The sequence below is a fragment of the Mesorhizobium sp. M7A.F.Ca.MR.245.00.0.0 genome, from assembly GCF_003997415.1.
In the GTDB taxonomy this organism is placed as follows: Bacteria; Pseudomonadota; Alphaproteobacteria; order Rhizobiales; family Rhizobiaceae; genus Mesorhizobium.
This window is the reverse complement of the sequence record NZ_RZTE01000008.1, coordinates 57,672-156,837: the sequence shown is the minus strand read 5'-3', so window position 1 is coordinate 156,837 and position 99,166 is coordinate 57,672. Positions and strand designations below refer to the sequence as shown.

Below are 99,166 nucleotides of genomic sequence, written 5' to 3'. Positions count from 1 at the left end.
GTGTTGTACTGGTCGCCGGCGATGATCAGCTGCAAGGCCGCGATCGTCGCGTCATTGCCGGTCACCGGCGGCACCGGATCGACGCCGGCCGCCTTGAAGGCCGCGATCGCGCCGCCGCCGGTGCCGTCATTGGCCGCAACCACGCCGAGGATTTTTGGTCCGAAGCGGGTGATCTGGCCGCCGGCCCATTGCTGCGCCTTCGGCGGCGCCCATTCCGGCGTGTCGTATTCGGCCAGGATCTTGTAGCCGCTATTGTCGAGGCCGGCATGGATGCCCTTCTTGATCAGGCCGGCCGCCGCGTCGGTCGGCGAGCCGTTGATCTGCAGCACGCCGCCGCTGGCCGGATCGACCTTCAGCGCCTTCAGGTGCTCGACCAGCGAGTCGGCGATGGCCTTGCCGATGCCTTCATTGTTGAACGACACATAGAAATCGGCCGGCGCGGTCGGGATCGGCCGGTCGTAGGCGATGACCTTGATGCCCTGGCTCTGCGCCAGCTTGACCAGCGAGGCGGCGGCGGTCGAGTCGACCGGGTCGAGCACGATCGCCTTGGCGCCCTGCGAGATCACCGAGTTGAACTGCTGCTGCTGGCGCGAGGCGTCGGCATCGGCATTCTGGTAGAGCACCTTGCAGCCCGGGCACAGCTTCTTCATCTCGGCGGCGAAGCCGGGATAATCATGCTGCTCGTAGCGGGTCGAGGCCTGGTCGGGCATCAGGAAGGCGACGGTGGCGTCGGTGACTTCGGCGGCCCTGGCGATAGCGGCGGTGCCGGCCAGCAGCGACAGCGCAAGGGCTGCCACGCCGGCGGACTTGCCGGCGGACTTCAATGAAGATGAAAGTTTGGTCATTCGGTCTTCTCCGTTTCTGGATATGGTTGTAAGAAGGTCGTTGACTGCTTTGGTCTGAAGACACCCATCCGCCCTCGCCCAAACTGCATTGGGAACCGGGACCCGGCGCCGGCCTTTCGAGCCGCGCCGACAACCTCCGCCGACGGAGGAATTCGAGACAAGCGTTCTCCATCGCGAACCGCTCCACGCGGCTCACGTCGTCATGCAAAAGAAAAATCCTCCCTTGGTTCCTCCCTGGCTCCTCCGTTAAGCGGCTTTTCCCGCGTTGATGTTGTCGGCCAGCAGGCGCCTGAAGCGCGAGGGCGGCATGCCCTTCTCCGCCAGGAACTGCCGGTTGAAATTGGACAGATTGTTGAATCCGACCTCGTAGCAGATGTCGGTGATCGAGGCCTGCTCGTCGCTCATCAGGATCTGGCAGGCGAGGTTGATGCGCAGCCGCTTCACATACTGCACCAGCGACATGCCGGTGTGACGGCGAAACGAACGTGAGAAAGCGCCGGTCGACTGGCCGGCGATGGCGGCGAGATCCGCCTCGTCGAACAACTGCGTCAGGTTCTCCCTGATATAGGCGAGTGCCTTGTTCATGCCGGCGGTCATGTAGCCGGAGGGATCGGGCCGGTAGCTGGCGCTGGCCAAAAGCTGGAATTCCTGGGCGCGGCTGAGCAGGCCGGCGATCATCATGAACAGCTCGATGCGGCGCACGCCTTGCGCCTGCATCATCTCTTCCATCAGCGGCGCCAGCGCCTTGCTGGTGCGGCTGGAAAACAGCACGCCGCGACGTGACGCCTCGAGCAGAGCCGTGAGCCCCGCCAACTCCGGCAGCACATGCATGGCATCGCCGATGAAACTTTCGGAAAACTGGATGATGCGGCCACGCAGCGGGATCGAACTGTCCCTGGGGATATCGCTGACCCAATTGTGCGGCAGGTTTGGGCCCGTCAGCACCAGATTGCCCGGCTCGAACTCGCCGATGAAGTCGCCGACGAAATAGCGGCCGTTGGTGAAGATCACCTGATGCAGTTCATATTCGGGATGGAAATGCCAGCGCACCGTGTGGAAGGGGTAGCCGTGCGACCACGCCTTGAAGGACTCACCGCGTCGTATCTGGACAACTTCCAGGTCCGGTTCCATGTCCGTTTCCTCCCGGGCCGGCACGGATATCTGCCGCGTTCGGCCCAATTCCCTAAACCGGCCGAATTGGTTTCGGCTCTGCATTTCAAGAGCCAAGGTACCGGCTCATGACAACAGGCGCCACCACGATTCAAGACAACGGATGATACTTTTTTAACCGGGAGGCGGCGCTCAGAAGCGCTATTCGGGCAGAACAGGTCAGTCTTGCTGACGCGTTCGCTCAATTGACCAACGAGAATGCTGCCGCCTGGGACAGGAATTCCGGCGTCTCCGTGTTCGCCTGGCTTATCGCAAGGCCATGGTCTTCAGGCGCTGTGCAGCGCCGCATCGTCAGTTCACCTCGTGCGCAGCGCACCACCGGCCGCCGTCGCGAGCGGCGTAACCATGTCAGGCACCAATATGTCATGGCGGCGCGCGAAGCTGACCAGCGTGGCTCGCACCGTCTCCGGATCGATCTCGCCGACGATGCCCGCCTTGCAAGCGTTGAGCGCGACGGCATGGGCGCCGTTGCGGCCGGCGCTCGGCCAGTCCTGCAGCAGTGCGTAAGCTTCCATCACGCTGTCGATCTTCCTCGGAAAGCCCATTCCGACCAGAAGGGTGACCGATTCCTCAAATTGCCCGCGATTCATGGCTTGTGCCTCCTCTCGATTGTGCCTGTAGCGGGCCGAGCACCGGGAGCGCGGCCCGCCGCGGATAGGTGAATGGACTGGCCGATTCCCATTCAACCGCTGCCGGCGGATACCTCGGATGTTGCCGACACTTGCTGCGCGGCAAGGAACATCAGTGCCGATGCGGCCGTTCGCCGGTTCCAGCCGGCAGCTTCAGCCATGTCGAGCAGCCCTGCCAGCAGCGGCTTCAGCACGTTCCTGCATTCTGTTTCATAGGCCAGGAATTCCTTCGCTTGGTGCGTAGGAGCCGGTACGGATCCGAGGCCAGCCATTGCATCCATCTTTACCTCCACTTTCTCTTCGGATGACGCCCGCTCCCCGCCAGGGAAGCGGGCGGATTTGGCCGTGACCTCAGAAGTCCATACCGGCGCCGGCGGGCATTGCCGGGGCGGCGGCTTCCTTCTTCGGCTTCTCGGCCACCATCGCCTCCGTGGTCACCAGCAGGCCGGCGACCGATGCCGCGTCCTGGAGAGCGGTGCGCACCACCTTGGCCGGGTCGATGACGCCCTGGCCGTAGAGATCGCCGAATTCGTTGGTCTGGGCGTTCCAGCCCCAGCCGAATTCGCTTTTCTCGCGCAGCTTGCCGACGATAATCGAGCCTTCGGCGCCGGCATTCTCGGCGATCTGCCGGACCGGCGTTTCGATGGCACGGCGCACGATATCGACGCCAGTCTTCTGGTCCGCATTGTCGGTCTGCACGGCATCGAGCGCCTTGGCTGCCCGCAGCAGCGCGACACCGCCGCCAGGCAGCACGCCCTCCTCGACGGCCGCGCGGGTCGCATGCAGCGCATCGTCGACGCGGTCCTTGCGCTCCTTGACCTCGACCTCGGTCGAGCCGCCGACCCGGATCACCGCAACGCCGCCGGCGAGTTTGGCCAGCCGCTCCTGCAGCTTCTCGCGGTCGTAGTCGGAGGTGGTCTCCTCGATCTGCGCCTTGATCTGCGCGACACGGCCCTGGATCTCTTCCTTGCGGCCGACACCGTCGACGATGGTGGTGTTTTCCTTCTCGATTACCACTTTCTTGGCGCGGCCCAGCATCTGCAGCGTCACGTTTTCCAGCTTGATGCCGAGATCTTCCGAGATCGCGGTGCCGCCGGTGAGAATGGCGATGTCTTCCAGCATGGCCTTGCGGCGGTCGCCGAAGCCCGGCGCCTTGACGGCCGCGACCTTGAGGCCGCCGCGCAGCTTGTTGACGACCAGCGTCGCCAGCGCCTCGCCTTCCACATCCTCGGCGATGATCAAGAGCGGCTTGCCCGACTGCACCACGGCTTCAAGCACGGGCAGCATCGCTTGCAGGTTGGAGAGCTTCTTCTCGTGGATCAGCACATAAGGCTCATCGAGTTCGACGCGCATCTTGTCCTGGTTGGTGATGAAATAGGGCGAGAGATAGCCGCGGTCGAACTGCATGCCTTCCACGACTTCGAGTTCGGTCTCGGCGGTCTTGGCCTCCTCCACCGTGATGACACCTTCATTGCCGACCTTCTCCATTGCCTCGGCGAGGAAACGGCCGATCTCGGCATCGCCATTGGCGGAGATGGTGCCTACCTGCGCGATCTCGTCGTTTCGGGTGACCTTGCGGGCATTGGTCTTCAGTTCGGCGACCACCGCATCGACCGCCTTGTCGATGCCGCGCTTCAAATCCATCGGGTTCATGCCCGAGGCAACCGCCTTGGCCCCTTCCCTGACGATCGCCTGTGCAAGCACCGTTGCGGTCGTCGTGCCGTCGCCGGCAAGGTCGTTGGTCTTGGAAGCCACTTCGCGCACCATCTGGGCGCCCATATTCTCGAACTTGTCTTCAAGCTCGATTTCCTTGGCCACGGTGACGCCGTCCTTGGTGATGCGCGGAGCGCCGAACGACTTGTCGATGACGACATTGCGCCCCTTGGGACCGAGCGTCACCTTCACCGCATTGGCAAGGATGTCGACGCCGCGCAGCATCTTCTCGCGCGCTTCGGTATGGAATTTCACTTCTTTGGCAGCCATTGGATCACTCCTTTATCTAGGCAGCATTCGTTGACTGGATGGATACGAAGAAGCCGTCAGGCGGCCTTCTTCACTTCGGCGATCTCATCGATGACACCCATCACGTCGCTTTCCTTCATGATGAGCAGGTCCTCGCCGTCGAGTTTGATTTCGGTGCCGGACCATTTGCCGAACAGGATGCGGTCGCCGACCTTGACATCGAGTTCGACAAGCTTGCCGCTGTCGTCGCGCGCGCCGGGACCGACGGCGAGCACTTCACCTTCCTGCGGTTTTTCCTTTGCGGTATCGGGGATGATGATGCCGCCGGAGGTCTTCTCCTCGGCTTCAAGGCGGCGGACCAGAATACGGTCATGCAATGGACGGAACGCCATGTCGTTCTCCTCGTGGACAAACAGGTTTTTGAGGTTCCTCCGCACCGAACCGGCAATATCGGACCGGTGCGGAACGCCCCGACCCTTCTTCGGCATCGCGGCGCATATCGAGCTAGTTTTGCCGTTTTTCGGTTTCAAGAGACCGGCGAAAAAATTTTTCCATTCGACCAGAAAGGGCGCCAACGCACTGTTATGGCGCGGCTATTTTCGGAACCCCCGAGCTTCTCGCGACGTTGTTTGAAGAGGAACCGATCGTCCCGGCATGGCATCGGGCGAGTTCAATACGGACGTCGCGGGCTGGAGGCCTGAACGGAGAGAGAAGGAGAAAGACATGGCCGATACGGTCAGCAGCGAATTCCGCCTGCAAATGGAAGGTTATGGCCTGACGACGGCCGAAATCCACTATCACCTGCCTGATCATCCGAGCCTGCTTCAGCTCTATGTCTGGCAGGACTATGATCTCGCTCCGGCCTTTCCCGAACTCAAGGGCTTTCTCCAATATTGGGAGCGCGAACTCGACGGTCCGCTGCACTCGGTCCGCGTTGCTCATCACCGGCTCATCCGGCCTTCGGAATGGCGAGCCGTCGAGGGCATCATCACGGTCCACTAGAGGTCTTTGGGACGGACTCCGCTCCTGCTTCGCCCCCCGGAGCGACAACGTTGGGAGCGACGACGTTGGAGCAGGCTCCTGCCGGCCCCACGCAGCGCCAACAATCTCCGCTCCAGGATTTCCAATTTCCATGTTGTAAAACGATCCTGCCGCGCTAGCCTAAAACCCGATGCGAGGTGGGGAAGAGGAATGGAGCTTCAGCTCAACGGCAAGGTGGCGCTGGTCACCGGCTCGACGCAAGGCATCGGCCGCGCCATCGCCGAGACGCTGGCGCGCTGCGGCGCCGGCGGCCTGCTCGTCACCGGGCGCGAGAAGACCCGCGGCGATGCCGTGGCGGAAGAGCTTTCGCGGCTCGGCACGCCGACGGTCTTCGTCGCCGCGGACCTCGCCGACCCGGCGGCCCCTGCCCTTTTGGCGCAAGCCTGCATCGAGCGCTTCGGCCGCATCGATGCGCTGGTCAACGCCGCAGGGCTGACCGACCGGGCTTCGTTCCTCGACGCCGATCTCGACGGCTGGGCCTCGCTGTTTGCGGTCAACGCGCGGGCACCCTTCTTCCTCATGCAGGCGGCCATCGCCGACATGAAGAAGCGTGGCCAGGGCGGCGCCATCGTCAACATCCTGTCGATCAACGCCCATTGCGGCTCGCCGGAACTCGCCGTCTATTCCGCCAGCAAGGGCGCGCTGGCCACGCTGACCAAAAACGCCGCCAACGCCCATCGCTTCAATCGCATCCGCGTCAACGGCATCAATGTCGGCTGGACCGACACGCCGGCCGAACGTGTCATGCAGGCCGACACGCTGGGCAACGGGCCGGGCTGGCTCGATGCCGCCAACGCCTCGCAACCCTTCGGCCGCCTGTTCTCGACGAGCGACATCGCCAACCTCGCCGTCTTCCTGCTTTCGGATGCTGCCGGGCCGATGACCGGCACGCTCGTCGACCAGGAACAGTGGGTGATCGGGGCGAACCGGTGAGCGCCATCGAAACGCATGCGCCCTGCATGACGCATTTCGCGTCGGCACCGTTGCCGTCAGAAGTTGGTCGCGATGAGGGTGACTGAAAAAGCCTATCGCCCCATTCGCTCAAAGCACCCGCGCCGCCTCACAGCGCCAGGCTCCCCTGCTCCACCTCCTCGGCATTCGGATCTCCCGGTGCGGTGGCCCAGGCCAATTCGACCAGCGTCACGGTGCGCCGGCCTGTCCCGTCGAGTTGGCAAACGATGAGGCCCTGCTCCTCGATATAGGTCAAGAGGCGCCGGGCGCGGCGCAGCGAGTGCGAGCCGTAGGCGCGGGCGATCGCGGCATCGCTCGGGCACGGCCAGCCCTCTTTCGCCGCACGGGCGATCATCATGAATACGCCCTGCATGTCGTCGGGCAGCAGCGACGCGCGGACGGAAACGTCCCGCCACGCGTCATCCTGCGTCGTCTCGGAACCAAGGCCGGCACGGGCGCGCGTCAGCATGCGGCGGAACTCCGGGAGGTCAGGCACGACCGAGGCCAGGCCTTCGATGCGGCAGCGGACTACGAACTCCTGATAGAGAACGCCAATCACGCGAAAACCCGCATCGGGCTGCGCCAGGATGGCGCGCAGCACACGGTCGACGCGTTCACGACGCTCGGCCAGATCCTCGGCGCTGATTTGCGGCTCCGCCGGCTCGGGGCGCATTTCCAGTGCCGCCGATTTGGCCGCCATCAGCTGGTCGAGCAGGTCCGGCGACGCCGGGCGGCGCGGCGTGCGCACCGTCTCGGGTGGCGGCGCCGCCAGGATGATCGCGCGTGCGTCTTCCAGCGCGGATTCCGGCATTGCCATGAGCCGCGGCGTGCCGTTGCGCGGGCTGGTGTCGGTCGGGCCGATGCGCAGCCCCAGCGGACGGCGCGACAGGGCCGGGCCGAGCGCCATGAACTGCCCGCGTTCCAGATCGCGGAACGCTTCCGCCTGGCGTCGCTCCATGCCCAAAAGATCGGCGGCACGCGCCATGTCGATATCGAGGAAGGTGCGGCCCATGAGAAAATTGGACGCCTCGGCGGCGACGTTCTTGGCGAGCTTGGCCAGCCGCTGGGTGGCAATGATGCCGGCCAGCCCGCGCTTGCGGCCACGACACATCAAATTGGTCATGGCGCCGAGCGAGAGCTTTCGCGCTTCGTCCGACACCTCTCCGGCCACCGCCGGCGCGAACAGCTGCGCCTCGTCCACCACCACCAGCATTGGGTACCAGTGGTCACGGGCGACCTCGAACAGCCCGCCGAGGAAGGCGGCGGCACGCCGCATCTGGTTCTCGGCGTCGAGCCCTTCGAGATTGAGCACGGTGGAGACGCGATGCATGCGCGCCCGCTCGCCGGCCGCCTGCAGGCCGCGCTCGGTATGCTGCTCGGCATCGATCACCAGATGGCCGTAACGGTCGCCCAGCGAGACGAAGTCGCCCTCGGGATCGATGATGGTCTGCTGCACCCAGGGTGCGCTCTGCTCCAGCAGGCGCCGCAGCAGATGCGACTTGCCGGAGCCTGAATTGCCCTGCACCAAAAGGCGAGTCGCGAGCAGTTCCTCAAGATCCAGCTTCGCCGGGGCGCCCGCGGTCGTCTGTCCCATCTCGATCGCAACGGTCATCTCGACTCAGGCGCTCCTTTCGCAGACGGGCTTATCAACTGGGTCACAGCCCGTCGAGCGTGGATGACCGCCTGCGGCGTGTTGCGCACAACTGTGCAGGCACCGCCTGGAGGGGTCATCAGCCGATGCCTGGCGCAAACTTTGGGTTGACCCCTTCGGACCACGAGGCGACACTCCACCCAACGCTACGAGTGCGAGGAGGAATGCGATGGACGAGCCCGAACGGTGGCGCCACATGTCGACGGCGCCGAAGGATGGCAGCCGCATCCTGGTCACGGTGCGTCCGTCCGAACAGGGACCGGCGGAAGTAGACCTTGCCTATTGGTCGCGTGCTGACCAGTTCGCCTCGGAAGGCTGGCGCGCGTCGGACTCCTCGCCCGGGCGCGTCATCGAATATGCCGACCCGGAACTGAAGTGCTGGATGCCGTTGCCGACGGCAAACATCAGCCGTGCGTCCATGCCAGCGCCCTGGGAAGGCGAAGACGCCCAGCAGCTGGATGGGTCCGGGATTTAAGCGCGCGGAGAGGCCGGAGATTGGCCAATCTCCCCCTCGTGCGGGAGATCGGCAGCTTCGCGGTCGGCAGTCCTCAGAACAGGAACGCGGCCGTGGCGGGGTTGGGCCCGTTGCGGCCTTCGGGCGAATCCATGCCGCGGATCGTCTGCAGGTCCTGGGCATCCAGTTCAAAATCGAAGACATCGAAATTGGCGGCGATGCGGTCCCTGCGGATCGACTTTGGAATGACGATCAGCCCCTCTTGGAGATGCCAGCGGATGATCGCCTGGGCGACGGACTTGCCATGTTTTTTGGCGATGCCTGAAATGGTGGGATCGCCGAGCAGCCGGCCGCTGCCCAACGGGCTCCAGCTTTCGATACGGATGTCGTGCTTGGCGTGAAAGTCCCTGACACCGCGCTGCTGGAACTGGGGATGCAACTCGATCTGGTTGACGACGGGCGTCACGCCGGTTTCCGCGATGATCCGCTCCAGATGGTCCTGGTTGAAGTTCGAAACGCCGATCGACTTGATGCGGCCGGCCTGCCGGAGTTCGACCAGCGTCTTCCAGGCCTCGACATATTTGTCCTGGTTGGGCACAGGCCAGTGGATCAGGAACAGGTCGATCTGCTCAATGCCCAGCTTGGCCATGGTGTCATCGAAGGCGCGTAGCGCCGCATCGCGCTGGTGTGCGCCGTTGCGCAGTTTCGAGGTGATGAACAGCTCAGCCCGCGACACGCCGGCGCTGCGGATCGCCTCTCCGACCCCTTCCTCGTTCTGGTAGCCTTCGGCGGTGTCGATCAGACGATAGCCGGCCTCGATGCCCCAACCCACCACCTCGGCGGTAATATCCTGGTCGACCTGCCACACGCCAAGGCCGAGCTGGGGAATGGCGGAGCCGTCGTTCAATGCAATCTGTTCGGGCATGATGGGCTGTTCAGGCATGGGGGGATCCTTTGCAAATCGGGTCCGGGCGGTCTGCCCGGAGCACAGCCTATCTAGGTCCGACAGGATGCGACGACCAGCCGACAGCGGACAAATTGCCGTGTGAAGTGCGCCTGCAAGTGTGACTTTCGGCGTCGGCCGCATCCTCACCGTGGCCGGCGCACCGCCCTCACCACCCCGGCGGATGTGCTGCCGCAATAGAGGCGGTCGCCGCCATCGGATTCCAGCCCCGACACGCCCATGCCGGCCGGCATGTCGAGCTTCTCGAGAACCTTGCCTGATCGCGGGTCGACGCGGCGCAGGTCGCTCTGGTCGCCTTCCCAGGTGGCGTGCCACAGCTCGCCCTCGACCCATGTCACCCCGGTGACGAAACGGTTGGATTCGATGGTGCGCAGGATCGCCCCTGTCTCCGGGTCTATCTGGTGGATCTTGCGTTCGCGATATTGCCCCACCCAGAGCGTCCCTTCGGCCCAGGTCAGCCCGGAATCGCCGCCGCCGCCCGGCGCCGGAATGGTCGCCAGCACCTGGCCGGTATCAGGGTCGATCTTCTGTATCAGGTCGTCGGCAAGCTGGAAGAAGTGCTGGCCGTCCCAGGCGGTGCCGGCATGCGCCGCGACGTCGATCGAGCGCAGCGCTTGGCCGTTTTCCGGGTCGAAGGCGTTCAGCTTCTCGCCCGAGGCGAACCAGACATTGTTGCCGTCAAAACTCACCCCATGCACCCTCTCCACATCTGGAAAGGGTCCGTATTCGCGCAGAATTTCGGCCGCTGACTGTTTCATGTCCTTGTCCTCACTGAGATGGTCTGATGTCCCTTACTAACCACTCGGCAGCGGCGCCGGGAGTAACAAGGTGGTCGTGAATCCCGCCACCGGCGGCGTCATCCAGCGGCGCGCCCGGCTGTGACCGAAAAACTGCACCTTGCCGGCCTCGCCAAGCTGCTCCAGCGCCCGCTGTACGCTGCGCTGCCCGGTGCCGAGCGCCAGCGCCAACGCCGAACTCGCCCAGGATTCACCATCGGCAAGGAAAGCCAGCACCGCCGCGTGCCGCTCCTCGATCGGCCGCGCCAGCACCAGCACCTCGCGTGCCTGGCGCGGCGCCAGCGCGAAGCCCTGGCTGGTCGCGCCGATGTCGGCCAGGCCGCGCAATTCGGTGCGCAGCCGGCCGATCTCGACCCGCAGCCGTGCCCGGTGCGATTCATCGGCGTGCCTGCCGCCGAAGGCTTGCGCGATCAGCCTCGCCCTCGACACATCGCCTGGCCACGCTTCGGCGAGCGTACGGGCCAGCGCAAACAGCACCGGGCGCGTTGCCAGCGAGACCGTTTTCTCCTGTTGGCGCACGGCATAGCGAAAGCTATCGACCAGCAATGCCGGCGACGCTTGCAACGCCTCGACGTCCTCAAGCAGCAACGGGCGCTGCTCGCCAGCCGCGATCAGCCGCGCCGCCGGCGTGTCCAGCGCCAGGAATGCGCGATCGACTTCAGCGATGAGCCCCGCAATGCCGGCCTGGCGGGCGGCGTGGCGTGCCCACTCCAACGCCCTGCGCGCCCGCTTCGTCTTGAGGCGCCGCATCGCGATGCCGGCGACGGCCAGCTCGTGGGCGGCGCGCGAGGCCGGCGGAAGCGGCATCGGATCGAGCCCGCCCAGCACGTCTTCGGCCTCGTCGAGACGGCCGATCAATAGCAGGCGGCGCACCTTGAGGTGGCCGGCATGCGCTGCGTTCAGCCGGTCGCCATGCTTTTCCAGCGTCGCCCGCGCCGCATCCAAAGCCTTGGCCGGCCAGCCGAGATCGCGTGAGACCAGCGCGATCTCGGCCTCGGCAACGACGCATCTCGCACGCGCAACCGCCTCTTTCGGGCCGAAGCCACGCGCGGCCCGTCGCAGCAGCGCCTTGGCGCGATCAAGATCGCCAAGTTGCGCCATGGCAATGCCGCGCAGCGCCAGCGCCGGCGGATCCTCGCGCAGGGCGACGCGATCCAGCGCGCCGAGCGGATCGCCTCCGGCCAGCGCCAGCGCCGCGGCGGTGATCAGCGAATCCATTCAAATCCCGTCACACTTGTAACTCCCACCCTTGTGCGTCGCCGCCCTAACTTAAATCCGTACCATGAACCGGCAAGCCGCATCGGCCAACTCTATCGGCAACGTGCGGCACGCCAAGGGAGAACCGACAATGCCAACCGACACTCCTCTCCATGACGCGGCCGAAGGCACCGTGAGGATGCGCCACCCCTGCTGCGACGGGCCGGCTCCTGCAAATCCCGTCACACTTGTAACTCCCACCCCCGCGCTTCACCGCCCTATTCTGGCTGACAGCAAGCGACAACAGACTGGCAAAGGAGACGACCAATGACCAAGCACATCGCAATGAAGACCCCGCCGATCGTTTCGAGGCAGGACTGGGAAGCCGCCCGCGAACAGATGCTGGTGAAGGAAAAGGCAACGCTGCGGGCCAAGGACGCATTGGCCGCCGAGCGCCGGCGCATGCCGTGGATGGAAGTCGACAAGGCCTATGTGTTCGAGGGGCCGAACGGCAGAGCGAGCCTGCTCGATCTGTTCGAAGGCCGCCGCCAGCTGATCGTCTACCGCGCCTTTTTCGAGCCCGGCGTGCATGGCTGGCCCGATCACGCCTGCCGCGGCTGTTCGCTGGGCGCCGACCAGGTCGGCCACCTCGCCCATCTCAACGCCCGCAACACCACGCTTGCCTACGCTTCGCGTGCCCCGCAAGCCGACATTGCGCGGCTGAAGCAGCGGATGGGCTGGCAGATGCCCTGGTACACAATCACTGACAGTTTCGACAAGGACTTCGGCGTCGACGAATGGCACGGCCACAACGTCTTCATCCGTGACGGCGACCGCATCTTCCGCACCTATCTCATCAACAGCCGCGGCGACGAGGCGATGGGCACCGTCTGGAGCTATCTCGACGCGACGCCGCTCGGCCGCCAGGAAATTTGGGAGGATTCGCCCGAAGGCTATCCGCAGACCCCGCTCTATTCCTGGTGGAACTGGCACGACAATTACGACGCCGGGGCCGACAAGAAATGGGAAGAAGTGTCTGCTGCCGGCGAGGCTGCATTCCGCGACAAGGGCGAGCAGTAACGGTTGTTCAGTCTGGGTTCCTCTCCCCACTCCGTGGAGAGAGGAACCTGTCGTGGCTGGCATGATCATCAAGGATTAAGGCGATGAGCGATATCCATACCGGTGCCGGCAGCACGATCCCGGAAGCCGCAACCCTCGGGCTGGCCGACTGGCTTTGCCTTGCCGCGGCACCGACTTTCGCCGTGATGGCGCTGCTCACCTGCATCTTCAGCGGCGATGCGGCCATGCAGTGCATGGGCATCGACGCCTCGCCCTTCACGGGCATGGCCGCGATGTATCTGCTGATGAGCGCCTTTCATCTGGCGCCCTGGCTGCGGGTGATCTCAGGCCGGCAGGCCCGCTAGACCATTCCAATTCCAGACACCCCACACATCGGAGAAGACAATGAGACTGGTCAGGCTGAGAGCGCCGGGCGGCTTGGGCAATCTCGACCTGGTCGAGGAAGATCCGCCCCAGCCAGGGCCGGGCGAGGTTCTGGTCAGGATCCGGGCCTGCGCGTTGAACATGCGCGACGACTTTGCCGTGCAAGGCAAGATGCCTCTCGCCGACGGCCGCGTTCCGCTCTCCGACGGCGCCGGCGAAGTGATTGCCCTCGGCGACGGTGTCGATGCACTCAAGCCCGGAGACAGAGTCGTCAGCGTCTTCTATCCCTGGTGGCTGGGCGGTGACATGACGCCCTGCACCCGGCGCGATATTCCGGGAGACAGTTTCGACGGCTTCGCCAGCGAGTATGTCTGCATGCCGGCGCACGCTTTCACCAAGGCACCGGCAGGCTATACGCATGTCGAGGCGGCGTCGCTCACCTGCACGGGCGTTACTGCCTGGCGCGGCCTGGTTGTGTGCGGCAAGGTGAAGCCGGGCGACGCGGTGCTGGTCCTCGGTTCGGGCAGCGTATCGCTGTTCGCGCTGCAATTCGCCAAAGCCGCCGGCGCCCGGGTCATCGCCACCTCATCCGACGAGCAGAAGCTGGAAAGGCTCACGCGCCTCGGAGCCGACGCCGTCATCAACTACAAGTCCGTCCCGGACTGGGGTCGCAAGGCCAGGGATCTGACGGGCGGACGCGGTGTCGATCACGTGATCGAGGTCGGCGGACCCGCCACGCTGGCGCAGTCCATTGCGGCCTGCAGAACGGGCGGTCACATCGCCCTGGTCGGCGTCCTGACCGGTTTTGCGGCGGAAGTGTCTATCCCTGCCCTGTTTTCCAACCAGATCCGCATCAGCGGCATCTCCATCGGCAGCCGGGCCGACCAGGAGGATATGATCCGGGCGATAGAGACTATCAGGCTGAAGCCCGTCATAGACCGCCATTTTCCGCTGCAGGACATCGCCACCGCCTTCGCGCATTACGAAACCCAAAAGCATTTCGGCAAGGTCTGCCTCGACGTTTGAGCGGCCTCCGCCAGCAGCACGATGAAGAGGACCGTCGGGTCCGCGCCTTCGTCGTGATCCTGCCTAGGTCGCGATGTCGTTGACCGGCATCAGGGGCTTGGGAAGATCGGCCTCGCCGAGCCCGCTGCGCAACTCGATCTCGATGTCGCGGCAAATCTGCGAGATCGGGACGTCGTTGGCGTTGCCCTCGAACGGGTTGGCGCTGCTTTCGCCGACCTGGTCGAGGGACATGTAAGCCCAGCCCAGCAGCGTGCTGAACGGGATCGTCAGCCAGATCGCGATCGACCCGAGCGCCCCACCCAATTTGCCCATATCGGCAAAGACGGGAACGACCCCGAACGGCAACAGCGTGCAGAAGATCATCACGAACATCGAACTGACGATGGCGTATTGCCGGGGATAGGGATTGTTCTTGATGCGATCGCAGCGCGCCTGCTGGTCATGGAAGTCGCGGATCAGCTTGGTCAGTTCGCCATAGATCTGAGGAGGGAGCTTTGTGTCCTTGAACAGCGCATTGACCTGGACAGATTGCAGTTCGAGCAGGGCTATCGCCGGCTGGGGCGATTTCAGGACGTCCTCGGCCTGTTCGGCGAGCAGCGGACGCAATTCGTCGGCGATCGAGCTCGCATCCTCATGGATGCGGTAGCGCCGCCGGTATTCGATATTGGCGGCCCGCGCCATGGATTCCCATGGCATCGGCCGGCGCAGGGAAAAACGCAATGCCGTCATCCAGGCGATGTGGCGATAGATGAGCTGTCTGGCCGTCGGCGCGTCGAGGAAATCCCTGCAGAAATTGGACCACAACCGGCTGCTGGCCGTAATTTGCGTAAAAGCCTGCAGCGCGTCGCTGCTGCGGGTGAACACCTGCGAATTCTTGAACCCGGCAACGAGTGACACGGTGGTGCCAAGCACCAGCACCACCGACCATGGCACCGAAAACCCGGCGATGCCTGGAAGACGGTAGGCCGCCACGGCCAGTCCGCTCACCACCACCATGTAGATGACGCTGCGCCGCGACCAGAGCGCGAAATCCACTATTTTGTAGGAACGGCCTACATACATCGGGTCCCCTCAAATCGACAGGTGTGGTTTTGCACGGGCGGAATCTCGTCACCTCATTGTGCCTTTGCAGCCCCGAACCGCAACCCGTCCATCAACAGCTTGACCAGCCGGCGCGAGCGGTCGCGCCATTCGGGGGTGTCGGGCGCTGAATAGATGCCGCCCAGCGCGTGCAGCACATCGGAAGCGTCGACGTCGCCGCGGATGGTGCCGTCGGCCACCGCCGCCTCGACCAGCTGCCGCAAGGCTTGCGACACCCGGCCGAACGTGTCGGAAAACAGCGTCGAATTGGTGGTGAGCACAATGCGCAGGCTGGTCGCCAGGCCGCGCTTGGTGGCGATGTAGTCGACGAAGCGCTGCATCCACTGTTCCAGCGCGACATCGGACGGATGTTTCTGGGCAAGCTCGCCGGCGGCCGCGCACAGCGCCTCCACCTCGCGGCGATAGACCACCTCGACCAGATGCTCGCGCGTCGGGAAATGCCGGTAGAGCGTGCCGATGCCGACGCCGGCGCGGCGCGCGATCTCCTCCAGCGAGCCATCGATGCCGCGCTCGGCAAAGACCGACACCGCCACCTCGACCAGCCGGTCGCGGTTGCGCCGCGCATCGGCGCGCAACGGCTTTGCGTCTACGGCCTCGGCCTTCTGTTCAGCAATGGCGGACGGCTCGCTGGCCAATTTTTTCTCCACATCGTGTCAGGGGGCTTGAACCCGGCCGGTTCAGCCACCACGTATTAAACGGAGGCGCCTCCGTTTTAGTGGAGCACCTTTATCATATAATCAGGGGAACCGGTATGTCACGTCTTTCGAACACGCAAGCCGACGAGAGCATAATCTCCCCCCTCGAGGGGGAGATTTCGCTCTCCGCCGCCTTGCCCTTCCCCGCCCCGACGCCAGTTCAATCCCATCCGCGTCAAGCAACTGGAGCCAGACGCCCATGACCAGCCTTCCCATCACCCTCACCATCAACGGCCACCGACACGAACTGGAGGTCGATCCACGCGTAACCCTGCTCGACCTGCTGCGCGAGCGGCTCGATCTCACCGGCACCAAGAAGGGCTGCGACCGCGGCCAGTGCGGCGCCTGCACGGTGCTGGTCGACGGCAAGCGCATCAACTCATGCCTGGCGCTGGCGGTCAGCCATGACGGCGCCCAAGTCTTGACCATCGAAGGCGTCGCCCACGGCGAGGAACTGCATCCGGTGCAGGCCGCCTTCATCGCCCATGACGGCTTCCAGTGCGGGTTCTGCACACCCGGCCAGATCATGAGCACGCTCGGCCTGATCGCCGAGGCACAGGCCGGCGACGATCCCGAACGCATCCGTGAGGGGCTGAGCGGCAACATATGCCGCTGCGCGGCCTATGGCGGCATCGTCGAGGCGGTCCTGGAAGCCCAGCAACAGCTTGTCAAAGCCGACCGGAGGACCGCGGCATGAGAGATTTCGACTACATCAGGCCCGCCACCATCCCCGACGCCATCGCCGCGGCAGCCGAGCCGGGTTCGGCCTATCTCGCCGGCGGCACCAATCTGCTCGACCTGATGAAAGGCGGCATCACCAGTCCCGAGCGTATCGTCGACATTTCCCGGCTGCCGGAGCTCAACCGCATCGAACGGCTGGACGATGGTGGCCTGCGCATCGGCGCGCTGGTCCGTAATGCCGACCTTGCCTACGATCCGGCGTTCGCGAAATCCTATCCGGCGGTGGCCGAGGCGCTGCTGTCGGGTGCTTCGGCGCAGCTTCGCAACGCCGCCACCGTCGGCGGAAATCTGTTGCAGCGCACGCGCTGCAGCTATTTCTACGACACCGCCAGCGCCTGCAACAGGCGCGAGCCAGGCGCCGGCTGCGATGCGCTGGGCGGCGAGAACCGCCTGCACGCCGTGCTAGGCTGGAGCGACGCCTGCATCGCCACCCACCCGTCGGACTTCTGCGTGCCGCTGGTGGCGCTCGACGCCGTGGTCGAGATCGAGGGCAAGAAGGGCCGGCGCCATGTGACGCTGGAGGAATTCCACCGGCTTCCCGGCGAAACGCCGCAGCGGGAGAATGCGCTGGAGCCCGGCGACCTGATCGTGGCGGTGCGCCTGCCGGCGGAGGCGGCCTCCTTCTCCGCCAATGCCCGTTACCTGAAAGTCCGTGAGCGCACCTCCTATGCCTTTGCCGTCGTATCGGCCGCGGCAGCGCTCGTCGTGGATGGCGGCAAGATCCGCGCCGCAAGGCTGGCGCTGGGCGGCGTCGCGGCCAAGCCGTGGCGGGCCCGAACGGCGGAAGCCGTCCTGCTTGGCGCGGACGCCAGCGAGGCGACCTTCGCGAGCGCCGCGGACGCTGCCTTGGCCGATGCCAGCCCCTCCGGCGACAATGCCTTCAAGATCGAGCTTGCCCGCCGCATCGTGGTCAGGGCGCTGATATCTGCGCTTTCGGGAACGCCCGAGCGTCTGCCAGCCCTTCCTGCCTCCCCGTTCTCGAACATTCCCGGAGCGCGCCATGACGCTTGAACTCAGCCTCAACCAGCAACCCGCCCATGCCCGGCAGGGCTCCAGCATCGGCCAGCCGCTGACCCGCCGCGACGGCTTTCTGAAAGTCACCGGAGCCGCGCGCTATGCCGCCGACAACCACCCGCCCGGCATGCTCTACGCCGTGCTGGCGGTCAGCAGCATCGCGCGCGGCCGCGTTGCCGCTCTGGATATCGAGGCGACCAAGGCGCACCAGGGCGTGGTCGAGGTGATGACGCCCAAGAACCGGCCGGCGCTCGCCGCTGACCCGGACGCCAAGGACCACCCCTTCATGTTCCGGCTCGACCTGCTGCAGAACGATCAGGTCCGCTACCCCAACCAGAGCATCGCCGTGGTGATCGCCGAGACGCTGGAGGCGGCAACCGAGGGGGCGGCTTTGCTGTCGCCGCGCTATGAAGTGCTGCCGGCGCGCGTTGGCCTCGACGGCGCTGAAAGCTTCGTGCCGCGTGGTGTCGGTGTCGGCGGTCCGGCCGTGCAGCACAAGGGCGATGTCGAGGCCGGCCTCAAATCCGCAAAGACGCGGATCGAAGCCACCTACGAGACGCCGGCCCAGTACCACAACGCCATGGAGCCGCATGCGATCGTCGTCGCCTGGAATGGCGACACACTGTCGATCGACACGCCGAGCCAGGGCCTTGCCATGGCACAGGGCCGCATCGCCGGCCTGTTCGGCATCGCGCCGGAAAACGTCCACATCCGCAGCCCGTTCCTGGGTGGCGGCTTTGGCTCGAAAGGCATGATCTCCGGGCCGCAGGTGCTCGGCATCCTGGCGGCGCGCCTCGTCCGCCGTCCGGTCAAGCTGGTGCTGCGGCGTGAGCAGATGTACGGCCCGGTCGGCCACCGTGCGCCGACGCGCCAGACGCTGCGCATGGGCATGGATGGCGAAGGGCGGCTGACGGCACTCGACCATCACGCCAAGACTGCGTCGAGCACGTTCGACGATTTCTTCGAACCGGCGGCGGATGCCTCGCACACGCTCTATGCCAGCCCGGCCATCGCCACCTCGCACGATGCGGTGCGGTTGGACACCGGCACCCCGCTGTTCATGCGGGCGCCCGGCGAAGCGACCGGCTCGATCGCACTCGAAAGCGCCATCGATGAGGCGGCACACGCCTGCGGCATGGACCCGCTGGAGTTCCGGCTGCGGAACTATGCCGAGGTCGAGCCCATGACCGGCAAGCCGTTTTCTTCCAAGGCGCTGCGCGAGTGCTACAGGCAAGCGGCCGAGACGTTCGGCTGGGCGAGCCGCCCGCTTCAGCCGCGGCTGATGCGCGACGCGGACGGTTTCCTGACCGGCTGGGGCATCGGCACGGCGACGTTTCCGGCCCTGATGTTCCAGGCCGAGGCCCGCGCCGTGCTGAGAAGCGATGGCAGCGGCCTGATGGAGACCGGCGCGCAGGACATGGGGCAAGGCGCCTGGACCGCCTTCGCCCAGATCGCCGCCGACGGACTGGGACTGGATATCGACCAGGTCGATTTCAGGGCCGGCAGTTCCGATCTGCCCAATGCAGGCATTGCCGGCGGCTCCGGCCACACGGCGCCGGCCGGCATGGCGATCCACAATGCGGGTGCCGCCGTCATCGCCAGGCTCGCCGATCTCGCCACCGGTGACGAGCACTCACCGCTCTACGGCGCCGGCAATGAAGGCGTGCTGGCGCGCGGTGGCCGCCTCTATCGGCGCGACGATGAAAGCCGCGGTGAAAGCTATGCCGAGATCCTCACACGTGCAGGCCTGACCGAGATCGAGGGCCATGGCAAAGGTGCCCCCGACCCGGCGTCCCAGGAGACCTATGCCAAGCACGCGCATGGCGCCGTGTTCGCCGAGGTGAAGGTCGATCCGGATTTCGGCCAGATCCGCGTCACAAGGCTGGTCGGCGCGTTCGCCGCCGGCCGGGTTATCAATCCCAGGCTGGTGCGCAGCCAGTATTATGGCGGCATGATCTGGGGCGTCTCGTTCGCACTGCATGAGGAAGCCATCACCGACCGGCGCTCGGGCCGGATCCAGAATGCCAACCTCGCCGAATATCATGTCCCGGTGAATGCCGACGTTCCGTCGGTCGAGGCGCTGCTGGTCCACGAGGACGACCCTCACGTCAACGCGCTTGGCATCAAGGGTGTCGGCGAAATCGGCATCACCGGCACGGCCGGCGCCGTCGCCAATGCGGTCTGGCATGCGACCGGGGTGCGACCCCGGCGCTTTCCGATCCGCATCGAGGACCTGCTGGGGTGAGGAGTGGTCCGCCTAGCGGACGGGAAGCCAATTGCTCGGCTTTCCCGTGCGACGAACGGTGAAGGCCCGGTCCGCCTTCGGGCGGATCAAAAGGTCCAGTGGGCCTTTTTAAAGGGCCGAACGCCCGAACGGTCCGGAGCGACAGCGAAGGGCCGGACAGCGGGCGCTAGCTCCTCGCCGGCCCAACATCAGATCAACGACTTCGCGTCAAGCAACTGGAGCCAGATGCCCATGACGAAAACAACGATCCCGGTCCATCTCGACATCAACGGCGACCTTCACGGGCTCGACATCGAGCCGCGTGTGACGCTGCTCGACGCCTTGCGCGACCGGCTCGGCCTGACCGGCACCAAGAAGGGCTGCGACCACGGCCAGTGTGGCGCCTGCACCGTGCATATCGACGGCGAGCGCGTGCTGGCCTGCCTGACGCTGGCCGCCCAAGCCGAAGGCCGCACCGTCACCACCATAGAGGGGCTTGCACGGGAGGGCGAAATGCATCCCGTGCAGGCTGCCTTCCTCGAACAGGACGCCTTCCAGTGCGGCTATTGCACGCCGGGCCAGATCATGTCGGCGGTCGCCTGCATCCGTGAGGGCCATGCCGGCTCCGACGGCGAGATCCGCGAATACATGGCCGGCAATCTCTGCCGCTGCGGCGCCTATCCGCACATCGTCGCCGCCATTCGCCAAGCCGCCTTGGAGGTCGCATCATGAGGGATTTTTCGTATGTGCGCGCCAACTCGGTCGATGCGGCACGCCAAGCGGCCGCCCTGCCCGGCGCCATCCTCTTGGCCGGCGGCACCACGCTGGTCGATCTCGCCAAATGCGGCGTCGCCGAGCCCGAGACGCTGGTCGACATCGCTCATCTCAAGGGGTTGGACAGCATCGAGGTGAACGAACGCGGCGCCACCATCGGCGCCCTGGCCAGGATGAGCCATGTCGCCGACCATGCCGACATCAAGAGCCGCTTTCCTGCGGCGTCGGAAGCCCTGTGGCAGGCGGCTTCCACGCAGATCCGCAACATGGCGACCATCGGCGGCAATCTGATGCAGCGCACGCGCTGCCCCTATTTCCGTGATCCCGGGAATTTCTCCGCTTGCAACAAGCGGGAACCCGGCAGTGGCTGTTCGGCCATAGGCGGCGTCACCAGGGGCCACGCCGTGCTCGGCGCCAGCGACGCCTGCATCGCCATGTATCCGGGCGACCTCGCCGTGGCGCTGGTCGCCTTCGACGCAACAGTTCATCTCGGCGAACGCCAGATCCCGGTCGACGACTTTTTCCTGTTGCCCGGCACCACGCCGGACAAGGAACATGCGATCGAACCGGGCGAGATGATCACCGCCATTGAAATCCCCGGCTCGTCCTCTGCCCGGCGTTCGACCTACCTGAAAATCCGCGACCGGCAATCCTATGAGTTTGCCGCCGCCAGTGCCGCTGTCGGCATTGAGTTCGAGGCTGACGGCCGAACGATCCGCGATTTGCGCGTGGCGCTTGGCGGCGTCGCGACCAAGCCGTGGCGTGCGCGGGCCGTCGAGGCGGCCTTGATAGGCAAGGTGCTGGAGCCGGACACCGTGCGCGCCGCCAGCCTGCTCGCAGCCGAAGGCGCCGTCGACCATGGCGCCAACCACTACAAGATCGAACTGGTGCCGCGCGTCGTCGCCCGCGCCATCCTCAAATTGGGAGAGACGGCATGACCGTTCACAACATCAGGCATGGGGATGCATCCGACGGCGCTTTTGCCGAAGCCGTCGGCGGCCGGCTGTCGCGCGTCGACGGCCCGGCCAAAATCACCGGCGCGGCGAAATACGCCGTCGAGCAGCAGCTCGAAGGCCTCGCCTACGCCGTGCTGGTCGAAAGCACGATTGCATCCGGCAAGGTGCGCGCGATCGACACCACTTCCGCCGAGGCGGCGCCCGGCGTGCTGCAGGTGCTGACGCCGGACACCATCATCAGCCTGAAGACCGCGGCGGACTGGTTCGGCACACCGCCGCCCGACAAACCCTATTGCCCGCTCGCGCGCGACATCACGTTCTCGGGTCAACATGTCGCTGCCGTGGCCGCCGAGACCTTCGAACAGGCGGTCGCGGCGGCGGCCCTGGTCAAGGTCAGCTATGACGAGACGCCTTCCATCGTCGACCTCAGCGACGGCAAGGCTGGCGACGGCATCCCGATCGACGCCATGACCAAGGAATGGGGCGATGCGCAAGGTGCGTTCGCCTCGGCACCGGTCCGCATCTGCGCCGCCTACAACACGCCGCGCGAGTACCAGGCGCCGATGGAGCCGCATGGCCTGATCGCCCGCTGGGAGGGCGACCGGCTCACCGTATGGGAGCCGAGCCAGTGGCTGGACGGGATGGCCCGCACCTATGCCGAATGGTTCGGCGTGCCGTTCGAGAATGTGCGGCTGGTCTCGCCCTATATTGGCGGCGGCTTCGGCTCCAAGGCGCTGGCGCTCAGCCATGGCGCGGTTGCCGCATGTGCGGCCAGAATGCTCGGCCGGCCGGTGCGGCTGGTGATGACGCGGCCCCAGACCTTCACCGGCTATGGCGGACGCGCCGCGACGCGCCAGACGGTGACGATCGGCGCCGACGCTGACGGAAAGATCCAGTCGATCGTGCATCGCGGCGTCAATGAGACCTCCATCGACGGCATGTGGGTCGAGCCGCTGGGATCGGTCACCTCGGTCATGTATGCGACGCCGAATTTCTCCTCGAAGCAGAACGTCGTGCGGGTCAATTCGGTGGTGCCGGGCGCCATGCGCGCGCCGGGAGAAAACCCCTCGGCCTTCGGCATCGAAAGCGCCATCGACGAGCTCGCTTACGAGGTCGGCATTGACCCGCTGGAAATCCGGCTCCGGAACTATGCCGAGCAGGATCCGCATGCCAAAAAGGCTTGGTCTACCCGGCAGTTGCGCGAGGCTTTTGCCGCGGGCGCGGAGCGCTTCGGCTGGGCCAGGCGCTCGCCCGAACCGCGCTCGATGCGCGACGGCAACCAGCTGATCGGCTGGGGCGTCGCGGCCGGCACCTATCCGGTTCGGCGCGCCTATGGCGAGGCGATCGTGCGCATCCTGGCTGACGGCTCGGTCGAGGTCGAGAGCTCGTCGATCGACATGGGCCAGGGCACCTACACCATCCTGGCGCAGACCGCCGCCGAAACGGTCGGCGTGCGAGCTGACGACGTGGTGGTGAAGCTCGGCGACTCCCGCTTTCCGCGCGCCGGCGTCACTGGCGGCTCGCGGCTGGCCGGCGTCATGACTGGCGCCGTCTACAAGGCGGCGACATCGGCGCTCGACCAGTTGGTGGGCCTTGCCATCAGCGATCCGCGCTCGCCTTTCCACGCGCTGCAGGCCAACACGCTGGTCGTCGCCAATGGCCGTATCACTTCGCCGCGTGGCGACGGCCCCGATGTCTCGATCGCCGAACTGCTCAAAAGCGTCGGCCGCGACCACATCGAAGCCACCGGCGACACCATGCCGGAAAACTCGACCGCCGAGGAGCGCTACAAGAACTACACCACCATCGCCATGGCACTGCCGCACACCGAGGGCGACTACTCCCGTCACTCCTGGTTGGCGCATTTCATCGAAGTGCGCGTCGACGAGGATTTCGGCACGGTGCGTGTATCGCGTGTGGTGTCGGCGCTGGATTCGGGGCGGCTCTACAACCCGAAACTTGCCGAAAGCCAATGGAAGGGCGGCATCATCATGGGCATCGGCCAGGCGCTATTGGAAGAAGGCATCGTCGACCGCCGCCACGGCCGCATCGTCAATGACAACCTCGCCGACTATCTCGTGCCGACCAATGCCGACATCCCCGACATCGAGGTGATCTCGGTCGGCATCCCCGACCTGCATTCCTCGGTGCTCGGCGGCAAGGGCGTTGGCGAACTGGCCATTGTCGGCGTGGCGCCGGCGATTGCCAACGCGGTGTTCCATGCGACGGGAAAACGCGTGCGGGACTTGCCGATCACGCTGGAGAAGCTGATTTAAGGGCGGCTGATCTCCCACTCGAGGGGAGATGTCGCCAAAGGCAACAGAGGGGGTCGTCGCGTATAGAGCGCCGACCCCCATCTGCGGCAGCAGGCCGAGCCCCGCCGGCCCCCTGGCCTGCCTGCCATCTCCCGAGGGAGATCAGCAGCACCAGCAATCAGAACTTGTAGCTGAGCCCGACCCGGATATCCTGTGTCTGGAGGTCGACATGGGTTTCCGTAGGCAGACCGGCTGCCACCGAGAGATCCTGGCTGCCGAAGTCGGAGTAGCGGTATTCGGCCCGCGCGATCCACTTGTCGGTAAAGGCGTGTTCGATGCCGGCTCCAACGGTCCAGCCGACATGGCTGTCGCTGTGGAGCGTTACTTCGGCGGCAGGGCCACCGGCGCTGACCGCAATCAGTTCATACTTGGCCGCGGCGACGCCGGCAGTGATGTAGGGCAAGGTCCGATCGAAAGCATAGCCGGCGCGCAGCCGCGCCGACCCCGACCATTTGAGTTCGCTCTTGAGCAACGTGGTGACACCGCCGCCGCCGGCGTCGAGGGCCGTCAGCCCATCTATATTGCTGTACATGATGTCGGCCTCGGCGCCGATCACGAAGCTGTTCTCCATCTGGTAATTGGCGCCGATATGGACACCGCCGATAAATCCGTTCGGATCGGTGGAGACATTCAGATCGGTGGCCCCGCCCAGTCCGCCGCCGGCGATGAACAGATTGGATTTTCCGGCCGCGTAGCCGATGTCGACGCCGGCATAGAGTCCGGACCAGTCGTAGCCGGATGCAACAGGCGAAACCTCATTGATATCAGCCGCACACGCCACACCGAGCGGCGCGAGAATGAAGGCCGTTGCGAGAAGAAGAGTTTTCATTGTTGTCTGCTGCCCCATGTTGCTTCCCCGCCGCACAAATGAGCTGCGGAGATCCAGCTGTTGTCGAGAAATCCGGTGTTGCATTGTCCGCCCGCCGCGTCTTGGGCTGGGCCGCACCCGAATTGTCGGGGAAAGCATAGCAGCGCTTTCCCGGCTGGTGTGGCCATTCGGCCTCAGTCGATCGGCGCGCCGTGCATTCAATGGCTGTCGGCAAACTACCTGGCACTGCCCGGTGTCGAGCCGAATCGGCGGCGGAAGCAGCGGTTGAAATAGGAGACGTCGGAGAAGCCGCTGAGCAGCGCGATCTCGCTGATCCGCATGCGGTCATTGTGCCTGTCGCGGAGCATGCGATGCGCCCTTTGCAAGCGCAGTTCGAGAATGCGCTCGGCAAAGCTCACCCCGGTTTCCTGCAGCAGGTCATGGACATAGCGAACGGAGAGCCGCAATTGCCCGGCAACGCCCTGCGCCGAAATGGCGGGATCGGCGAAATTATCCCTCATCTTGTGCAGTATGGCCTGCAGCCTTGCCGCGCGCAGGCCGCGCAGGCCCGCCAGTTCGGCCGCTTCGCCCTTGGCGCCGGTCGCAAGGCCGATCAGGTCGACGATCGTTTCGGTGGCGTGGCCGATGAGGTCGGGCGAGACCAGCGCCGGGCCTGCTTCCAGGAAGCTGCAATAGCGCTTGAGCATGCCGAGCGCCTCATTGTCGGCTCCAACGGTCAACGCCAGCCGATCCTCGATATGAGCGAAGGCATTTTCCAGCACGGCACGAGGGAGCACCACATTGGCCCAGACATTGCTGTCGCCGCCGGTCATTTGCAACGCTTCCGAAGCCGAGACCAGTGCGGCCTCGCCTTTGCCGACGTGATAATCGCGGCCAATCTGCGTGCCGCTGAGCACCGTATCGCCATTGTTCACCAGCAGCAGATAGCCGTCGCGACCGTCAGCGGCGATATTGCCCGCCTTGCGGCTGGCATGACGGATCGTCCCGGCCATCTGCCCAAGCACCAGCGAGCCGACAGCGGTGGCTTCGATCGCGGCTTCGAACGACAGTCTCTCCGAAATCGTGTATTCGACCGACCATATCTCGGCGACATGGATGTCCTGCCAGAGCGCGAAGCGTGCGCGATGATCCAGATGCGGCGGCAGATCCGCCGATGAGAAGACGTTCTTTTGCAAGGGGCAACCGGCCTTTTCTACAATCGCGTCTTCATTTCGACACGCACCGTATGGGACCAGATCACGGTCTGTCCAGAGCCGGAAATACTTGTGCGCCAAGTGACAATTCCAGTGCCGTCCTGGACAAGGATTGGCTTAATTTCGTGGATTGGGCTGGTTGAATTTCGGATTACTCGAAAATACCCAGTGCCGACGAATCGCGCCACCCTACTCCGGCGACGGCACCGGCGGCCGTGATGTCAGCGCCGTGCCGAAGGCGGCGACAACGACGGCCGCGATCCCGGCCAACTGTGTTGCGGTCAGGCTTTCATGCAGGAACAGGAAGCCGGCCAGCGCACCCAGCCCCGGCTCCAGGCAGGTCAGCGTGCCGTAGATGCGCGCCGGCATGCGGGTCAGCGCCACCATCTCCAGGAAGAACGGCAACGCGCTGGAAAACAGCCCGACCAGCAGCGCGCTGACCAGGATCGACGGCGACAGCAGCGCGGATCCCGCCTGCGCGATACCGAAGGGCAGCACCAGCACAGCGGCGATGGCCATGCCGTAGGCAGTGGTGCGGGTACCAAGCTCCGCGCCGGCCTTCTGGGCAAGCACGATATAAAGCGCCCAGAAGCCACCGGCAGCCAGCGCCAGCATCACCCCTATCGGATCAAGCGGCGCGAGGGAATGAACGAACGGCGACAACAGCAGGATGCCGACCACCGCCAGCGCGATCCAGGCAAAGTCGCTGGCGCGCCGCGAGCTCAAGGTCGCCACCAGAAGCGGGCCGGTAAACTCCAGCGCCACCGCGATGCCGAGCGGAATCCTGGCGAGCGCTGCGTAGAACAGGAGGTTGAGCGCGCAAAGCGTCACCCCATAGGCGACCAGCCACGGCAAAGTGGCACGCGAGGGCCGCATCTGCCAGGGCCGCAGCACCGCGATCAGCATCAGCGCACCGATGACCAGCCGCAGCGTCGTCGTGCCTTGCGCGCCGATCTGCGGGAACAGGCCCTTGGCGAAGGTGGCGCCGATCTGGATCGACACCATGGCGCCCATCAGTGCCGCGACCGGCAAGGGCGCCGCTTCGCGACTGGCAATCGGCGTCGATGTCACGTGATCCCAACCTCCATGCCGCCGGGCCCAAACCCGACCGGCGGCATGGAGATAGGGCGAACCGGCCGACCTGTCGTGAGGCAGCGGCGGACTGGCTGCTGGGGCACGGACTGTTGGCACGCCATGAGCCTCCCAGCCCGCGAAGCGTTCATTGCCGCAGTGCACAAGGAATAGCTGGAGATGATCCTGTAGATGCGAGAGCGCAACGACAACGATACGCTTTAGGCAATGGCGGCCGAGCGCTTGAACACGATGATCACCTGAGTGCCCTCGCCGGCGCTCGACTTCACGTCGAACTCCGCCTTGGCATTCTCGGTCAGCGAGCGGGCGATCAGCGCGCCGAGTTTGCCGCTCTTGGGCCAGGTCTCGCCGTCCGGCAGGCCGATGCCGTCATCGGCGATCACGATGCGGCAGCCATCGCCGTCGACGATGCTGTGCAGCGTGATCGTGCCGCCGTCTCGCCCCTGGAAGGCATGTTTGAGCGCGTTGGTCAAAAGTTCGTTCACCACCAGCCCGGTCGGCATGGCGACATTGATCGACACCGGATAGGTGTCGACCTTCATGTCGAGGCGAATGCCCTCGACCGCATGCGAGTTCATCACCGCCGACGCGATCTGGCTGAGATAGACACCAAGATCGACCTCATCCTTTTCATCGTCTCCCGACAGCGTCTGGTAGAGGATTGCCAGCGCATCGACGCGACCTGCCAGCCTCTCGAAACGCTTCTGATCCGGTTCGGCCGCGTTGCGCGTCTCCATCCGGATCAATGCGGTGATCATCTGCAGATTGTTCTTCACCCGGTGCTGCAATTCGCGCAGCAGCGTGTCCTTTTCGCGGATGCGCTCATCGATCGATCGCGGATCCTCCGTTTCGCCATGGGCCGAGACGTCGACCAGCGCCACCAGCCGGAAGCAGGCCTTGCCATTGTCGTCCTCGATGACGTTGGAATAGACGTCGACGATCGCCGGCTGGCCGTCTGTCCGCTCCAGCCGGAACGTGCCGATGAAATCGGTGTCCTCGACCACGGCCTCAAACAGCGGCCGGTCCTTCTGCTTGTGCAGGCCGGTGCCGGAAAGCGCCGCCCAGTGTTGCCGGGCGAGCGTCGCCGCCTTGAGGCCGGACAGTTTCTCGAATTCCGGATTGGCATAGACGACACGCTCCTTCGAACCCAGGTCCGAAACGGCAATGGCGATCGGTACCTGGTCGAGGAATTTCTTGAACTGTTCGCTTTCGAGCGCGCTGGCAAGGTCCGGCGTTTCGAGCAACTGCCCGACCGCTTCGGCCTTCTGTGTATCGGATGTCATCTGCGGCGCCTGTGCTGTGTGGTCACCATCAATAACAGCGATGCGATCACCCCGCCATCGCCAAAGCACGAGGCGGCATTTCACACGCCCTCACGAGCGGTGTGTTCGCACAATCTCGAAATCTGCGTAGCCGCCTCGGAATACTTGACCGAGCTCTGGGAACCGCTCACGAGGCCGGCTTCGACGCCAGCCTTGGCGCGGTCTTGACGTCGACGATCTCAGGCTTGGCACTGTCCACCGTGCCATCCCAGCCGCCACCGAGCGCCTTGTTGAGGGCGATGTAGTTGGTCGCCAGCAGGACGCGGCTTTGCAGCAGCGAGTCCTCGGCCGAGTAGAGCGAGCGCTGGGCGTCGAGCACATCGAGCAGGCTTGTCTCGCCGGCCTTGTAGAGCGTGCCTTCGAGCCGCGCCGCATCGCCATAGGATTTCGCCGAAGAGGCGAGCTTGGCGATCCGGATGCGCTCCTGCGACAACAGCACCAGCGCGTTCTCGACATCCTCGAGCGCCGTCAGCACCGAAGACCGGTATGCGATGAAATATTGATCGCGCTGTGCCTTGGCGACCTCGACGGCCGCCTGCAATTGACCGGCATTGAACACCGGCACGCTGAGCGTCGGCCCGAACGACCAGCCGATCGACGAGTTCTTGCCGAGATCGCCAAGCTTCAGCGCCGCCGTGCTGATGTCTCCCGTCAGGCTGACCGAGGGATAGCGGGCGGCCTCTGCCTGGCCGATCTTGGCGGTGTATTGCGCGTATTGCCGTTCCGCCATGCGCACATCGGGGCGCGACAGCAGGATGTCGGCGGGAATTCCGGTGGGCATCGGCAGGCGTGGTGCAGGGATCGGGGCGACCCGCTTCAGCCGCTCGCTGAGCGAGGCAGGCGGCCGGCCGGCCAGCACCGCGAGACGATGCACGGCCTGGGCATAGCTTGCCTCCAGCGTCGGCACCGCGGCTTCGGTGCTCGCGGCCTGCCCCATCGCCTTGGCGACATCGGCGGCGGTCGCCGTGCCCGCCTGCGCCATGGTGCGGGTAAGTTCGGCGGTCTGCCTTTGCGACGCGGCCGAGCGCCGGGCGAGCGCGATGCGGGCCTGGTAGCCACGCGCCTGGGTATAATAGGAAGCGACATCGCCGACCAGGGTGAGAAGCGTCGAGCGCAGTTCCTCCTGCGAGGCGTCCAGCCCATAGCGGGCAGCCTCGACGCCCCTGCGGTTGGCGCCGAACAGGTCGAGCTCCCAGCTTGCGTCAAAGCCGGCCTGATACTCGCTGTAGGTGGCGTCAGAACCTGATGTGGTCTCGGCCGACTTGTTGCGGGTGGCCGAGCCGGAGCCGTCGACCGACGGCAGCAACGTGCCGGCACTCTGGCGGTAGCAGGCGCGCGCCTCGCGGATTTTTGCCTTGGCGGTGGCGACATCGAGATTGCCGGCAACCGCTTCCTCGACAAGCGTGTTCAACTCGGGATCGCGCAGCCGCTGCCACCATCTCGACAGTTGCGCCGGCTGGGCAGGCTTTGTCGGCTTCTGGCCGCTCCAGCTTGCAGGCATCGCCAATATGGGCGTCTGATAATCCGGACCGACGACGCATCCAGCGAGCAGGACAGCGGTAATCATAGGCGCAAGAAGCCGCCTCGCGGCCACCGAGCCACGTTCCAAACCTGTCATGTGAAGTTTTCCTTATTGCTGGTTGGCCGTCACCGGCGTCTCGCCCGTATCTGGTTTGGCCGCCCTGCCCTTGAAGATGCGCCGCACGGTGACGAACAACAGCGGCACCAGGAAGACGCCGATCACGGTCGCCGCGATCATGCCGCCCATCACGCCGATGCCGACCGAGTTCTGCGCGCCCGAGCCAGCACCGCTGGCAATCGCCAGCGGCAACACGCCGAGGATGAAGGCCAGCGACGTCATCAGGATCGGCCGCAGCCGCTGTCGTGCTGCCTCAAGTGTCGCCTCGACGAGCCCCATCCCGGCGGTCTGCCGCTCGATGGCGAACTCGACGATGAGGATGGCATTCTTGGCCGCGAGACCGATCGTGGTCAGCAGGCCGACCTTGAAATAGACGTCGTTGGACTGGCCGAACAGGCTTGCCGCCAGCAGCGCGCCGAAGATGCCGATCGGCACCGACAGCATGACCGCGAACGGGATCGACCAGCTCTCATAGAGTGCGGCCAGGCACAGGAACACGACCAGCGCCGAAATCGCGTAGAGCGACAGCGCCTGGTTGCCCGAAAGCCGTTCCTGGTGCGACAGGCCGGTCCATTCGTGCGAATAGCCGGGCGGCAATTGCGCCACCAGCCGGTCGATCTCGTCCATGGCCGCACCCGAACTCACGCCCGGAGCCGCGGCACCCTGGATCTCGACTGCCGCCGACCCATTATAGCGTTCAAGCCGGGGCGAGCCGAACGTCCAGTGACTGGAGGCGAAGGCCGAGAACGGCACCATGGCGCCACTGGCATTGCGCACCTGCCATTTGTCGAGGTCTTCCGGCTGCATGCGGAAGTTCGCGTCCGACTGCATGTAGACCGGCTTCACCCGCCCGCGGTCGATGAAATCGTTGACGTAGTCGCTGCCCCAAGCGGAGGACAGCGTGTTGTTGATGTCGGCCAGGCTGACGCCGAGCGCGCTGGCCTTTTCCTGGTCGATGTCGACGGAGAATTGCGGCTGATCCTCCTGGCCGTTGGGCCTTGTGGCGGTGAGCAGCTTGCTCTGCCCGGCCAGGGCCAGAAGCTGGTTGCGCGTTTGGATCAGCGCATCATGGCCGGCGCCGTTGACATCCTGCAAGTAGAAATCGAAGCCGTTGGTGTTGCCAAAACCCTGGATGGCGGGCGGGGCAAGCGCGAAGACCTGCGCATCCCTGATCTTGGAGAAGGCGCCCATGGCGCGGCGGGCGACCGCTTGCGCCGACAGGGCCGGTGATTTGCGCTGGCTGAATTCCTTCATCGGCACGAAAGCAATGCCGACATTCTGCCCGGCGCCGCCGAAGCCGAAGCCGGAAGCGGTGAAGACCCCTTCGACAGCGTCCTTTTCCTCCTTGAGATAGTGATCGGTCACTTCAGCCAGCACGCGCTCGGTGCGGTCCTGCGTCGCGCCGACCGGCAGCGACACGCTGGTGATCAGGATGCCTTGGTCTTCTTCCGGCAGGAACGAGCTCGGCAGCCGGGCAAACATCCAGCCCATGGCGATGACGATGGCGAGGAAGACGGCGAGGAAGCGCCAGGACCGGTTGATGATGCCGTGCGAGCCGTCGCGATAGGCCGTCGTGCCGCGGTCGAAGACGCGGTTGAACCAGCCGAACGGGCCGGTCTGCGTCGCATGGTCCTTGGGCCGCCGCAGGATCGTGGCGCATAACGCCGGCGTCAGCACCAGGGCCACCAGCACCGACAGCACCATGGCCGAGACGATGGTTACCGAGAATTGCCGGTAGATGATGCCGGTCGAACCGCCGAAGAAGGCCATCGGCACGAACACCGCCGACAAAACAGTAGCGATGCCGACCAGCGCGCCGGTGATCTCGCCCATCGATTTTCGCGTCGCCTCCTTTGGCGACAGATCTTCCTCCTGCATCACGCGCTCGACATTCTCGACCACGACGATCGCGTCGTCGACAAGCAGGCCGATGGCCAGCACCATGGCGAACATGGTCAGTGTGTTGACCGAATAGCCGAAGAAGGAGAGCACGCCGAATGTGCCGAGCAGCACCACCGGCACGGCAATCGTCGGGATGATGGTGGCCCGCAGATTCTGCAGGAAGATGAACATCACCAGGAACACCAGCACGATCGCCTCGGCCAGCGTCTTGACCACCTCCTCGATCGACAGCCGCACGAAGGGCGAAGTGTCGTAGGGGTAGACGACCTCGACGCCCTGCGGGAAGGTCGAGCTCAACCGATTGATCGTCGTGCGCACCGCTTCGGCCGTGCTGATGGCGTTGGCGCCGGTCGCGAGGTTGATCGCGACACCGGCCGCCGGCTGGCCATTGTAGCGGGCCGCCGTCGTATACCTTTCAGCGCCGAGCTCGACGGTGGCGACATCGTTGAGGCGAACCAGCGAGCCGTCGACCGTGCTCTTCAGGATGATGTTGCGGAACTGTTCGGCGGTCTGCAGCCGGCTCTTGGCCGTCACCGTGGCATTGAGCTGCTGGCCCTTGCGTTGCGGCATGCCGCCGAGCTGGCCGGCCGAAACCTGCGTGTTCTGCGCCTCGATCGCCGAAGCCACGTCGCTCGGCATCAACGTGTATGTGGCGAGCTTGTCGGGATCGAGCCAGATGCGCATGGCATAGCTGGAGCCGAACAGCTGCGTCGAGCCGACGCCTTCGACGCGCTTCAGCGTGTCGTTGATGGTTGAGTCGACATAGTCGGCCAGATCGGTCGAGTTCATCTTGCCGTCGCTGGAGACGAAGCCGATGACCATCAGGAAGCCGGTCGAGGATTTGGAGACGGTGATGCCGTTGCTCTGCACCACTTGCGGCAGCTGCGACTGGACCAGCTGCAACTTGTTTTGCGTCTGCACCTGGGCGGTGTCGGGATCGGCCGCGGTGGTGAAGGTCAGCGTGATCGTCGCCGCTCCGGTCGAGGTCGAGGTCGCCGTCATGTAGTCGAGATTGTCGATGCCGGTCATGCCTTGCTCGATGACCTTGGTCACCGAATTCTCGACGGTCGACGCATCGGCACCCGGATAGGTGGCGCTGATGTTGACGGTGGTTGGCGCGATCTGCGGATATTGCGAGATCGGCAGCGTGGTGAGCGCGAGCAGTCCGCCCAGCATGATCACGATGGCGATCACCCAGGCGAAGATCGGCCGGTTGATGAAGAATGCTGACATCTCTCAGTTCCCGGCCTTCGGGGCGTTGGCGGCCACTTCGGAGGCAGCTGGCACGGACGAAGAGGTCTGCGCGCGGTCCTTGACCTCGCCGGTCGTCTCGTCGATCGTCACTTCGACGCCCGTTGCGTCGCCGCCGGGGCGGACAAGCTGCAAGCCCTCGACAATGACGCGGTCGCCGTCTCCGACGCCTGAATCCACCAGCCAGTTGTTGCCGACGCTGTTGCGCACTGCGAGCACGCGTGTCTCGACTTTCCCTTGCGCGTTGATGACCATGGCAGTCGCCTCGCCCTTGGTGTTGCGGCTGACGCCGCGCTGCGGCACCAGGAAACTGTTCTGGGCAACGCCCTCCTCGACCAGCGCCCGCACATACATGCCGGGCAGCAGCAAGCGATCGGGATTGGGGAATTCGGCCCTGAGCGCGAAGGTGCCGGTGGTCTGGTCGACATTGGCGCCGGCGAATTCCAGCTTGCCGGTCTGCGTGTAGATGGTGCCGTTCTCGAGCTTCAGCTTGACGCTGACATTGGGGCCGCTGAACTTCAGCCGGCCCTCATTGATGGCCTGGCGCAGATTGAGCAGATTGGTGCTCGATTGTGTGACATCGACATTGATCGGATCTAGCGAACGGATGGTGGTGAGCAAGCTGTCCTGGTTGGCGGTGACGAGCGCGCCCGGCGTCAGCGACGACTTATCAATGCGACCGGCGATCGGCGCGGTGATCTTGGTGTAGTCGAGGTTGATGCGCGCGGTCTCGACACTGGCCTTGGCGGATGCAACATCCGCGTTGGCCTGCGCCAGCGTTGCCGCAGCATCGTCATAATCCTGTTTGGAAACAACGTTCTGCTTCAACAGGCCGGCATAGCGGTCGAACTTGGCCTGCGCGGTCGGCACCGCCGCTTCGGCCTTCTGCTGGGCTGCCTGCGCGCTATCATAGGCTGCCTGGTAGCTCGCCGGGTTGATGAGGTAGAGCGGCTGCCCGACCACCACCTCACTGCCTTCCTTGAACAGCCGCGCCTGGATGATGCCGTTGACCTGCGGACGCACATCGGCGGTCAGCGAGGCAGACGTCCGTCCCGGCAGTTCGGCTGTTATCGCCACCGATTGCGGGCGCAGCGTGACGACGCCGACTTCCGGTTTGCCGGGCGCGCCCATGCCGGCGGGGGCGCTGCCCTCCTGCGAGCAGGACGCCAGCAGAAAGGTAGCGGCGAACATCGCGGCCCAGGGCGCCAGATGGCGTGCCGAAAAACGAGGCTGGCTAGGCTTGGAAATCATGGCCTGGATCTTTCCCTGGAGTTGTGTACGCGTTGGCAATGGACCGCTTGGTCGAGGGGCATGCCGATCCATATGATGATAGGCCGCACCCGTCGGCGGGCGGCGACGAGCAATGCTTGGAAGCGGCTCATGTCGCGCTCCTTCTCGGCGGCCGGAGCTGCTCGAAAGTCGAGTAGCTGGCCTCGATGCCCACCAACATCATTATGCCGATCAGCGAGGACATGCCAAGCGCCTTGCCGGAGTTCACGCGATCTTGCGGTCATGATGTCCATGGTTGTCGAGCGGCTGCGAGAGCGGAAGCGACAGCCGCCAGGCGGCGAAGCGCAGGCGGATCGCGCCCTTCAGCGTGTCGACCGGGAGCGCCAGCGGCATATCGCATCCGGCAGGTCCGAACGAGAGCCTCGGGCTGGCGGACGCGAGCAGCCGCAGCATGATCATGGCTTCCCACACTATCGTGCTTCCATTGCATGGTTCGAATTGGCATTCGAACTGGACGTGATTGAAACGAGGGATGGCGGAGATACGCCCGCCATCCCCCGGAGAACCGGCCGGCCCGAGAACGGGTTGGGTACCGGGCCGGCCGGTGCAGTCGGTCAGAGTTGTCAGTCGTTCCCGGGCTGGGGCGAGAGCTGCCTGCCATCGTTGGGCAGGCCTCTGGGGCCGGCTGCATCGTTCGGCGGCCCGCCCCAGGGACCGGGGGGGGATCCATGGGGGCGTTCCGCCGAAGCGAGGACTTCGAGTTGTTCGGGCGTCAGCTTGGCACGCAGTTCCGCGATCGCGTCCTTCAGTTTACCGGCCGAAACCGCGCGGGCGGTGACATCGTCGGCCAGCTTTTCCTGGAACGCGAAAGGATCAGGCTTGCCGCCGGGACCCGCCGCGTCGGGACCCTTCGCTTCAGCACTACCGGGCCGCCCGTGGTCAGGCTGAGGCGGCGAAAGCACCGCCTGCAGCGCGCTGGTGTAGTCGCGCCAGGCGTCGAGTTGTTCGGTGCGGATGCCAACGCGGGTCTCCAGCGCGGCGAGCCGGGCGGCCAGCATGAATTCCGGCGGCGGACCCATGCGGCGGGGGCCAAAGCCCTGCGGGCCAAAACCCTGTGAGCCAGGCCGCATTGGTCCATGCGGGCCGGGTCCAGCCATCGGGCCGTGATCCAGGCCGTCCTGAATGGCCATGACAGGTGGCGGCTCGCCGGGTCCGGCGCCGGGATCGGGCTGCGCTGCCAGCGCGGGGTGAATTGCGGCGACGGAAAACAGGCCGAGCGCAAGAAGTCTGCTTCGCATAAAGATGTTCCTTTCTCTCATGCTTCGGACAGTTCAGAGGATAGGAAGCGTCTTTGTCCGCTTCGCGTCGGCGTGTTGCCGAAGGTTTCCGCAAAAGGGCAATTTGTTTCCGAATGTTTCCCTCGGGCCCCCGGAAACGTTCGGTTGCAATTTTCCATGCCGCTCGGGCGCGGCTCCTCCTATAATCGTGGCCAAGGCAAGGGCACGATTGATGCAGTCACAACCCCATATCCTCGTCGTCGACGACGACCGCGAGATCAGGACGCTTCTCCAGCGTTACCTCGACAGCCAGGGCTTTCGCGTCACGGCGGCGGCGGACCGGCGCGAATGCGAGCAACGGCTTGGCTCCGGCCAATTCGACCTGATCGTGCTCGACGTCATGCTGCCGGACGGCTCGGGGCTCGATATCTGCCGCGGCTTGCGCGACCGCAAGCCGCACACCCCGATCATCCTGCTGACCGCGCTGAAGGAAGATGTCGACCGCATCATCGGCCTGGAACTCGGCGCCGACGACTATCTCGGCAAGCCGTTCAACCCGCGTGAGCTCATTGCCCGCATCCGTGCCGTGCTCAGGCGCTCGGCGCCCGAGGAGGCGCCCGCCTCCCCGCGCGCGCGTACCTACCGCTTCGCCGGCTACAGGCTGGAGCCGGACACCCGCAAGGTGACGGATGCACAAGGCGTGGCCGTCGACCTTACGGGCGCCGAGTTCGACCTCTTGCAGGTGTTTCTCGACCGCCCCGGCCGGCTTTTATCGCGCGACCAGCTTCTCGACCTGACGCAAGGCCGCGAGCGCGACCCGCTCGAGCGTTCGGTCGATGTGCTGGTGAGCCGGTTGCGCCGGAAATTTTCGGACACCGGCGACGGGCCGCTGTTCAAGACCGTGCGCAATGGCGGCTACCAGCTCACCGCGCGCGTCGAGACCGTGGAGAGCCAGGCGTGAATTCGCTGCGCCGCCGTCTCATCCTGCTGCTGGTCGCCTCGATCGTCGGCGTCGTCGGCCTGGCGACGGCCGCCGTCATCAGCGTGCGCGGCGGCGGACCGCCGCCGGAACTGACCGTGCCCTGGATTGCCCAACAGATGGAACTGGTGGTGCGGCTTTTGCCGGGGCCGGTCCCCGACGTCCTGCGGGTGCAATTCGCCGACCATCCGGCGGGCGGCAAGATGGCTCGTGCGGAAACGGCGATGCTCAACGACATCCTGCACCGCCGTGGCCTCGACTTTCCGGCGGTCGTCAACGAGAAGGCGGACGAACCCGGCCAGATCGCATCGATGCACCTGCCTGACAACCGCTGGGCGATCATGGAGATGCCGCATCTTAAGCCGCCAAGGCGCGAATGGCTGGTCTTGGCCGGCTGGATCTCGCTGATCGTCGCCGGCGCCACGGCGGTGTCGGTCTATTTCACCTCGGTGCTGATCCGCCCGCTCGAGATGCTGGAGGCCGCCGTCTCCAAGATCGGATCGGACGGCGTGCTGGCGGCGGTGCCGGAAGTGGGCTCGGCCGAGGTCAAGGCCACCGCGCATGCGCTGAATCAACTCTCGTCGCGGCTGCGGACCGCGATGGAAAGCCGCATGCGGCTGGTCGCCGCCGCCGGCCATGATTTGCGAACGCCGATGACGCGCATGCGGCTGCGCGCCGAATTCCTCGACGACGAACGCGACAAATGGCTTCACGACCTCGACGAACTCGACCGCATCGCCGACAGCGCCATCCGCCTGGTGCGCGAAGAGGTGAACCAGGACGCCGTCGAAGCGGTCGACCTGGCAAAGACGGTGCGCGATATCGAAGCCGAGATGGCATCGCTCGGCCATGCCGTCTCGATCGGGCACCTGGACAAGGTTTGCGTGCGGGCCGGCGCGCTTGGCCTGCGCCGCGCCTTGCGCAACCTGATCGTCAACGCCGCCACCCATGGCAAGGCGTGCCGCATCGACCTGGCCGCAGCCGACAATCGCGCCGTGCTGACCATATCTGACCATGGCCCGGGCATACCCACGGAACTCCTGAACAAGGCGTTCGAGCCCTTCTTCCGCGTCAACCCCGGCCGCCTGCAATCCGTCCCCGGAGCCGGTCTTGGCCTCGCCATCGCCAAGGAGATCATCGAGCGCTACGGGGGCACGGTAACGCTGGAAAACCGCCGGGGCGGCGGGCTGGAACAGACGGTGGTGTTCGACGCGGTGTGACGGATGGCGGCCCACGGCAGATGCTCGCTCAGCCGAGTGACGGACGTTGCGTGCGGCAACCGACGAAAAAACGGCGACCATGCTGCACTGCGCAAAGCCAATGGCTCCAACTCATTTCTCCGCGGAACCAGGATCGAATCCATATAGCCAAACTATAGATTCCAAAATTTCTTGCGACTTCACAAAGAACTAGGCTCTCAAGCCAAGAGCTCCCCTCAATCAACCGGGGCGGGAATATCGGCACAATTTAAACGCCAAGGTTTAATTCTGAGGAAACTCGCCAGAAATGGCGAGAACCGGCCGGTTTTGTCAATTTTTAGCACTTGCTCACATAAGTATTTCAGCCGGGTAGATATTTTGTGTTGCGCTGCACAATGCCGTAGCCGAACGATGTCCTGGGGGGACTCGTTTGCGACTGGACATACGCCGTGGAGGATTCCGCCAGGTTGACCAGCTTGAGTTGTCCGTCCGTCGATTTCGAGCCCGGCCCGGCCGTGCTCGCAATGCGCAGATTTGCGGGTGTCTTGGCGGGTCTCGTCCGCCTTAGCCTGCCGCTCGAAACGGCCGGCTGGCGGCCTCATCGCGGATATCACGCCGGCGGAAGCCGCTGATGGGAAGCGCCCGTGACATCCAACTTGATGCGTTGAGAGCTATCGCCGTAACGATGGTGTTGTATTCCCATTTCTTCGCGGAGGGACCTTCGTTCTGGGGCCATATCGGTGTGCGGCTGTTCTTCGTGCTGAGCGGCTTCCTGATCACGCGCCTGCTCCTGGAGGCGCGCTCGGCCACCGAATTCGAAACCGGCCCGGCGCTGCGCTCCTTCTACATCCGGCGGATGTTGCGGATATTCCCACCCTATTTTGCCGTCCTGGGTTTCGTCTGGCTGGTCGACCTGGATCAGTCCAGGGGATCGCTGGTCTGGCATGCGCTTTATCTGTCGAACTTCTGGTATGCGCTGCACAATAACTGGAACCCTTGGGTGCTGGGCCATTTCTGGAGCCTGAGCATCGAGGAGCAGTTCTATCTTGCCTGGCCGCTGGTCGTCCTGCTGGCCCCACGCCGCCGCTTCGAGGCCATCTGCATCGCCGTCATCGCGCTGTCGCTGGCCTATCGCTTCTATTGGCCGATCACCGCCACGCCGACGCTGACGCGCGACCTGCTGCCGCCGGCATCCATGGATGCGCTGGCGTCGGGCGCGCTGCTTGCCTGCTGGCATTTTAGAGGCGCCGGCCTGCCGCACTGGATGCGGCTGGGCTGGCCTGCCTTCGCGGCCGCATTCCTTGTCATCGAGTGGTTAGTCCCGGAGCCCGCCGATCCGACACTGGAATGGGCCCGCTGGGTGCTGCGGGAAGTCCTGCCCCTGGTGCCGCTGATGGTCATCGTGGCAGCCTGTTCGCGCGGCCTTGGCGGCATCCTGGGCAAGCTTGCCGAACTGCCGCCGCTGCTTGGCCTCGGCCGCATCAGCTACGGCGTCTATCTCTATCATCCGATATTGCTGTCGCTCGCTGTCAAGGCGCAGCCCTGGATTCCGCTCAACGTCTCGGAGCAAGGGCCAGGGCGATTCCTGGTCGCAAGCGCCGCCACGATTGTCGCGGCCTGGATTTCCTGGGTGGTTTTCGAGAGGCCGCTCAACAGCCTGAAGCGCCACTTCCCCTATGTCGCCCGCGCCCGCCCCGCACAGGGCAGCCATGATGGCTGGCTCGCGACGGCGGCCGTCGGACCGCCCGATGGCCGCACACCGGCGCTCGAACTCCAGCGCACGGATGCAAGACGATGACCGCCGCGCCGCTCGTCTCCGTCCTGTTGCCGGTCTACAATGCCGGCCCCTATCTCGCCGCCGCGCTGGGAAGCATCCTGCGGCAGGATCACAGTCGCCTGGAGATCATCGCGATCGATGACGGCTCGACCGACAATTCGCTCGAGATACTCGAGCGATGCCAAAAGGCCGATAGCCGCATTTCGATCGTCTCGCGCGAAAACCGCGGCCTTGTCGCGACACTCAACGAAGGGCTGGCGCTCGCCCGGGGCGAACTGGTCGCGCGGATGGACGCCGACGACGTCGCCTATCCCTGGCGTTTGTCGCGCCAGGTGGCGCTGTTCGAGCGGCGGCCCGAACTGGGCTTCTGCGGCGCCGGCGTCGACATGTTGATCCGCGGCCGCATCGCCATCGGCAGGCCCGATCCGGTGTTCAAATTCGGCCGCATCCCTGTATTGGCGATGTTCTTCACGATCTTCATGCACCCGACGGTCGTCTACAACAGGAAGGTCATCGACGACAGCGTTCTCCACTACGACCCGATCTACAGGCACGCCGAGGATTTCGATCTTTTCAGGCGGCTGGCCGGCCGTTACCCGGCAGCCATGATGCCCGAAAACCTGGTCGTCTACCGCGTCCATCAGGCAAGCGTGACCAGCCGGCACGTCACGGAGATGCGCAGGACGCATTTGCGGATCGTGGCCGAGAACCTCGAGCGCGAGAGCCTGGCGCAGGCCACGCGGGACCTGCGCGACATCGGCGATACGGTCAGCCACGACACGGTCGCCCGTGCGGCCAGCTTCATCGTCGCGCTGGAGGAGGAAATCCGCTCGCTGCCGGCGGCGACGCGGCCGAGCTTCGAGGCTGGCGCGCTGAACCTGTTCTATTTCCTCTACCAGCTCGTCGCCGACAAAAAGCAGCCTGCGCTGACGCATGAATTGCTGACGCGGACCGCGAAATGGAACGCCATCCGGCGCCGCGAGCAATATGCGCTGCGGCCCGGCGCCTGGGCGCCCTGGCTCAGCCTCGCCTCGCTGTCGGCCGCCAGACAAGCCGATGCCATGGCGTACTTCTTCAAATCCGCGCCCGCCGCGGCGGTTCTGGCGTCTCATCGGTTGAGTTAAAGGCATGATCGTCAAAGCCCACCAAGCTCTGCAGCGCGATCGTTCGACGGCGCTTGACCCTGCCCCGACCGGTCGCGGCCGTGACCGATCGGCGCCGGAAGTCAGCTTCATCATCTGCACCCGCAACCGCGTCGCCGTGCTCGATGCCTGCATCAAGTCGGTGCAGGCCGCCTGCCGCGCACATGCCGGCTTCGCCGCCGAACTCGTGGTCGTCGACAACGGTTCGATCGACCGCACGGCCGAACGCCTGGCCAGCATCGCCGCTGCGTCGGACATTCCGTTCACGCCCGTTTGCGAGCCGCGCCCCGGACTGGCGGCCGCGCGAAACGCCGGGCTGCGGCGCGCACGCGGCCGTGTGCTGGTCTTCGTCGACGATGACTGCGCGCTCCATCGCGACTATTTGCGCGATCTGGAGCGACACTATGCGTCCGGGGAACAATGGCTCATCCGGGGCGGCCGTGTCGAGCTTGGCGATGCCAGGGATTTGCCGTTCACCATCAAGCGGTCGTGGGCGCGCGAGCGGCTGACGCCGGATGTTCATCCCGGCGGTTTCGTGCTGGGCTGCAACATGACGATGCACCGCGACGTCGCGGCCCGCATCGGCTATTTCGACGAACGCTTCGGCGCCGGCGGACCATTGCGGTCGGCAGAGGATACCGATTATCTCGTGCGCGCGATGCTGCTCGGCATCGCGGTCGAGTATGTGCCTGATATGACGATATTCCATCATCACGGCCGGCGGGATCGCAAAGCCATCGAAAAGCTGCACCGCGACTACAGCCTGGGCAATGGCGGGCTCTGCCTGAAGCATGTTCGCCACGCGCCCTGGCTGCTTCGCCATTTCTACTGGGCCGCAAGAGGGGCTATCAGGGAATTGGCGGGAGGACCCGCCTTCGATCGTGAACTCAACCTGCCGCACTGGCCGATCGTCGCCATGAATTTGCTCGGCGCGGCCAGGTTCGCGGTTCTCCTGCTGGCCAGACGGCCGCGGGCCGAGCCGGTGCGGCAAGACCAACAAGCCAATGCCCAGGCGAGGTGAAACGCTATAATGCCGATGCTGCCGCCAAGCCTGCCGATGCTGTTCCGGGCGTTCGGAAAGCGGCAACTGCGCCTGCTTCCGGCGGTGGTGGTACTCGGCCTGGTCAGCGCCGTCCTCGAAGGGTTCGGCATCGGCCTGATCATCCCGTTGCTGGGCATCATCATGGGACATGGGGATGCGGCCGGCATGGACGGCTTCTCCGCTGCCCTCCAGCATGTCGGATGGGGCCTGAGCGAGCGCGACCGGCTTGTGGTCATTTCGGTCGCCATCCTCGGCTCGATCGTCCTGAAGAACGTCTTCGCCTTCGCCAACACGCTGCTGACGACCTTCATCTCCGGCAAGGCAAGCCATTCCATCCGCAGCGCCTTGTCGGAGCAGCTGTTGCGGGTCGGCTACCCGTTCTTCCTGCGGCAAAGCCCCGGACGCCTGCTCAACATCATCTCCAACGAATCCTGGCGGGCCTCCGATGCGATCCAGATCATGCTGTCGGCCATCGTCAGCGCATCGGCCGCCATCATCCTCCTCGCTTTCCTGTTGTTGCTTTCGTGGCGCATGACGCTTCTGGTCACGCTCGGACTGGCGCTCGTCCAGATCGCGCATGCCATCCTCTCGGCCAATCTGAAGGAGCCCAGCCGCAGCGTCGCTTCGCGCAACGGCCATCTCGCCTCGCAGATGCTTCACCTTGTGCATGCCGGACGGCTGATCCGCATCTTCGGACAGGAGAACCGGGAAAAGGCGATATTCGACACGGCGTCGGATGCGGTTCGCCGCGCTTCCTTCGCGCTGCTCGTGCGCCAGGGAGCGCTGCCGCCGCTGACGGAGGTTCTCCACGCCATGCTGTTCCTGGCGGTGGTGATCGGCGCCTGGCTGGCGCAGGTGAGTTTCCCGCTGATCATCGCCTTCGTCATCCTGCTCTACAGGCTGCAGCCGCATATGCGGGCCCTGCAGGGGTCGTGGAGCCAGCTGCAGGGCCTGAGCGGATCGCTTGAAGAGGTGACATGGCTGCTGGATCCCGCCGGCAAGCCGCAACCGCCGCAAGGCGCCGGGCCGTTCCACGGCCTGCGCCAGGGCATCAAGTTCGACGATGTGACATTCACCTATTCCGGCACGGACCGGCGCGAGGTGGTGCTGCATGCGGCGACATTCGAAATCCGCGGTGGCCGCTCGACGGCGCTGATCGGCCGCTCGGGCGCCGGCAAGACGACGATCGTCAATCTCCTGTGCCGCTTCGTGGAACCGGACACCGGCAGCATCCTCGTCGATGGATCGCCGCTCGACCGGATCGACGCCAGCCAGTGGCGCCGCCACATCGCCCTGGCCAGCCAGGAACTGGAACTGGTCGACGGCAGTATTTTTGAAAACATAACCTACGGCCAGGATGCGGCGACAGCCGGCGATGCCGAGGCCGCCGCAAGACTGGCCGAAGCGCATGAGTTCATCGAAAGGCTGCCTCAGGGCTACGAGACCCTGGTCGGCTACAGGGGCGTCAACCTGTCGGCGGGACAGAGGCAGCGGATCGCCTTGGCGAGAGCCCTGGTGCGCGATCCCGATCTCCTCATCCTGGACGAAGCCACCAATGCGGTGGACGGTCTGTCGGAAGCGGCCATCGTCGAGACCTTGAAGTCGAGAGCCGGCCGCCGCACGACCATCGTCATCAGCCATCACCACAGCACCATCTCGTTCTGCGACGACGTGGTCATCCTGAGCGGCGGCCGCGTGAAAAAGCAGGCCCCTTTCGGCGCCCTGGCCTCGCTCAGCATGGACGAGCTCTACCAGCACGAACCGCTCGACTGAGAAGGCACCGGGACGGCCGCAATCTTTTCCCGGGCGTGTTTGAAGCCTCCGCCGGCTGGTCGTCGCAAAGGTTCGAATCAGAAGCTTGGGGAATTGCCGCTGGCACCTTCCGTGATCGCACCAATGCCGTGCGGGACCGAGGCGCGCTACCTTACCTGTGCGGTGGACCTGTCGATCCGCCTGGCCGGTGCCCCATTGGGCTTACTCTCCGGGTGAGGTGCCGGCCTCCCCATGCACAAAGACCTGAAGCGGCTCGCCTGAAGCCCTTCAGGCGCGACACGCTTTACGAAGCGGCGCCGACATTCCTGCGCATGCGCCGCCTGCCCGTCGTCCGTGCTTTCTTCGCCATCGCCCCGGCTATCTCGACCACGCCGTTCTCGGGCGGCCTGCCATTGGTGGCCTTGTGGAGCCGCTCATAGGGCAGCAGTTCCTTGATCCGGGCATTGAGCGAGGCGATTTCTGCTTTGAGGTCCTCGCATTCCTGCCTCTGCACGTCGAACTGTATCTGTTCGGACGCCTGTTGCAGCGTCAGTTGAGAAAGGTTGGCGTTCACCTTGGAAAGACTCATCTTGTCGCCTTCGCTCTCCTGGCTCAGCGCGGACAATCTTTCATCGGCGATCTTCTTTTCGGCCAGGGCGTCGTTCAATTCGCTCTTGAGCCTGGCGATCTCGCCTGCGGCTTCGCTGTTTTCGGTCGACACCTGCTCCAGCCGCGATTGCAGGTTCTGGATCTCCGAGCTCAACCCGCGCATTTCCGCCTGGCCGCGAGCCAGCTCGGCTTCCTTGTCGCCTTCCATCATGCGGGCCGCTTCGCTTGTTTCCGACAGCTTCGCCTGTGCGGCCTCGAGCGACTTCTGGAGCCGCATCTCCTCTTTCTCACTCTTGCCGAGCGCGGCCAGCAGCTCCGCCAGCCGCGCTGCTTCGCTGGCATGGATCGTCGAGAGCTCGTCGAGCCTGTGGCGCGCCTGCGATTCCCGCTTCAGCGCCTTGTCGAGTTCGATCGAGAGGTTGACGTGCTTTTCGCGCAGCATCTTGCTTTCGCGCAAGCGCCTGTTGGCCTCGACCGTCCTGGCGGTCAGCCGCTTGGCGATGTCGCCGAACTCCGCTTCGCGTTTGGCGCTCGCATTGGCTGTCTCCACCAGTTCCAGCCTCACCGCGGCCAGTGCCGTACGAAGCGTCTCCCGGTCCTGAATCAGGCTTGTCTCGCGCTGCTGCAGCGCTTCGAAAGCGCCTTCACGCTCGCGCAGTTTTTTCACCGCGTCGTGCAGCTTTTCCGACAGCGCCCTCTGTTCGGCGGCCAGGGCGGCATTGGCAACCTCCAGCTCGTTGGCGCGCAGGATGTCGCTGTGGAGGATGTTGAGGAATTCACGCGTCAGATGGTGTGAGGTGCCGATCTCCGACAGCTTGTCGTTGATCTCCTCCAGATAGTCCCTGGCGTCATGGAAGAGACCCTCGAAGGCGCTCAATGCAGCCAGCCGGGTCTGTGTATGGGCGGTCAGCCGTGGCGCGGTTTCGGAACTGTCCGCATCGCCCGCGGCGTCGGCCTTCCCGGCATTGTCGTCATTTGCCGCGTCGGCCTGGGGTGGCCCGCCATCGGCTGTCGCCTGGGCATCCGGCACATCGTCGCTCTCTGGCGGCACCAGGTCGTCGGCATCGAGACTTGCATCCAGCGCGTCCGCCAGATCGATCTGCAGGTCCTGGATCGCTTTATCCACGTCTTCAGCACGCTTGATCAGGCCTCTGAAGTTCATCACCAAACTCCCCTTACGCATACCTCGCTTCGAACTTAACAAATTGCTAATATATCCTTACATCCGCTGCTTGCGCAGGGGAAGCCCCGTCGGCACAAAGGTAAATTTGGGACATTTGGGGGGTTGGATGCTGCGAGCGACCAATGCCGCGGCAGGGAAAAGCGTGCAGCGCCGCTGACCCCACCCCGCTGCTTCGCAGCGACCCTCCCCACAAGGGGGAGGGTAAGCGGGGGCTAGCCCGCAGCCCTGGCAGGCTCATCCTGCTGAAACGCGGCCAGTGCAGCCTTCAGCCCTTCGGGACCCATGGCCACCGTCTGCAGCGTCGGCGAGAAGCCGGCGCCCAACATCTTGCGGCCAAGCATATGGTCGCCGGGACGGTTGACCGATTCGATGCCGAGCAGCCGGTCGCCGGCATAGTGGTAGATCGAGAATTTGTTGTCGGGCAGGTCGCCCAGCACGACATGGCTGTCGCCGCCGGCGGTCAGGCCGACCATCTGCAGCTTCATGTCGCCGATGTCGGACCAGAACCATGGCACCGCCGAATAGGCGTCGGCATGGCCCGATATCGTGCGCGCGGCAAGCCGCGCCTGGTCGGTGGCATTCTGCACCGATTCCAGCCGCACGTCGCCGCCGGTGAACCAGTGACGGTAGGAGGCAGCATCGCCAATAGCGAGAATCTCCGGCAACGACGTGCGCATCTGGTGATCGACGCGGATGCCGTTGGCGATGCTAAGGCCGGCCACCTGCGCCAGTTCGACATTCGGCACGGCACCAATGCCGACGATGACCATGCGCGCCGGCAGCCTTTCGCCTGACGAGGTGATGGCAGCCACGACATGACCGTTTTCGCCATCGAGCCTGGCGATCGAGGTGCCGGTGAGGATGCGCACGCCTGTCGCTTCCAGCCGTTGCCGGACGTGGCTCGCCACGACCGGCGCCACGGCGCGGCCGAGCAGCCGGTCCACGGCCTCCACAACTGTCACTGTCCGACCGGTGGCCCTCAATGTGGCTGCGATCTCCAGCCCGATGAAACCGCCGCCGAGGATGACGACTTCGTCGCTTTGCGCGCTGAGGTCGCGGATCAGCCGCGCATCGGCCAGCGAGCGCAGCGACAGCACACCGGACAGGTCGGCACCGGGCAGCGGCAGCGTGCGCGGGCGCGAGCCTGTCGCCAGGATCAGGTGGTCGAAGGCAAGCGTACCCCCGCCGGCAATATCCAAGCTGCGGCGTCCGGCATCGATGCGATCGATCCTGACGCCAGGCCGGTAATCGATGGCGCTGCCTGTGTAGAAGGCCTCGCCGCGCAAGGGTTGTGGCTTGGCCTCGGCATCCTTGATGAAGGTCTTCGACAGCGGCGGCTTGTGGTAGGGCAGTTCGTCCTCGTCACCGACGAGGATCACCGGCCCGTCATAGCCGTCCTCGCGCAGACTGGCGGCCGCTTGCACGCCCGCATGACCCGCGCCGACAATGACCACACCGTTCTTCATCGCACTCAATCCCGATTCTACCCTAGGATGTTCCGCCAGATGGCAATTGTCTGGCACCGCTGCAAGCGAGCTTTTGCGGGTCGCATCCGGGATGGCGGCTGTCAATCGCACAGTTCAGCGGCAAGACCGGTGCAGGAAAATGCATAAAGTTGACATTCGCAGTTTAGAATAATTCTAAAGTGTTGTTTCAATTGACTTTTCCTACGGATTGTCATTGACATCCGACGGTGTCGCAGCTTTATGGAAGCTCGCGCGTCAGCGCATCCCTTTAATGTCTGGGCCTTGAACCCTTTCGATTGGAGGCATTTTGGTGTCTTTCTTCCGCGAACCGCGCGATGGCGCGGCATCTTTTGCGCCCAATGGCCCGCAGATGGCCTGGCGCCGGTTGGCGTGCGCGCCGTTTACAGAATTTCCGAGAAACTGGAGAGTGATCATGACAGCACGATATGGCAGCAGGCTTGCGGCGATCGGCGCCACTGCCCTGCTGACGGCGGCGGTATTCGTGTTGCCGGCAAAGGCGGAAACCGATGCAAAGGCGGTCATCAAGACCTATTCCGACATCGCGCTGGCCAAATATGAGGATTCGCTGACCACCGCGCAGGCGCTCGATAAGGCGGTCGACGCGCTGCTCGCCACACCATCGGTGGAAACCCTCAACGCCGCCCGTGACGCCTGGAAGGCATCGCGCGTTCCCTACCAGCAGACCGAAGTCTACCGCTTCGGCAACAAGATCGTCGACGACTGGGAAGGCAAGGTGAATTCCTGGCCGCTGGATGAAGGCTTGATCGACTACGTCGCCAAGAGCTACGGGACCGAATCGGACGCGAACGCGCTCTACACGGCCAATGTGATCGCCAACAAGGAGATAGAGATCAACGGCAAGAAGGTCGATGCATCGAAGCTTTCGCCGGAATTCCTCTCCGGCACGCTGCAGGGAGCCGGCGGCATCGAGGCCAATGTAGCCACCGGCTATCACGCCATCGAATTCCTGCTTTGGGGCCAGGACCTGCATGGCACCGGCCCGGGTGCCGGCGAGCGCCCCTATACCGACTACGACCTCAAGAACTGCACCGGCGGCAATTGCGATCGCCGCGCCGAGTATCTGAAATCGGCCAGCGACCTTCTGGTTTCGGATCTTCAGGAAATGGTCGGCAACTGGAAGGAAGACGGCGCCGCCCGCAAGGCTCTTGTCGATGGTGAGCCGAACACGGCGATCTCGACCATCTTCACCGGCATGGGCTCGCTGTCCTACGGCGAACTGGCCGGCGAGCGCATGAAGCTCGGCCTGCTGCTGCATGATCCGGAAGAGGAGCACGATTGCTTCTCCGACAACACCTACAATTCGCATCTCTACGACGCCATCGGCATTCGCGCGGCCTATCATGCGAGCTACACGCGTCTCGACGGCACCGTCGTTTCGGGTCCCTCGGTGGCCGATATGGTGAAGGCGGCCGATCCGGCGATCGACAAGGAACTGTCCGACAAACTCGATGTTTCGGTCGCCAAGATGGAGGCGATCAAGGCGCGTGCACTGGCCGGCGAGGCCTATGACCAGCAGATCGCCGAGGGCAACGTTGAAGGCAACGCCACCGTGCGGGCGGCGATCGATGCGCTGATCGATCAGACCAAGTCGATTGAGCGTGCCGTCGGCTCCCTGAAGCTCAGCACCATCGCCTTCGAAGGGTCCGACAGCCTCGACGCGCCGGACAAGGTGTTCAAGTAAGGGCCGAAAGACAGGAGACTGATCCGGAGCCGGACAACCGGCTCTGGAACGGCCTCCGCTAGAAAATCAAGCCACACGGCGCGGGAGACGCCGTCAGCCAGCCGAGCAAGCCAATGCTGATTTGTCATTGCAATATCATCACCGAGAAGGAGATCGAGCAGACGATCGTCGGGCTGCTGGACCAGGATCCCTGGCAGTTGATCGTGCCGGCGAAGATCTATCATGCCATGCAAAAGCGCGGTCGCTGTTGCGGCTGCTTCCCAAATGTGGTGGAAACGATCATTCGGGTCACCGAAAATTACCACGCCCGCTCGGAGGCGAGCGGCGTGGATGTCGTTTCACACCTGGATCGCGTCAGAGGCCTGCGCGTCCAATACGGGAGCAGAATTCATGAAAGGCGATCCGCAGATCATCGAGCGGCTTAACGAGGCCCTTTTTCTGGAACTCGGGGCCGTCAATCAGTACTGGGTGCATTTCCGTCTGCTTGAGGACTGGGGATACGCCAAGCTGGCAAAGAAGGAGCGGGCGGAATCCATCGAGGAGATGCACCATGCCGACAAGCTCGTCGCCCGTATCATCTTCCTCGAAGGCCATCCGAACCTGCAGTCCGTGGCGCCGCTGCGCATCGGGCAGAACGTCAAGGAAGTGCTCGAATCCGACCTTGCCGGCGAATATGACGCCCGTACCGCCTACAAGCGCTCGCGCGAAATCTGCAACGACGCCGGCGACTACGTGACGATGAAGCTGTTCGAGGAATTGCTGGCCGACGAGGAGGGTCACATCGACTTTCTCGAGACGCAGCTCGACCTGCTTGCCTCGATCGGCGAGGAGAAATACGGCCAGCTCAACGCCGCATCGGCGGACGAGGCGGAGTAAGGGCATGCGGGAATGCGGCGCCTGCTAGAATTCGTGCGCCGCTCGCGGCGGGCCAATGGCTCGCCGCTCCTTCGCAAGACGTCAGCCGGATTGGCGCGTCGGCGTTGTGTCGTGCTGGTGTTGGCGCTTGCCTCTTCGGCGATGGCGGGTGATCTTCAGCCGGTCGGGCTCGCCACCACGCGCACCGACCTCAATGCGAAGGATCAGGCGCGCGTCATCGCCGTCACCAGGCCGACCACGGATTTTTCCAGGCCAGAGCAGTTCGAACTGATGCAAGGTGGCGTCGGCACGTCCCGAAAGGACGTCAGCCGCGATTCCTTCTCGCAATCCTCGGCCAACATCACCTTCGAGGAAGAGGGCGACTTCAAGCTCGGCAATGCCCTTTTCCGCAAAAACTGGGTGTCGTCACCGTCCTCGACGCAGGCGTCGGACGGGCTCGGCCCGCTGTTCAACGAACGTGCCTGCCAGAACTGCCATCTGAAAGACGGCCGCGGCCGCCCGCCGCAAGGCGACGCCGGCACCACGTCGATGTTCCTGCGGCTGGCCCGCGACGCCAGCAGCGTGGAAGAGAAGGCGGCGCTTGCCGACCACGAGGTGCTCAACTTCCCGGACCCGGTCTACGGCACGCAATTGCAGGAGCTCGCCGTACCCGGCCTGCCGGGTGAAGGCAGGATGCATATCGACTATCAGGAACGTAAGGTGGAGCTGACGGACGGCGCTGTGATCTCCTTGCGCAAGCCGAGCTATTCGGTTGACGGCCTTGGCTACGGGCCGCTTGACCCACGCACCACGCTGTCGCCGCGCCTGACCCCGCCGATGATCGGCCTTGGCTTGATCGAACAGATCGCGCCGGCTGATATTCTCGCCCACGCCGATCCGGACGACAGGGACGGCGACGGCATTTCCGGCAGGCCGAACATCGTGCGCGATAGCCTGAACGGAGAACTGACGCTTGGCCGTTTCGGCTGGAAGGCACAGACTGCGTCGATCCGCCAGCAGGCGGCGGACGCCTTTGCCGGCGACATCGGCATCTCGACGCCCGAAGAGCCGAAGCATTGGGGCGATTGCACTGCTGCGGAGGCAAAATGCCTCGACATGCCGAACGGCGTGCAGCAGCGTCTTGGCCCGGTCGAGGCGCCGCCGCCGGTGATGGATCTCGTCACCTTCTATTCGCAGAACCTGGCCGTGCCGTCGCGCCGCGACCTCGACCGGCCCGACGTGCTCGCGGGCAAAAAAACATTCTACGAGATCGGCTGCATTGCCTGCCACACGCCGAAATTCGTCACGCGCCGCGATACGCCCAACAAGGCGCAGGCCTTCCAGCTGATCTGGCCCTATTCCGACTTCCTGCTGCACGACATGGGGCCTGATCTGGCCGATGGCCAGGCCGTGGGAGATGCGACGGGCAATGAATGGCGCACGCCGCCGCTGTGGGGCATCGGCCTGACCGAGACGGTCAACGGCAATTCCTTCTTCCTGCATGACGGGCGCGCGCGCAGCCTGACCGAGGCGATCCTGTGGCATGGCGGCGAGGCGCAGAAAGCGCGCGACCGCTTTGCCGCCGCCAGTGCGACTGAGCGTGACGCGCTGCTCAAATTCCTGGAGTCACTGTGATGTTCAAGCGTTCTGCATTGTTTCTCGTTCTTCCGCTGGCCCTGCTGGGCGTTGTCCCTGCGTCTGCGGCGGTCAAAGCCTCCGATATCATCCAGCGCGCGATCGATGGCTTCGTCCGCCCGGCCTATGCCGGCCTGCACGAGCATGCGGAAGCCTTGACCGGATCCATGCGCGAGCTGTGCGTCACGCCCTCGCAAGGAGAACTCGATGCCGCACGCGCCGAATTCTCCGCCACCGTCTATGCCTGGTCGTCAGCCGAAATCATCGGCTTCGGACCGATCAAGGAGAACAACCGGCTGGAGCGCATGCTGTTCTGGCCGGATCGCAAGAGCATCGGCCTGAAACAGGTACAGGCGGCGCTGTCCGACAAGGATCCGACCGCGACCGATCCGGCACAACTGGCCGGCAAGAGCGTTGCCATGCAGGGGCTGGGCGCGCTCGAATTCGTTCTTTACGGCGACGGCGCCGATGCACTTGCCGGCAAGGATGATCCCTACCGCTGCGCTTATGGCACTGCCGTTGCCGGCAACATCGAAACCATGGCCGGCGAGGTCAGCGCCGCCTGGAACAAGCCGGACGGCTTTGCCGCGCTTTGGGCCAATCCGGGGGCGCAGAACCCGCTCTACCGCGACGGCAACGAAGCGGTGACGGAACTGGTCGGCGTCTTCATCAATGAGCTCGAAATGGTGCGCGACGTGCGCCTGAAAGGGTTTTTCGGCGGCAAGCCGGATGCGGACAAGCCGAAACAGGCAATCTACTGGCGCTCGCAAAACACCACCGCGTCACTGGCCGGCAATCTCTCCGGCATCGATACGCTGTTCCAGGCCTCGAAGCTGGGCGATGCCCTGCAGACCGATGCGCGCTGGATGGCCGAATCGATCCACATCCAGCTGGTCAACGGTGCCGCCACCGCCAAGGCGGTCAGCGGTCCAATCGACAAGGCGCTTGCCGATCCGGCGCTGCGTGACAAGCTCGATCATTTCGCGCTGATCACCTCCAGCCTGTCGGCCTTGATCGGCACCAGGCTGACCGCTGAATTCGGCCTGACCGCGGGCTTCTCCTCGCTGGATGGGGACTGAATTGAAAACCCCCCTGATAGATCGCCGCGATTTCCTGAGAGCTGCAGGCGTTGGCTTCATGGCGACGATGACGCCCTCGGCCTGGGCAACCACGCTTGTGGCCGACGCCGTCTTCGCCACGGCTTTCGTCAAACGCGACGGCAGCTTTGGCGCTGCCGTCCTGACCGAGGCCGGCAAGGTCCTGCATGCGATCGACCTGCCCGATCGCGGCCACGATGTCACCTTCGATCCCATATCGAAACGCTCGGTGGTCTTCGCGCGTCAGCCCGGCACCTTCGCCGTGGTTTTCGATCACTCGGGCCGTGACGCGCCGCTGACCATCGCCAGCATCGCCGGCCGGCATTTCTTCGGCCATGGCGTGTTCTCGGCCGACGGTGCGCTGCTCTATGCCACCGAAAACGACTTCGACAACGCCGCCGGCGTCGTCGGCGTCTACGATGCGCGGGCCAAATTCAGCCGTGTCGGCGAATTCCCGACCTATGGCGTGGGTCCGCACGAGCTTCTGCTCCTGGGCGATGGCAGGACGATCGCGGTTGCCAATGGCGGCATCGAGACCCATCCGGATTACGGCCGCGCCGAGCTCAACATTGCAACCATGAAGCCGTCCTATGTGCTGATAGACCGCGTCACCGGCGATCTTATCGAGAAGCACGAATTGCCGGCCGCACTGCATCAGCTGTCGATCCGCCACATGGACACCGATCGGTCCGGAAGCGTCTGGTTCGGCTGCCAGTACAGGGGGCCGGGCACCGATCGACCGTTGCTGGTCGGTCGCGCCGCGCGCGGCAAGGAGCTGCAGTTGCTGGACATGCCGCAGGACGTTTTGTCCGGCTTCCGCAACTACATAGGCTCGGTAGCCGCCAATCGGGCTGCCGGAACCGTCGCCGTTTCCTCGCCGGAAGGCAACTCGCTCGTCGTGATCGATGCGGCCAGCGGCCGGGTCGTTGCGAACAGCGCATTGGTCGAGGTCTGCGGCGTGGCGCCCGATGGAACCGGCTTCATGGCCACCACCGGCGCCGGTGAGATCGTCGAGGGCAGCGGTGCGACACGCTCCGAACCGGACTATGTCTGGGACAACCACATGCTGCGTATCGAACAGGCCGCATAGGCTACAAGCGAAGCCGCTTAACGAATTATGCACTATCCCCTTGCGGTGGCGGGCCGTGGCGGGCACAGGGAATTGTTTTTCGAACCGGTTGCCTCATGAAATTGCTTGCCATCGACTGTGCCGCCAACCTCTGCGCCGCTTGCGTCTATGACGCGACGGCGAAGCAGGAGCTTGGCCATCAGGTGCTCGATCTCGGCAAGGGCCATGCCGAGCAACTGATGGCGGTCATCGCCGAAGCGCTGGAGGCAAGCGCAACCGACTATGCAGGTCTTGGCGCCATCGCCGTCTCTGTCGGCCCCGGTTCTTTCACCGGTCTGCGCGTCGGCGTCTCGACCGCGCGTGGCCTGGCGCTGGCGCTGAAGATACCGGCAATAGGGGTGACGACACTGGAGGCGCTGGCCGTCGAAGCAGCAGCGGCATTTCCCGGTCGCGCCGTGCTGGCGGCGCTCGATGCCGGCCGTGAAGAGATCCACGCGGCCTTTTACGACGAAAGGTTAGTTTTGACTTACGGTCCGGCCGCGGCCACGCTGGCTGACGTGGTGGCTATGGCGAAGGAAACGTCTCCGGTGCTTGCCGGCACCGCGGCAGCGCTCATCAGCGCATCGGCCGGGCGCGAATTCGATGTCGGCCCTCGGACAGCCACCGCCGACATTGTCACCTACGCCCGCCTGGCTGCCGCCAAGGGCGCAGGCGAACGGCCGAAACCACTCTATATGCGCGGCGCCGACGCCAAGCCGCAGGCTGGCTTTATTCTATCAAGGCAAGAAAGATAAATGCGCATACCTTTTCTCCAACCACGCCGCCGGGACTACGCGCTCGAGCCGCTGAGGATCGCCGACAGTCCGGCGGTCTCGCTGCTGCATCGCGAGGACTTTGTCCGCCCCTGGACCGATGGCGAATTCGCCGCCCTGCTCGAACAGGACACCGTGTTCGGCTATGCCGCGCGCGAAACCGGACAGGGCTCTAAGCCGCCCGTCGGCTTCGTGCTGGCGAGGCTTGCGGCAGGCGAGGGCGAGATCCTGACCGTCGCGGTGGCGCGATCGCATCGTCGCCAGGGGCTGGGCTGGCAATTGATGGACGCGGTGTTGCGCGAACTGCACGCGCAGCGCGCCGAAGCGCTGTTCCTCGAGGTCGACGAGACCAATGTCGCGGCGATCGCGCTTTATCGTCGGCTGGGCTTCCGCGAGGTCGGCAAGCGGCCGAATTACTACAGATCGGCCGAACACGGACCGACCGGCGCGCTTGTCATGCGCCGCGATCTTCGCTAGCGAGACGGCCGGGATGGGGCGATGATCAAGAAAATCAGGATTTTCCTGGCGCTGGGCCTCGTTGTCGCCGGTTCGTTGGTCCTCGTGCCGCTACAGATCCTGTCGATGAAGACTGGCTGGTGGCCGGAAACCTTCATCCTCAAGGTCTGGCACAGGCTGATCCTCAGGGCGCTCGGCATGCGCATCCATGTCAAGGGAGCGCTGTCCGACAAGCGCCCGCTGCTGGTTGCGTCCAATCACATCTCCTGGACCGACATCATGGTGCTCGGCTCTTTTGCCGACGTAAAGTTCATCGCCAGGGCGGATATGGAAGGCTGGCCGCTGATCGGCATGCTGTCGAAGCTGCAGCGCACCGTCTTCATCGAGCGCGAGCGCAAGCGTTCGTCGGGCGACCAGGCAAGCGAGATTGCCAGCCGCATGGCCAAGGGCGATGCGATGGTGCTGTTTGCCGAGGGCTCGACCGGCGACGGCAATATGGTCCTGCCGTTCAAGAGCACGCTGTTCGGCGCCGCCTCGATGGCGATTTCCGAAGGCGCGGCGGAACAGGTGTTCATCCAGCCGGTGGCGATCGCCTATACGCGTCTGCACGGCGTGCCGCTCGGCCGCCGGCATCGCCCGCTTGCCGCCTGGATCGGCGATGAGGATTTGATGCCGCATCTCAAGGTTCTGCTGGCGGAGGGCGCGCTCGACGTCGAGGTGCATTTCGGCGAGGCAATCGCCTTTTCCAAGGGTTCGAACCGCAAGGAGACGTCGAAACTGATGGAAAGCCAGGTGCGTGAAATGATGCAGGCGGCGCTTGCCGACCCGCGGCCGAGCCGGTAGCTCCGGCACGCTCTTGCTGGCGCGGGCCGAGAATCGTCTGTTTTTTGTCACGGAAAGGCGTTAGAAGCCGCCTTATGGACTTGAACACGATAGAAAGCGACGACATCGGCACTACGGCTGGACAGCCGGCGGTGCTTCCCGCGGGAGCGAGAAAAGTCTTCATCAAGACCTATGGCTGCCAGATGAATGTCTATGATTCACAGCGTATGGCCGATGCGCTGGCTGCCGACGGCTATTCCGCGACCGATGCCATTGGCGAGGCCGACCTGGTGCTGCTGAACACTTGTCATATCAGGGAGAAGGCGGCCGAAAAGGTCTATTCCGAGCTCGGCCGTATCCGCGACATGAAAGCCGAGCGTGCCCTGGCCGGCCGTGAGATGCTGGTCGGCGTCGCCGGCTGCGTGGCGCAGGCCGAAGGCGCCGAGATCATCCGCCGTTCGCCGGCAGTCGACCTGGTCATCGGTCCGCAGACCTATCACCGGCTCCCGGACGTGCTGGCGCGGGTGCGCGGCGGCGAAAAGATGGTCGAGACCGACTACGCCCTCGAGGACAAATTCGAGCACCTGCCGCAGCCCAAGCGCGCCGAGGTCATCAAGCGCGGCGTCACCGCCTTCCTCACCGTGCAGGAAGGCTGCGACAAGTTCTGCACCTTCTGCGTTGTGCCCTATACAAGGGGCTCCGAGGTCTCCCGGCCGGTGGCGCAGATTGTCGCGGAGGCTGAGCGCCTGGCCGAAGCCGGCGTGCGCGAAGTGACGCTGCTCGGCCAGAACGTCAATGCGTGGCATGGCCAGGGCGGGAGCGGTCAGGAGTGGGGGCTTGGCCGCCTGCTGTTCAGGCTGGCCGAAATCCCCGGGCTGGCGCGTTTGCGCTACACCACCAGCCATCCGCGCGACATGGACGACGAGCTCATCGCCGCCCACCGCGACCTGCCGGCATTGATGCCCTATCTGCATCTGCCGGTGCAATCCGGCTCCGACCGCATTCTCAAGGCGATGAACCGCCGGCACACGGCGAGGGATTATCTGGCGCTGCTCGACCGCATCCGTGCAGCGCGGCCTGACATCGCGCTTTCCGGCGACTTCATCGTCGGCTTTCCCGGCGAGACCGAGGCGGATTTCGAGGCGACCATGGAGCTGGTGCGTCAGGTGAATTACGCCTCGGCCTTTTCGTTCAAATATTCGCCGCGTCCCGGCACGCCGGGCGCCGAAATGGCCGATCATGTGCCGGAAACGGTCAAGGACGAGCGCTTGCAGAGACTGCAGGCTCTGCTTGTGAAGCAGCAGCAGGATTTCGGTTTGAGCCTCGTCGGAACCACCATCGACACGCTGATCGAGAAGCCCGGCCGTCAGGCCGGCCAGAAGGTTGGCCGCTCGCCTTGGCTGCAGCCGGTTATTGTTGATGAAAAGGCCGGCGAAATCGGTGACATTATCCAGGTGCGAATCACGAAGACGGGCTACAACAGCCTGTTCGCCGAATTGGCCTGAGGGTCTCGGCAGATGAGGAGAGACGGTTGAGCGCAGCAGAGCTGAAGAACCTGCCCCCGGTACCGGCATCTGGGGCTTCTGACATGGCGCACATCGTTCTGACTTTCGACAACAACAAGCTTGCCAGCGCCCTTTATGGTCAGTTCGACGAAAACCTCGCCAGGCTGGAGCAGAAGCTTGGCGTCGACATCCGCTCACGCGGCAACCAGCTGACCATCAAGGGTTCGGCGTCGGCCGCCGAGCAGGCGCGCCGCGCCCTGGACAACCTCTACGGCATTCTCCAGAAAGGCGTCGATATAGGCCAGTCCGACGTCGACGGCGCCGTGCGCATGGCGATCGCCGCCGACGATCAGCTGACCCTGCCGACGCTGGAGCGCAAGGGCAAGGTTTCCGCCGCCCAGATCGCCACCCGCAAGAAGACGATCTATGCCCGTTCACTCAACCAGGACGCCTATATGCGGGCGCTGGAACGGTCGGAACTGGTGTTCGGCATCGGCCCGGCCGGCACCGGCAAGACCTATCTGGCGGTGGCCCATGCGGCGATGCTGCTCGAGCGCGGCATGGTCGAGCGCATCATTCTCTCGCGGCCTGCGGTCGAGGCCGGCGAACGGCTGGGCTTCCTGCCCGGCGACATGAAGGAGAAGGTCGATCCCTATCTGCGGCCGCTCTATGACGCGCTCTACGACATGATGCCCGCCGACAAGGTCGAGCGCGCCATTGCCGCCGAAGTGATCGAGATCGCGCCGCTCGCCTTCATGCGCGGCCGCACGCTGGCGCATGCCGCCGTCATCCTCGACGAGGCGCAGAACACCACGCCGATGCAGATGAAGATGTTCCTGACGCGTCTGGGCGAAAATTCGCGCATGATCGTCACCGGCGATCCGACCCAGATCGACCTTCCTTCGAATACCAAATCGGGACTGGTCGAAGCCTTGCGGGTGCTGGACGGCGTGGCGGGCGCGGTCACCGTGCGCTTCAACGACGGCGATGTGGTCCGCCATCCGCTGGTGGCGGAAATCGTCAGGGCCTACGACCGGGACGCCAAGCTGGCACGCGGCCTCGGCGCCGAGAATTGATGTTGACGATGCGGCTTCATGCCTGAGGACATAACATCCGGCGACGGGAATGTTCCCGTCGACATCGACATATCGGTTGAGGCGGGCAACTGGCCCGACGAGGCAAGCCTGACGCGGCTGGTCGATCGCGCCGTCAAGGCGGCTTTTGCCGAAACCGGCGTGGCGGGCCGTTCCGAACTCAGCCTCGTTTTTACCGACGACGCCCATGTCCGGGTTCTCAACGCCGGCTGGCGCGGCAAGGACAAGCCGACCAATGTCTTGTCTTTCCCGGCTTTTCCGTTTGTGCAAGGCGGACCGTTGCCGCCGATGCTGGGCGACATCGTGCTCGCCGCCGAGACGGTCGCGCGTGAAGCGGCACTGGAAGACAAGCCTGTCGAGAACCATATCACCCATCTCGTCATCCACGGCCTGCTGCATTTGCTGGGTTACGATCACGAGACCGACACTGAAGCCGAGGCGATGGAAACCGTCGAACGCGCGGCGCTTGCAAGGCTTGCCATTCCCGACCCCTACGCGTAACTACATCTGATCAATTGACCGGACGACGATGAACGACAAACCAGAAACTGCCGCCCGCCCCGACGCCGGCAGTGCGACCAAGGCTTCCGATACGTCGGAAGAGGGATCAAGTCCGAGTACCGTTACCTCTGGTGCTAACAGTACCTCTGGCGCTAGCAGTACCTCTGGCGCTAGCAGTACCTCTGCTGCTGCCGGTGCTGGCAGCGCTGCCAGCGAGACGTTGCCTGCCGGTCCCTCCCTGTTCGACCGCGTTCTGGGCCTGTTTCGGCAACGCAACGGAACCAGCCTGCGTGAGGAAATTGCCGGCGCGCTTGCCGAGACGACGAGCGATGCCGGCGCCTTCTCGCCCGGCGAACGCGCCATGCTCAACAACATCCTGCGGCTGCGCGAAGTGCGCGTCGAGGACGTCATGGTACCGCGCGCCGACATTCAGGGGGTCGAAATCACGACGACGCTCGGCGATCTCCTGGGCACTTTCGAACAATCCGGCCATTCCCGCATGCCGGTCTATTCCGAGACGCTCGATGATCCGCGCGGCATGGTCCATATCCGTGACGTGCTGGCCCACATCACCAAGATCGCGCGCGTCAAGAAGGGCCGCACGACCAGGAAAACCCCCGCTGCCACGGTTCTCGATCTTGCCCAGGTCGACCTCGCACGCACCATTGGCGACCTCAATCTGATCCGCCCGGTGCTGTTCGTGCCGCCGTCGATGCTTGCCTCCGACCTGATGGGCCGCATGCAGACGACGCGCACCCAGATGGCGCTGGTCATCGACGAATATGGCGGCACCGACGGCCTCGCCTCGCTGGAAGACATCGTCGAGATGGTGGTCGGCGACATCGAGGACGAGCATGACGACGACGAGCCGATGATCACCCAGAGCGGCGACGGCGTGTTCATCGTCGACGGCAAGGCCGAGATCGACGACGTGGCCAAGATGATCGGCGGGGATTTCGCCGCCGGTGAACATGGCGAATATGTCGACACGATCGGCGGCATGATCTTCAACACGCTTGGCCGTGTTCCGGCCCGCGGCGAGGTGGTGCAGGCCATACCCGGCTTCGAATTCCACGTCCTCGACGCCGATCCGCGCCGCGTCAAGCGCGTGCGCATCGTGCAGAGCCAGAAGGGCGAGCGTCGCCGGCGTGCCACCGCTCGCACCGAACAGGCGTGAGCGTCACGCTCGCCCGATGACTGTCGACGACCCGTTCAAGCATCCAAGTCTGGGGTCCGGTGTCTTCTACAAGGACCCTCGTGCCGCGCTGGACTGGCTTGAAGCAGCATTTGGCTTCGAGCGCAGCATGGTGGTCAGCGATGCCGAGGGAAAACTCGTCCATGCGGAGATGCGATTCGGCGACAGCTACATCATCGTCGATTCCGAATGGAGCGATTATGTCGCCAGCCCGGCTTCGGTCTCGGGCAGGAACACGCAGTCGATCTATGTCAGGCTGAAGGGCGGCCTGGATGCGCATTGCGAGCAGGCGCGGGCGACCGACGCTGAGATAATCCAGGAGCCGGCGGATCAGTTCTACGGCGAGCGCCAGTATCGTGCCCGCGACCCTGAGGGCCATGTCTGGACCTTCACGCAGACCATCCGTTCAGTTCCGCGCGAGGAGGCCGAGCGGCTGGGGGGCGTTCAAATCGAGGGTTGGCACCGGTAGGGCAGCGCCGGAGCTGTGCATCACAGCCAGCCCATCCGCCGTTTGGAGCGCGGAGCGCAGCCTGTTAAATCTTGTGTCCTGATTCGCGACTCGGAAGTATGCATGGAGCGCCTCACCGGCCGGATAATTCTGCTTTGGGGTTGGCGGCGTGCGCTCGTGGCGTTTCTCGCAGGTGCCTTGGCGGTGCTTGGTCAGGCGCCTTACGATTTCTTCGCCGCCTGTTTCGTCTCGTTTCCGCTGCTGGTCTGGCTGCTCGACGGCGCCACCGGTGAAGCTTCCGGCAGTCTGTTCCGGCGTCTGCGGCCGGCTTTCGCCGTCGGTTGGTGGTTCGGTTTCGGCTATTTCCTCGCCGGCCTCTGGTGGATCGGTTCGGCGCTGCTGGTCGAGGCCGACAGCTTTGCCTGGGCGCTCCCCTTCGCCGTGGTCGGCATTCCTTTCATGCTCGCCTTTTTCTACGGCTTTGCGGCAATCGTTGCCCGGCTGCTGTGGAGCAACGACATTGGCCGCATCGCCGCCCTTGCCTTCGGCTTCGGGCTGGCGGAATGGCTGCGCGATTTCCTGTTCACCGGTTTTCCCTGGAATGCCGTCGGCTACGCGGCCATGCCCGTGCCGCTGCTGATGCAGAGCGTCTCGGTGACGGGCATGATCGGCATGAACGCGCTCGCCGTGTTCGTCTTCGCACTGCCGGCACTGCTGGCGGCACGTCGGCACCTGCGCCTCGGCGCGGCACTGTTTGTCATGCTCGCCGCCGCCCATGTCGGCTTCGGCTATGTCAGGCTTGGCGCTCCCGAACCGCCAGCTTCACGCAGCCTGGATGTCCGCATCGTTCAGCCGGCCGTGGACCTGTCGGAAAAATGGGATGCCTCGGTGCGCGACCGCATCTTCGCGGTCCTGATGGGGCTCTCGGCCAAGGCGCCGGACCCAGGCCATCAAAAGCCGCAGCTGATCCTGTGGCCCGAAACCTCGGTGCCCTTCCTCTTCACCGAGCGTCCGGACGCATTGACGGCGCTGGGAGACATGCTCGGATCCGGCCAGATGCTGATTGCCGGCGTCGTTCGCGAGGAAGGCGGTTCGGCCGCGAATGCCGACAGCCGTTACTACAACTCCGTGGTGGCGATCGACGACAAGGGTGAAATCGCTGACGCCGTCGACAAGGTTCACCTGGTGCCGTTCGGCGAATACCTGCCTTTCGCCGATCTGCTCCAGCGTTTCGGCATCGAGCAACTGGTTGCCGGGCCGATGAGTTTCGCGGCCGGCAATGAGCGGCACGCCATCACGCTGCCCGATGGCATCCGTGCGCTGCCATTTATCTGTTATGAGGTGATCTTTCCCGATCTTGTGGCAGTTGACGCTGCGTCAGCGCAGCTTATTGTGAACGTTACCAACGATGCGTGGTTCGGCGACACGCCGGGTCCGTATCAGCATTTCAGGCAGGCCCAGATCCGCGCGGTGGAAAATGGATTGCCATTGGTACGTGCTGCCAACAACGGCATCTCGGCCGTCGTCGATCCGCGCGGGCGCATCGTCGATGCGCTTGCGATCGACGCACGCGGCGCCATCGATGCCCACATACCGATTTCCGGACAGGCGCTCATATCTCCCGGCCAACGGCGCATTAACGGAATGCTGATCATGTTGCTGTTTGCCGTTGGGGCAGCGCTGTTGAACGTAAGGCAAAGGCTACGGGTGAATTGACAGCCAACACATTAGAAACTCATACTGTAAGTGCCTGAAAATTTCTCGAAGCCGGTGGATCGTTCTGTTGGGGCAGTTGCCTCCGGCTTTGTTTGGGCAAGAAAAAATAGAGAAAGCCGAAAAAATTCGGCGAGGAAAAAATGACAGAAGACAACAAGAAGAAACCGAATCCGATCGACATCCATGTTGGCAGTCGCATCCGGCTTCGCCGCAACATGCTGGGAATGAGCCAGGAAAAGCTGGGAGAAAACCTCGGCATCACATTTCAACAGATTCAGAAATATGAAAAAGGCACCAACCGCGTCGGCGCCAGCCGATTGCAGGCGATAGCGTCCATACTCGGCGTGCCGGTCGCCTTCTTTTTCGAGGATGCGCCCGGCCAGGAGCCCGTGGCGGGCCGTGGATTTGCCGAGGACGCGTCGATGGCTTTCGCTGTCGAATTCTGCGGCAGTCCCGAAGGACTCCAGCTCAACCGGGCCTTTGTCAAGATCGCGGATGCCAAGGTGCGCCGCAGGATCATAGACCTGGTCAAGTCCCTCTCCGCCGACGATCCCGACTGATCCTCAATCACGCCAGCACCGGCGGCGTCTTGCCGCTGGTGGCACAAGATAACTGCATCGACATTCATGCCAGAGCCGAAGCACCGCTTGACGAGCGGCGCTTCGCCCCGCTAACACGTGGCGCGCCAAAATCGGCAGCCTGCCGATCGTTTTTCAAGAGGGGACACCCGTGACGCGGCAGAACTACTTCTTTACCTCGGAATCCGTTGCCGAGGGCCATCCCGACAAAGTCTGTGACCGGATTTCCGACGAGATCGTCGATCTGGTGTATCGCGAAGCCAAGAAGACCGGCATGGACCCGTGGAAAGTCCGTGTCGCCTGCGAGACGCTGGCCACCACCAACCGTGTCGTCATCGCCGGCGAAGTGCGTGTTCCCGACACCCTGCTCAAGAGGGACAAGGCGGGCAATATTCTCAAGGATGCCGCTGGGCATTCGGTCGTCAATCCGGCCAAGTTCAAGTCGGTCGCCCGCAAGGCGATCCGCGAAATCGGCTACGAGCAGGCCGGCTTTCACTGGAAAACCGCGAAGATCGAGGTTCTGCTGCACGGCCAGTCGCCTGACATCGGCCAGGGCGTCGACAATGCCTCCGACCGTCAGGGCGAAGAGGGTGCCGGCGACCAGGGCATCATGTTCGGCTACGCCTGCCGCGAGACGCCGGATCTGATGCCGGCGCCGATCTACTACAGCCACAAGATCCTCGAATTGCTGGCGGCCGCCCGCCACGAGGGCAGCGGTGAAGCCGGCAGGCTCGGACCGGATGCCAAGAGCCAGGTCACCGTTCGCTATGTCGACGGCAAGGCCGCCGAGGCGACGCAGATCGTGCTGTCCACGCAGCATCTCGATGCGAGCTGGGATTCGAAGAAGGTCCGCAAGGTCGTCGAACCCTATATCCGGGAGGCGCTGGGCGAGCTGAAGATCGCCGACAACTGCATGTGGTACATCAATCCGACCGGCAAGTTCGTCATCGGCGGGCCGGACGGCGACGCCGGGCTGACCGGCCGCAAGATCATCGTCGACACCTATGGCGGTGCCGCACCCCATGGCGGCGGTGCCTTCTCCGGCAAGGACACCACCAAGGTGGATCGTTCGGCGGCCTATGCGGCGCGCTACCTGGCCAAGAACGTCGTAGCGGCGAAACTCGCCGACCGCTGCACCATCCAGCTTTCCTACGCCATCGGCGTTGCTCAGCCGCTGTCGGTCTATGTCGACTTGCACGGTACCGGCAAGGTCGACGAGGCAAAGCTCGAGGACGCGCTGCGCACGGTGATGGATCTGTCGCCGTCGGGTATCCGCCGTCACCTCGATCTCAACAAACCGATCTACGCCAAGACGTCGTCCTACGGCCATTTCGGCCGCAAGGCCGGCCGTGATGGGTCTTTCTCCTGGGAAAAGACCGATCTCGCCAAGGCGCTCAAGGACGCGGTCGCCGCCTGACAGCGGCGCCGCAAAGTCCCGCCATGGATCCGAAGGACAGACCAAGCCGCGCGGCCGAAGCCTTTTTCGGTCGCCGGCGCGGCAAAACCATGCGTCCGCAGCAGGCGGCCGCACTGGAAAGCGGCTTTGGCACATATCGGCTCGATCTGACGGCTGAACCGCCGACCGATCTCAGCACTCTGTTTGAGACGGATGTCAGCGCGGTTCGCCTTGAGATTGGCTTCGGCGGTGGCGAGCATCTCCTGCATCGTGCGATCGAGGCGCCTTCGATCGGCTTTATCGGCGTCGAGCCCTTCGTCAACGGCATGGCCAAGATGATGATGGCGGTGCGCGAGAAACCACTCGCCAATCTGCGGGTCTATGACGACGACGCCACAAGGCTGCTCGACTGGCTGCCGCAAGCCTCGCTCGACGGCATCGATCTGCTCTATCCCGACCCTTGGCCGAAGAAGAAACACTGGAAGCGGCGCTTCGTCAGCCCGGTCAATCTCGAGCGGTTCGCGCGTGTGCTGAAGCCTGGTTCAAAATTCCGCTTCGCGTCCGACATCGACACCTATGTCAACTGGACCCTGCTGCATTGCCGCGCGCATGGCGCGTTCGCATGGCAGGCTTGCGAGGCGGCGGACTGGCACCTTTCCTATGAAGGTTGGCCGGGCACCCGTTACGAGGCCAAGGCCATTCGTGAGGGCCGGCGGCCGGCCTATCTGACCTTCATTCGGAAATAAGCTCGCGGTCTTAGAGAAATTCCAGGAAACGTGTGAAACGGTTTTCCGTCCGGAATTGCGTCAAAGCTAGAAGCGGCGGCCGATGCGATCGAAGGCGGCAGGCTCGACGCCGAGATTGCGCAGGTCGTCGGCGCGTGGCCTGCGGCCGGCTTCCACGGCCCGCGAAGCGGCCACGGCGCTGCCGAATACGGTGAAGAAGTCGCCTATTGCAGAAAATATCTTGCGATTGCTCATGATCATGTCCTTTCGCGCACGTGTGACGCGCGGTCACATTTGTGCAGCGCAACATAGGTAGGTGCGTTTCGGCGCCAATCCCATGGGTATCGCCGCATAGGCGCCATGCGTCCCATGCAACGCTGGCGCGGGCCGCCTCGATGGCGGCGCTGCCCGACCAGCACAGCGGGCTTGAAACACAGGCCGCGATCGTTTATATCAGCCTCAAATTCTTGGTCGGTATGACGAAGAGTGGGTCCACCCGGTCCCGCTCTTTTTTATTACCTGCCGATAACTTCGTAGAGAACGACAGGATTTCAATGACTGCAACGGCAAGCGAGGGCGACGATCGCATCATCCGCGAAAGCGGCATCGATGCGCGCATCGCACTGATCGTCCAGCCGGTTCTGCGCGGCATCGGCTTCCGCCTCGTGCGGGTGCATCTGTCGGGCCAGAACGGGCTGACGCTGCAGATCATGGCCGAACGCGAGGACGGCACTATGACCGTCGAGGATTGCGAAGAGGTCAGCCGCGCGGTGTCGCCGGCGCTCGACGTCGACGATCCGATCGAAAAGGCCTATCACCTCGAAGTCTCGTCGCCCGGCATCGACCGGCCACTAGTCCGTAAATCGGATTTCACGCCCTGGACGGGTCATCTGGTGAAGATGGAAACATCGATGGTCGTCGCCGACCGCAAGCGCTTCAAGGGCAAGATCGCCGAAGCCGGCGAAGACGATGTGCTGATCGAGCGCGACAAGGCAGCCTATGGCGAGGAGCCGACGGTGCGTGTCCCCTACGATGCGATTGCCGACGTGCGCCTGATCCTGACCGACGATCTCATCCGCGATGCCCTGTCGAAGGACAACAGGGCGCGCAAGGAAGCCAAGAAGCGCCGCGGCGAACCGGACGACGACGAGTCGGGTGCGGAAGCGGACGCCACGGAAGACCACGAACAGGAACTATGATTGAGCTGCCGGGCGCAAAGGCCCGGCAAACAAGCTCCGGAGAAAAACGATGGTTGTAAGCGCCAACAGACTTGAATTGCTGCAGATCGCCGACGCGGTCGCGCGTGAAAAGTCGATCGACAAGTCGATCGTCATCGCCGCCATGGCCGATGCGATCCAGAAGGCGGCGCGCTCGCGTTACGGTCAGGAGACCAACATCCGCGCCGACATCAACCCGAACACCGGTGAGATGAAGCTGCAGCGGCTGATGGAAGTGGTCGAGAAGGTCGATGACTACGCCACGCAGATCGCCATTTCCTCGGCTCGCGAGCGCAATCCCGACGCCCAGCTCGGCGACTTCATCGCCGAACAGCTGCCGCCCATGGATTTCGGCCGCATCGCTGCCCAGTCGGCCAAGCAGGTCATCGTGCAGAAGGTCCGCGAGGCCGAACGCGACCGCCAGTATGACGAGTACAAGGACCGCATCGGCGAGATCGTCAACGGTACCGTCAAGCGCGTCGAATACGGCAACGTCATCGTCGATCTCGGCCGCGGCGAAGCGATCATCCGTCGCGATGAGCTGATCCCGCGCGAGAACTACAAATATGGCGACCGCGTCCGCGCCTATGTCTACGATGTGCGCCGCGAGCAGCGCGGCCCGCAGATCTTCCTGTCGCGTACCCACCCGCAGTTCATGGCCAAGCTGTTCACCATGGAAGTGCCGGAAATCTATGACGGCATCATCGAGATCAAATCGGTCGCCCGCGACCCGGGTTCGCGCGCCAAGATCGCCGTTATCTCGCGCGACAGCTCGATCGATCCGGTCGGCGCCTGCGTCGGCATGCGCGGCAGCCGCGTCCAGGCCGTCGTCGGCGAATTGCAGGGCGAGAAGATCGACATCATTCCGTGGTCGCCTTCTGCGGCGTCCTTCATCGTCAACGCGCTGCAGCCGGCGGAAGTCGCCAAGGTCGTGCTCGACGAGGATGCCGAGCGCATCGAAGTCGTGGTTCCCGACGACCAGCTGTCGCTGGCCATCGGCCGCCGCGGCCAGAACGTGCGTCTGGCTTCGCAGCTGACCGGTTGGGATATCGACATCCTCACCGAGGCCGAAGAATCCGAGCGTCGCCAGAAGGAATTCCTAGAGCGTTCGTCGCTGTTCATGGAAGCCCTCGACGTCGACGAGATGGTCGGCCAGGTGCTGGCCTCCGAAGGCTTCACCAGCGTCGAGGAAGTCGCGTATGTCGATTCCGGCGAGATCGCCTCGATCGACGGTTTCGACGAGGATACCGCTTCGGAAATCCAGACCCGCGCCCGCGAATATCTGGAGAAGATCGAGGCCGAGCATGATGACAAGCGCAAGGCGCTCGGTGTTTCGGACGAGTTGCGCGAAATCCCCGGCGTCACCACCGCCATGATGGTGACGCTTGGCGAGGACGGCGTGAAGACGATCGAGGATTTCGCCGGCTATGCCGCCGACGACCTGACCGGCTGGAAGGAACGCAAGGACGGTGAGACCAAGGTCTATCCGGGCGTACTGGCCAATCATGGCGTGACCCGCGCGGACGCCGAACAGATGGTTCTGGCCGCCCGCCTCAAGGCCGGCTGGATCACCGAAGACGAGCTTGCAGCCGAAGAAGTCTCGGCTGACGAAGCCGTTGGTGCGTGAGGTGAAACCGCATCGCACCGAACCCGCCCCTGGACGAGATGAACGATCGCACCTGCATCGTTACGCGCAAACAAGCCGAACCGGATGAACTGATCCGGTTCGTCGTCGGCCCGGATTCGGCCGTCGTTCCCGACATCAAGAGAAATCTGCCCGGCCGCGGTTGCTGGGTGAGCGCCGACCGCCTACATATCGAGAAGGCTGCGGCGAAGAACCTCTTTGCCCGCGCCTTCAAGGCACAGGTGGTCGTGCCGCCCGATCTTGGCGGCATGATCGACGGGCTGCTTTCCAGGCACGCTCTGGGCATGCTTGGTCTTGCCCGTAAGGCAGGCGCAATTTCGCTTGGTGCTACCAAGGTTGAAAGTGCTGTTCGCGGCGGATTGGCGCTTTTCGTGCTCCACGCGACTGAGGCGTCCGATGACGGCGTGCGCAAGATCAGCCAGGCGCGGCGGGCGACAGTCCATCTCGGCGGGCCCGCTATCCTTGCCTACAAACTTTTCTCCGAGGCCGAGTTGAGCTTGGCATTGGGGGGTACAAATGTGATACATGCTGCCGTTCTCGCGGGAGACGCGGGCAGGGCGGTCCAGAAGCGCATGGTTGCGCTCGACCGGTATCGGGGCGGTTCCCCGGACGATCTGGCAATGCTTGCGGCTGTTGCTGACGAAGATGATGCCGCAGAGGATATGGAATGAGCGATACGAAATCGGGTGACGACAATACGCTGAGTGTGACGCCGAAGAAGACCTTGACGCTGAAGCGCCCCGGTATGGAACAGGGCACTGTGCGCCAGAACTTCTCGCACGGCCGCACCAAGCAGGTCGTCGTCGAAACCAAGAAGCGCAAGTTCTCGATGCCCGGCGACAAGCCGGAGCCTGTTGCCGCCCCGGTCTTCACACCGAAGCCGGCGGTCGTGGCCGCACCCGTCGTCGTGCCGGAAGCACCGAAGGCGCCACCACCGCCGCCGGCCCCGGTCGAACGCAGCGGCATGGTGCTGAACGAACTGTCGCGCAGTGAAATGGAAGCGCGCCGCAGGGCGCTCGAGGGCTCGAAGGTTCGCGAGGTCGAGGACCGCCAGCGCGCCGCCGAGGATGCCAAGCGCCGTGCCGAGGACGAAGAGCGCCGCAAGCGCGAACGCGATGAATCCGCACGCCGCCAGGCCGAGGAAGAGGCGCGGTTGCAGACCGAGGCCGAATCCCGCCGTCGGGCTGAGGAAGAGGCCCGTCGACGCGCGCCATTGGCTGCCGAACTGGCAACGGTCGATGACGAGGAAGTGGCCAAGCCGAAGCGTGTTGGTGCCGGCGCACCGGTGCGCCGTCCGGTCACGCCCGAAGTGGCGCGTCCGGCCAAGCCGACCAAGGCCGAGGAAGACCGCCGCCGCGGCAAGCTGACGCTGAATTCAGCATTGTCCGACGAAGACGCGCGAGCCCGTTCGCTGTCGTCGATGCGTCGCCGCCAGGAAAAATTCAAGCGCGCGATGCACAATGAGCCGCGCGAGAAAGTCATGCGCGAAGTGATCCTGCCAGAGACCATTACGATCCAGGAACTGGCGCAACGCATGTCCGAGCGCGCGGTCGACCTGGTCAAGTTCTTCATGAAGCAGGGCCAGATCCTGAAGCCGGGCGACGTCATCGATGCCGACACGGCCGAGCTGGTTGCTACCGAATTCGGCCACACGGTCCGCCGCGTCGCCGAGTCCGACATCGAGGAAGGCCTGTTCAACATCGCCGACAATGCCGAGGACCTGGTTTCGCGTCCGCCGGTCGTGACGATCATGGGTCACGTCGATCATGGCAAGACCTCGCTGCTCGACGCGATACGCAACGCCAATGTCGTCTCCGGCGAAGCCGGCGGCATCACCCAGCACATCGGCGCCTACCAGGTCGAGAAGAACGGTCACAGGATCACCTTCATCGACACGCCCGGCCACGCCGCCTTCACGGCGATGCGTGCTCGTGGCGCCCAGGCGACCGACATTGCCATCCTGGTGGTTGCCGCCGACGACAGCGTCATGCCGCAGACGATCGAATCGATCAGCCATGCCAAGGCGGCCGGCGTTCCGATCATCGTGGCGATCAACAAGATCGACAAGCATGATGCCGATCCGCAGAAAGTGCGCTCCGAACTGCTGCGCCACGAGGTTTTCGTCGAATCCATGGGCGGTGAAGTTCTGGACGTCGAAGTGTCGGCGACCAAGGGCACCAACCTCGACAAGCTGCTCGAGGCGATCCTGCTGCAGGCCGAAATTCTCGACCTGAAGGCCAATCCGGATCGTACCGCCGAAGGCGTTGTCATTGAAGCCCAGCTCGACAAGGGCCGTGGCCCCGTCGCCACCGTGCTGGTGCAGACCGGCACGCTGATGCCGGGCGACATCCTCGTTGCCGGCAACGAATGGGGCCGGGTGCGTGCGCTGGTCAACGATCGTGGCGTGCAGATCAAGGAAGCGCCGCCGGCGATGCCGGTGGAAGTGCTTGGCTTGCAGGGCACACCGCAGGCCGGCGACCGCTTCGCCGTGGTCAACAACGAGGCCCGTGCCCGCGAGATCACCGAATACCGCCAGCGCCTGGCGCGCGAGAAGGCGGTTGCCAAGCATGCCGGCCAGCGCGGTTCGCTCGAGCAGATGATGTCGCAATTGCAGACAAGCGGGCTAAAGGAATTTCCGCTGGTCATCAAGGGCGACGTGCAGGGCTCGATCGAGGCGATCAACGCTGCGCTCGACAAGCTCGGCACCGACGAAGTGCGTGCGCGCATCGTCCATGCCGGCGCCGGCGCCATCACCGAAAGCGACGTGTCGCTGGCGGAGACTTCGGGTGCCGCGATCATCGGCTTCAACGTCCGCGCCAACGTCCAGGCGCGTGCCGCTGCAGCGGCGGCTGGCATCGAGATCCGCTACTACTCGATCATCTACAACCTCGTGGATGACGTGAAGGCGGCTCTGTCGGGCCTGCTGTCGCCGGAGCGTCGCGAGACCTTCATCGGCAATGCGCAGATCCTCGAAATCTTCGACATCACCAAGGTCGGCAAGATCGCCGGCTGCCGTGTCACCGAAGGCAAGGTCGAGCGTGGTGCGGGTGTGCGCCTGATCCGTGACAACGTCGTCATCCACGAAGGGACGTTGAAGACCCTGAAGCGCTTCAAGGACGAAGTTTCGGAAGTCCCCGGCGGCCAGGAGTGCGGCATGGCCTTCCAGAACTACGAGGACATGCGCGTCGGCGACGTCATCGAGTGCTTCCGCGTCGAGATGGTGACCCGGACACTCTGAGTCGAGTGACTTGTCCATACCGGGCGGTGGCCGAAAGGCCGCCGCCCGAGGTCTATTGAGAACGACTCATATGAGACATGCGGCACGGTCCCATCCCGCGCCTCACGCTTCAGGATAGAGAAAAATGCCCCGTCCAACCACATCCAGCCCATCCCAGCGCATGCTGCGCGTCGCCGAACAGGTGCGCCATGCGCTGTCCGAAACCCTGCAGCGCGGCGAGATCATCGATCCGCTGATCGAGAACACCGTGGTGTCGGTCTCGGAAGTGCGCATGTCGCCCGATTTGAAGGTCGCTACCGCTTTCGTTTCGCCACTCGGCGCCAAGGATACCGATGCGGTGGTCGAGGCGCTGAACAAGCATGCGAAATTCATCCGTGGCCGTGTCTCCGGCGCGCTGCGGCAGATGAAATTCATGCCGGAGTTTCGCTTCAAGCTCGACACCTCCTTCGACAATTTCGCCAGGATCAACGACCTCTTGAAATCGCCGGAAGTGGCGCGCGATCTGAGTCCTGAGGACCAGCAAAACGCGGACCAGGACAAAGACGACAACAAGGACACCGAATAGTGGCGCGCCGCGGCAAGAAGAAGGGCCGGCCGATCTCGGGCTGGCTGATCCTGGACAAGCCGGTCGGCATGGGCTCGACCGAAGCCGTCTCCAAGATCAAATGGCTGTTCCAGGCCGAAAAGGCCGGCCATGCCGGCACGCTCGACCCGCTGGCGTCTGGCATGCTGCCGATCGCGCTTGGCGAGGCCACCAAGACCGTTCCCTACGTGCAGGACGGCGCCAAGATCTATCGCTTCACCGTCGCATGGGGGCAGGAGCGCTCCACCGATGACCTCGAAGGCCCGGTGACGAAGGAGTCCGATCTGCGTCCGTCGGAAGCCGAGGTGCTCGCCCTGCTGCCGAAATACACCGGCGTCATCATGCAGACGCCGCCGCAATTCTCGGCCATCAAGATCGCCGGCGAGCGCGCCTATGATCTGGCCCGCGACGGTGCGACGGTCGACATACCCGCGCGAGAGATCGAGATCGGCCGTCTGGACGTTGTCGAGCATGGCGCCGACCATACTGTTTTCGAGGTCGAGTGCGGCAAGGGCACCTATGTGCGTTCGCTGGCCCGCGACATGGGCCGCGACATGGGCTGTTTCGGCCATATCTCCGAATTGCGCCGGGTCGAGGTCGAACCGTTCACCTCGGAAGACTTCGTTACCATCGCCGAATTGGAAGCCGCCCGTTTCGGCGTGGTGGAGGGAAACGCGGACGCGACTGATATCGCCGACGCGACGGAAGCCGCCGACGCGACAGAAGCCGCAGGCGCGGCGGAAGCACCGATCGACTTCGATGCCATCGATGCGCTCCTGGTCGACACATCGGCTGCCCTCGATTGCCTGCCGCAGATAGCCATCAGCGACGATGCAGCGACCAAGATCCGCCTTGGCAACCCAGTCATCATCCGCGGCCGCGATGCACCGGTAGAAGCCGAGGAAGCCTGCGCCACGGCGCGCGGCAAGCTGGTCGCCATCGGTGCAATCGAGCAGGGCATGTTCAAGCCCAAGCGGGTCTTTGCCGGGTGACGGCTCTCGTCTAACTTCAGTTCGACTCTACGTTCGAGGGGCACATGGCAAAGGCTGAAGCGGTGAACAAACGGGCGCCGGTGAAGATGCGGCGGCCGCCGGTCGGTGCGTCGCCTGGCACGCTGATCGCCGACCCCTCGGCGCGGCGCAGCGAACTCAGGCTGACGCTGATCTCGCCCGAAAAATTCAAGACCATCGAAAACGCCAGCATCGACGACCTCAACACCCATTGCGACAAATGGCCGGTCCTCTGGCTCGACTGCACCGGCCTCGCCAACATCCCGCTGATCGAGGAGATCGGCCGCATTTTCAGCCTGCATCCGCTGGCGCTGGAGGACGTCGTCAACACCGGCCAGCGGCCGAAGGTCGACTTCTTCGAGGATCACGCTTTCGTCGTCGTCAGGATGATCGACGATGTCACCTCGCATCGCTATGAGCAGATCGCCGTCTTCTTCGGCAGCAACTTCGTCGTCACCTTCCAGGAGCGTGAAGGCGACCCGTTCGATCCGGTGCGCAAGCGCATCGAAAGTTCGGCGCCCAACCGGCTGCGCGCCCGCGGCGCCGATTACCTCGCCTATGCGCTGATCGACGCCATCGTCGACAGCTACTTTCCGCCGATCGAGGCCGCCGGCGACACGGTCGACAGCATCGAGGACGAGATGCTGCATTCGCCGCACAAGCATCAGATGCGGCAACTGCATGAATTGCGGCGCGACGCCAACGTGCTGAAAGGCGTGCTTTGGCCGATGCGCGATGCGCTGGCGACGCTGATCCGCAACGACGTGCCCTATGTGAAGGCCGAGACCAAGATCTTCCTCAACGACACGCTCGACCATGCGCTGCGGCTGATCGAACTGGTCGAAACCCAGCGCGACATGCTGACCGGCCTGATCGAGATGCACCTGTCGCTGAGCCAGGCGCGTACCAACGAGGTTATCGGCTACCTGACGATCGTCTCGGGTGTCTTCATGCCGCTTACCTTCCTGGTCGGCGTATGGGGCATGAACTTCGACCCGGAAAGCTCGCCATGGAATATGCCGGAGTTGCGGGCCTATTACGGCTACCCGGCGGCGCTTGGCTTTATGGCCCTCGTCGCGGTTGGGCTCGTTGCCTTCTTCAAATGGAAGAAATGGCTTTGACAAGGATAAACCTGCCATTCCGGCCAGAAAAGCCGGCTTGTGAATTGGGCTGGTGTTTTCCGGGGAATTGCACTATATGCGCCGCAGCATAGCGCTATGACGCTTTGCTTGCACCGGCCCCTGCTGGACGACATCCCGGCTGAGGGCGACCCGTTTCCTCAAACAGATAAGGAAAAACACGATGTCGATTACTGCCGAGCGCAAACAGGAATTGATGGGTGAATTCGCAACCGCCAAGGGCGATACCGGGTCTCCGGAAGTCCAGGTGGCCATCCTTTCCGAGCGCATCAAGAACCTGACCGACCATTTCAAGGACCACAAGAAGGATAACCATTCCCGCCGTGGTCTGCTTGCTCTCGTCTCCCAGCGCCGCAGCCTGCTTGATTATCTCAAGCGCAAGGACGACGCGCGCTACCAGACGCTGATCGAGAAGCTCGGTCTGCGTCGTTGACGAATTGACCGGCGGGCTTTCGAAGGAGAGCCCGCCGGTCGCGCATTCTGCCAGTCGTATCGACTGGCCAGACCCGGTTTCGATCGTGCAGAGGGCACTCGAAACCGCCCATGGACGGTCATGGGGCAGGATTGCAGGACGCTCGCGCGCGCAGTGCGCCGAAATCACCCGAGCTTCCCGTTGTCTTGCCCGTGGCTGCCCGAGAAAGGAAGCCAGGGAAAGGGCATCCGCGCACCGTGAAACGGCGCGGCCCTTTCCTCATATTTAAGGACAAGACATGTTCAATCACCACAAAGTGGAAATCGAATGGGGCGGCCGTCCGCTCATCCTCGAAACCGGCAAGATCGCACGCCAGGCTGACGGCGCGGTGCTCGCCACCTACGGCGAGACCAAGGTTCTCGCCACCGTTGTTTCGATGAAGGAGCCGAAGCCCGGCCTCGATTTCTTCCCGCTGACCGTCAACTACCAGGAAAAGACTTACGCCGCCGGCAAGATCCCGGGTGGCTATTTCAAGCGTGAAGGCCGTCCGAGCGAGAAGGAAACGCTGGTTTCCCGCCTCATCGACCGCCCGATCCGCCCGCTCTTCGCCTCCGGCTACAAGAACGACACGCAGATCGTCGTCACCGTCGTCCAGCATGACCTCGAGAACGATCCCGACATCCTGTCGATCGTCGCCACCTCGGCTGCCCTGACGCTCTCGGGCGTGCCCTTCATGGGCCCGATCGGCGGCGCCCGCGTTGGCTATATCAACGGCGAATACGTGCTCAACCCGCATGTCGACGAGATGCAGGAATCGAAGCTCGACCTGATCGTCGCCGGCACCACCGACGCCGTGCTGATGGTTGAGTCCGAGGCCAAGGAATTGGGCGAAGAGCTGATGCTCGGCGCCGTCATGTTCGGCCACAAGGGTTTCCAGCCGGTCATCGACGCCATCATCAAGCTGGCCGAAGTCGCCGCCAAGGAGCCGCGCGACTTCACCGCGCCGGACTATTCCGCGCTTGAAGCCGAGATGCTGAAGATCGTCGGCGACGAACTCAGCAATGCCTACAAGAACGTCGACAAGCAGAAGCGCTACGCCGCCGTCGACGCCGTCAAGGCGAAGGTCAAGGCAGCGTTCGCCCCGGCCGAAGGCGAAGACGCCAAGTACACCTCCGAGCAGATCGGTTCGGTTTTCAAGGAACTCCAAGCCAAGGTCGTGCGCTGGAACATTCTCGACACCGGCTCGCGCATCGATGGCCGTGACCTCAAGACGGTCCGCAAGATCGTTTCCGAAGTCGGCGTCCTGCCGCGCACCCACGGTTCGGCGCTGTTCACCCGCGGCGAGACCCAGGCGCTGGTCGTTGCCACGCTCGGCACCGGCGAGGACGAGCAGTATGTCGATTCGCTGACCGGCATGTACAAGGAGAAGTTCCTCCTTCACTACAACTTCCCTCCCTACTCCGTCGGCGAGACCGGCCGCATGGGTTCGCCGGGCCGTCGCGAAATCGGCCATGGCAAGCTCGCCTGGCGCGCCATTCGCCCGATGCTGCCGAGTGCCGACCAGTTCCCCTACACGCTGCGCGTCGTCTCGGAGATCACCGAGTCCAACGGCTCGTCGTCGATGGCCACCGTCTGCGGCACCTCGCTGGCGCTGATGGATGCCGGCGTGCCGCTGGCAAAGCCGGTCGCTGGTATCGCCATGGGCCTGATCAAGGAAGGCGAGCGTTTCGCCGTTCTGTCCGACATCCTTGGTGATGAGGATCACCTCGGCGACATGGACTTCAAGGTCGCCGGCACCGCGAACGGCATCACCTCGCTGCAGATGGATATCAAGATCGAAGGCATCACCGAGGAGATCATGAAGATCGCGCTGGACCAGGCCAAGGATGGCCGCCAGCACATCCTCGGCGAGATGGCGCATGCTCTGACCGGCGCGCGTTCGGAACTGGGTGAGTTCGCACCGCGCATCGAAGTGATGCACATCCCGACCGACAAGATCCGTGACGTGATCGGCTCGGGCGGCAAGGTGATCCGCGAGATCGTCGAAAAGACCGGCGCCAAGATCAACATCGAGGACGACGGCACGGTCAAGATCGCTTCGTCCAACGCCAAGGAGATCGAGGCGGCGAAGAAGTGGATCCACACCATCGTCGCCGAGCCGGAAGTCGGCGAGATATACGAAGGTACGGTCGTCAAGACCGCGGATTTCGGCGCTTTCGTCAACTTCTTCGGTCCGCGTGACGGCCTCGTCCACATCTCGCAGCTTGCCAACGACCGGGTCGCCAAGACCTCGGACGTGGTCAAGGAAGGCGACAAGGTCTGGGTCAAGCTGATGGGCTTCGACGAGCGCGGCAAGGTCCGCCTGTCGATGAAGGTCGTCGACCAGGCCACCGGCAAGGAACTCGCCCGCGACAAGAAGACCGAAGGCGAAGAAAACGCCGCCTGAACGTCTTGAGTTCATGAATTGAAGCGGGCGCGGCTTATGTCGCGCCCGTTTTCATTTCAGCCCCGGTTTTCACTTTCAAATCGCCCAGACAAGTCGAGATCGAACAATGTCCGCCGAGCCGTTGAAGACGCTTTTCCATCCCTTCGAGGCCGAGGCTGTTTCTTTGCCGGGAAAGGGCACGCGCGCCCTGTTTCTCGGCGCTGAGCCGGGTTTTCGCCTGCCTGAAGGCTTCGAGGCGACGCTTCACCTCGTGCAGGGCTTCCGGCCGCATTTTAGCGCGCTGCAGGCGTCTGGCTGCGCCGTCACCGCGCAAGTGGAAGGCGATGGCTTCGATATGGCACTTGTGCTTGCCGGCCGGCATCGGGGTCTGAACGAAGTGCGCCTCGCGGAGGCGCTTGAGCGTGTGGCGCCGGGCGGCTTGGTCGTCGTTGGCGGCGGCAAGGACGATGGCATTGCCAGCCTGCGCAAGCGCGTTGACGAACTTGTGCCGCTGGAGGGCCATCTGCCAAAATATCACGGCATCGCCTTCTGGTTACGCCGTCCCGCCGACCTCGCCGCCGCGGAAGAACTGCGCGCCGCCAATCCCGCTCTGCTGGTTGAAAACCGGTTCCGCACCGCGCCCGGCATGTTTTCCTTCGACCGGATCGATACCGGCTCGAAATTGCTGGTCGAGAACCTGCCCAATGATCTGCGTGGCAACATTGCCGATTTCTGCGCCGGCTGGGGGTATCTGGCTGCCGAGATCGCCGTCCGCTCACCGGGCATTTCAGCGCTCGACCTCTATGAGGCCGATTTCGCCTCGCTCGAAGCCGCAAAGCTCCATCTGGCAGGGGTCGGCCAGTCGATCGCCAGGAATTTCTTCTGGATCGATCTGCTGAAGGAACCGGTCGAGAAGCGCTACGACGCGATCGCCATGAACCCGCCCTTTCACCGCAGCCGGGCGGCCGAGCCGGAGATCGGCGCCGGCATGATCCGCGCGGCGGCCAAGGCCTTGAAACCAGGTGGGCGGCTGTTCATGGTCGCCAACCGCCAGCTTCCCTATGAGCCGATCCTGGCGGCCGCTTTTTCGGGCCATGCCGAACTCGCCCGCGACGGCATGTTCAAGGTGCTTGTCGCTCGTCGTTGATACAATGCACCGCGTTCAATGCAGATTGGCGACGCGTCGGACCTCATCGGTGACATGCACGTCGCCGACCCTGATCCTGAGGGGGGCCGGCCTGCCGTACAGGTAGCCTTGCACCACCTCGCAGCCGGCTGCCCTGAGCAGCGTCGCCTGGCTTTCGGTCTCGACGCCTTCGGCAATGATGCTGACGCCGAGCGCGCGCGACAGCCCGACGATGGTCGAGACGACCGCACCCGAGCTGGAATCGGTGTCGAGGCGGCTGACGAAGGACCGGTCGATCTTCAGCTTGCCGAACGAGAAATCGATCAGGTAGCTCAAATTGGAATAGCCGGTGCCGAAATCGTCGACGGCGACCGAGATGCCCATATCCGCGAGCTCCTTCAGGATGGCGGCGGCGCGGTCGCGGTCCTGCATCATCGCCGTCTCGGTCACTTCCAGCTCCAGCCGCGACGGCTTGATGCCGGTGCTCGTCATGGCGTCGCGCACGATGCCGACAAAGTCCTTGGTCATGAACTGGACGGGCGAGATGTTGACGGCGACGAAGCAGTCGTCGGGCAGATGCCGGGCGTCGCTGCAGGCTTTGCGCAGCACCCATTCGCCGATCGGGCCGATCATGCCGGTTTCCTCGGCGATCGGAATGAACTCCATCGGCGGGATCATGCCGCGTTCCGGATGCCGCCAGCGGATAAGCGCTTCATACCCGACGATGCGGCCGGTCGGGAGATCGAGCTGCGGCTGGTAATGAAGGTCGAAGTCACCACGTTCGAAGGCTATGTGCAGTTCGGATTCGATCCATTGGCGATGGTCGGCGACCCTGCCCATTTCGGCATGGAAGACCGACCAGTTGCCGACGCCGCTGGCGCGCGCGTTCTGCAGCGCCAGATTAGAGCGGCGCAGGATGAGGACCGGATCGACGCCGTCCTTTGGCATCGCCACGATGCCGACCGACAGGCTGACCGATTGCAGGTGCGTACCGAGATCATAGGGCTCCATCATCTCGTCGATGAGCCTCTCTATGGTGCTTTCCAAGGACCCTGAGACCTGGTTGTCAGGGAGCAGGATCGCGAATTCACCGGCGCCGATGCGTCCGATCAGCGCGCGCGGTGGCACGCACGTCTTCAAGCGCTTGGTGAAGGCGCGGATCAACTCGTCGCCCTGGCTGTAGCCGATGGCGTCATTGATCTGCTTGAAGCGGTCGATGTCGATATCGATGAGGAACATCGGCTCGCCGGTCCGGCTGGTCGCGCATGCCGCCTCGGCAATCTTGCCGACCATCGCCGGGCGTGCCACCAGGCCGGTCAGCTTGTCGAAATGGGTTTCCGTGAAGACGAAATCCGCCGATTCATCGACGCCGGCGAAGAAGGACATCGCGGCGACCGACGCCGCCAGTGCGCAAAGAGCGGCCATCACCGGGACCATCAAGTCCGCGGAGATGCCGGCAAAACCATCGCCGAGACCGAGCTTCAGGCCCCAGAGCCCGAGGACGAAACTGCCGAGACCCGAACTCGCTATGGTGAGCAGTCGGAACACCGGTGTTCGCTTCGGGTTGCTGACGGCGAGCATTGAAAGTTCCCCTGAGTACGGGGCTTTCTAGCGGATATCTCCTTAAAATGAGTTTCCGCGAATGAATCCAATTTTATTGGACCGAAAGTATTTCTTGAGCGGATCAACGCGCATGGCGCTGAAACGGATTCAACTGGCGCGCCTAAGCTTCGTGTCTTCAAATGTCGCCAATAAAACCGCCGCGCATCTTTGGGCGGCAGGCGTTAGTCTCGTGCGCCGTCGGTCTGCTTCAATTCGTCGAGCGTCGGCATGGAAACGATGTGATAGCCGGAATCGACATAGTGGATTTCGCCGGTAACCCCGGAAGACAGATCCGACAACAGATAAAGCGCCGAGCCGCCGACCTCGTCGATGGTCACCGTGCGGCGCAGCGGCGAGTTTCGCTGCTGGTAGGAAAACATGTGGCGCGCATCGGAAATGCCGGCGCCGGCAAGCGTGCGCACCGGTCCAGCCGATATGCCGTTCACCCTGATGGCGCGCGGACCGTAGTCGTTCGCAAGATACCGGACACTCGCCTCCAGCCCTGCCTTGGCGACGCCCATGACATTGTAGTTCGGCATGACGCGGACCGACCCCGCATAGGTCAGCGTGATCATCGATCCGCCGTCCTTCATCAAGGTGGCCGCATGGCGGGCGACCTCGGTGAAGGAGTAGCAGGAGATCACCATGGTGCGGACGAAATTGTCCCGGCTGGTCTCGGCGTAGAGGCCTTTCAGCTCGTTCTTGTCGGAAAAGCCAATGGCGTGGACGACGAAATCCAGCCCGCCCCATTCCTTGCCCAGAGTCTCGAACGTAGCCGCGACAGAATCGCTGTCCTCGACGTCGCACGGCACGACCAGCGAGGCGCCGAGCTTGTCGGCCAGCGGCCTGACCCGGCGCCCGAACGCATCGCCCTGATAGGTGAAGGCGAGTTCCGCGCCATGTTCGGCTAATTTCCGGGCGATGCCCCAGGCGATCGAGTGATCGTTGGCGACACCCATGACAAGCCCGCGCTTGCCCTTCATCAATCCGTCCATGGCCGGCAAATCCTTATGCGGAATAGCGCTGGAAAACGAGCGTGGCGTTGGTGCCGCCGAAGCCGAACGAATTGGACAGGACAGTGTCGATCCTGGCGTCGTCGATGCGCTTTCGCACGATCGGCATGCCCTCGAATTCGGGGTCGAGGGTCTCGATATGGGCGCTTTCGCCGATGAAGCCGCCCTGCATCATCAGGATCGAATAGATGGATTCCTGCACGCCGGCCGCGCCCAGCGAATGGCCGGTCAGCGACTTCGTCGAGGTGATATACGGCATCTCTGAGCCGAACACCTCGCGGATCGCTCCCATTTCCTTGGAATCTCCCACCGGCGTCGAGGTACCATGGGTGTTGATGTAGTCGACCGGTGTGGAAACCGTGGCCAGCGCCTGGCGCATGCAGCGGACCGCGCCCTCGCCTGAAGGGGCAACCATGTCGTGACCATCCGACGTCGCGCCATAGCCAACGATCTCGGCATAGATTTTCGCGCCGCGCGCTTTGGCATGCTCAAGCTCTTCCAGCACCAGCACCCCGGCGCCGCCGGCGATGACGAAGCCGTCGCGATTGGCGTCATAGGCGCGGGAAGCGGTCGATGCGTTGTCGTTGAATTTCGACGACATGGCGCCCATGGCGTCGAACAGGTCCGACATCGTCCAGTCGAGATCCTCGTGGCCGCCGGCAAAGATGATGTCCTGCTTGCCCCACTGGATCAATTCATAGCCATTGCCGATGCAATGCGCCGAGGTCGAACAGGCCGACGAGATCGAGTAGTTGACGCCGTGGATCTTGAACCAGGTGGCAAGCGTCGCCGATGCGGTCGACGACATTGCCTTCGGCACCGCGAACGGACCGATGCGCTTGGGACTGCCGTTCTTCAGAGTCGTTTCGGCAGCTTCGACGATGGTGCGGGTGGATGGCCCGCCCGATCCCATGACGATGCCGGTGCGCTCATTGGTGATGTCGCTCTCGCCGAGGCCCGCATCCGCGATCGCCTGATCCATGGCGACATGGTTCCAGGCAGCCCCCTGGCTCAGGAAGCGCATCGCACGGCGGTCGATCATGGCCGATGGATCGAGCGTCGGCGCTCCCCAGACCTGGCAGCGGAAGCCGTGTTCGGCGAAGGAATCGGAGAAGCTGATGCCGGATCTGGCGTCATGCAGAGAGGTCTGCACCTCGTTGGCATTGTTGCCGATCGACGACACAATGCCGATGCCTGTGACTACGACACGTCTCATTCGCAACTCCTTCCAGGGGTGCTGGCCAGAGAGCTGGCCAGGGATGCCGGTCAGCCAACCGCCGACTGCTTGGACAGACCGACTTTCAAATCCGTTGCCGCGTATATGGGTTCGCCATCCGCCTTCAGCCAGCCATCGGCGATGCCGAGCACCAGCCGGCCCCGCATCACGCGCTTGAAGTCGATGCCATATTCGACCTTCTTCACCGAGGGCGTGACCATGCCCTTGAATTTCACTTCACCGGTCGACAGCGCCATCCCCTTGCCGGGTTCGCCCAGCCAGCCAAGATAGAAGCCCGTCAATTGCCACATGGCGTCGAGGCCGAGGCACCCCGGCATGATCGGATTGCCGATGAAATGGCAGCCAAAGAACCACAGGTCCGGCTTGATGTCGAACTCCGCGCGGATGAAACCCTTCTCGAAGGCGCCGCCCGTCTCGCTGATCTCGGTGATGCGGTCGAACATCAGCATCGGCGGATAGGGAAGCTGGGCGTTGCCCGGTCCGAACAGTTCGCCGCGGGCGCAGGCCAGCAATTCGTCGTACTCGTAGCTGGATTTACCCGCCATCAATCTCATCCCCATATCGTTCCGGGCTATCGGGTGCCCTTTTGTCGTTGGTTTCCTAACACAATCTGTTTCAGGCCGGAAACCGGCGTTTGCGCTTAGCCTGCTCGTCTGCCTGGGTCAATGCGCGCTATTGATCGCATTCGGACGACAGAATATATGTCCTGAGAGGTCCGGTTTCGGCAGACGTTCATTTTTTTGCCATTCTGGGCGTGTCTTTTTGCCATTCTGGGCGTGTCTTGGGGCGGAACTGTGGGGTTCGACGAGAAGATGGACCTGGACGGCCGGAAGGAAAATGTCGCTGTGGACAAGCGGGTCCGTGAAGCTGGCCTGAGGCCGACGCGTCAGCGCATTGCGCTGGCCGATCTGCTTTTCGCCAAGGGCGACCGGCATCTGTCGGCCGAGGAACTGCACGAGGAGGCGGTTGCCGCCGGCGTGCCTGTGTCGCTGGCCACCGTCTACAATGCCCTTCACCAGTTTACCCAGGCGGGACTTTTGCGCATCCTCGCCGTGGAGGGCGCGAAAACCTATTTCGACACCAACACCTCCGACCACCACCATTTCTACATCGAAGGCGAAAACCGCATATTCGACATCGACAGTGGTCCGGTGACGGTCGCCAACCTGCCGGAGCCGCCGGAAGGGATGGAGATCGCCAATGTCGATATCGTGGTGAGGCTGCGCCCCAAACGCCGCGAATGATCGGCGAGGCCCCCTACCGTGCCCGTGCTGTTGCTGCTCGGCGGGCACATGTGGGGCAATGCGGCCGCGATGGCGGTTGCGCTGATCTGGATCGCGCACATCGCCATCGACCGTGCGCTGGCCTATGGCCTGAAGCTGCCAACCGGCTTTCAGGACACCCATCTCGGCCGTATCGGGCGCTAGGCTGACCTGAATTTCAACACACCCAACCGGGCCGTGAAGGATCGGGGTTAAGATTCTGGGTCAAGAATCAGTCCTTGACCCGTTCGCCGGGATAGGCGCCCCAGACGATCGACTGGGCAAGCCAGCCTGTGTGGCCATCGAATGTCATTTCGCACCACTGGCCGTCGCAGGATTTGATCGTGCCCATGACGCCCGGCTCGACCATCGCGACCACCCTTGCGTCCTTGTTGGGGCTGTTGAGAAGGTTGATCTGGGCACCCTTGCCGCGCTGCCACGGAGCAACGATTGCCGTGCGCCGGCCGGACAGCAGCGACTGGTTGATCCAGCCTTCCGAACCATCGGCATCGCGCACGCGGCGCCATGTGTCGAATTCCTGGATGATCTCCATCGGCAGGCCGGCCTTCATATACATCCAGTCGACCGAGTAGTTGGCCCCGGGACCGACGCGCGAGTTGACGCGGCCGGATTTCAGGCTGACGAAGCGCGGCAGCGGCAGGCCACTCGGACCAAGCGTGACGACGCCCTGGGCAGGTGCAGCGGCACTCTGCGCCACGGCAAGCGGAGAATAAAGCAGAGCGCCGAGAAATGCTGCGCTGAGGGTCAGGCGAAGCGACGCGAAACCAGACACTTTCATTCCTTTCGGCGCTTGCCCATCGGCCTCGGCGCCCCTTTTTCTTTGTCTTCGGCGGCACCGCTTGTTACAGGGAGTAATCGGCACCGCGACCGGCTTTCAGTTTCGCCGGTCTTGGTTAAAGAGGTCTCAACGAGATCGGGTTAGAAGCAATTCCAGCAAAAGTGTGATGCGGTTTTGCGTTCGGAATTGCGGCAAGTACTCGGGAGGGAAACAATGGCAGGCAAAAAGAAGCCTCTCGTCGTCATCACGCGAAAGCTGCCCGACCCGGTCGAGACCCGCATGCGCGAGTTGTTCGACGCAAGGCTGAATGTCGAGGACCGGCCGATGACGCAGCCGGAACTGGTCGCGGCGGTCAAGGAGGCCGACGTGCTGGTGCCGACGGTAACCGACCAGATCGACGCCGCACTGATCGCCCAGGCCGGCGACAACCTCAAGCTGATCGCCAACTTCGGCAATGGCGTCGACAAGATCGATGTCGCGGCCGCGGCCAAGAGGGGCATCACCGTCACCAACACGCCGAATGTCCTGACCGAGGACACCGCCGACATGACCATGGCACTGATGCTGGCGGTGCCGCGGCGGCTGGCGGAAGGCGCCAATGTGCTCACCGGTGACAAGAAATGGGCCGGCTGGTCTCCGACCTGGATGCTGGGCCGGCGCATCTGGGGCAAGCGGCTCGGCATTGTCGGCATGGGGCGAATCGGCACCGCCGTCGCCAGACGGGCCAAGGCCTTCGGCCTGTCGATCCACTACCACAACCGCCACCGCGTGCTGCCGGCCGTGGAGGACGGGCTGGAGGCGACGTATTGGGAAAGCCTCGACCAGATGCTGGCCCGCATGGATATCATCTCGGTCAACTGTCCCTCGACGCCGGCAACCTTCCATCTGCTTTCAGCGCGGCGGCTGGCGCTGCTGCAGCCCACCGCCTATGTCGTCAACACCGCGCGCGGCGACATCATCGACGAGGAAGCGCTGGTCAAGCTGATTCAAGACGGCAAGATCGCCGGGGCCGGCCTCGACGTCTACGAGCATGAGCCGGCTTTGAACAGCAAGCTGCTGAAGCTCGCCGCCAAGAACAAGGTCGTGCTTTTGCCGCATATGGGCTCGGCGACGCTCGAGGGCCGCATCGATATGGGCGAGAAGGTCATCATCAATATCCGTGCCTTCGTCGACGGCCACCGCCCGCCGGATCGCGTGCTGCCGCTGCGGACCTGACGCTATCGCGGCGCAACATCCGGGGCTCAGGAAACGTAAGATAAATCTTACGGAATAGGTTTGCGCATGGTGATCGAGGTCGGCCTGGCATAGCCCTCATGCGCCGTCCGTTCGGTCTCGTGAAAGCCTAGGCGGGCAAAGGCGGCATGGTTTGCGGTCAGCTCGATTCGTGTCTGAAGCTCGATGGCGGCCTTGCCGCGGCTGCGAGCAAGGTCTTCGACCGCCTGCATCAGCCGCCGGCCGATGCCTTGTCCCTGGCAGTCCGGCGGGACGGCGAGCTTGCCGACATAAAACTCTGTCACTTTTTCAAGGGCAAAGACGCAGCCGACGATTCTGTCGCCCTTGAGCGCCACGAAGCCGGTCCCCTGCCGCGCTTTGTCCCGCAGGCTGTCGGCGGTCAAAAGGTGGGCCGAGGAGGGCGGGTCGATGATGCCGTCCATCGAGGCGAAGGCACGCATGATCAGTGCGAGCACATCGTCCCACCGGTCGAAATCGACCGGGATTCGCGTGATGGAGACAGCTTCGTTCCGGTCCAAGAATTCAGCTTCTCTTGTAGCGGATGGTGTCGAAGCGCGCTGCCAGCGCATCATAGAGCAGCAGCCGGCCGACCAGCGGCTCGCCAATGCCGGTGATCAGCTTGATCGCCTCCATCGCCTGCAGCGTTCCGACGACGCCGGTCAGCGCGCCAAGCACGCCGGCTTCGGCACAGGACGGCACCAGGCCCGGCGGTGGCGCCTCGGGAAACAGATCACGATAGCTTGGGTTGGGCTTGCCGTCCTTGGCGTCTTCGAATGGCTTCAGCACCGTTACCGAACCATCGAAGCGTCCGACGGCGGCATGCACCAACGGCTTGCCTTCGCTCGCGCAGGCATCGGCCACGGCATAGCGCGTTTCGAAATTGTCGGAACCGTCGACGACGATGTCATAGCGGGCGACGAGGGCGGGCGCATTGTCCGTGGTCAGCCGGAACGTATGCGGTTCGACTGTGGTGTTGGGATTGATGCGAGCGATTGCCGCCTTGGCGCTCTCGGTCTTCAGCAGGCCGACAGTGTCGGTACCGTGAATGACCTGGCGCTGCAGGTTGGACAGCGAAACGGTGTCGTCATCGACCACGCCGAGTGTGCCGACGCCGGCGGCGGCAAGATATTCAAGCACCGGCGCGCCCAGTCCGCCAGCGCCGATGACCAGCACCCGGGCTTGTTTCAGCCTTTGCTGGCCGGCGCCGCCGATCTCCGGCAGCACGATGTGGCGGGCATAGCGTTCGATCTCGTCTGCGGTCAGGGCGGCAGTGGTCATTGCCTGATCATACAGGGACGGAAAAACCTTGTCAGGGGTCTTCGGTTGGCCCAACCGTCCCATGGTCGACAGTCAGGAATTGCGCGCGCCCCTGGAGACTGGAAAACAGCGCAGCATCGGTTCCTGTCATGAACGCCTGGCAGTTCAGTTCCTCCAGGATGGAGAACAGCGCCGCGCGCCGCCGGCTGTCGAGATGCGCGGCGATCTCGTCGAGCAGCAGGATCGGCGTCATGCCCGACATTTCGCCGGTCAGCCTTGCATGCGACAGCACGATGCCGACCAGCAGTGCCTTCTGCTCGCCGGTCGAGCAGAGTTCGGCCGGCATCGCCTTGGGGCGGTGCCGAACCACCAGATCCGAACGGTGCGGGCCGTCGAGGGTGCGCCCGGCGGCGCGATCGCGCTCACGGCCCTCGGCAAGCGTCCGACGGAAGCGTTCCTCGACATCGACCGCCGGCGCGGCGGCGATTTCGGCTTCCAGATCGCCCGAAAGGCCGATATCGGCCCGCGGAAATGGTCCCGTGTCGGGCAGCCTGTCGATCATGGTGGCGAGCAGGCGCACCATTTCGGCCCGCGCCGCGGCTATCGCCACGCCGGTTTCGGCCATCTGCGTCTCGATAGCGTCGAACCAGCGGTCGTCCCGGGAGTTTTCGGTAAGCAGACGGTTACGACCGCGCATCGCCTTCTCGTAGTCGATCGCACGTTGCCCGTGCCCGGGATCGATCGCCAGCACGAGCCGATCGAGAAATCGCCGGCGATCCGCGGCCGGTCCGGTGAACAACGCGTCCATGGCTGGCGTCAGCCACACCACGCGCAGCCATTCCAGCATGTCCTCGGCCGAGCGCGCCGACGCTCCGTTGATGCGCACCCGCCTGCCGCCTTCGCCGGCGGTGTCGCCGCCGGAAATGCCTGTTCCGATCTCGACCTGGCCATCAGGTCCGTCGAGCCGGGCATGTAATGCAAAGCCGCCGTCGCCGCCCTCGCGTGCGACATCCACGTAAGGGGCGCGGCGCAAACCACGCCCCGGTGTCAAAAGGGAGATTGCTTCGAGGAGATTGGTCTTGCCGGCGCCGTTGTCGCCGGAAAAAACCACGGCACCTGGCGCCAGATCGATCGTCAGCGCCGCGTAGTTTCGGAAATTGGTAAGTGTAAGCTTACTTATGTGGTACTGTGCCGGCAACCGCTATCCGCCTATAGAGCGTTCCATCGTTTCACGGAAACGCAAAACCAATCTATCTCTTTGTTTTAACGCAATTCCCAAGGGAAAGCGCTATGCGCCTTTCCCGGGAAAACCGCTTCACACTTTTCCTGGAATTGCTCTAGAAGTTGCCGTAAATATCGCGCTTGCCGGTCCACAACAGGACCGAAGTGCTGACACCGCGCCGCTACACCCGCATCGGCATCAGCACATAGAGTGCGGTCTCGTCGGCCATGTCGTGGATCAACGTCGGCGAGCCGGCGTCGGCCAGCATGAACTTGGCTTCCGTGCCGGTCAGTTGCGCGGCAACGTCGAGCAGGTACTTCGCGTTGAAGCCGATCTCGATCGGATCGGATGAATAGTCGGCGGACAGCTCTTCGGTGGCGCTGCCTGAATCGGGATTGTTGACCGCAAGCGTCACCTGACCCTCGCTGATCGAGAGCTTCACCGCGCGGCCGCGTTCGGAAGAGATGGTCGAGACGCGGTCGACAGCGGCGGCAAAACTCTGGCGGTCGATGATCAGCTTCTTGTCGTTGCCGGTCGGAATGACCCGCTGATAGTCGGGGAAGGTGCCGTCGATCAGCTTCGAGGTCAAAACCACGCTGCCGATCGTGAAGCGGATCTTGGTGTCCGACAGTTCGGTGGTGACCGCGACATCCGGATCGTCGACGAGCTTCTGCAGCTCGCTCACCGTCTTGCGCGGAATGATGATGCCCGGCATGCCTTCGGAACCCGCTGGCGCATCGATCTCGGCGCGCGCCAGGCGGTGGCCGTCGGTCGCTACCGAGCGCAGCTTCAACTTGCCGCCGACCTCATGCGTGTGCAGATAGATGCCGTTCAGGTAATAACGCGTCTCCTCGGTGGAGATGGCGAATTGGGTCTTCTCGATCAGGCCTTTCAGGGCAACCGAGTCGAGACGGAAGATATGCGAGAACGATCCGGCCGAGAGCTCCGGGAAGTCGGATTGCGGCAGGCACTGAAGGCGGAAGCTCGAGCGGCCAGACGTCACCGTCATGGCGTTGCCGTCCTCGTCCGTCTTCAGCATCACCTCGGCGCCATCGGCAAGCTTGCGCACGATGTCGTAGAGCAGATGTGCCGGGACTGTCGTCGCCCCGCCGCGCTCCACCTTGGCGGGTGTCGCTTCGGTCACCTCGAGGTCGAGATCGGTCGCCTTCATTTCAAGGCTGGCGCCTTCGGCGCTGAGCAGCACGTTGGACAGGATCGGTATGGTGTTTCGCCGCTCGACCACGCGATGGACGTGGTTGAGCGACTTCAGGAGATTGGACCGTTCCAGGATAACACGCATGACGAAACAGGCTCGCTTGAATGAATGACGGGTCACCAGTGAGCGGCGTCCCGCGAAAGGTCTGAACAGGCTCAGAATCTGCGTAAACTGACAGGAAAAAACCAGCAAACGCAAGCCCGCGCCACCGGTTCAGGCCGGCTACGCGGGCTTTCTGGGGATAACGCGCCCGAAGTCCGCGAGCCAGTGTCGTAAAACCGAAATCCAGATCGCTTCCAGGCGGCGCCACGAGCCCGATCCAGGCCCAGCGCCGCACTGGCAAGCCATTGAATTCCGGTATTGTTCCGGCTCAGCCATCCCCGGAGGATCAGGCCTGGTCGTTGATCAACCGCCTCAGAAGCTCAAGTTCCTGCGCCAGCGTGTTGTCGTTGCCGGAAAGGTCCTCGATTTTGCGCACGGCATGCAGCACCGTGGTGTGATCGCGGCCGCCGAAACGCCGTCCGATCTCGGGTAGCGAGCGCGGCGTCATCACCTTCGACAGGTACATGGCGACCTGCCGCGGCTTGACGATGGTGCGCGTGCGCCGGTTGGACAGCAATTCGGTCTTCGACACATTGTAGTGACGCGCCACGATGCGCTGGATGTCCTCGATACGGACACGCTTCGGCTCGCCGGTGCGATAGATGTGGCCGAGGATTTCGTCGATCCGGTCGATGGTGATCTGCGGCTCGAAGGATTGACGGAACAAAAGCTGATTGAAGGCGCCTTCCAGCTCGCGTCCGCTGCCGGTCACGGTGCGGGCGACGTGATTGAGGATCTCCTCCGAAATGTCGAGCGATGCGTCGTCGCCCCTGGCCGTGGCAAGGCGCAATTTGAGCATGCCGAGGCGCATGGCAAAATCGGGCGCCGACATTTCAAGCGCGACACCGCCATTGAGGCGCGAACGGACCCGCGGTTCGAGCGATTCCAGTTCCGATGGCGGCCGGTCGGCGGCGACGACGACCTGCTTGGCGCTGTCGAGCAGCATGTTGATGAGGTGGCAGAATTCATGCTGGATCGACTTGCCCTGCAGAAACTGCATGTCGTCGATGATGAGCAGGTCGATGTCGCGCAGCTGTTCCTTGAGCGTCAGCGCGTTGTTGTCGCGGATCGCGGTGGCAAAGCGCCACATGAAATACTCGGCCGTGAGATAGACGACGCGCGACTTGGGGTTCTGCTTCAGCGATTCCGCAGCGATGGCCTGCAGCAAATGTGTCTTGCCGAGCCCGACGGTTGCGTGAAGGAAAAGCGGATTGAAGCGCACTGCGCTCGATTGCGATTCCGCTACCGCCTTGGCGGCGGCGAAGGCCACCCGGTTCGACGGTCCCTCGATGAAGGACCCGAACGTGTAACGCGGATCGAGCGGCGACCCCAGCACGTTGTGGCGAAATTCGCTCTCGATCGGTGTGCCCGGACGCGGAGCCGGTGCGCGCTCCACCCGGTTGGGGCTGACTGTGCCGGCGGCAAGTGCCGTCTGCGTCTGCCGTGTCATCTTGCTGCGTGCTGGCGTTACCTCTGGCTCGGCCTGGCTGCGTCCCTGACGAGTTGCCGTGCGCACGACGATGTCGATCTTGAGGAGATCGGCATCCTCCTGCTTCCACAGCTCTGAAATGAGGTCGAGATAGTGGCCGTTGATCCATGAACGCAGGAAGGCGGTAGGCACGGAGATGCGGACGATGCCCTTGGAAGCCTCGGCGACCTTCATGCGGCCAAACCAGCTCGAATAGACTTCGGTTCCCAGGCGCGCCTTCAACTGGGTCTTGACCCGGTCGAATTTCTGTTCCGCGTCGCTGGACACCGCCATGTCGTTTGCTCCGATCAAAGTTCCAGGAAATGGGAGGTCGCCCGTAAGTTCCCTTTCAATGCCGCTCTGCATGATCTTTTCCTTGTCCTTCCGTACCTGTTTTCCACCGGGGATGCGCCTCCTGCATCCGGTTCCGGCGACCTAAGTCTTTGCTACGCTGTCCGCTGCCGCCGCCGGCAGATGAACGTCGCCCATTATCCGCGGGAACCGGTGCCGGCCCATGGAAGCCAGTCCGCGTTGGGTATGTCAGGGCAATACAACACCGTCCGGCGAAAAGAGCGCCGGCGCGCCGTCTACCTGCCATGTCTAGTTACGCCAGTCCCCTACCGTATCGAAAAAGACAAACCAAAACCGTCCGCGGACTTGATCCGCGTTGCAAATCCCGCCAATTTAAGCTGGCCGATTCAGGCTTGGGTTAAGAGCCAGAGCCCGTCCCTTTCGATAGATCGACACTACCGAAATCGCTGTGGATAGGGCAAGGCCACGTCTAACGGATTTTTAAGGAATCTGGTTAGTGGAGGCGGGTTCGAGTGGCGTGCCGCGACGGCACATTTTAACAAAGCCATTGTGATTCAAACCCTTTTCCGGCGAATATGAAAAACCGGGCGCTGACAGAAATATTCTGAAATAATTCGCTTGACAGCGACTTCTCCCCGATCGGGCCGGTCCGGTGTGGACAAGCTGTGGATCACCATCTGTAAGTCACTGAAAGATATAAGCTATTTCTGACAGTTAAGAATCTTTAGGTCGGCCGTTTCAAGCATGCCGATCACCAGCAGGCATGCATATGCCGGCAAACTATTCCTAATTGTGAAATGCCGCATAAGACGCCGTTTCCGGACATTCTTTTTAAGTGCTTGCCGGCAAACGAAAAAACCCGGCACAAACGGCCGGGTTCGAAGAACGTCAGTCTAGGCAAGTAATGTCAGGCCGACAGTACCTTGACCCGCTGAGCCAGTCGCGACACCTTGCGGGACGCCGTGTTCTTGTGGATCACGCCCTTGGTCGCGGCACGCATCAATTCCGGCTCCGCGATCTTGAAGGCAGCCTGTGCGGCAGCCTTGTCACCGGAGGCAAGGGCCTCTTCGACCTGGCGGATATAGGTGCGGACGCGCGAGCGGCGGTTCTTGTTGATCGCTGCGCGGCGGACGATCTTGCGCGTTGCCTTTTTGGCCGAGGATGTATTGGCCATGATGCCTCTCTTCTGATCTGGTCGGCGCATGCGGGATGCCGCAGGGCGCAAAAAACAAACGGGCAGCCACGGGGCCGCCTCGGTTGGTGCGGCTTATAGTTCAGCTTTTCCGGCGCGTCAACGCTGCCCGGCCTTCTTTTTGGCGGCCAGCAGCCATCTTCTTCGCAGCCAAGGGATTGGCGTCAGCGGTTGGTGAAATTCGGCTTCCGCTTCTCGGCAAAGGCCGCCATGCCTTCCTTCTGATCGTCCAGTGCAAACAGCGAGTGAAACAGCCGGCGCTCGAACCGCAATCCCTCGGCAAGAGTCGTCTCGAAGGCGCGGTTGACAGCCTCCTTCGCCATCATCACCGATGGTAGCGAGAAAGCGGCGATCTTGGCTGCGGCCTTCAGCGCCTCCTCGACAAGCTCGCCGGCAGGCACCACCCGCGACACCAGGCCAGAACGCTCGGCCTCGGCGGCATCCATCATCCGCCCGGTCAGGCACATGTCCATCGCTTTCGACTTGCCGACGAAGCGGGTCAGCCTTTGTGACCCGCCCATGCCTGGAATGACGCCGAGGGTGATCTCGGGCTGGCCGAATTTGGCCGTGTCGGCGGCGATAATGAAATCGCACATCATCGCCAACTCGCAGCCGCCGCCGAGTGCATAGCCCGCCACCGCCGCGATAATAGGCTTTCGCGCCCGCGTCAGTTCCTCCCAGCCGACGAAGAAGTCTTGGACGTAGGCGTCCGCGTAGGAGATGGACTGCATCTCCTTGATATCGGCGCCGGCGGCGAAAGCCTTTTCGGAACCGGTGATGACCATGGCGCCGACACCGGGATCGGCGCTGAACCCGTTCACGGCCGCCACCACCTCGGTCAGAATCTGCGAATTCAGCGCGTTGAGCGCCTGCGGCCTGTTCAGCGTGATCAGCCCGACCTTGCCGTGCGTCTCGGTGATGATCGTCTCATAGGCCATGGCTGCTTCTCCTTGCTCACGCTCGTCTAGAGCGGTTCATCGTTTCACGGAACGCAGAACCGCTCCATCTCCTTGTCTCGACGCAATTCTCGACGCAAAACCGTTTCACACTTTTCCTGGAATTGCTCCAACTTACCGCTGACATGTCCGGCAATAAAAGGTCGATCGGCCGCTCTGCACGACACGTTCGATGTGGCCGCCGCAGCCGGGTTTGGAACAGGCCTCTCCCTCGCGGTCGTAGACGGCGAAGGCGTGCTGGAAATAGCCCAGCGACCCATCGGTCTGCATATAGTCCCGCAGTGAGGAGCCGCCGGCTGCGATCGCATCCGATATCACCGAACGAATGGCTTGCGCGAGGTGTTCGCTTTGGGCCTGGGCTTTCTTTCCGGGCCTGGCGATCGTGCCCGCCTCGCGCAGCGGCGACAGGCCGGCACGCCACAACGCCTCCGACACATAGATGTTGCCGAGCCCGGCGATCAGCCTCTGGTCGAGAAGCGCTGCCTTCAGCGGTGATCGCCGCCCCTTCATCAATGAGGCGAGCAGCGCACCGTCCAATGTGTTGCCGGTTGGCTCGACGCCAAGTCTAGCCAGCATCGGATGAACGTCCGGCAGCCCTTCCGCAAACAGCATGAAGCCGAAGCGGCGCGGATCATTGAAGATCACGCGGGACCGGGCACCGGCCGGAGACACGACATGGAAGACGACGTGGTCGTGATTGGAGCTCTTCGAGCGGTCGTGCCGGAAGATGCCGGGCATGTCGCTGCCATCGGCCGTCTCTATGCGGAATGAGCCCGACATGCCGAGATGGCAGATCAGCATGGGGCCGCCTTCCAGGTCCATCGTCAGATACTTGGCCCGGCGGCCGAGTGCCGTGATCGTCTTGCCGGTCAGCCGCTGCGCGAATTTCTCGGGAAATGGAAAGCGCAGATCCGGTCGGCGCGCCTCGACGCGGTCGATGGTGGCGCCTTCCAGAACCGGCTGCAGTCCGCGCCGGACGGTTTCGACCTCCGGCAATTCAGGCATGACCGCCGATCGCCGTATAGAAAGACGTGCCGTAGCGGCCGGGCGCCATCCCGAGATGCTCGGCCACGGTCTCGCCAATGTCGGCGAATGTCGTTCTCAGTCCGATGTCGCCGCTCTTGAGACCCGGTCCAGTGCCGATCACCGGAATGCGCTCGCGCGTGTGATCGGTCCCGCCCCAGGTCGGGTCGTTGCCGTGGTCGGCCGTCAGGATGAGAAGATCGCCCTGCCGCAGCCTCGCAAATGCCTCCGGCAGCCGCAGGTCGAAGGCCTCGAGCGCGGCAGCATAGCCTGCGACATCGCGGCGGTGACCGAATTCGGTGTCGAAGTCGACGAAATTGGCGAAGACGAGGTCACCGTCGCCGGCATTATCCATCGCACCCAGAGCCTCGTCGAACATCGCCATGTTGCCTGCCGCCTTGCGCACTTGCGAAATTCCGCGATGGGCGAAGATGTCGCCGATCTTGCCGACGGCGATGACACGGCTGCCACGCGCCGTCAGCCGGTCGAGCAGGGTCGGTTCCGGCGGGGGCACGGCGTAGTCATGACGGTTGTATGTCCGCTCGAAAGTGACGGTGGTTTCGCCGACGAACGGCCGCGCGATCACCCGTCCGATCCTCAGCGGGTCAACCAGCCTGCGCACCACCTGGCAGAATTCATAAAGCCGGTCGAGGCCGAAATGGACTTCATGCGCTGCGATTTGCAGGACCGAGTCGACCGATGTGTAGCAGATCGGCTTGCCGGTCCGGATGTGCTCCTCACCGAAGCGCTCGATGATCTCGGTGCCCGGCGCATGGCAATTGCCGAGAATGCCCGGCACCTTGCCTTCGCGGATGATCGCCTCGGTCAGTTCGGCCGGAAAGGCGGGAATCGTATCCGGGAAATAGCCCCAGTCGAGGCGCACCGGCAGGCCGGCGATTTCCCAATGGCCGGATGGCGTATCCTTGCCGCTCGAAACCTCCTGTGCGGCGCCGTGAAAGGCAGTTGGGAGCAGATCCGCCCCGCTGTTGGCAAACCCCAGTCCCGTCGCGGTTTCGGCGGCCTTGCCAAGGCCGAGCGAGGCCATGTGGGGGACAAACAGCGGTCCACTGCGAAGCCCTTCGCGATCCGCGCGGCCCTCCGCACAGGCTTCTGCGATGTGCGCGAATGTGTTGGCGCCCGCGTCACCGTAGCGGTCGGCGTCGGCCGCTCCACCGATGCCGAAGGAATCCAGAACGAAGAGGAAAGCGCGCGCCATCGAGTTGTTGCCAGTTTGACCGACCAGACATAGGGTTCCGCGACTTCATTGGCAATTCGGAAACCAAACGGCAACGGCTTGGCGTGATAGTCCAGTGTACTGGGATGGGCATGGATCGAGGACAACAAGACTGTGGTTCCTGTCATGAGGGTTGCGCTGAAGACTTATGCCGCTCTCATGCTGACGCTCGTCGGGCTCTGGTCCAACCCGGCGCATGCCGACTGGCGCGATGATATCGGCACGTTTCGTATCGGCATCGTTGCCGAGCCAGGCGCCGGCAATGCCGTTCCGGGGCTGGCTGTGTTGACCGACGCCTACACCAAGGCCTTGGGCATGAAGGTCGAGTTTGTCGTTGCCCGCAACTATGCCGCGCTGATCGAGGCGCAGGCCGATTCCCGCATCGAATATGCGATCTATTCGGCCACCGCCTATGCAACGGCCTCGCAGCGCTGCTTATGTATCGAGCCGCTTGTCGCTCCGGTTGATTCAGACGGCGCGATCGGCATCCGCTCCGTTCTGCTGACGCGGGACGGCAAGCTGCCTGCCCTGGCGGCGATGGACCGCCATCGTATCGCCATGGCGCCTTCGGACAGCGTCGGCGGTTCTCTCCTGCCATTGGCGGCGTTGGCCGCGGAAGGCCGCAAGATCGCGGAAGATGCACCGTTTCTGGCCCGTGCCGATTCGGCCGCGGCGGCCGAGACGATGCTGGTCGACGGCAAGGCCGATAGCCTGTTCGGCTGGGTGACGGCCGCTGCCGACGGCCCGCGAGAACCGTCGGGCACGCAGGCCAGGCTGGAGGCGCCAGGGCTCTCGGTGACGGCGCTTCGGATCGTATGGACGTCGGGCCTGTTGAGATACGGCCCCCATGCGGTCCGCAGCGATCTCGACCCGGAAGCCAAGCGCAGGCTTGCCGTGTTCCTCACCAACCTCAAGTCGACGACGCCCGATATCTACGATCTCCTGGAATCGAGACATTCCGGCGGCTTCGCTCGCGTGGCGCCAAAAGATTACGAGATGGCCGCTGCTATCGTGCGCTTCGTTTCGGAGCGTGGGCCGCAGCAGTAGCTGGAGCGGCCTGCGCAGCGCCTGGCTGCTTCTGTGTTCAACAGTCGCTGCAAGGGATCGCCATGCTTCTGCGGGGGCGCAGAAAATAGGTTTCGCCCATGGTTATGTTGCTGAAAGCCGAGGTCAGTCCAAGCTTCTGTTGACTGCTCGCGCTCCACGCGATGACCGGCGTATAGCCGAGGTTGCTTTCGACACGGATGAGAAAGGTGTTGGCGACCTTGAGCGACGCTGGGACCGTTGTCTCGGTGGTCGCGGCGGCGCCGGCGCTGGCGACGCCGGCGACCAATTTGCGTGACCAAACCACCTGTGCCTTCGTCGCATCGGGCGTAACCTGTATCGCCGTGATGGTGATGCTAGGGGGCGAGCGGTTGTAGGGCTGAAGGGTGACGCTGCCGATCTGCATGATGGCGTCGACATCCGCTTTGAGGACGCTTGTCTGCTGGGTAACGAGATCGGCCACCATGCTGCCGATACGACTGACCTTCTTGCTGGTCTCGATGGCTTGCGACGCTTCCATTGTGAGGAAATACATGATCAGCAGAATTGGCATGATCAAAGCGAATTCGACCGCCGCGATGCCGCGGCGATCGGACCAGAATCGACTTGCTTTCCGCCAAACTCCCGTAATCATAAGATGTGCCCCCGCACGCATCATGCCATTGCCCTTTTCTTATACTGCTCGTGCATTCCGCTCAGTTGTCGAACGGCTCGTTCTGCCAGGTCACCGATGCGAAATGCAGGGTCTTGTTGCCGCCCATCGACTGCGCCAGCAGATCGGTCATGATCGGCCACTTGTAGAAGACCCGAAGCATGTTCCTCGACTCCGCCGCACCCGCTGTCACTGAGAACGATTGGGTTGCGGTGCCTTTCGTCAGTACGACGTCGCCGTTCTGGATCTTGAAGCCTGCCGCGGCCGCATCGGCGAACGATGTATATTGGCGAAGATCCACCAGCAGTTGATTGGGACAATCCTGGGAGACGATGATCTGCAGTTTCGTGCAGATCATGTCCCGCAAATTGGTTCCGGCAACGTCAGCCGCCCTCAACTGGCCGGTGCGCAGCTTGCGAGCGACATCGTCGGTGACGTTGGCCATCACTTCCTGGCCGGCAAACGAGATACAGCTTTCCAGAATGGCAAAGACAAGCAGTGCGAAGGGGACCGAAAGGATCGCGAATTCGATTGCCGTGGCGCCGCGCCGGTCACGAAGGAAGCGGGCGAAAAACCTTTGGCGTCTCACTTTGTGGTCGCCTGCGCGACCGAATTCCTTGCTCATGTCCGATCCTGCCGATCTCTATGCGGTCTCGGAAGGAGCATTAGCGCAAACCGATTGAGGTCCGGTTTGGATGATCGTTAAAGTCGGCGCAGCCCTCTTAACCAGACAATAACCGGAACGGCAGTCGGCAACGCCACCTATCGGCTGACGCTCATCTCCGCTTCCGAAGCCTTCTCCGCCTCGCTCTTGTATGAGCTTTCGCAATAGGGTGTGCACGACATCGTCTGGATTTCGGCGCGCCGGTAAATGCGCACGGACGAGGCGGCTTGCCGCACCACGGTAACCTGCTCGTCGACGATGGGGCTGCCGTCCGTATCGAGCACGACCAGATTGGTGACGCCGAAGCCTTTGCCGGTGAGCACAATCGTCGAAGCGTCCTGCACGGAAGCGTCGGCGATTGCCGGGTTGCCGACCACGATGGTGTCGGCGGGACGCGACAGTTTGACGATCTTGGCCTGGTTCATCGTGACCTCGATGCCGGCGCCGGCCATGGCGGGCGCGACGAAGCTCGAGACGGCAAGAAGCGCGGCAATCAGGATTGACGATCTCGGCTGGGCCATTGAGGCGCTCCACGCAGGCGGACTGATCAACGGAACATGAACGAGATTGGTGAACCAACGGTTAAGCATGCGGTGTCGCCAATGATGCGATGGCAGACAAGGACGCTCGCCGGGCACTGTCCGGAAGTCCACAAACCCGGGGCGAGAAGGCTCAGTGGTATATTAGCCCCAGGTTAACCACGCAATGTGTTCGAACCGGGAAAGGAATCGGTAAGGCTGTTTCTTAAGCCGATCGAAAGAGCTTCTCCCTAGATTGGCAGCATCCGATCAACCATCACAGAAGTTGACGGAAGTGCTGTAACACGTGGAGTAGGAGCTCTCGAATGTCTAATCTCATCGCACGTTTTGTGAAGGACGAATCCGGCGCGACCGCTATCGAATATGGTCTGATCGCCGCTCTCATTGCGCTCGCCATCATCACTGGCGCGGGCCAGCTCGGTACTGCGCTCAACGCCAAGTTCACCAACATCGGATCCACGTTGAACGGCGCTGGCAACTAATTCGCTATCGCTGAAGCAATCAACTTGCAGCAAGGGCCGCCTCACTGGCGGCCCTTGCTTTGTTTGTGAGACCTTAGGGTACCAAGACGTTTTAGCAGCGGGCCTCATCAATCGTTAATCGAACATGTCTAGACTGGCCGCATTGGAATTGAACAATAGGCACAGCGCCGATGCTTGAAGCCCTGATCTTCGTCGTCTTTCCGTTCTGCATGCTGTTTGCCGCGATTTCCGACATGCTGTCGATGACGATCGCCAATCGCGTACCGGTGCTGCTCGTCGTTGTCTTCGCGCTGGTCGCGCCGCTGACGGGTATGGACTGGGCGGTCTATGGCGGACATTTCGCCGCCGGCGCCCTGGTCCTGGCCGTGACGTTCGGCCTGTTTGCAATGGGCGGCATGGGCGGCGGCGACGCCAAGCTTCTGGCCGCCACCGCGATGTGGATGGGCCTCAATATCAATCTCGTGGAGTATCTTGTCGCCTCGACAATCATCGGCGGCCTGCTGACGCTGGCGATCATCCTCTACCGGAAGTCGCTGCTTGCGGCCGTTACCGGCCAAAATCCGTTTCTGCGCCATTTCGCCGACGAGGCAAAAGGTGTTCCCTACGGCGTCGCCCTCGGCCTTGGCGGGTTGCTGACCTATCCGGATTCGCCTTTGATGGTATGGGCGCTTGCCAGGCTGGCGACTTGAGCACGATCTTATTTTTATTGTCTGTCAGCATTGCCGAAACCCCGTTCTCAACAGGGCCGGCCCGGCCATTTTGGCCGTTCAGACCACATTCCGGCTAATTTATGTAAACCTTAAATTAATCACGATCGTAAGCATTACATTAACCTTGTTTTGACGATTGCCGCTGCAAAGTCCGGCTTGGCTACGTGGTTTGCCAGGGCAAGGGTTCGGACAGATGCCAGCATCGCGATTGATAATTCTGAGCGTGGCGGTGGCCGCGGCGGGTGGCGCTGGCTATGTCGCGAAGAACATGGTGGCACCGCCGCCCCAGGTCGTCGTCGATTCCGGCCCCCAAGCCCCGGCAGTGGCACTCCAGGATGTGCTTGTGCTTTCAGGCGACGTGCCGATGGGCAACCCGATCCAAAACAACATCGCCTGGCAATCCTGGCCCGCCGACGGCGTCAACGCGAATTTCATCACCCGCACCGCCGAGCCCGAGGCGCTGGACAAGCTGAAGAGTTCCGTTGCCCGTGTGGCAATGTATGCCGGAGAACCCCTGCGGCGCTCCAAGCTGATCGGCGAGGGGCAGAGCTTCATGTCGTCGATCCTGCCTTCCGGCATGCGGGCGGTCGCCACGGCCATCTCGGCCGATACGTCGGCCGGCGGCTTCATTCTTCCCAACGATTTCGTCGACGTCATCATGACCCGCAGGGCCGATGCCGCCAGCGGCGCC

General features: G+C 63.7%; 93 protein-coding genes and 1 pseudogene (1 of these 94 running past the window's edge). 53 read left to right on the top strand and 41 right to left on the bottom strand.

Annotated features, from left to right (window positions below):
* The 6 genes from EOB80_RS12085 to groES all read right to left on the bottom strand — a co-directional run.
* Positions 1-845: sugar ABC transporter substrate-binding protein (locus EOB80_RS12085; RefSeq protein WP_164761709.1), on the bottom strand; the 845-nt coding region annotated here is incomplete at its 3' end.
* Between the two features lie 246 nt (positions 846-1,091).
* Complete coding sequence (locus tag EOB80_RS12080; RefSeq protein ID WP_127327761.1) at positions 1,092-1,976, bottom strand: AraC family transcriptional regulator; 885 nt, start codon at positions 1,974-1,976, stop codon at positions 1,092-1,094.
* 335 nt (positions 1,977-2,311) lie between these two features.
* On the bottom strand, positions 2,312-2,605 hold the full coding sequence (locus tag EOB80_RS12075) for a DUF982 domain-containing protein (RefSeq protein WP_127327760.1): 294 nt from the start codon (positions 2,603-2,605) through the stop codon (positions 2,312-2,314).
* A 92-nt stretch (positions 2,606-2,697) separates the two neighbouring features.
* Entirely contained in the window at positions 2,698-2,925 is a 228-nt protein-coding gene (locus EOB80_RS12070) for a hypothetical protein (protein WP_013530720.1), read from the bottom strand.
* 70 nt (positions 2,926-2,995) lie between these two features.
* On the bottom strand, positions 2,996-4,627 hold the full coding sequence (gene groL, locus EOB80_RS12065; RefSeq protein WP_127301758.1) for a chaperonin GroEL: 1,632 nt from the start codon (positions 4,625-4,627) through the stop codon (positions 2,996-2,998).
* 56 nt (positions 4,628-4,683) lie between these two features.
* On the bottom strand, positions 4,684-4,998 hold the full coding sequence (groES, locus tag EOB80_RS12060) for a co-chaperone GroES (RefSeq protein ID WP_127255658.1): 315 nt from the start codon (positions 4,996-4,998) through the stop codon (positions 4,684-4,686).
* Positions 4,999-5,329: 331 nt separating this feature from the next.
* Here groES and EOB80_RS12055 point away from each other — a divergent pair, with 331 nt between their 5' ends.
* Positions 5,330-5,608 (top strand): usg protein, encoded by a 279-nt coding sequence (locus tag EOB80_RS12055; RefSeq protein ID WP_127320453.1) that lies wholly within the window; start codon positions 5,330-5,332, stop codon positions 5,606-5,608.
* 189 nt (positions 5,609-5,797) lie between these two features.
* Positions 5,798-6,580, top strand: coding sequence for an SDR family oxidoreductase (locus tag EOB80_RS12050; protein WP_127327759.1), 783 nt, complete (start codon positions 5,798-5,800; stop codon positions 6,578-6,580).
* A gap of 127 nt (positions 6,581-6,707) precedes the next feature.
* Here EOB80_RS12050 and EOB80_RS12045 read toward each other — a convergent pair whose 3' ends face one another.
* Positions 6,708-8,210 carry an ATP-binding protein gene (locus EOB80_RS12045; protein WP_127297074.1) on the bottom strand — a complete coding sequence of 501 codons (1,503 nt, stop codon included), beginning with the start codon at positions 8,208-8,210 and terminating at the stop codon, positions 6,708-6,710.
* 208 nt (positions 8,211-8,418) lie between these two features.
* Between EOB80_RS12045 and EOB80_RS12040 the strand changes: the two genes are divergently transcribed.
* Positions 8,419-8,724 (top strand): hypothetical protein, encoded by a 306-nt coding sequence (locus EOB80_RS12040; RefSeq protein ID WP_127320451.1) that lies wholly within the window; start codon positions 8,419-8,421, stop codon positions 8,722-8,724.
* 73 nt (positions 8,725-8,797) lie between these two features.
* Here the strand turns inward: EOB80_RS12040 and EOB80_RS12035 are convergent, their stop codons facing one another.
* The 3 genes from EOB80_RS12035 to EOB80_RS12025 form a co-directional block, all read right to left on the bottom strand.
* Positions 8,798-9,646 carry an aldo/keto reductase gene (locus EOB80_RS12035; RefSeq protein ID WP_127327758.1) on the bottom strand — a complete coding sequence of 283 codons (849 nt, stop codon included), beginning with the start codon at positions 9,644-9,646 and terminating at the stop codon, positions 8,798-8,800.
* A gap of 146 nt (positions 9,647-9,792) precedes the next feature.
* The gene (locus EOB80_RS12030; RefSeq protein ID WP_127267443.1) at positions 9,793-10,425 is read right to left on the bottom strand and encodes a PQQ-binding-like beta-propeller repeat protein; all 633 of its coding nucleotides are present in this window, start codon (positions 10,423-10,425) and stop codon (positions 9,793-9,795) included.
* 36 nt (positions 10,426-10,461) lie between these two features.
* The gene (locus EOB80_RS12025; RefSeq protein ID WP_127327757.1) at positions 10,462-11,682 is read right to left on the bottom strand and encodes a helix-turn-helix domain-containing protein; all 1,221 of its coding nucleotides are present in this window, start codon (positions 11,680-11,682) and stop codon (positions 10,462-10,464) included.
* A 306-nt stretch (positions 11,683-11,988) separates the two neighbouring features.
* On the opposite strand from EOB80_RS12025, the gene EOB80_RS12020 reads away from it, so the two are divergent.
* The 3 genes from EOB80_RS12020 to EOB80_RS12010 all read left to right on the top strand — a co-directional run bounded on the left by EOB80_RS12020 (position 11,989) and on the right by EOB80_RS12010 (position 14,130).
* Positions 11,989-12,741, top strand: a complete 753-nt coding sequence (locus EOB80_RS12020; protein ID WP_013530710.1) for a thioredoxin family protein — start codon at positions 11,989-11,991, stop codon at positions 12,739-12,741.
* An 83-nt stretch (positions 12,742-12,824) separates the two neighbouring features.
* Positions 12,825-13,085: a hypothetical protein gene (locus EOB80_RS12015; RefSeq protein ID WP_127327756.1), complete on the top strand. Its 261-nt coding sequence runs from the start codon at positions 12,825-12,827 to the stop codon at positions 13,083-13,085.
* A gap of 40 nt (positions 13,086-13,125) precedes the next feature.
* Positions 13,126-14,130 (top strand): NAD(P)-dependent alcohol dehydrogenase, encoded by a 1,005-nt coding sequence (locus EOB80_RS12010; protein WP_127327755.1) that lies wholly within the window; start codon positions 13,126-13,128, stop codon positions 14,128-14,130.
* Positions 14,131-14,193: 63 nt separating this feature from the next.
* Here EOB80_RS12010 and EOB80_RS12005 read toward each other — a convergent pair whose 3' ends face one another.
* Both EOB80_RS12005 and EOB80_RS12000 read right to left on the bottom strand, forming a co-directional pair.
* Complete coding sequence (locus EOB80_RS12005) at positions 14,194-15,192, bottom strand: bestrophin family ion channel (RefSeq protein ID WP_127327754.1); 999 nt, start codon at positions 15,190-15,192, stop codon at positions 14,194-14,196.
* 53 nt (positions 15,193-15,245) lie between these two features.
* A complete protein-coding gene (locus EOB80_RS12000) occupies positions 15,246-15,866 on the bottom strand; it encodes a TetR/AcrR family transcriptional regulator (protein WP_127327753.1) in 621 nt (206 codons plus the stop codon).
* A gap of 259 nt (positions 15,867-16,125) precedes the next feature.
* Here EOB80_RS12000 and EOB80_RS11995 point away from each other — a divergent pair, with 259 nt between their 5' ends.
* From EOB80_RS11995 to EOB80_RS11970, 6 genes are all read left to right on the top strand, one after another.
* Positions 16,126-16,623, top strand: a complete 498-nt coding sequence (locus EOB80_RS11995) for a (2Fe-2S)-binding protein (protein WP_127322359.1) — start codon at positions 16,126-16,128, stop codon at positions 16,621-16,623.
* Positions 16,620-17,678: a xanthine dehydrogenase family protein subunit M gene (locus tag EOB80_RS11990; RefSeq protein WP_127327752.1), complete on the top strand. Its 1,059-nt coding sequence runs from the start codon at positions 16,620-16,622 to the stop codon at positions 17,676-17,678. Before EOB80_RS11995 ends, EOB80_RS11990 begins: the two co-directional genes overlap by 4 nt.
* A complete protein-coding gene (locus EOB80_RS11985; RefSeq protein WP_127327751.1) occupies positions 17,668-19,926 on the top strand; it encodes a xanthine dehydrogenase family protein molybdopterin-binding subunit in 2,259 nt (752 codons plus the stop codon). Before EOB80_RS11990 ends, EOB80_RS11985 begins: the two co-directional genes overlap by 11 nt.
* Positions 19,927-20,157: 231 nt before the next feature.
* Complete coding sequence (locus EOB80_RS11980; RefSeq protein ID WP_127327750.1) at positions 20,158-20,637, top strand: (2Fe-2S)-binding protein; 480 nt, start codon at positions 20,158-20,160, stop codon at positions 20,635-20,637.
* Complete coding sequence (locus tag EOB80_RS11975) at positions 20,634-21,617, top strand: xanthine dehydrogenase family protein subunit M (protein ID WP_127327749.1); 984 nt, start codon at positions 20,634-20,636, stop codon at positions 21,615-21,617. Before EOB80_RS11980 ends, EOB80_RS11975 begins: the two co-directional genes overlap by 4 nt.
* On the top strand, positions 21,614-23,911 hold the full coding sequence (locus tag EOB80_RS11970) for a xanthine dehydrogenase family protein molybdopterin-binding subunit (RefSeq protein ID WP_127327748.1): 2,298 nt from the start codon (positions 21,614-21,616) through the stop codon (positions 23,909-23,911). Before EOB80_RS11975 ends, EOB80_RS11970 begins: the two co-directional genes overlap by 4 nt.
* 157 nt (positions 23,912-24,068) lie before the next feature.
* On the opposite strand, the gene EOB80_RS11965 is transcribed toward EOB80_RS11970, so the two are convergent.
* The 9 genes from EOB80_RS11965 to EOB80_RS11925 all read right to left on the bottom strand — a co-directional run bounded on the left by EOB80_RS11965 (position 24,069) and on the right by EOB80_RS11925 (position 35,706).
* On the bottom strand, positions 24,069-24,779 hold the full coding sequence (locus tag EOB80_RS11965; RefSeq protein ID WP_164762590.1) for an outer membrane protein: 711 nt from the start codon (positions 24,777-24,779) through the stop codon (positions 24,069-24,071).
* A 215-nt stretch (positions 24,780-24,994) separates the two neighbouring features.
* On the bottom strand, positions 24,995-25,954 hold the full coding sequence (locus EOB80_RS11960; RefSeq protein WP_127327746.1) for an AraC family transcriptional regulator: 960 nt from the start codon (positions 25,952-25,954) through the stop codon (positions 24,995-24,997).
* 207 nt (positions 25,955-26,161) lie between these two features.
* Positions 26,162-27,043, bottom strand: coding sequence for a DMT family transporter (locus EOB80_RS11955; protein ID WP_127327745.1), 882 nt, complete (start codon positions 27,041-27,043; stop codon positions 26,162-26,164).
* A 221-nt stretch (positions 27,044-27,264) separates the two neighbouring features.
* A complete protein-coding gene (locus tag EOB80_RS11950) occupies positions 27,265-28,347 on the bottom strand; it encodes a histidine kinase dimerization/phosphoacceptor domain -containing protein (protein ID WP_127327744.1) in 1,083 nt (360 codons plus the stop codon).
* A gap of 166 nt (positions 28,348-28,513) precedes the next feature.
* Entirely contained in the window at positions 28,514-30,004 is a 1,491-nt protein-coding gene (locus EOB80_RS11945) for an efflux transporter outer membrane subunit (RefSeq protein ID WP_127327743.1), read from the bottom strand.
* A 12-nt stretch (positions 30,005-30,016) separates the two neighbouring features.
* Positions 30,017-33,160: an efflux RND transporter permease subunit gene (locus EOB80_RS11940; protein ID WP_127327742.1), complete on the bottom strand. Its 3,144-nt coding sequence runs from the start codon at positions 33,158-33,160 to the stop codon at positions 30,017-30,019.
* 3 nt (positions 33,161-33,163) lie between these two features.
* A complete protein-coding gene (locus tag EOB80_RS11935) occupies positions 33,164-34,309 on the bottom strand; it encodes an efflux RND transporter periplasmic adaptor subunit (RefSeq protein ID WP_245463558.1) in 1,146 nt (381 codons plus the stop codon).
* A 363-nt stretch (positions 34,310-34,672) separates the two neighbouring features.
* The gene (locus EOB80_RS11930; RefSeq protein WP_245466333.1) at positions 34,673-34,861 is read right to left on the bottom strand and encodes a hypothetical protein; all 189 of its coding nucleotides are present in this window, start codon (positions 34,859-34,861) and stop codon (positions 34,673-34,675) included.
* Positions 34,862-35,031: 170 nt separating this feature from the next.
* Complete coding sequence (locus tag EOB80_RS11925) at positions 35,032-35,706, bottom strand: hypothetical protein (RefSeq protein WP_127327739.1); 675 nt, start codon at positions 35,704-35,706, stop codon at positions 35,032-35,034.
* Between the two features lie 211 nt (positions 35,707-35,917).
* On the opposite strand from EOB80_RS11925, the gene EOB80_RS11920 reads away from it, so the two are divergent.
* The 6 genes from EOB80_RS11920 to EOB80_RS11895 all read left to right on the top strand — a co-directional run bounded on the left by EOB80_RS11920 (position 35,918) and on the right by EOB80_RS11895 (position 43,597).
* A complete protein-coding gene (locus EOB80_RS11920) occupies positions 35,918-36,646 on the top strand; it encodes a response regulator (protein ID WP_127327738.1) in 729 nt (242 codons plus the stop codon).
* Positions 36,643-37,884: an ATP-binding protein gene (locus EOB80_RS11915; protein ID WP_127327737.1), complete on the top strand. Its 1,242-nt coding sequence runs from the start codon at positions 36,643-36,645 to the stop codon at positions 37,882-37,884. The genes EOB80_RS11920 and EOB80_RS11915 overlap by 4 nt, the downstream gene beginning before the upstream one ends.
* A gap of 610 nt (positions 37,885-38,494) precedes the next feature.
* Entirely contained in the window at positions 38,495-39,661 is a 1,167-nt protein-coding gene (locus EOB80_RS11910; RefSeq protein ID WP_127327736.1) for an acyltransferase, read from the top strand.
* Positions 39,658-40,764: a glycosyltransferase family A protein gene (locus EOB80_RS11905; protein WP_127327735.1), complete on the top strand. Its 1,107-nt coding sequence runs from the start codon at positions 39,658-39,660 to the stop codon at positions 40,762-40,764. Before EOB80_RS11910 ends, EOB80_RS11905 begins: the two co-directional genes overlap by 4 nt.
* A gap of 4 nt (positions 40,765-40,768) precedes the next feature.
* A complete protein-coding gene (locus EOB80_RS11900; RefSeq protein WP_127327734.1) occupies positions 40,769-41,803 on the top strand; it encodes a glycosyltransferase in 1,035 nt (344 codons plus the stop codon).
* 9 nt (positions 41,804-41,812) lie between these two features.
* Positions 41,813-43,597, top strand: a complete 1,785-nt coding sequence (locus EOB80_RS11895; RefSeq protein ID WP_127327733.1) for an ABC transporter ATP-binding protein — start codon at positions 41,813-41,815, stop codon at positions 43,595-43,597.
* A gap of 283 nt (positions 43,598-43,880) precedes the next feature.
* Here EOB80_RS11895 and EOB80_RS11890 read toward each other — a convergent pair whose 3' ends face one another.
* Together EOB80_RS11890 and EOB80_RS11885 are read right to left on the bottom strand one after the other, a co-directional pair.
* The gene (locus EOB80_RS11890; protein WP_127327732.1) at positions 43,881-45,347 is read right to left on the bottom strand and encodes a hypothetical protein; all 1,467 of its coding nucleotides are present in this window, start codon (positions 45,345-45,347) and stop codon (positions 43,881-43,883) included.
* A gap of 233 nt (positions 45,348-45,580) precedes the next feature.
* Positions 45,581-46,834: an FAD-dependent oxidoreductase gene (locus tag EOB80_RS11885; RefSeq protein WP_127327731.1), complete on the bottom strand. Its 1,254-nt coding sequence runs from the start codon at positions 46,832-46,834 to the stop codon at positions 45,581-45,583.
* Between the two features lie 433 nt (positions 46,835-47,267).
* On the opposite strand from EOB80_RS11885, the gene EOB80_RS11880 reads away from it, so the two are divergent.
* The 18 genes from EOB80_RS11880 (at position 47,268) to EOB80_RS11795 (ending at position 64,482) form a co-directional block, all read left to right on the top strand.
* A complete protein-coding gene (locus EOB80_RS11880) occupies positions 47,268-48,557 on the top strand; it encodes an imelysin family protein (protein WP_127327730.1) in 1,290 nt (429 codons plus the stop codon).
* Positions 48,558-48,670: 113 nt separating this feature from the next.
* Positions 48,671-48,982, top strand: a complete 312-nt coding sequence (locus tag EOB80_RS11875) for a (2Fe-2S)-binding protein (protein ID WP_023811421.1) — start codon at positions 48,671-48,673, stop codon at positions 48,980-48,982.
* Positions 48,948-49,433 carry a bacterioferritin gene (bfr, locus tag EOB80_RS11870; protein ID WP_013527914.1) on the top strand — a complete coding sequence of 162 codons (486 nt, stop codon included), beginning with the start codon at positions 48,948-48,950 and terminating at the stop codon, positions 49,431-49,433. The genes EOB80_RS11875 and bfr overlap by 35 nt, the downstream gene beginning before the upstream one ends.
* Positions 49,434-49,445: 12 nt before the next feature.
* Positions 49,446-51,047, top strand: a complete 1,602-nt coding sequence (locus tag EOB80_RS11865) for a di-heme oxidoredictase family protein (RefSeq protein ID WP_127327729.1) — start codon at positions 49,446-49,448, stop codon at positions 51,045-51,047.
* Positions 51,047-52,126, top strand: coding sequence for an imelysin family protein (locus tag EOB80_RS11860; protein ID WP_127327728.1), 1,080 nt, complete (start codon positions 51,047-51,049; stop codon positions 52,124-52,126). Before EOB80_RS11865 ends, EOB80_RS11860 begins: the two co-directional genes overlap by 1 nt.
* A 1-nt stretch (position 52,127) precedes the next feature.
* Positions 52,128-53,234, top strand: coding sequence for a DUF1513 domain-containing protein (locus EOB80_RS11855; protein ID WP_127327727.1), 1,107 nt, complete (start codon positions 52,128-52,130; stop codon positions 53,232-53,234).
* A 95-nt stretch (positions 53,235-53,329) separates the two neighbouring features.
* Positions 53,330-54,007: a tRNA (adenosine(37)-N6)-threonylcarbamoyltransferase complex dimerization subunit type 1 TsaB gene (gene tsaB / locus EOB80_RS11850; RefSeq protein ID WP_127327726.1), complete on the top strand. Its 678-nt coding sequence runs from the start codon at positions 53,330-53,332 to the stop codon at positions 54,005-54,007.
* Positions 54,008-54,502 carry a ribosomal protein S18-alanine N-acetyltransferase gene (gene rimI, locus EOB80_RS11845; protein WP_024503455.1) on the top strand — a complete coding sequence of 165 codons (495 nt, stop codon included), beginning with the start codon at positions 54,008-54,010 and terminating at the stop codon, positions 54,500-54,502.
* A 21-nt stretch (positions 54,503-54,523) separates the two neighbouring features.
* The gene (locus tag EOB80_RS11840) at positions 54,524-55,324 is read left to right on the top strand and encodes a 1-acyl-sn-glycerol-3-phosphate acyltransferase (RefSeq protein ID WP_127327725.1); all 801 of its coding nucleotides are present in this window, start codon (positions 54,524-54,526) and stop codon (positions 55,322-55,324) included.
* A gap of 74 nt (positions 55,325-55,398) precedes the next feature.
* Positions 55,399-56,808: a tRNA (N6-isopentenyl adenosine(37)-C2)-methylthiotransferase MiaB gene (miaB, locus tag EOB80_RS11835; RefSeq protein WP_127327724.1), complete on the top strand. Its 1,410-nt coding sequence runs from the start codon at positions 55,399-55,401 to the stop codon at positions 56,806-56,808.
* 83 nt (positions 56,809-56,891) lie between these two features.
* Entirely contained in the window at positions 56,892-57,884 is a 993-nt protein-coding gene (locus tag EOB80_RS11830) for a PhoH family protein (protein WP_023758127.1), read from the top strand.
* A gap of 18 nt (positions 57,885-57,902) precedes the next feature.
* A complete protein-coding gene (gene ybeY / locus EOB80_RS11825; RefSeq protein ID WP_127327723.1) occupies positions 57,903-58,403 on the top strand; it encodes an rRNA maturation RNase YbeY in 501 nt (166 codons plus the stop codon).
* Positions 58,404-58,431: 28 nt separating this feature from the next.
* Positions 58,432-59,580: a hemolysin family protein gene (locus tag EOB80_RS11820; protein WP_127327722.1), complete on the top strand. Its 1,149-nt coding sequence runs from the start codon at positions 58,432-58,434 to the stop codon at positions 59,578-59,580.
* 16 nt (positions 59,581-59,596) lie between these two features.
* Positions 59,597-60,067, top strand: coding sequence for a VOC family protein (locus EOB80_RS11815; RefSeq protein WP_127327721.1), 471 nt, complete (start codon positions 59,597-59,599; stop codon positions 60,065-60,067).
* A gap of 102 nt (positions 60,068-60,169) precedes the next feature.
* Positions 60,170-61,762: an apolipoprotein N-acyltransferase gene (gene lnt / locus EOB80_RS11810; protein WP_127327720.1), complete on the top strand. Its 1,593-nt coding sequence runs from the start codon at positions 60,170-60,172 to the stop codon at positions 61,760-61,762.
* 140 nt (positions 61,763-61,902) lie between these two features.
* Positions 61,903-62,322: a helix-turn-helix domain-containing protein gene (locus EOB80_RS11805; protein ID WP_013527901.1), complete on the top strand. Its 420-nt coding sequence runs from the start codon at positions 61,903-61,905 to the stop codon at positions 62,320-62,322.
* Positions 62,323-62,491: 169 nt separating this feature from the next.
* The gene (metK, locus tag EOB80_RS11800) at positions 62,492-63,757 is read left to right on the top strand and encodes a methionine adenosyltransferase (protein WP_127266944.1); all 1,266 of its coding nucleotides are present in this window, start codon (positions 62,492-62,494) and stop codon (positions 63,755-63,757) included.
* Between the two features lie 23 nt (positions 63,758-63,780).
* Positions 63,781-64,482: a tRNA (guanosine(46)-N(7))-methyltransferase TrmB gene (locus EOB80_RS11795; protein ID WP_127327719.1), complete on the top strand. Its 702-nt coding sequence runs from the start codon at positions 63,781-63,783 to the stop codon at positions 64,480-64,482.
* Positions 64,483-64,548: 66 nt separating this feature from the next.
* Here the strand turns inward: EOB80_RS11795 and EOB80_RS11790 are convergent, their stop codons facing one another.
* Positions 64,549-64,716 (bottom strand): hypothetical protein, encoded by a 168-nt coding sequence (locus tag EOB80_RS11790; protein ID WP_013527898.1) that lies wholly within the window; start codon positions 64,714-64,716, stop codon positions 64,549-64,551.
* 299 nt (positions 64,717-65,015) lie between these two features.
* Between EOB80_RS11790 and rimP the strand changes: the two genes are divergently transcribed.
* The 10 genes from rimP (at position 65,016) to EOB80_RS11740 (ending at position 77,277) form a co-directional block, all read left to right on the top strand.
* Entirely contained in the window at positions 65,016-65,660 is a 645-nt protein-coding gene (rimP, locus tag EOB80_RS11785) for a ribosome maturation factor RimP (RefSeq protein ID WP_127327718.1), read from the top strand.
* Positions 65,661-65,709: 49 nt separating this feature from the next.
* The gene (gene nusA / locus EOB80_RS11780; RefSeq protein WP_127327717.1) at positions 65,710-67,305 is read left to right on the top strand and encodes a transcription termination factor NusA; all 1,596 of its coding nucleotides are present in this window, start codon (positions 65,710-65,712) and stop codon (positions 67,303-67,305) included.
* A 38-nt stretch (positions 67,306-67,343) separates the two neighbouring features.
* A complete protein-coding gene (locus EOB80_RS11775) occupies positions 67,344-67,994 on the top strand; it encodes an RNA-binding protein (RefSeq protein ID WP_127327716.1) in 651 nt (216 codons plus the stop codon).
* Positions 67,991-70,561, top strand: a complete 2,571-nt coding sequence (gene infB / locus EOB80_RS11770; protein WP_127327715.1) for a translation initiation factor IF-2 — start codon at positions 67,991-67,993, stop codon at positions 70,559-70,561. The genes EOB80_RS11775 and infB overlap by 4 nt, the downstream gene beginning before the upstream one ends.
* A gap of 124 nt (positions 70,562-70,685) precedes the next feature.
* Entirely contained in the window at positions 70,686-71,126 is a 441-nt protein-coding gene (gene rbfA, locus EOB80_RS11765; RefSeq protein WP_127327714.1) for a 30S ribosome-binding factor RbfA, read from the top strand.
* A complete protein-coding gene (gene truB / locus EOB80_RS11760; protein ID WP_127327713.1) occupies positions 71,126-72,136 on the top strand; it encodes a tRNA pseudouridine(55) synthase TruB in 1,011 nt (336 codons plus the stop codon). Before rbfA ends, truB begins: the two co-directional genes overlap by 1 nt.
* A gap of 44 nt (positions 72,137-72,180) precedes the next feature.
* A complete protein-coding gene (gene corA / locus EOB80_RS11755) occupies positions 72,181-73,275 on the top strand; it encodes a magnesium/cobalt transporter CorA (protein WP_127327712.1) in 1,095 nt (364 codons plus the stop codon).
* 139 nt (positions 73,276-73,414) lie between these two features.
* Positions 73,415-73,726: a 30S ribosomal protein S15 gene (rpsO, locus tag EOB80_RS11750; protein ID WP_269470859.1), complete on the top strand. Its 312-nt coding sequence runs from the start codon at positions 73,415-73,417 to the stop codon at positions 73,724-73,726.
* Positions 73,727-74,003: 277 nt separating this feature from the next.
* Positions 74,004-76,151 carry a polyribonucleotide nucleotidyltransferase gene (pnp, locus tag EOB80_RS11745; RefSeq protein ID WP_127318977.1) on the top strand — a complete coding sequence of 716 codons (2,148 nt, stop codon included), beginning with the start codon at positions 74,004-74,006 and terminating at the stop codon, positions 76,149-76,151.
* 106 nt (positions 76,152-76,257) lie between these two features.
* On the top strand, positions 76,258-77,277 hold the full coding sequence (locus EOB80_RS11740) for a class I SAM-dependent methyltransferase (protein ID WP_127327711.1): 1,020 nt from the start codon (positions 76,258-76,260) through the stop codon (positions 77,275-77,277).
* Between the two features lie 15 nt (positions 77,278-77,292).
* On the opposite strand, the gene EOB80_RS11735 is transcribed toward EOB80_RS11740, so the two are convergent.
* The 4 genes from EOB80_RS11735 to fabA form a co-directional block, all read right to left on the bottom strand.
* Positions 77,293-78,837 carry a bifunctional diguanylate cyclase/phosphodiesterase gene (locus EOB80_RS11735; protein WP_127327710.1) on the bottom strand — a complete coding sequence of 515 codons (1,545 nt, stop codon included), beginning with the start codon at positions 78,835-78,837 and terminating at the stop codon, positions 77,293-77,295.
* A gap of 203 nt (positions 78,838-79,040) precedes the next feature.
* Positions 79,041-79,853 (bottom strand): enoyl-ACP reductase FabI, encoded by an 813-nt coding sequence (gene fabI, locus EOB80_RS11730; protein ID WP_127327709.1) that lies wholly within the window; start codon positions 79,851-79,853, stop codon positions 79,041-79,043.
* A gap of 13 nt (positions 79,854-79,866) precedes the next feature.
* Positions 79,867-81,087 carry a beta-ketoacyl-ACP synthase I gene (gene fabB, locus EOB80_RS11725; RefSeq protein ID WP_127327708.1) on the bottom strand — a complete coding sequence of 407 codons (1,221 nt, stop codon included), beginning with the start codon at positions 81,085-81,087 and terminating at the stop codon, positions 79,867-79,869.
* Between the two features lie 50 nt (positions 81,088-81,137).
* Complete coding sequence (gene fabA / locus EOB80_RS11720; protein ID WP_127327707.1) at positions 81,138-81,653, bottom strand: 3-hydroxyacyl-[acyl-carrier-protein] dehydratase FabA; 516 nt, start codon at positions 81,651-81,653, stop codon at positions 81,138-81,140.
* A 267-nt stretch (positions 81,654-81,920) separates the two neighbouring features.
* Here fabA and irrA point away from each other — a divergent pair, with 267 nt between their 5' ends.
* Complete coding sequence (gene irrA / locus EOB80_RS11715; protein ID WP_024503471.1) at positions 81,921-82,352, top strand: iron response transcriptional regulator IrrA; 432 nt, start codon at positions 81,921-81,923, stop codon at positions 82,350-82,352.
* Between the two features lie 18 nt (positions 82,353-82,370).
* Positions 82,371-82,535: pseudogene (locus EOB80_RS11710) on the top strand (DUF4260 family protein); the annotation flags it as partial.
* A 67-nt stretch (positions 82,536-82,602) separates the two neighbouring features.
* On the opposite strand, the gene EOB80_RS11705 reads toward EOB80_RS11710, so the two are convergent.
* Complete coding sequence (locus EOB80_RS11705) at positions 82,603-83,163, bottom strand: SH3 domain-containing protein (protein ID WP_127267923.1); 561 nt, start codon at positions 83,161-83,163, stop codon at positions 82,603-82,605.
* Between the two features lie 219 nt (positions 83,164-83,382).
* Between EOB80_RS11705 and EOB80_RS11700 the strand changes: the two genes are divergently transcribed.
* On the top strand, positions 83,383-84,384 hold the full coding sequence (locus EOB80_RS11700; protein WP_023811391.1) for a D-glycerate dehydrogenase: 1,002 nt from the start codon (positions 83,383-83,385) through the stop codon (positions 84,382-84,384).
* A 47-nt stretch (positions 84,385-84,431) separates the two neighbouring features.
* On the opposite strand, the gene EOB80_RS11695 is transcribed toward EOB80_RS11700, so the two are convergent.
* The 9 genes from EOB80_RS11695 to EOB80_RS11655 all read right to left on the bottom strand — a co-directional run bounded on the left by EOB80_RS11695 (position 84,432) and on the right by EOB80_RS11655 (position 94,366).
* The gene (locus tag EOB80_RS11695) at positions 84,432-84,920 is read right to left on the bottom strand and encodes a GNAT family N-acetyltransferase (protein ID WP_127327706.1); all 489 of its coding nucleotides are present in this window, start codon (positions 84,918-84,920) and stop codon (positions 84,432-84,434) included.
* A gap of 4 nt (positions 84,921-84,924) precedes the next feature.
* Positions 84,925-85,680 carry a molybdopterin-synthase adenylyltransferase MoeB gene (locus EOB80_RS11690; protein ID WP_127327705.1) on the bottom strand — a complete coding sequence of 252 codons (756 nt, stop codon included), beginning with the start codon at positions 85,678-85,680 and terminating at the stop codon, positions 84,925-84,927.
* 31 nt (positions 85,681-85,711) lie between these two features.
* A complete protein-coding gene (gene recF, locus EOB80_RS11685; protein WP_127327704.1) occupies positions 85,712-86,857 on the bottom strand; it encodes a DNA replication/repair protein RecF in 1,146 nt (381 codons plus the stop codon).
* A gap of 205 nt (positions 86,858-87,062) precedes the next feature.
* Positions 87,063-88,181 carry a DNA polymerase III subunit beta gene (gene dnaN / locus EOB80_RS11680; protein ID WP_023811387.1) on the bottom strand — a complete coding sequence of 373 codons (1,119 nt, stop codon included), beginning with the start codon at positions 88,179-88,181 and terminating at the stop codon, positions 87,063-87,065.
* A 304-nt stretch (positions 88,182-88,485) separates the two neighbouring features.
* The gene (gene dnaA, locus EOB80_RS11675; protein ID WP_245466332.1) at positions 88,486-89,961 is read right to left on the bottom strand and encodes a chromosomal replication initiator protein DnaA; all 1,476 of its coding nucleotides are present in this window, start codon (positions 89,959-89,961) and stop codon (positions 88,486-88,488) included.
* 925 nt (positions 89,962-90,886) lie between these two features.
* Positions 90,887-91,153: a 30S ribosomal protein S20 gene (gene rpsT, locus EOB80_RS11670; protein ID WP_013533694.1), complete on the bottom strand. Its 267-nt coding sequence runs from the start codon at positions 91,151-91,153 to the stop codon at positions 90,887-90,889.
* 182 nt (positions 91,154-91,335) lie between these two features.
* Positions 91,336-92,109 (bottom strand): enoyl-CoA hydratase, encoded by a 774-nt coding sequence (locus EOB80_RS11665; protein ID WP_127327702.1) that lies wholly within the window; start codon positions 92,107-92,109, stop codon positions 91,336-91,338.
* A gap of 132 nt (positions 92,110-92,241) precedes the next feature.
* Positions 92,242-93,132 carry a bifunctional DNA-formamidopyrimidine glycosylase/DNA-(apurinic or apyrimidinic site) lyase gene (mutM, locus tag EOB80_RS11660; protein ID WP_127327701.1) on the bottom strand — a complete coding sequence of 297 codons (891 nt, stop codon included), beginning with the start codon at positions 93,130-93,132 and terminating at the stop codon, positions 92,242-92,244.
* Positions 93,125-94,366 carry a phosphopentomutase gene (locus EOB80_RS11655; protein ID WP_127327700.1) on the bottom strand — a complete coding sequence of 414 codons (1,242 nt, stop codon included), beginning with the start codon at positions 94,364-94,366 and terminating at the stop codon, positions 93,125-93,127. The genes mutM and EOB80_RS11655 overlap by 8 nt, the downstream gene beginning before the upstream one ends.
* A 144-nt stretch (positions 94,367-94,510) precedes the next feature.
* Between EOB80_RS11655 and EOB80_RS11650 the strand changes: the two genes are divergently transcribed.
* The gene (locus tag EOB80_RS11650; protein WP_164762588.1) at positions 94,511-95,431 is read left to right on the top strand and encodes a PhnD/SsuA/transferrin family substrate-binding protein; all 921 of its coding nucleotides are present in this window, start codon (positions 94,511-94,513) and stop codon (positions 95,429-95,431) included.
* Between the two features lie 37 nt (positions 95,432-95,468).
* On the opposite strand, the gene EOB80_RS11645 is transcribed toward EOB80_RS11650, so the two are convergent.
* From EOB80_RS11645 to EOB80_RS11635, 3 genes are all read right to left on the bottom strand, one after another.
* Positions 95,469-96,086, bottom strand: coding sequence for a TadE/TadG family type IV pilus assembly protein (locus tag EOB80_RS11645; RefSeq protein WP_127327698.1), 618 nt, complete (start codon positions 96,084-96,086; stop codon positions 95,469-95,471).
* Positions 96,087-96,123: 37 nt separating this feature from the next.
* On the bottom strand, positions 96,124-96,705 hold the full coding sequence (locus EOB80_RS11640; RefSeq protein WP_127327697.1) for a TadE/TadG family type IV pilus assembly protein: 582 nt from the start codon (positions 96,703-96,705) through the stop codon (positions 96,124-96,126).
* A 137-nt stretch (positions 96,706-96,842) separates the two neighbouring features.
* A complete protein-coding gene (locus EOB80_RS11635) occupies positions 96,843-97,265 on the bottom strand; it encodes a pilus assembly protein N-terminal domain-containing protein (protein ID WP_127327696.1) in 423 nt (140 codons plus the stop codon).
* Positions 97,266-97,588: 323 nt separating this feature from the next.
* Between EOB80_RS11635 and EOB80_RS11630 the strand changes: the two genes are divergently transcribed.
* The 3 genes from EOB80_RS11630 to cpaB form a co-directional block, all read left to right on the top strand.
* Positions 97,589-97,765, top strand: a complete 177-nt coding sequence (locus EOB80_RS11630) for a Flp family type IVb pilin (RefSeq protein ID WP_127327695.1) — start codon at positions 97,589-97,591, stop codon at positions 97,763-97,765.
* A 170-nt stretch (positions 97,766-97,935) separates the two neighbouring features.
* Positions 97,936-98,454 carry a prepilin peptidase gene (locus EOB80_RS11625; RefSeq protein WP_127327694.1) on the top strand — a complete coding sequence of 173 codons (519 nt, stop codon included), beginning with the start codon at positions 97,936-97,938 and terminating at the stop codon, positions 98,452-98,454.
* Positions 98,455-98,668: 214 nt separating this feature from the next.
* Positions 98,669-99,166, top strand: the 5' portion of a protein-coding gene (cpaB, locus tag EOB80_RS11620; protein ID WP_127327693.1) for a Flp pilus assembly protein CpaB. The gene runs 315 nt beyond the window's last position; 498 of the gene's 813 nt are visible here — the first part of the coding sequence; its start codon is at positions 98,669-98,671; its stop codon lies off the right edge, out of view.

Bases quoted from the DNA above. Each gene is read 5' to 3' on its own strand.
- EOB80_RS11875 (WP_023811421.1), top strand. From the start codon at position 48,671: ATGCTGATTTGTCATTGCAATATCATCACCGAGAAGGAGATCGAGCAG.
- EOB80_RS11995 (WP_127322359.1), top strand. From the start codon at position 16,126: ATGACCAGCCTTCCCATCACCCTCACCATCAACGGCCACCGACACGAA.
- corA (WP_127327712.1), top strand. From the start codon at position 72,181: ATGGCAAAGGCTGAAGCGGTGAACAAACGGGCGCCGGTGAAGATGCGG.
- infB (WP_127327715.1), top strand. From the start codon at position 67,991: ATGAGCGATACGAAATCGGGTGACGACAATACGCTGAGTGTGACGCCG.
- EOB80_RS11690 (WP_127327705.1), bottom strand. From the start codon at position 85,680: ATGACCACTGCCGCCCTGACCGCAGACGAGATCGAACGCTATGCCCGC.
- EOB80_RS11975 (WP_127327749.1), top strand. From the start codon at position 20,634: ATGAGGGATTTTTCGTATGTGCGCGCCAACTCGGTCGATGCGGCACGC.
- EOB80_RS12040 (WP_127320451.1), top strand. From the start codon at position 8,419: ATGGACGAGCCCGAACGGTGGCGCCACATGTCGACGGCGCCGAAGGAT.
- EOB80_RS11900 (WP_127327734.1), top strand. From the start codon at position 40,769: ATGATCGTCAAAGCCCACCAAGCTCTGCAGCGCGATCGTTCGACGGCG.
- mutM (WP_127327701.1), bottom strand. From the start codon at position 93,132: ATGCCTGAATTGCCGGAGGTCGAAACCGTCCGGCGCGGACTGCAGCCG.
- EOB80_RS11740 (WP_127327711.1), top strand. From the start codon at position 76,258: ATGTCCGCCGAGCCGTTGAAGACGCTTTTCCATCCCTTCGAGGCCGAG.
- EOB80_RS11735 (WP_127327710.1), bottom strand. From the start codon at position 78,837: ATGCTCGCCGTCAGCAACCCGAAGCGAACACCGGTGTTCCGACTGCTC.
- fabI (WP_127327709.1), bottom strand. From the start codon at position 79,853: ATGGACGGATTGATGAAGGGCAAGCGCGGGCTTGTCATGGGTGTCGCC.
- miaB (WP_127327724.1), top strand. From the start codon at position 55,399: ATGGACTTGAACACGATAGAAAGCGACGACATCGGCACTACGGCTGGA.
- groL (WP_127301758.1), bottom strand. From the start codon at position 4,627: ATGGCTGCCAAAGAAGTGAAATTCCATACCGAAGCGCGCGAGAAGATG.
- fabA (WP_127327707.1), bottom strand. From the start codon at position 81,653: ATGGCGGGTAAATCCAGCTACGAGTACGACGAATTGCTGGCCTGCGCC.
- EOB80_RS11890 (WP_127327732.1), bottom strand. From the start codon at position 45,347: ATGAACTTCAGAGGCCTGATCAAGCGTGCTGAAGACGTGGATAAAGCG.
- EOB80_RS11990 (WP_127327752.1), top strand. From the start codon at position 16,620: ATGAGAGATTTCGACTACATCAGGCCCGCCACCATCCCCGACGCCATC.
- EOB80_RS11925 (WP_127327739.1), bottom strand. From the start codon at position 35,706: ATGCGAAGCAGACTTCTTGCGCTCGGCCTGTTTTCCGTCGCCGCAATT.
- rpsT (WP_013533694.1), bottom strand. From the start codon at position 91,153: ATGGCCAATACATCCTCGGCCAAAAAGGCAACGCGCAAGATCGTCCGC.
- EOB80_RS11940 (WP_127327742.1), bottom strand. From the start codon at position 33,160: ATGTCAGCATTCTTCATCAACCGGCCGATCTTCGCCTGGGTGATCGCC.
- EOB80_RS11640 (WP_127327697.1), bottom strand. From the start codon at position 96,705: ATGAGCAAGGAATTCGGTCGCGCAGGCGACCACAAAGTGAGACGCCAA.
- EOB80_RS11655 (WP_127327700.1), bottom strand. From the start codon at position 94,366: ATGGCGCGCGCTTTCCTCTTCGTTCTGGATTCCTTCGGCATCGGTGGA.
- EOB80_RS12080 (WP_127327761.1), bottom strand. From the start codon at position 1,976: ATGGAACCGGACCTGGAAGTTGTCCAGATACGACGCGGTGAGTCCTTC.
- EOB80_RS11985 (WP_127327751.1), top strand. From the start codon at position 17,668: ATGACGCTTGAACTCAGCCTCAACCAGCAACCCGCCCATGCCCGGCAG.
- EOB80_RS11970 (WP_127327748.1), top strand. From the start codon at position 21,614: ATGACCGTTCACAACATCAGGCATGGGGATGCATCCGACGGCGCTTTT.
- EOB80_RS11880 (WP_127327730.1), top strand. From the start codon at position 47,268: ATGACAGCACGATATGGCAGCAGGCTTGCGGCGATCGGCGCCACTGCC.
- EOB80_RS11665 (WP_127327702.1), bottom strand. From the start codon at position 92,109: ATGGCCTATGAGACGATCATCACCGAGACGCACGGCAAGGTCGGGCTG.
- EOB80_RS11815 (WP_127327721.1), top strand. From the start codon at position 59,597: ATGACTGTCGACGACCCGTTCAAGCATCCAAGTCTGGGGTCCGGTGTC.
- EOB80_RS11945 (WP_127327743.1), bottom strand. From the start codon at position 30,004: ATGACAGGTTTGGAACGTGGCTCGGTGGCCGCGAGGCGGCTTCTTGCG.
- EOB80_RS12050 (WP_127327759.1), top strand. From the start codon at position 5,798: ATGGAGCTTCAGCTCAACGGCAAGGTGGCGCTGGTCACCGGCTCGACG.
- EOB80_RS11820 (WP_127327722.1), top strand. From the start codon at position 58,432: ATGAACGACAAACCAGAAACTGCCGCCCGCCCCGACGCCGGCAGTGCG.
- rbfA (WP_127327714.1), top strand. From the start codon at position 70,686: ATGCCCCGTCCAACCACATCCAGCCCATCCCAGCGCATGCTGCGCGTC.
- fabB (WP_127327708.1), bottom strand. From the start codon at position 81,087: ATGAGACGTGTCGTAGTCACAGGCATCGGCATTGTGTCGTCGATCGGC.
- EOB80_RS11775 (WP_127327716.1), top strand. From the start codon at position 67,344: ATGAACGATCGCACCTGCATCGTTACGCGCAAACAAGCCGAACCGGAT.
- groES (WP_127255658.1), bottom strand. From the start codon at position 4,998: ATGGCGTTCCGTCCATTGCATGACCGTATTCTGGTCCGCCGCCTTGAA.
- EOB80_RS11910 (WP_127327736.1), top strand. From the start codon at position 38,495: ATGGGAAGCGCCCGTGACATCCAACTTGATGCGTTGAGAGCTATCGCC.
- EOB80_RS11860 (WP_127327728.1), top strand. From the start codon at position 51,047: ATGTTCAAGCGTTCTGCATTGTTTCTCGTTCTTCCGCTGGCCCTGCTG.
- EOB80_RS11965 (WP_164762590.1), bottom strand. From the start codon at position 24,779: ATGAAAACTCTTCTTCTCGCAACGGCCTTCATTCTCGCGCCGCTCGGT.
- rimI (WP_024503455.1), top strand. From the start codon at position 54,008: ATGCGCATACCTTTTCTCCAACCACGCCGCCGGGACTACGCGCTCGAG.
- EOB80_RS11795 (WP_127327719.1), top strand. From the start codon at position 63,781: ATGGATCCGAAGGACAGACCAAGCCGCGCGGCCGAAGCCTTTTTCGGT.
- EOB80_RS12045 (WP_127297074.1), bottom strand. From the start codon at position 8,210: ATGACCGTTGCGATCGAGATGGGACAGACGACCGCGGGCGCCCCGGCG.
- EOB80_RS11630 (WP_127327695.1), top strand. From the start codon at position 97,589: ATGTCTAATCTCATCGCACGTTTTGTGAAGGACGAATCCGGCGCGACC.
- EOB80_RS12055 (WP_127320453.1), top strand. From the start codon at position 5,330: ATGGCCGATACGGTCAGCAGCGAATTCCGCCTGCAAATGGAAGGTTAT.
- EOB80_RS11930 (WP_245466333.1), bottom strand. From the start codon at position 34,861: ATGCTGCGGCTGCTCGCGTCCGCCAGCCCGAGGCTCTCGTTCGGACCT.
- EOB80_RS11935 (WP_245463558.1), bottom strand. From the start codon at position 34,309: ATGGGCGCGCCCGGCAAACCGGAAGTCGGCGTCGTCACGCTGCGCCCG.
- EOB80_RS12020 (WP_013530710.1), top strand. From the start codon at position 11,989: ATGACCAAGCACATCGCAATGAAGACCCCGCCGATCGTTTCGAGGCAG.
- EOB80_RS11905 (WP_127327735.1), top strand. From the start codon at position 39,658: ATGACCGCCGCGCCGCTCGTCTCCGTCCTGTTGCCGGTCTACAATGCC.
- pnp (WP_127318977.1), top strand. From the start codon at position 74,004: ATGTTCAATCACCACAAAGTGGAAATCGAATGGGGCGGCCGTCCGCTC.
- lnt (WP_127327720.1), top strand. From the start codon at position 60,170: ATGGAGCGCCTCACCGGCCGGATAATTCTGCTTTGGGGTTGGCGGCGT.
- EOB80_RS12030 (WP_127267443.1), bottom strand. From the start codon at position 10,425: ATGAAACAGTCAGCGGCCGAAATTCTGCGCGAATACGGACCCTTTCCA.
- EOB80_RS11920 (WP_127327738.1), top strand. From the start codon at position 35,918: ATGCAGTCACAACCCCATATCCTCGTCGTCGACGACGACCGCGAGATC.
- EOB80_RS12070 (WP_013530720.1), bottom strand. From the start codon at position 2,925: ATGGATGCAATGGCTGGCCTCGGATCCGTACCGGCTCCTACGCACCAA.
- EOB80_RS11895 (WP_127327733.1), top strand. From the start codon at position 41,813: ATGCCGATGCTGCCGCCAAGCCTGCCGATGCTGTTCCGGGCGTTCGGA.
- EOB80_RS12010 (WP_127327755.1), top strand. From the start codon at position 13,126: ATGAGACTGGTCAGGCTGAGAGCGCCGGGCGGCTTGGGCAATCTCGAC.
- bfr (WP_013527914.1), top strand. From the start codon at position 48,948: ATGAAAGGCGATCCGCAGATCATCGAGCGGCTTAACGAGGCCCTTTTT.
- EOB80_RS11805 (WP_013527901.1), top strand. From the start codon at position 61,903: ATGACAGAAGACAACAAGAAGAAACCGAATCCGATCGACATCCATGTT.
- EOB80_RS11950 (WP_127327744.1), bottom strand. From the start codon at position 28,347: ATGACATCCGATACACAGAAGGCCGAAGCGGTCGGGCAGTTGCTCGAA.
- EOB80_RS12035 (WP_127327758.1), bottom strand. From the start codon at position 9,646: ATGCCTGAACAGCCCATCATGCCCGAACAGATTGCATTGAACGACGGC.
- EOB80_RS11625 (WP_127327694.1), top strand. From the start codon at position 97,936: ATGCTTGAAGCCCTGATCTTCGTCGTCTTTCCGTTCTGCATGCTGTTT.
- EOB80_RS11980 (WP_127327750.1), top strand. From the start codon at position 20,158: ATGACGAAAACAACGATCCCGGTCCATCTCGACATCAACGGCGACCTT.
- irrA (WP_024503471.1), top strand. From the start codon at position 81,921: ATGGACCTGGACGGCCGGAAGGAAAATGTCGCTGTGGACAAGCGGGTC.
- EOB80_RS12015 (WP_127327756.1), top strand. From the start codon at position 12,825: ATGAGCGATATCCATACCGGTGCCGGCAGCACGATCCCGGAAGCCGCA.
- nusA (WP_127327717.1), top strand. From the start codon at position 65,710: ATGGTTGTAAGCGCCAACAGACTTGAATTGCTGCAGATCGCCGACGCG.
- tsaB (WP_127327726.1), top strand. From the start codon at position 53,330: ATGAAATTGCTTGCCATCGACTGTGCCGCCAACCTCTGCGCCGCTTGC.
- EOB80_RS11885 (WP_127327731.1), bottom strand. From the start codon at position 46,834: ATGAAGAACGGTGTGGTCATTGTCGGCGCGGGTCATGCGGGCGTGCAA.
- EOB80_RS12025 (WP_127327757.1), bottom strand. From the start codon at position 11,682: ATGGATTCGCTGATCACCGCCGCGGCGCTGGCGCTGGCCGGAGGCGAT.
- EOB80_RS11840 (WP_127327725.1), top strand. From the start codon at position 54,524: ATGATCAAGAAAATCAGGATTTTCCTGGCGCTGGGCCTCGTTGTCGCC.
- EOB80_RS11790 (WP_013527898.1), bottom strand. From the start codon at position 64,716: ATGAGCAATCGCAAGATATTTTCTGCAATAGGCGACTTCTTCACCGTA.
- EOB80_RS11830 (WP_023758127.1), top strand. From the start codon at position 56,892: ATGGCGCACATCGTTCTGACTTTCGACAACAACAAGCTTGCCAGCGCC.
- dnaN (WP_023811387.1), bottom strand. From the start codon at position 88,181: ATGCGTGTTATCCTGGAACGGTCCAATCTCCTGAAGTCGCTCAACCAC.
- EOB80_RS12075 (WP_127327760.1), bottom strand. From the start codon at position 2,605: ATGAATCGCGGGCAATTTGAGGAATCGGTCACCCTTCTGGTCGGAATG.
- ybeY (WP_127327723.1), top strand. From the start codon at position 57,903: ATGCCTGAGGACATAACATCCGGCGACGGGAATGTTCCCGTCGACATC.
- EOB80_RS12005 (WP_127327754.1), bottom strand. From the start codon at position 15,192: ATGTATGTAGGCCGTTCCTACAAAATAGTGGATTTCGCGCTCTGGTCG.
- EOB80_RS11645 (WP_127327698.1), bottom strand. From the start codon at position 96,086: ATGATGCGTGCGGGGGCACATCTTATGATTACGGGAGTTTGGCGGAAA.
- EOB80_RS11865 (WP_127327729.1), top strand. From the start codon at position 49,446: ATGCGGCGCCTGCTAGAATTCGTGCGCCGCTCGCGGCGGGCCAATGGC.
- rimP (WP_127327718.1), top strand. From the start codon at position 65,016: ATGACTGCAACGGCAAGCGAGGGCGACGATCGCATCATCCGCGAAAGC.
- EOB80_RS11650 (WP_164762588.1), top strand. From the start codon at position 94,511: ATGAGGGTTGCGCTGAAGACTTATGCCGCTCTCATGCTGACGCTCGTC.
- EOB80_RS11635 (WP_127327696.1), bottom strand. From the start codon at position 97,265: ATGGCCCAGCCGAGATCGTCAATCCTGATTGCCGCGCTTCTTGCCGTC.
- dnaA (WP_245466332.1), bottom strand. From the start codon at position 89,961: ATGGCGGTGTCCAGCGACGCGGAACAGAAATTCGACCGGGTCAAGACC.
- EOB80_RS11700 (WP_023811391.1), top strand. From the start codon at position 83,383: ATGGCAGGCAAAAAGAAGCCTCTCGTCGTCATCACGCGAAAGCTGCCC.